The 102140-nt window shown below is 67.4% G+C and carries 99 protein-coding genes, 1 tRNA gene and 4 pseudogenes; 53 read left to right on the top strand and 51 right to left on the bottom strand.

Annotated elements, in window-relative coordinates:
* From J0F76_RS04160 to J0F76_RS04145, 4 genes and pseudogenes are all read left to right on the top strand, one after another.
* Positions 1 to 865, top strand: a pseudogene (locus tag J0F76_RS04160) (chromosome segregation protein SMC); the annotation flags it as partial.
* Positions 866 to 914: 49 nt separating this feature from the next.
* Positions 915 to 1370 carry a RidA family protein gene (locus J0F76_RS04155; protein ID WP_207466032.1) on the top strand — a complete coding sequence of 152 codons (456 nt, stop codon included), beginning with the start codon at positions 915 to 917 and terminating at the stop codon, positions 1368 to 1370.
* Positions 1370 to 2122, top strand: a complete 753-nt coding sequence (locus tag J0F76_RS04150; protein WP_207466030.1) for a glycerophosphodiester phosphodiesterase family protein — start codon at positions 1370 to 1372, stop codon at positions 2120 to 2122. Before J0F76_RS04155 ends, J0F76_RS04150 begins: the two co-directional genes overlap by 1 nt.
* Positions 2123 to 2269: 147 nt before the next feature.
* Positions 2270 to 3400: a GNAT family N-acetyltransferase gene (locus tag J0F76_RS04145; RefSeq protein ID WP_207466028.1), complete on the top strand. Its 1131-nt coding sequence runs from the start codon at positions 2270 to 2272 to the stop codon at positions 3398 to 3400.
* A 30-nt stretch (positions 3401 to 3430) separates the two neighbouring features.
* Here J0F76_RS04145 and J0F76_RS04140 read toward each other — a convergent pair whose 3' ends face one another.
* Positions 3431 to 3916: a peroxiredoxin gene (locus J0F76_RS04140; RefSeq protein ID WP_207466026.1), complete on the bottom strand. Its 486-nt coding sequence runs from the start codon at positions 3914 to 3916 to the stop codon at positions 3431 to 3433.
* A gap of 80 nt (positions 3917 to 3996) precedes the next feature.
* Between J0F76_RS04140 and J0F76_RS04135 the strand changes: the two genes are divergently transcribed.
* The 3 genes from J0F76_RS04135 (at position 3997) to copM (ending at position 6288) form a co-directional block, all read left to right on the top strand.
* Complete coding sequence (locus J0F76_RS04135; RefSeq protein WP_207466025.1) at positions 3997 to 5199, top strand: NAD(P)/FAD-dependent oxidoreductase; 1203 nt, start codon at positions 3997 to 3999, stop codon at positions 5197 to 5199.
* A 70-nt stretch (positions 5200 to 5269) separates the two neighbouring features.
* Positions 5270 to 5836, top strand: a complete 567-nt coding sequence (gene rsmD / locus J0F76_RS04130; RefSeq protein ID WP_207466023.1) for a 16S rRNA (guanine(966)-N(2))-methyltransferase RsmD — start codon at positions 5270 to 5272, stop codon at positions 5834 to 5836.
* A gap of 80 nt (positions 5837 to 5916) precedes the next feature.
* Positions 5917 to 6288 carry a CopM family metallochaperone gene (copM, locus tag J0F76_RS04125; protein ID WP_207466021.1) on the top strand — a complete coding sequence of 124 codons (372 nt, stop codon included), beginning with the start codon at positions 5917 to 5919 and terminating at the stop codon, positions 6286 to 6288.
* Positions 6289 to 6295: 7 nt separating this feature from the next.
* On the opposite strand, the gene J0F76_RS04120 is transcribed toward copM, so the two are convergent.
* The gene (locus J0F76_RS04120) at positions 6296 to 7468 is read right to left on the bottom strand and encodes a pyridoxal-phosphate-dependent aminotransferase family protein (protein WP_207466019.1); all 1173 of its coding nucleotides are present in this window, start codon (positions 7466 to 7468) and stop codon (positions 6296 to 6298) included.
* Positions 7469 to 7618: 150 nt separating this feature from the next.
* On the opposite strand from J0F76_RS04120, the gene J0F76_RS04115 reads away from it, so the two are divergent.
* On the top strand, positions 7619 to 9367 hold the full coding sequence (locus J0F76_RS04115; protein WP_341351555.1) for an ABC transporter ATP-binding protein: 1749 nt from the start codon (positions 7619 to 7621) through the stop codon (positions 9365 to 9367).
* The gene (gene ygfZ, locus J0F76_RS04110) at positions 9364 to 10083 is read left to right on the top strand and encodes a CAF17-like 4Fe-4S cluster assembly/insertion protein YgfZ (RefSeq protein ID WP_207466017.1); all 720 of its coding nucleotides are present in this window, start codon (positions 9364 to 9366) and stop codon (positions 10081 to 10083) included. Before J0F76_RS04115 ends, ygfZ begins: the two co-directional genes overlap by 4 nt.
* Here the strand turns inward: ygfZ and J0F76_RS04105 are convergent.
* Both J0F76_RS04105 and efp read right to left on the bottom strand, forming a co-directional pair.
* Positions 10080 to 10646, bottom strand: a complete 567-nt coding sequence (locus tag J0F76_RS04105; RefSeq protein WP_207466015.1) for an MOSC domain-containing protein — start codon at positions 10644 to 10646, stop codon at positions 10080 to 10082. The two genes, ygfZ and J0F76_RS04105, sit on opposite strands and share 4 nt — an antisense overlap.
* Positions 10647 to 10718: 72 nt before the next feature.
* On the bottom strand, positions 10719 to 11282 hold the full coding sequence (gene efp, locus J0F76_RS04100) for an elongation factor P (RefSeq protein ID WP_207466014.1): 564 nt from the start codon (positions 11280 to 11282) through the stop codon (positions 10719 to 10721).
* A gap of 360 nt (positions 11283 to 11642) precedes the next feature.
* On the opposite strand from efp, the gene J0F76_RS04095 reads away from it, so the two are divergent.
* A complete protein-coding gene (locus tag J0F76_RS04095; RefSeq protein WP_130991880.1) occupies positions 11643 to 11969 on the top strand; it encodes a DUF6280 family protein in 327 nt (108 codons plus the stop codon).
* An 88-nt stretch (positions 11970 to 12057) separates the two neighbouring features.
* Here J0F76_RS04095 and J0F76_RS04090 read toward each other — a convergent pair whose 3' ends face one another.
* Positions 12058 to 13017, bottom strand: coding sequence for a 1-phosphofructokinase family hexose kinase (locus J0F76_RS04090; protein ID WP_207466012.1), 960 nt, complete (start codon positions 13015 to 13017; stop codon positions 12058 to 12060).
* Positions 13014 to 13421 (bottom strand): metallopeptidase family protein, encoded by a 408-nt coding sequence (locus J0F76_RS04085; protein WP_207466011.1) that lies wholly within the window; start codon positions 13419 to 13421, stop codon positions 13014 to 13016. Before J0F76_RS04085 ends, J0F76_RS04090 begins: the two co-directional genes overlap by 4 nt.
* 78 nt (positions 13422 to 13499) lie before the next feature.
* Here J0F76_RS04085 and gltX point away from each other — a divergent pair, with 78 nt between their 5' ends.
* From gltX to J0F76_RS04065, 4 genes are all read left to right on the top strand, one after another.
* Positions 13500 to 14825 carry a glutamate--tRNA ligase gene (gene gltX / locus J0F76_RS04080; RefSeq protein ID WP_207466009.1) on the top strand — a complete coding sequence of 442 codons (1326 nt, stop codon included), beginning with the start codon at positions 13500 to 13502 and terminating at the stop codon, positions 14823 to 14825.
* 135 nt (positions 14826 to 14960) lie between these two features.
* Positions 14961 to 15037, top strand: a tRNA-Met gene (locus J0F76_RS04075).
* 202 nt (positions 15038 to 15239) lie between these two features.
* Positions 15240 to 15512: an acyltransferase gene (locus tag J0F76_RS04070; RefSeq protein WP_207466007.1), complete on the top strand. Its 273-nt coding sequence runs from the start codon at positions 15240 to 15242 to the stop codon at positions 15510 to 15512.
* A gap of 283 nt (positions 15513 to 15795) precedes the next feature.
* Positions 15796 to 16383 carry an outer membrane protein gene (locus J0F76_RS04065; RefSeq protein ID WP_207466005.1) on the top strand — a complete coding sequence of 196 codons (588 nt, stop codon included), beginning with the start codon at positions 15796 to 15798 and terminating at the stop codon, positions 16381 to 16383.
* Between the two features lie 47 nt (positions 16384 to 16430).
* Here the strand turns inward: J0F76_RS04065 and iscR are convergent, their stop codons facing one another.
* Positions 16431 to 16889 carry a Fe-S cluster assembly transcriptional regulator IscR gene (iscR, locus tag J0F76_RS04060; RefSeq protein ID WP_207466003.1) on the bottom strand — a complete coding sequence of 153 codons (459 nt, stop codon included), beginning with the start codon at positions 16887 to 16889 and terminating at the stop codon, positions 16431 to 16433.
* Between the two features lie 162 nt (positions 16890 to 17051).
* On the opposite strand from iscR, the gene J0F76_RS04055 reads away from it, so the two are divergent.
* Both J0F76_RS04055 and J0F76_RS20835 read left to right on the top strand, forming a co-directional pair.
* Positions 17052 to 17714, top strand: coding sequence for an alpha/beta hydrolase (locus J0F76_RS04055; protein ID WP_207466002.1), 663 nt, complete (start codon positions 17052 to 17054; stop codon positions 17712 to 17714).
* A 74-nt stretch (positions 17715 to 17788) separates the two neighbouring features.
* Positions 17789 to 18363 (top strand): annotated as a pseudogene (locus tag J0F76_RS20835) (VIT1/CCC1 transporter family protein).
* Positions 18364 to 18474: 111 nt separating this feature from the next.
* Here J0F76_RS20835 and J0F76_RS04040 read toward each other — a convergent pair.
* Positions 18475 to 19620 carry a Hint domain-containing protein gene (locus J0F76_RS04040; RefSeq protein ID WP_207465995.1) on the bottom strand — a complete coding sequence of 382 codons (1146 nt, stop codon included), beginning with the start codon at positions 19618 to 19620 and terminating at the stop codon, positions 18475 to 18477.
* 160 nt (positions 19621 to 19780) lie between these two features.
* Here J0F76_RS04040 and J0F76_RS04035 point away from each other — a divergent pair, with 160 nt between their 5' ends.
* The 4 genes from J0F76_RS04035 to J0F76_RS04020 all read left to right on the top strand — a co-directional run bounded on the left by J0F76_RS04035 (position 19781) and on the right by J0F76_RS04020 (position 25064).
* On the top strand, positions 19781 to 20992 hold the full coding sequence (locus tag J0F76_RS04035) for an NADP-dependent isocitrate dehydrogenase (RefSeq protein WP_207465992.1): 1212 nt from the start codon (positions 19781 to 19783) through the stop codon (positions 20990 to 20992).
* 204 nt (positions 20993 to 21196) lie between these two features.
* The gene (gene purQ / locus J0F76_RS04030; RefSeq protein ID WP_207466047.1) at positions 21197 to 21865 is read left to right on the top strand and encodes a phosphoribosylformylglycinamidine synthase subunit PurQ; all 669 of its coding nucleotides are present in this window, start codon (positions 21197 to 21199) and stop codon (positions 21863 to 21865) included.
* A gap of 63 nt (positions 21866 to 21928) precedes the next feature.
* The gene (locus J0F76_RS04025; protein ID WP_341351554.1) at positions 21929 to 23722 is read left to right on the top strand and encodes a sensor histidine kinase; all 1794 of its coding nucleotides are present in this window, start codon (positions 21929 to 21931) and stop codon (positions 23720 to 23722) included.
* A gap of 16 nt (positions 23723 to 23738) precedes the next feature.
* Positions 23739 to 25064 carry a sigma-54-dependent transcriptional regulator gene (locus J0F76_RS04020; protein WP_207465991.1) on the top strand — a complete coding sequence of 442 codons (1326 nt, stop codon included), beginning with the start codon at positions 23739 to 23741 and terminating at the stop codon, positions 25062 to 25064.
* 108 nt (positions 25065 to 25172) lie between these two features.
* Here the strand turns inward: J0F76_RS04020 and J0F76_RS04015 are convergent, their stop codons facing one another.
* Positions 25173 to 25388, bottom strand: a complete 216-nt coding sequence (locus tag J0F76_RS04015; RefSeq protein WP_207465989.1) for a hypothetical protein — start codon at positions 25386 to 25388, stop codon at positions 25173 to 25175.
* A 308-nt stretch (positions 25389 to 25696) separates the two neighbouring features.
* On the opposite strand from J0F76_RS04015, the gene metZ reads away from it, so the two are divergent.
* Positions 25697 to 26884: an O-succinylhomoserine sulfhydrylase gene (gene metZ, locus J0F76_RS04010; protein ID WP_207465987.1), complete on the top strand. Its 1188-nt coding sequence runs from the start codon at positions 25697 to 25699 to the stop codon at positions 26882 to 26884.
* On the top strand, positions 26884 to 27948 hold the full coding sequence (gene folE2, locus J0F76_RS04005) for a GTP cyclohydrolase FolE2 (RefSeq protein ID WP_377707059.1): 1065 nt from the start codon (positions 26884 to 26886) through the stop codon (positions 27946 to 27948). Before metZ ends, folE2 begins: the two co-directional genes overlap by 1 nt.
* On the opposite strand, the gene J0F76_RS04000 is transcribed toward folE2, so the two are convergent.
* The 8 genes from J0F76_RS04000 to J0F76_RS03965 form a co-directional block, all read right to left on the bottom strand.
* On the bottom strand, positions 27945 to 30272 hold the full coding sequence (locus tag J0F76_RS04000; protein WP_207465983.1) for an aldehyde dehydrogenase family protein: 2328 nt from the start codon (positions 30270 to 30272) through the stop codon (positions 27945 to 27947). The two genes, folE2 and J0F76_RS04000, sit on opposite strands and share 4 nt — an antisense overlap.
* A gap of 7 nt (positions 30273 to 30279) precedes the next feature.
* On the bottom strand, positions 30280 to 31221 hold the full coding sequence (gene deoC, locus J0F76_RS03995; RefSeq protein ID WP_207465981.1) for a deoxyribose-phosphate aldolase: 942 nt from the start codon (positions 31219 to 31221) through the stop codon (positions 30280 to 30282).
* Positions 31218 to 31781 (bottom strand): DUF1523 family protein, encoded by a 564-nt coding sequence (locus J0F76_RS03990; protein WP_207465979.1) that lies wholly within the window; start codon positions 31779 to 31781, stop codon positions 31218 to 31220. The genes deoC and J0F76_RS03990 overlap by 4 nt, the downstream gene beginning before the upstream one ends.
* Before the next feature lie 12 nt (positions 31782 to 31793).
* A complete protein-coding gene (locus J0F76_RS03985; protein ID WP_207465977.1) occupies positions 31794 to 32075 on the bottom strand; it encodes a hypothetical protein in 282 nt (93 codons plus the stop codon).
* Between the two features lie 73 nt (positions 32076 to 32148).
* Positions 32149 to 34527 carry an ATP-dependent helicase gene (locus tag J0F76_RS03980; RefSeq protein WP_207466042.1) on the bottom strand — a complete coding sequence of 793 codons (2379 nt, stop codon included), beginning with the start codon at positions 34525 to 34527 and terminating at the stop codon, positions 32149 to 32151.
* Positions 34528 to 34597: 70 nt separating this feature from the next.
* Positions 34598 to 35590, bottom strand: a complete 993-nt coding sequence (locus tag J0F76_RS03975; RefSeq protein WP_207465974.1) for an ABC transporter permease — start codon at positions 35588 to 35590, stop codon at positions 34598 to 34600.
* Positions 35583 to 36590 carry an ABC transporter permease gene (locus J0F76_RS03970; protein WP_207465972.1) on the bottom strand — a complete coding sequence of 336 codons (1008 nt, stop codon included), beginning with the start codon at positions 36588 to 36590 and terminating at the stop codon, positions 35583 to 35585. Before J0F76_RS03970 ends, J0F76_RS03975 begins: the two co-directional genes overlap by 8 nt.
* Positions 36591 to 36688: 98 nt before the next feature.
* Positions 36689 to 38392, bottom strand: a complete 1704-nt coding sequence (locus tag J0F76_RS03965; protein WP_207465971.1) for a peptide ABC transporter substrate-binding protein — start codon at positions 38390 to 38392, stop codon at positions 36689 to 36691.
* 254 nt (positions 38393 to 38646) lie between these two features.
* Here J0F76_RS03965 and J0F76_RS03960 point away from each other — a divergent pair, with 254 nt between their 5' ends.
* The 4 genes from J0F76_RS03960 to purU all read left to right on the top strand — a co-directional run bounded on the left by J0F76_RS03960 (position 38647) and on the right by purU (position 43042).
* Entirely contained in the window at positions 38647 to 40479 is a 1833-nt protein-coding gene (locus tag J0F76_RS03960) for an ABC transporter ATP-binding protein (RefSeq protein WP_207465969.1), read from the top strand.
* A 49-nt stretch (positions 40480 to 40528) separates the two neighbouring features.
* Entirely contained in the window at positions 40529 to 40714 is a 186-nt protein-coding gene (locus tag J0F76_RS03955; RefSeq protein ID WP_207465967.1) for a hypothetical protein, read from the top strand.
* Positions 40715 to 40871: 157 nt separating this feature from the next.
* The gene (locus J0F76_RS03950; protein ID WP_207465965.1) at positions 40872 to 42038 is read left to right on the top strand and encodes a M20 aminoacylase family protein; all 1167 of its coding nucleotides are present in this window, start codon (positions 40872 to 40874) and stop codon (positions 42036 to 42038) included.
* A 119-nt stretch (positions 42039 to 42157) separates the two neighbouring features.
* Complete coding sequence (gene purU / locus J0F76_RS03945) at positions 42158 to 43042, top strand: formyltetrahydrofolate deformylase (protein ID WP_207465963.1); 885 nt, start codon at positions 42158 to 42160, stop codon at positions 43040 to 43042.
* Positions 43043 to 43342: 300 nt separating this feature from the next.
* Here the strand turns inward: purU and J0F76_RS03940 are convergent, their stop codons facing one another.
* Genes J0F76_RS03940 through J0F76_RS03925 form a run of 4 tightly spaced genes read right to left on the bottom strand, consistent with a single transcriptional unit; the run spans position 43343 to position 47925 of the window.
* Complete coding sequence (locus tag J0F76_RS03940) at positions 43343 to 44422, bottom strand: BMP family ABC transporter substrate-binding protein (protein WP_207465961.1); 1080 nt, start codon at positions 44420 to 44422, stop codon at positions 43343 to 43345.
* Positions 44423 to 44447: 25 nt separating this feature from the next.
* Positions 44448 to 45335: an ABC transporter permease gene (locus J0F76_RS03935; protein WP_207465959.1), complete on the bottom strand. Its 888-nt coding sequence runs from the start codon at positions 45333 to 45335 to the stop codon at positions 44448 to 44450.
* Positions 45332 to 46408 carry an ABC transporter permease gene (locus J0F76_RS03930; RefSeq protein ID WP_207465958.1) on the bottom strand — a complete coding sequence of 359 codons (1077 nt, stop codon included), beginning with the start codon at positions 46406 to 46408 and terminating at the stop codon, positions 45332 to 45334. The genes J0F76_RS03935 and J0F76_RS03930 overlap by 4 nt, the downstream gene beginning before the upstream one ends.
* Positions 46405 to 47925, bottom strand: coding sequence for an ABC transporter ATP-binding protein (locus tag J0F76_RS03925; protein WP_207465956.1), 1521 nt, complete (start codon positions 47923 to 47925; stop codon positions 46405 to 46407). The genes J0F76_RS03930 and J0F76_RS03925 overlap by 4 nt, the downstream gene beginning before the upstream one ends.
* A 96-nt stretch (positions 47926 to 48021) precedes the next feature.
* On the opposite strand from J0F76_RS03925, the gene dnaE reads away from it, so the two are divergent.
* The 6 genes and pseudogenes from dnaE to J0F76_RS03895 form a co-directional block, all read left to right on the top strand.
* Positions 48022 to 51492, top strand: coding sequence for a DNA polymerase III subunit alpha (dnaE, locus tag J0F76_RS03920; protein WP_207465953.1), 3471 nt, complete (start codon positions 48022 to 48024; stop codon positions 51490 to 51492).
* 66 nt (positions 51493 to 51558) lie between these two features.
* Entirely contained in the window at positions 51559 to 52053 is a 495-nt protein-coding gene (gene ruvC / locus J0F76_RS03915; RefSeq protein ID WP_207465952.1) for a crossover junction endodeoxyribonuclease RuvC, read from the top strand.
* Positions 52050 to 52736: a Holliday junction branch migration protein RuvA gene (gene ruvA / locus J0F76_RS03910; protein WP_207465949.1), complete on the top strand. Its 687-nt coding sequence runs from the start codon at positions 52050 to 52052 to the stop codon at positions 52734 to 52736. Before ruvC ends, ruvA begins: the two co-directional genes overlap by 4 nt.
* An 11-nt stretch (positions 52737 to 52747) precedes the next feature.
* On the top strand, positions 52748 to 53653 hold the full coding sequence (htpX, locus tag J0F76_RS03905; protein WP_207465947.1) for a zinc metalloprotease HtpX: 906 nt from the start codon (positions 52748 to 52750) through the stop codon (positions 53651 to 53653).
* Positions 53650 to 54681 (top strand): Holliday junction branch migration DNA helicase RuvB, encoded by a 1032-nt coding sequence (gene ruvB, locus J0F76_RS03900; RefSeq protein WP_207465945.1) that lies wholly within the window; start codon positions 53650 to 53652, stop codon positions 54679 to 54681. Before htpX ends, ruvB begins: the two co-directional genes overlap by 4 nt.
* 89 nt (positions 54682 to 54770) lie before the next feature.
* Positions 54771 to 55816 (top strand): annotated as a pseudogene (locus tag J0F76_RS03895) (IS630 family transposase); the annotation flags it as partial.
* A gap of 266 nt (positions 55817 to 56082) precedes the next feature.
* Here J0F76_RS03895 and folD read toward each other — a convergent pair.
* The 14 genes from folD to J0F76_RS03825 all read right to left on the bottom strand — a co-directional run bounded on the left by folD (position 56083) and on the right by J0F76_RS03825 (position 69002).
* A complete protein-coding gene (folD, locus tag J0F76_RS03890; RefSeq protein ID WP_207465943.1) occupies positions 56083 to 56958 on the bottom strand; it encodes a bifunctional methylenetetrahydrofolate dehydrogenase/methenyltetrahydrofolate cyclohydrolase FolD in 876 nt (291 codons plus the stop codon).
* A 14-nt stretch (positions 56959 to 56972) separates the two neighbouring features.
* On the bottom strand, positions 56973 to 57272 hold the full coding sequence (locus J0F76_RS03885; protein ID WP_242689973.1) for a chorismate mutase: 300 nt from the start codon (positions 57270 to 57272) through the stop codon (positions 56973 to 56975).
* A gap of 94 nt (positions 57273 to 57366) precedes the next feature.
* Positions 57367 to 59256: an ATP-dependent zinc metalloprotease FtsH gene (ftsH, locus tag J0F76_RS03880; protein WP_207465941.1), complete on the bottom strand. Its 1890-nt coding sequence runs from the start codon at positions 59254 to 59256 to the stop codon at positions 57367 to 57369.
* Between the two features lie 57 nt (positions 59257 to 59313).
* Positions 59314 to 60549 carry a tRNA lysidine(34) synthetase TilS gene (gene tilS, locus J0F76_RS03875; RefSeq protein ID WP_207465933.1) on the bottom strand — a complete coding sequence of 412 codons (1236 nt, stop codon included), beginning with the start codon at positions 60547 to 60549 and terminating at the stop codon, positions 59314 to 59316.
* A gap of 4 nt (positions 60550 to 60553) precedes the next feature.
* Entirely contained in the window at positions 60554 to 61456 is a 903-nt protein-coding gene (locus J0F76_RS03870) for a tol-pal system YbgF family protein (RefSeq protein ID WP_207465924.1), read from the bottom strand.
* Positions 61453 to 61992 (bottom strand): peptidoglycan-associated lipoprotein Pal, encoded by a 540-nt coding sequence (pal, locus tag J0F76_RS03865; RefSeq protein WP_207465922.1) that lies wholly within the window; start codon positions 61990 to 61992, stop codon positions 61453 to 61455. Before pal ends, J0F76_RS03870 begins: the two co-directional genes overlap by 4 nt.
* Before the next feature lie 37 nt (positions 61993 to 62029).
* Entirely contained in the window at positions 62030 to 63349 is a 1320-nt protein-coding gene (tolB, locus tag J0F76_RS03860) for a Tol-Pal system beta propeller repeat protein TolB (protein WP_207465920.1), read from the bottom strand.
* Between the two features lie 45 nt (positions 63350 to 63394).
* Positions 63395 to 65308 carry a hypothetical protein gene (locus J0F76_RS03855; protein ID WP_207465918.1) on the bottom strand — a complete coding sequence of 638 codons (1914 nt, stop codon included), beginning with the start codon at positions 65306 to 65308 and terminating at the stop codon, positions 63395 to 63397.
* 4 nt (positions 65309 to 65312) lie between these two features.
* Complete coding sequence (locus J0F76_RS03850; RefSeq protein WP_207465916.1) at positions 65313 to 65768, bottom strand: ExbD/TolR family protein; 456 nt, start codon at positions 65766 to 65768, stop codon at positions 65313 to 65315.
* Position 65769: 1 nt separating this feature from the next.
* On the bottom strand, positions 65770 to 66462 hold the full coding sequence (tolQ, locus tag J0F76_RS03845; protein WP_207465914.1) for a protein TolQ: 693 nt from the start codon (positions 66460 to 66462) through the stop codon (positions 65770 to 65772).
* A 115-nt stretch (positions 66463 to 66577) separates the two neighbouring features.
* On the bottom strand, positions 66578 to 66988 hold the full coding sequence (gene ybgC / locus J0F76_RS03840) for a tol-pal system-associated acyl-CoA thioesterase (RefSeq protein WP_207465912.1): 411 nt from the start codon (positions 66986 to 66988) through the stop codon (positions 66578 to 66580).
* Entirely contained in the window at positions 66988 to 67563 is a 576-nt protein-coding gene (locus J0F76_RS03835) for a hypothetical protein (RefSeq protein ID WP_207465910.1), read from the bottom strand. The genes ybgC and J0F76_RS03835 overlap by 1 nt, the downstream gene beginning before the upstream one ends.
* Positions 67564 to 67662: 99 nt before the next feature.
* On the bottom strand, positions 67663 to 68289 hold the full coding sequence (locus J0F76_RS03830) for a CoA transferase subunit B (protein ID WP_207465908.1): 627 nt from the start codon (positions 68287 to 68289) through the stop codon (positions 67663 to 67665).
* Positions 68289 to 69002: a CoA transferase subunit A gene (locus tag J0F76_RS03825; RefSeq protein ID WP_207465906.1), complete on the bottom strand. Its 714-nt coding sequence runs from the start codon at positions 69000 to 69002 to the stop codon at positions 68289 to 68291. The genes J0F76_RS03830 and J0F76_RS03825 overlap by 1 nt, the downstream gene beginning before the upstream one ends.
* Positions 69003 to 69136: 134 nt before the next feature.
* Here J0F76_RS03825 and J0F76_RS03820 point away from each other — a divergent pair, with 134 nt between their 5' ends.
* Positions 69137 to 69721 (top strand): LuxR C-terminal-related transcriptional regulator, encoded by a 585-nt coding sequence (locus J0F76_RS03820; protein ID WP_207465904.1) that lies wholly within the window; start codon positions 69137 to 69139, stop codon positions 69719 to 69721.
* Between the two features lie 48 nt (positions 69722 to 69769).
* On the opposite strand, the gene topA is transcribed toward J0F76_RS03820, so the two are convergent.
* The 3 genes from topA to tldD form a co-directional block, all read right to left on the bottom strand.
* Entirely contained in the window at positions 69770 to 72445 is a 2676-nt protein-coding gene (gene topA, locus J0F76_RS03815; protein WP_207465901.1) for a type I DNA topoisomerase, read from the bottom strand.
* A 98-nt stretch (positions 72446 to 72543) separates the two neighbouring features.
* On the bottom strand, positions 72544 to 73671 hold the full coding sequence (gene dprA, locus J0F76_RS03810; protein WP_207465898.1) for a DNA-processing protein DprA: 1128 nt from the start codon (positions 73669 to 73671) through the stop codon (positions 72544 to 72546).
* Positions 73672 to 73734: 63 nt separating this feature from the next.
* On the bottom strand, positions 73735 to 75156 hold the full coding sequence (gene tldD, locus J0F76_RS03805; protein ID WP_207465892.1) for a metalloprotease TldD: 1422 nt from the start codon (positions 75154 to 75156) through the stop codon (positions 73735 to 73737).
* Between the two features lie 182 nt (positions 75157 to 75338).
* Between tldD and coxB the strand changes: the two genes are divergently transcribed.
* The 10 genes from coxB (at position 75339) to J0F76_RS03755 (ending at position 84235) form a co-directional block, all read left to right on the top strand.
* Positions 75339 to 76244, top strand: coding sequence for a cytochrome c oxidase subunit II (gene coxB, locus J0F76_RS03800; protein ID WP_207465890.1), 906 nt, complete (start codon positions 75339 to 75341; stop codon positions 76242 to 76244).
* Between the two features lie 45 nt (positions 76245 to 76289).
* Positions 76290 to 77207 carry a heme o synthase gene (cyoE, locus tag J0F76_RS03795; RefSeq protein WP_207465889.1) on the top strand — a complete coding sequence of 306 codons (918 nt, stop codon included), beginning with the start codon at positions 76290 to 76292 and terminating at the stop codon, positions 77205 to 77207.
* The gene (locus tag J0F76_RS03790) at positions 77207 to 77407 is read left to right on the top strand and encodes a hypothetical protein (RefSeq protein WP_207465887.1); all 201 of its coding nucleotides are present in this window, start codon (positions 77207 to 77209) and stop codon (positions 77405 to 77407) included. The genes cyoE and J0F76_RS03790 overlap by 1 nt, the downstream gene beginning before the upstream one ends.
* The gene (locus J0F76_RS03785) at positions 77404 to 77979 is read left to right on the top strand and encodes a cytochrome c oxidase assembly protein (protein WP_207465886.1); all 576 of its coding nucleotides are present in this window, start codon (positions 77404 to 77406) and stop codon (positions 77977 to 77979) included. The genes J0F76_RS03790 and J0F76_RS03785 overlap by 4 nt, the downstream gene beginning before the upstream one ends.
* Positions 77980 to 78007: 28 nt before the next feature.
* Positions 78008 to 78838 (top strand): cytochrome c oxidase subunit 3, encoded by an 831-nt coding sequence (locus J0F76_RS03780; RefSeq protein WP_207465884.1) that lies wholly within the window; start codon positions 78008 to 78010, stop codon positions 78836 to 78838.
* A gap of 69 nt (positions 78839 to 78907) precedes the next feature.
* Complete coding sequence (locus J0F76_RS03775) at positions 78908 to 79579, top strand: SURF1 family protein (protein WP_207465883.1); 672 nt, start codon at positions 78908 to 78910, stop codon at positions 79577 to 79579.
* Positions 79580 to 79589: 10 nt separating this feature from the next.
* Complete coding sequence (thrC, locus tag J0F76_RS03770) at positions 79590 to 80966, top strand: threonine synthase (protein ID WP_207465881.1); 1377 nt, start codon at positions 79590 to 79592, stop codon at positions 80964 to 80966.
* Entirely contained in the window at positions 80963 to 82237 is a 1275-nt protein-coding gene (locus tag J0F76_RS03765; protein ID WP_377707052.1) for a M16 family metallopeptidase, read from the top strand. The genes thrC and J0F76_RS03765 overlap by 4 nt, the downstream gene beginning before the upstream one ends.
* Positions 82237 to 82818 (top strand): GNAT family N-acetyltransferase, encoded by a 582-nt coding sequence (locus J0F76_RS03760; protein ID WP_207465880.1) that lies wholly within the window; start codon positions 82237 to 82239, stop codon positions 82816 to 82818. Before J0F76_RS03765 ends, J0F76_RS03760 begins: the two co-directional genes overlap by 1 nt.
* 10 nt (positions 82819 to 82828) lie before the next feature.
* Positions 82829 to 84235, top strand: a complete 1407-nt coding sequence (locus tag J0F76_RS03755; protein ID WP_207465878.1) for an FAD-binding oxidoreductase — start codon at positions 82829 to 82831, stop codon at positions 84233 to 84235.
* An 18-nt stretch (positions 84236 to 84253) separates the two neighbouring features.
* On the opposite strand, the gene J0F76_RS03750 is transcribed toward J0F76_RS03755, so the two are convergent.
* Positions 84254 to 84787 carry an adenine phosphoribosyltransferase gene (locus tag J0F76_RS03750; RefSeq protein ID WP_207465876.1) on the bottom strand — a complete coding sequence of 178 codons (534 nt, stop codon included), beginning with the start codon at positions 84785 to 84787 and terminating at the stop codon, positions 84254 to 84256.
* On the bottom strand, positions 84784 to 85386 hold the full coding sequence (locus tag J0F76_RS03745; RefSeq protein ID WP_207465875.1) for a flavin reductase family protein: 603 nt from the start codon (positions 85384 to 85386) through the stop codon (positions 84784 to 84786). Before J0F76_RS03745 ends, J0F76_RS03750 begins: the two co-directional genes overlap by 4 nt.
* Positions 85387 to 85511: 125 nt before the next feature.
* Between J0F76_RS03745 and J0F76_RS03740 the strand changes: the two are divergent.
* Together J0F76_RS03740 and J0F76_RS03735 are read left to right on the top strand one after the other, a co-directional pair.
* Positions 85512 to 85985 (top strand): annotated as a pseudogene (locus J0F76_RS03740) (GNAT family N-acetyltransferase); the annotation flags it as partial.
* 115 nt (positions 85986 to 86100) lie between these two features.
* Entirely contained in the window at positions 86101 to 86889 is a 789-nt protein-coding gene (locus tag J0F76_RS03735; RefSeq protein ID WP_207465872.1) for an EcsC family protein, read from the top strand.
* Between the two features lie 130 nt (positions 86890 to 87019).
* Here J0F76_RS03735 and J0F76_RS03730 read toward each other — a convergent pair whose 3' ends face one another.
* Entirely contained in the window at positions 87020 to 88546 is a 1527-nt protein-coding gene (locus J0F76_RS03730) for an ATP-dependent DNA helicase (protein ID WP_207465870.1), read from the bottom strand.
* Positions 88547 to 88635: 89 nt separating this feature from the next.
* Here J0F76_RS03730 and J0F76_RS03725 point away from each other — a divergent pair, with 89 nt between their 5' ends.
* Both J0F76_RS03725 and J0F76_RS03720 read left to right on the top strand, forming a co-directional pair.
* Positions 88636 to 88842, top strand: coding sequence for a hypothetical protein (locus tag J0F76_RS03725; protein ID WP_207465869.1), 207 nt, complete (start codon positions 88636 to 88638; stop codon positions 88840 to 88842).
* 172 nt (positions 88843 to 89014) lie between these two features.
* Positions 89015 to 89218 carry a hypothetical protein gene (locus J0F76_RS03720; protein WP_207465867.1) on the top strand — a complete coding sequence of 68 codons (204 nt, stop codon included), beginning with the start codon at positions 89015 to 89017 and terminating at the stop codon, positions 89216 to 89218.
* Between the two features lie 59 nt (positions 89219 to 89277).
* Here the strand turns inward: J0F76_RS03720 and ccrA are convergent, their stop codons facing one another.
* A complete protein-coding gene (gene ccrA / locus J0F76_RS03715) occupies positions 89278 to 90567 on the bottom strand; it encodes a crotonyl-CoA carboxylase/reductase (RefSeq protein ID WP_207465865.1) in 1290 nt (429 codons plus the stop codon).
* A gap of 211 nt (positions 90568 to 90778) precedes the next feature.
* On the opposite strand from ccrA, the gene J0F76_RS03710 reads away from it, so the two are divergent.
* Complete coding sequence (locus tag J0F76_RS03710; RefSeq protein ID WP_207465858.1) at positions 90779 to 92737, top strand: protein meaA; 1959 nt, start codon at positions 90779 to 90781, stop codon at positions 92735 to 92737.
* A gap of 138 nt (positions 92738 to 92875) precedes the next feature.
* On the opposite strand, the gene rpmE is transcribed toward J0F76_RS03710, so the two are convergent.
* The 8 genes from rpmE to J0F76_RS03670 form a co-directional block, all read right to left on the bottom strand.
* Entirely contained in the window at positions 92876 to 93097 is a 222-nt protein-coding gene (rpmE, locus tag J0F76_RS03705; RefSeq protein ID WP_207100992.1) for a 50S ribosomal protein L31, read from the bottom strand.
* An 11-nt stretch (positions 93098 to 93108) separates the two neighbouring features.
* Entirely contained in the window at positions 93109 to 93492 is a 384-nt protein-coding gene (gene rplS, locus J0F76_RS03700) for a 50S ribosomal protein L19 (protein WP_207465856.1), read from the bottom strand.
* A complete protein-coding gene (gene trmD / locus J0F76_RS03695) occupies positions 93489 to 94361 on the bottom strand; it encodes a tRNA (guanosine(37)-N1)-methyltransferase TrmD (protein ID WP_207465854.1) in 873 nt (290 codons plus the stop codon). Before trmD ends, rplS begins: the two co-directional genes overlap by 4 nt.
* Positions 94354 to 94854, bottom strand: a complete 501-nt coding sequence (rimM, locus tag J0F76_RS03690; protein ID WP_207465852.1) for a ribosome maturation factor RimM — start codon at positions 94852 to 94854, stop codon at positions 94354 to 94356. The genes trmD and rimM overlap by 8 nt, the downstream gene beginning before the upstream one ends.
* Before the next feature lie 48 nt (positions 94855 to 94902).
* Positions 94903 to 95259: a 30S ribosomal protein S16 gene (rpsP, locus tag J0F76_RS03685; RefSeq protein ID WP_207465849.1), complete on the bottom strand. Its 357-nt coding sequence runs from the start codon at positions 95257 to 95259 to the stop codon at positions 94903 to 94905.
* 38 nt (positions 95260 to 95297) lie between these two features.
* Positions 95298 to 95606 (bottom strand): chorismate mutase, encoded by a 309-nt coding sequence (locus J0F76_RS03680; RefSeq protein WP_242689972.1) that lies wholly within the window; start codon positions 95604 to 95606, stop codon positions 95298 to 95300.
* A complete protein-coding gene (ffh, locus tag J0F76_RS03675) occupies positions 95603 to 97099 on the bottom strand; it encodes a signal recognition particle protein (protein WP_207465847.1) in 1497 nt (498 codons plus the stop codon). Before ffh ends, J0F76_RS03680 begins: the two co-directional genes overlap by 4 nt.
* Before the next feature lie 177 nt (positions 97100 to 97276).
* Positions 97277 to 97864: an FMN-dependent NADH-azoreductase gene (locus J0F76_RS03670; protein WP_207465845.1), complete on the bottom strand. Its 588-nt coding sequence runs from the start codon at positions 97862 to 97864 to the stop codon at positions 97277 to 97279.
* Positions 97865 to 97963: 99 nt separating this feature from the next.
* Between J0F76_RS03670 and J0F76_RS03665 the strand changes: the two genes are divergently transcribed.
* From J0F76_RS03665 to J0F76_RS03655, 3 genes are read left to right on the top strand one after another with little or no spacing between them, the layout of a single operon-like run.
* Entirely contained in the window at positions 97964 to 98809 is an 846-nt protein-coding gene (locus tag J0F76_RS03665) for a LysR family transcriptional regulator (protein ID WP_207465843.1), read from the top strand.
* 54 nt (positions 98810 to 98863) lie between these two features.
* Positions 98864 to 99448, top strand: a complete 585-nt coding sequence (locus J0F76_RS03660) for a peroxidase-related enzyme (protein WP_207465841.1) — start codon at positions 98864 to 98866, stop codon at positions 99446 to 99448.
* A gap of 32 nt (positions 99449 to 99480) precedes the next feature.
* Positions 99481 to 100347 (top strand): DMT family transporter, encoded by an 867-nt coding sequence (locus J0F76_RS03655; RefSeq protein ID WP_207466034.1) that lies wholly within the window; start codon positions 99481 to 99483, stop codon positions 100345 to 100347.
* On the opposite strand, the gene J0F76_RS03650 is transcribed toward J0F76_RS03655, so the two are convergent.
* A complete protein-coding gene (locus tag J0F76_RS03650) occupies positions 100344 to 100619 on the bottom strand; it encodes a hypothetical protein (protein WP_207465839.1) in 276 nt (91 codons plus the stop codon). The two genes, J0F76_RS03655 and J0F76_RS03650, sit on opposite strands and share 4 nt — an antisense overlap.
* Positions 100620 to 100830: 211 nt before the next feature.
* Between J0F76_RS03650 and J0F76_RS03645 the strand changes: the two genes are divergently transcribed.
* Positions 100831 to 101601: a division plane positioning ATPase MipZ gene (locus J0F76_RS03645; RefSeq protein WP_207465837.1), complete on the top strand. Its 771-nt coding sequence runs from the start codon at positions 100831 to 100833 to the stop codon at positions 101599 to 101601.
* A gap of 78 nt (positions 101602 to 101679) precedes the next feature.
* On the top strand, positions 101680 to 102140 hold a 461-nt coding region (locus J0F76_RS03640; RefSeq protein ID WP_242689971.1), incomplete at its 3' end, for an efflux RND transporter periplasmic adaptor subunit.

The following is a 102140-nucleotide window of genomic DNA, read 5'->3' as shown; positions in this document are numbered from 1 at the left end:
CGCCGCAGCCAGTGCCGAGCGCGAGGCCGAGCGCGCCGCATCCGAGGCTCGCGAAGCTCGCGCCATGCGCGAGGCGCGGGCGGAAGCCGCGCGGGACGGGGAAGCCGCCGCCCGGATGCGCATCCTCGAGGAAACCGAGACGACGCCGCAGGCGCTGCTGGCCTCGCTTGGGCCGACGCCGCCCGACGCGCCCGCCGCCGCGCTGGAGGACCGGATCGCCCGGCTGCGTACGCAGCGCGACGGGCTTGGCGCCGTCAACCTGCGCGCGGACGAGGACAAGCGCGAGCTTGAGGCCGAGCGCGACCGTCTTGCGTCCGAAAAGGCCGACCTGGAGGAGGCCATCCGCAAGCTGCGCGCCGGGATCGCCAGCCTGAACCGCGAAGGACGAGAGCGCCTGCTGGCCGCCTTTGACGCCGTGAACGCCAACTTCACCACCCTGTTCACCACGCTGTTCGGCGGCGGCGAGGCGCGGCTGGTCCTGGTGGAATCCGACGATCCGCTGGATGCCGGCTTGGAAATCCTCTGCCAGCCGCCCGGCAAGAAGCTGTCCACCCTGTCGCTGCTGTCGGGGGGCGAGCAGACGCTGACCGCCATGGCGCTGATCTTCGCGGTGTTCCTGGCCAACCCCGCCCCGATCTGCGTCCTGGACGAGGTGGACGCGCCCCTGGACGACGCCAATGTCAGCCGCTTCTGCGACCTTCTGGACGAGATGACGCGCCGCACCGACACGCGCTTCCTGATCATCACCCACCACGCCGTCACCATGTCGCGCATGGACCGGCTGTTCGGGGTGACGATGGTGGAACAGGGGGTCAGCCAGCTTGTCAGCGTGGATCTGAAGCGCGCCGAGGCTCTGGTCGCCTGACGCGGGCCTTGTTACGGTGCCGCGCGAATCCAAAGCCATGAGGGACACCATGAGCATCGAAGCCACCCTGGCCGAAAAGGGCATCACCCTTCCGGCAGCCCCCGCGCCCGCCGCGAACTATGTGCCCTTCGTGCAGACCGGAAACCTGGTCTTCGTGTCGGGCCAGATCAGCCAGGACGACAGCGGGCTGATCAAGGGCCGCCTAGGCGACGGCATGTCGGTCGACGAGGGCGCCGCCGCCGCGCGCCGCTGCGGGCTGTCGCTGATCGCGCAACTCAAGGCCGCCGTGGGCGATCTGGGCAGGGTGCGGCGCGTGGTCAAGCTGACCGGATTCGTGAACTCGACCCCCGACTTCACGGACCAGCCCAAGGTCATCAACGGCTGCTCGGACCTGATGGTCGAGGTCTTCGGCGAGGCTGGCCGCCACGCCCGTGCCGCCGTCTCGGCCGCCGCGCTGCCCCTGGGCGTCGCGGTCGAGGTGGAAGCGGTCTTCGAGGTCGCCTGATGGTCCTGCCGCAGGACTTCCTGGCCCTGCCGGTCGCGCATCGCGGCCTGCATGGCCCCGGCATTCCCGAAAACAGCCTTGCCGCCGCGCAGGCCGCCATCGACGCGGGCTATGCCATCGAGCTGGACATCCAGCCCGCCAAGGGTGGCGAGGCCATGGTGTTTCACGACTATGACCTGCGCCGCCTGACGGGGGCCGAGGGCCTTGTCGCGGCGCTTGATCCATCGGCGCTGTCGGGATTGCGGCTTCTGGGCACGGACCAGCCGGTTCCGACCCTGCGGCAGTTCCTGGATCTGGTCGATGGCCGCGTGCCCCTGCTGATCGAGATCAAGGATCAGGACATGGGGCTTGGCCCAAGGATCGGCCGCCTGCACGAGCGTGTCGCCGACGTGCTGCAGGGCTATGGCGGCCCCGTCGCGGTCATGTCCTTCAACCCCCATGTGGTCCAGGCCTTCCACCGGATCGCGCCGCATGTGCCGGTCGGGCTGACCACCTGCGGCTATGACGAGGACGACTGGCCCGGCATCCCCGAGGACCGTCGGAGCCATCTGGCCGGCATCAACGATTTCAACGAATCCGGTTCGTGCTTCGTCTCGCATGACAAGCGCGACCTGGCCAATCCGCGCCTTGACGCGCTGAAGGCCCAGGGGGTCCCGATCCTGTGCTGGACCATCCGCAGCCCCGAGGAGGAGGCGCTGGCCCGCCGCGTTGCGGACAACGTCACCTTCGAAGGCTACCCCGCGCCGTTCTGAGATGGGGCCAAAGGAGGGGACTTCGCGTCCCCCATCCGCCCTTCGGGCGGCTTCCCCCTGCGGGATATTTGAACCAAGGCAAAAGCCTGCGTGATTGTGAGCAGGCGGCGGCTGACAAACGCGGCTTGACTGCCTAGCTTTGCCGGCATGAACGCGCTGACCCTGTCCACCCATCCAAGCATCGCCGCCATTCCGCCCGACACCTGGGACGGTCTTGGCGACGGCAATCCCTTCACCACGCACCGCTTCCTGCTGGCGCTGGAGGAATCGGGGTCGGTGGGGCGCGGCACGGGCTGGCAGCCGCTGCATGTCACGCTGGAGGAAGGTGGCACCGTGGTGGCCGCCGCGCCGCTTTACGCCAAGTCGCACAGCCAGGGCGAATACATCTTCGACCATGCCTGGGCCGAGGCCTATGCGCGCGCCGGCGGGCAGTACTATCCCAAGCTGCAGGGCGCGGTGCCCTTTACCCCGGCCACGGGCGCGCGCTTGCTGGCCCGTGATCCGGCCATGCGGCAGTCGCTGCTGGCGGGGATGACGCGGGTTGCGGAGAGGGGCGGGGCCTCGGGTGTCCATGTCACCTTCTGTACCGAGGCCGAGGCCGAGGCGGGCGCCGCCATCGGCTTTCTGCCCCGCGTCACGCAGCAGTTCCATTGGCTGAACCGGGGCTACCGGACCTACGACGATTTCCTGGGCGCGCTGTCCTCGCGCAAGCGCAAGGATCTGCGCAAGGAGCGGGCGCGGGCGCAGGATTTCGGCGGCACGATCCGGCACCTGACGGGTGACGACCTGAAGCCGCATCATTGGGACGCCTTCTGGCGGTTCTACCAGGACACCGGCAGCCGCAAATGGGGGCGGCCCTATCTGACACGGGCCTTCTTCGACTGCCTGCAGCAGACCATGCGCGACGACATCCTGCTGGTCTTGGCCGAGCGCGACGGGCGCCCCATCGCCGGGGCACTGAACTTCCTGGGGCCGGACGCGATCTATGGCCGTTACTGGGGCTGCGTCGAGGACCACCCCTTCCTGCATTTCGAACTGTGCTATCATCAGGCGATCGACGTCGCGATCGCGCGCGGCCTGTCCCGCGTCGAGGCAGGCGCGCAGGGCGAACACAAGCTGGCGCGGGGATACGAGCCGGTCGCCACGCATTCGCTGCACTGGGTGGGCGATGAGGGTTTCCTGCGCGCCCTGGCCGATTACCTGGACCGCGAGCGCGCCGCCATGGGCGAGGAAATCGAGGCGCTGGCGGATTTCACGCCGTTCCGCAAGGAAGGGTAGGACCGGCAGCCGCCTGCCGATCCCCTTGGATCAGGCCTTTTCCAGCAGCGCCTCGCCCGCGCTGACGCTGCACTGGCCGGGGCTGTCCTCGACCTCGAAGGCCTCGAAGACCCCGTTGTTCAGAAGCGCCGCGAAACGCTTGCAGCGGCCCTGCAGGCCGGCGGCCGGGGCGTCGAAGTTCAGGCCCAGGGCGCGGGTCAGGCTGCCGTCGGCATCGGCCAGAACCTCGATCCGGGCGGTATCGGCGCCGGTTGCCTTGGCCCAAACATCGGCCACGAAGGGGTCATTCACGGTCAGGCAGACGATCCGGTCCACGCCCTTGCCACGGAAGGCGTCGGCATTGCGCACGAACGAGGGCATGTGGGCGTTGGTGCAGGTGCCGGTGAAGGCGCCGGGCACGCCGAACAGGGCGACGCGGCCCTGCGCCAGATCGGAGGTGTCCACGGCCTCGGGTCCATTTGCGCCCACGCGCAGCAGCTTGCCCTTGGGCAGCGTGTCTCCGACGGTGATGGTCATCCTGGCTCTCCTCGAATTGCAACGGATTCGCGGCGACTATAGGGTGCGGCGGGATGACAGGCCAGCGGGCGGGGACCGGCATGAGGATCGTGATCGTTGGGGCAGGGCAGGCGGCGGCCTCCATGGCGGCGCGGCTGCGGCACAAGGGCCACGCGGGAGAGATCACCATGATCGGCGCAGAGCCGGTGGCCCCCTACCAGCGCCCGCCGCTGTCCAAGGCCTATCTGCTGGGCCAGATGGGACTGGACCGGCTGACGCTTCGCGTGCCCGACTGGTGGCACGATCAGCGCATCACGCTGCGGCTGGGCGAGGCGGCAACGGCCATCGACCCCGCGCGGCGCGAGGTCGTCACCGACAAGGGCAGGATCGGCTATGACGCCCTGGCCCTGGCCACCGGCGCCCAGGCCCGCCGCCTGCCCGCCGCCATGGGTGGCGATCTGCCGGGCGTCCATGTGATCCGCACCCTGGCGGATGTCGATGCGCTGGCCCCTCAGATGCAGGCCGGCCGGCGGCTGATCGTGATCGGCGGCGGCTATATCGGGCTGGAGGCCGCGGCCGTCGCCCGCAAGCTGAACTTGGATGTCACGGTGATCGAAGCCGCGCCGCGCATCCTGGGCCGGGTCGCGGCAGCGGAAACCGCCGACATGATCCGCGCCCTGCATCGCGCGCATGGCGTGCAAATCCTGGAAGGCACCGGCATCTCGCACATCACCGGCACGGATCACGCGACCGGCGTGGCCTTGACCGACGGGCGCGACCTGCCCGCCGACCTGATCGTCACCGGGATCGGCGTCCTGCCGGAAACGACCCTGGCGCAGACGGCCGGGCTGATGCTGGACAACGGCATCGCCACCGACGCGCTCGGCCGGACCTCGGACCCGGCAATCTGGGCCGCGGGCGATTGCGCCAGCTTCCCCTGGGCGGAAGGACGGCTGCGCCTGGAAAGCGTCGGCAATGCCATCGACATGGCCGAGGCGGTGGCCGACAACATCCTGGGCGCGAACCAGCCATACCATCCGAAACCGTGGTTCTGGTCGGACCAGTTCGATGCCAAGCTGCAGATCGCTGGCCTGGGCGTCGGCCATGACCGTATCGTCACGCGTCCGGGCGACGGCCAGCATGGCGGCTCGGTCTGGTACTTCCGCGACAGTCGTCTGATCGCCGTCGATGCGCTGAACGACGCCCGTGCCTACATGATCGGCAAGCGCCTGATCGAGGCCGGGCGCAGCCCCGATCCCGACGCGGTCGCTTCCGCCCCCGACCTCAAGGCCTTGCTCGCATGACGCTTCTTCGTTGTCCAAATACCCTGGGGGGTGCGGGGGGCGACGCCCCCCGTCATCGCGGGACGCACCCATGAGGATCGTCGGCGGCTCACTGCGCGGGTTGAAGTTGGCCGATGTCGGCACCGGCGACACCGCGGCCCACCTGCGCCCCACGACCGACCGGGTGCGCGAGGCGATCTTCAACCTGCTGGTCAACGGCACGCATGGCAACCCGATCCCAGGGGCGCGGGTGCTGGACCTGTTCGCGGGCACCGGCGCCCTGGGGCTCGAGGCGCTGTCGCGCGGCGCGGCGCAGATCACCCTGGTCGACGACGGCAGCAAGGCGCAGGCGCTGATCCGCAGCAACATCGCCAAGGCCCGCGCCGAGGAGGCGGCGGAACTGCTGCGCCGCGATGCCACCCGGCTGGGCGACAGCCGCGGGGCGCCCCACGGGCTGGTCTTCCTCGATCCGCCCTATGCGCGCGGTCTGGGGGAAAAGGCCGTCGCCTCGGCCCTGCACGGTGGCTGGATCGCCCCCGGCGCCTTGGTGGTGTGGGAGGAAAGCCGCCCGCCCCTTGTTCCCGCGCGCCTCGTCCCCATCGACCAGCGGCGCTATGGCGACACGCTGGTCACGCTGGCGCGCCTGCCGGGGGCGTAGCGCGGATGTGATGGCGCATCCGCTTTCCCCCGCCGGCGGAATGCGCCAGCCTGCCGGGGCAAAGCGCAAAGGAGCGACCGATGACCACATCCACCCGCCGGGGCCTTGCCCTCAGCCCGATCCTGTTTGCCCTGGCCTTCGGCGCCTATGCCCAGGATGCCGCGCATGACCATGCCGGGCACGGCACCCAGGACGACGCCGCCCAAGCCTATGGGGCCGTGATGGAGAAGATGCATTCCGACATGGCCATGGAGTCCAGCGGCGATGCCGACGTGGACTTCGTGCGCGGCATGATCCCGCACCACCAGGGCGCCATCGACATGGCCAAGGTCTTGCTGGAACACGGCGACGATCCCGAGATCCGCAAGCTGGCCGAGGACGTCATCGCCGCGCAGGAGGCCGAGATCAAGACCATGCAGGACTGGCTGAAGGACCACGGCCAAGCCGAATAGGCGCGCCTCAGGCCGGTTCCGCCAGCACCCGTGCCGCCGCATCCAGGCCGCCCGGCCCGTGGGGGATGCCAAGCGCCGCCATGCCTGCCTGCATCGCCCCCAGCGCGGCCAGCATCATGGCCGCGTTGGCATGGCCCATATGCGCCACGCGCAGGGCGTTCTCGGGCTGCTCGGCCCCAAGGCCCACGCCCAGCGTCACGCCGCAATGCGCCGCGACCCAGGCGCGCAGCACGTCCGCGCCCGGCACGCTCATCGCCGTGACCGACGAAGCGCGCGCCGCCGGGTCGTCCACCGACAGCCGGATGCCCGTGCCGCCCTCGCCCCAGGCGTCGGCCGCCGCCCAGACGGCACGGGCCAGTGCCGCGTGGCGCGCCCAGACGGCGAACAGGCCTTCCTCGTCCAGGATCATCCGCAGCGCCTCGTCCAGGGCATAGATCTGCTGGACCGGCGGCGTGCCGCCCCAGAACCGCCACAGCGCCTCGGCGCCCGCGCGCAGGTGCCAGTCCCAGTAGGGCGTCGTCAGCGAGGTGCGCCCGCGCGCCGCGGCCTTGTCCGAAAACCAGACGAAGCTGGTGCCGGGAGGGCACATCATGCCCTTCTGGCTGGCCGAGATCAGCACGTCGACGCCCCAGTCGTCCATCATCATCGGCGCGCAGCCCAGCGAGGCGATGGCATCCACCGCCAGCAGCGCGCCGTGACTGCCCATGGCGTCGCGCAGCGCGGGAATGTCGGCCATGACCCCCGTGGCGGTGTCGATCTGGCAGACCATCACCGCCTTGATGGCGCCCGCCTTGTCCTCGGCCAGGCGGCGGGCCAGCATGTCGGGATCGGCGGGCCCGTTGCCGAAGTCCAGCAGCTCGACCGCGACGCCCATCTGCTCCATCTGCTGCGCCCAGGAGCGTCCGAAATGCCCCGAGGTCAGCGCCAGCGCCCGGTCGCCCCCGTTGAAGATGTTGGCGCCCGCGGCCTCCCAGGCGGCGTGGCCGTTGCCGATATAGGGCGCAAGATGGGCCTGCGTTCCCGCCAGCCGCTTCAACTGGCCCATCACCAGCAGGTTCAGGTCCGCCAGTTCCTCGCCATAGATGTCGGGCGAGGCGCGGTGGGCGGCGGCAAGCACCCGGTCCGGCACGGGCGAGGGGCCGGGAATGGCGATGACGGGGCGACCTGCGGCAAGACTCATGGCGTGTTTCTGTCCTTCACATCCTGCAGGATCGCTAGTGCCGGCACGGGCGAAGGTCAACGGCCCGGCGCGCCAAGCCCGCCTTGCCGCCACGGCCCGCATCGGGCTAAGGCTGTGCCAAGCCAGACCAGACGAAAGACGCAGCCGCCCGTGCCCGATACCTCCCATCCTGCCGCCTCGACCCTGCTGCGCCGGTTCTGGACCGATTACCTGCGCATCCATCGCGGCAGCATGGCCGGCGCCTTCGTGCTGATGACGCTGGAAGGATCGACGCTTGCGCTGATCTCGTGGATGCTGAAGCCCTTGTTCGACCGGGTCTTCGTCGGCAAGGAGGAGGGCGCGATCTGGTGGGTCGGCGGCGCGATCATGGCGATCTTCCTGCTGCGGGCCACCACGCTGATCGCCAGCCGGTCGCTTCTGTCCCGCATCTCGCTGGGCATTTCCACCACCATGCAGCGCGACCTGCTGTCCCATATCATGACGCTGGACGGGCGCTTCTTCCAGCAGAACCCGCCCGGCGCGATGATCGAGCGCATCCAGGGCGACACCATCGCGGTCCAGGGGGTCTGGGCGAACCTCATCACCAGCGCCACGCGGGACGCGATCTCGCTGGTGATGCTGTTCGCGGTGGCGGTGTCGATCGACCCGACCTGGACGCTGGCCGCGCTGATCGGCGCGCCAATCCTGATCGCGCCCGCCGCCCTCGTGCAGCGCTACATCCGCCGCAAGGTGCGCCAGAACCGCGCCGATGCCAGCGCCCGCGCGACGCGCCTGGACGAGGTGATGCACGGCATCGCCTCGATCAAGCTGAACCGCGCCGAGGCCCACCAGACCGAGCGTTTCGCCCGCATCACCGCCCGCATCCAGAAAACCCAGGTCAAGGTGACGGCGATGAGCAGCCTGATCCCCGCGCTGACCGACATCGTGACCGGCATCGGCTTCGTGGCCGTCCTGGCGCTTGGCGGGCGCGAGGTGATGGAGGGCCAGCGCAGCATCGGCGACTTCATGTCCTTCTTCACCGCCCTGGCGCTGGCCTTCCAGCCCATGCGCCGGCTGGGCGGACTGGCCGGCACCTGGCAGACCGCCGCCGCCAGCCTTGAACGGATCTACCAGGTGATCGACACGCGGGCGGGCATCACCTCGGGGCCGCGAACCCAGCCGCCCGAAAGCACGGAAATCCGGCTGGAGGACGTGTGGCTGTCCTATGACGGCAAACCCGTGCTGCAGGGGCTGACCTTCTCGGCCCCGGCGGGCAGGACCACCGCGCTTGTCGGGCCCTCGGGCGCGGGCAAGTCCACGGTCTTCAACCTGCTGACGCGGATGGTCGATCCCGACCGGGGCCGGATCACCCTGGGCGGCGTTCCCGTCCGGGACTTCGACCTGGGCGTGCTGCGCGACCAGTTCTCGACCGTGACGCAGGATTCGGCACTGTTCGATGAAACCCTGCGCGACAACATCCTGATGGGGCGTCCCGACGCGGGCGAGACGGCGCTGGCGCAGGCCATGGACGCCGCCCATGTCAGCGACTTCGTGTCGGCGATGCCCGGCGGCCTCGACAGTCCGGCGGGTCCGCGCGGATCGGCCCTGTCGGGCGGTCAGCGCCAGCGCATCGGCATCGCCCGCGCTATCCTGCGCGACGCGCCCGTGCTGCTGCTGGACGAGGCGACGAGCGCGCTGGACACCGCCAGCGAACGGCTGGTGCAGGGGGCGCTGGAAACCCTGTCGCAGGGGCGCACCACCCTTGTCATCGCGCACCGGCTGTCCACCATCCGCGATGCCGACAAGATCGTCGTCATCGAGCAGGGCAGGGTTGTCGAGGAAGGCAGCCATGCACAGTTGATGGCGCAAGAGGGCGCCTATGCCCGCCTTGTCTCCCTGCAATTCGGAGAAAGCCAATGACCCGCCAGATCATCCGCGTCACCGGAGAGGATCGCGTGGCCTTTCTGCAAGGCCTGGTCAGCAACGACGTGCGCCGCGCTCCCTGCTGGGCCGCCCTGCTGACGCCGCAGGGCAAGTACCTGGCCGATTTCCTGATCGTGCCGGACGGCGATGCGCGGCTGGTCGATGTGGACGCGCGGCTGGCCGATGACCTGATGCGGCGGCTGGGGATGTACAAGCTGCGCTCGAAGGTGGCGGTCGAGGCCACCGGCATGACCGTGGCGCGCGGCACCGGACCCGCGCCGGATGGCGCCATCGCCGACCCGCGCCATCCGGCGCTCGGCTGGCGGCTTTATGGCGGCACCGGCGACGACGGCACCGATTTCGACGCCATCCGGGTCGAGCACGTGATTCCCGAAACCCTGGTCGAGCTGATCCCGAACGAGACCTTCATCCTGGAGGCGGGGTTCGAGCGCCTGCACGGCGTCGATTTCCGCAAGGGCTGCTATGTCGGCCAGGAAGTGACGGCCCGGATGAAGCACAAGACCGAGCTGCGCAAGGGCCTGACCCGGCTGCGGATCGAGGGCGAGGCGCCGGTCGGCACGCCGATCACCGCCGACGGAAAGGACGTCGGCACCCTGTTCACCCAGTCAGGCGGGCGTGCCCTGGCGCATGTGCGCCTTGATCGCGTCGGCCCGGACATGCGGGCCGGGACGGCGCGGCTGTTCGCGGACTAGGCCAGCTTGCGGATGCGGTCGCCCAGGCGCACCTCGCCGTCCTGCTCGATGGAACACAGGATGCCGCGCAGCCGCAGGGGCGGGTGGCCGGGCGCCACGATCCAGTCCTTGGCGGGCTTGCCATAGCGGACCTTCCACTTGACGCAGCCGTCGTTGAATTCGTCCGACACGCGGACAACCGCCGTTCCGACCTGAAGCAGGCTGCCCACGGGCAGGTTCGCCTCGCTGGTATCCAGGTCGCAGACGATCGTGTCGCCGGGATGGGGCGTGTTCTCGCGGTCCAGCCAGACGGCATCCATGACCCGGCGCGGCAGGATCGAGACCTGGATGCGCGGGTCGGGCGATCCGTCCGGCAGCTTCAGCCAGGGCGCCTTGAGCCAGCGTTCGCCGGGAATGCCCTGCTCGCGCGTCAGGGTCAGGCGGTCGGGAAAGGTCCGCTGGTTGAAGCCGGGGCGGAAGCACAGGATCTCGACCGGCGCGTCGTTCCCGGGCGCGGCCAGGACATGGGGCAGGATGCGGGCCAGATCCTCGGCCGTGGCCTGGCGCAGCGTCGTCGTGGTCATGGGCGGAGATCCCGGCTTGTCATGAAAAACGCCCCGGAAGGCCGGGGCGCCAGGTTTCCTGCAGGAAAGGGCTCAGGCCCGTTCGCTGTATTCGAACAGTTCGGTGTTCACGATGATCTTCTCGCCCTCGCCGACGAAGGGCGGGATCATGATGCGGACGCCGTTGTCCAGGATCGCGGGCTTGTAGCTGTTGGCGGCCGTCTGGCCCTTCACCACCGGCTCGGTCTCGTTGACGGTGCAGGTCACCTTCTGCGGGATCGAGACGGACAGGGCTTCCTCGCCGTAGTATTCGATGGTGGCGGTCATGCCGTCCTGCAGGAAGGGGCGGCGGTCGCCCAGCAGGTCGGCGTCCAGTTCGGTCTGCTCGAAGGTCTCGCTGTCCATGAAGACCAGCTTGCCGTCGCTTTCATACAGGAACTGCTGGTCCTTCTGTTCCAGGCGGACCTGTTCCACCTTGTCCTCGCTGCGGAAGCGTTCGTTCAGCTTGCGGCCGTCGCGCAGGTTCTTCAGTTCCACTTGGGCAAAGGCGCCGCCCTTGCCGGGCTTGACGTGGTTGACCTTCACGGCGGCCCACAGGCCTCCGTCATGCTCCAGCACGTTGCCGGGGCGGATTTCGTTGCCGTTGATCTTGGGCATGGGAAACCTTTTGGGGTTCTTCGGGTTCTGGAAATAACTGCTGTTCGTCGTTGAACGGCGCTGTGGCGCCCCTATATCGGGGCCTTGTGGCCGAGGCAACCAAAAGGGTTTTGCGGTGTTGTCAAGGCGCAGACCGGCGCTGGGTTACATGAAAAGCAAGGTGTAATTAAAGATTTCACCTGTTTTTTACACGACATGCAGTAAGTGCATGGGTGATATGCAGGCAAGGGAATAACGAATCGGCGGGCATCTGGGCTAAGCAGCAGCACCGTCAGAGAAACGGAAACAATAATGATGGGCTGGCATGCTGCCGCCCACGCGGCCGCTTTTGCTTCGTGGCCTAGAAGATGGACGAATGGTATGCGCGATTTTGTCGACGGATCGGCTTTCAATTTCGAACAGGGCCAGCGGGCCCGCAAGCTTTTTGCAGCCGTGGTCCTGGCCGCGCTGGATGATGCGATTGCCGATGACAAGAAATATGGCAACGGAGCCGAGCAGATCGCCCGCTGGGCGCGGTCGCGCGACGGCCGCGAAGTTCTGTCCTGCGCCGGCATCGACCCGAACGAGCGGGTGGTGAAGGGCCTCATGGAATTTGTCTCGAAGGGCGTGCGCACGTCGGTCGCGCTGTCGCGCGAGGAAAGCGAACGCCGCATGGCCGCCGAGGCCGAAGAGGCCGAAGCCGCGTAGGCAGGCCGCGACGCATCCCGCGAAAGCCGCCCCCTTTGGGCGGCTTTTCTGTTTCGGGGTCCGCCGGTCGCAGCGCCGGGAAGGGCCGCTAAAGGCGGGTGATGACCCGTTCGGCGTAGAACCGCTCGACATCCTCGGCACGGCACAGGTCGGTCGCGGGGGTCATCACGGCGGCCGAGGCCGCGGCGGCGCCAAGCGCCAAGGCTTCCTGGACCGGCCACTCGCGCGCCATCGCCAGCACGAAGCCCGCCACGAAGCTGTCGCCCGCGCCCACCGCGCTGACCACCTTGACCGGGGCCGAGGCCGCGTGCCAGGCGCCGTCGGCGCTTGCGATCACCGATCCGTCGGCGCCGCGCGCCACGATCACCGAACGGGCCGCGCCATCCTTCACAAGGCCCGCCGCGAAGGCCGCGCTGTCCTCGCGCCCGGGCAGGGGCCGGGCCGCCAGTTCCTCGGCCTCGTGGCTGTCCATGCGCAGCACATCGACGGGGGTGGACGATCCCGCCAGCACCCGCAGCGCCTCGCCCGAGGTGTCGACCAGAAGCTTCGCGCCGCTGTTCTTCAGCCGCACCGTCAGCATCTGTTCGAAGCCCGCCGGAACGCCGGGCGGGTTCGATCCCGACACGACCACCCAGCCCCCGGCGCGGGCGGCCTCGGCGATGGCCTGGGTCATGTCGGCCACATGGGCCTTGTGCCATTCGGGGCCCGGCAGGACGAAACGGTACTGCCCGCCGGTGGACCGGTCGGTCACGGCCAGCGACTGCCGCGTCTCGCCGGGGGCGGTCAGGCGCACGACCGACAGTCCGTCGGCCTTCAGCAGTTCGGCGATGCGCGTCCCCGTGGCCCCGCCAAGCGCCACCATGGCGGTCGACCGCCCGCCCATGTGCTTGATCGCGCGGCTGACATTGATGCCGCCGCCGCCGGGATCGACCTCGGGCTTGTCGCAGCGCAGCTTCAGTTCGGGCCGCACCTCGTCCGTGGCGGTGGACAGATCCAGCGCGGGGTTCAGCGTGACCGTCAGGATCGGCGCCTGCACCCGCGCGGTCATTCCCACCACCTGTCGATGCTGGCGATGTCGTCGTCCGACCAGCCGAAGTGATGGGCCATCTCGTGCGTGACGACATGGCCGACTAGTTCGGCCAGCGTGACGTTGCCGCGCGCGGCCCATTCGTCCAGCAGCGGGCGGCGATACAGCCAGATGATGTCGGGCTGGCCCGGCTGGTCGGACACCGACTTCTCGGTCAGCGGAATGCCGTCATAGATGCCCGTCAGCTCGAACGGGTCGTCGATCTGCAACTCGTCCAGGACATCCTCGGGGGCGAACTCGGCCACGCGGATCGCGATGGCCCCCGCATGGGTCGCGAATTCGGGGGGCAGGGCGGCCATTGCGTCGCGCGCCATCGCTTCGATCCGGGCCGCGTCGGGGGCGGTCAGGTCCTTCCAGTCGGTCATCCGCGTCTCCTGCATGTCGTCCCCGATATGGACAAGAATCGCGGCGTGTGAAAGAGCAAGGCGAACAGGAGACGTGCCATGACCACCACCCGCTTCGCCCCGTCGCCCACGGGCCACATCCATGTCGGCAACCTGCGGACCGCGCTGTTCAACTATCTGATCGCGCGAAAGGCCGGCGGAACCTTCATCCTGCGGCTGGACGACACCGACCAGGAACGGTCCAAGGAAGAATATGCCGACGGCATCAAGCGCGATCTGGACTGGCTGGGCCTGCACTGGGACCGGGTCGAACGCCAGTCTTGGCGCCTCGACCGCTATGCCGAGGCGGCGGACCAGTTGCGCGGCGCGGGCCGCCTGTACGAGGTGTTCGAGACCCCGACCGAGCTGGACCTGAAGCGCAAGAAGCAGCTGAACATGGGCAAGCCCCCGGTCTATGACCGCGCCGGACTGGCCCTGTCCGAGGCCGATCGCGACCGCCTGCGGGCCGAAGGGCGCGAAGGCTACTGGCGCTTCAAGCTGGACCAGGAGCGGATCGAGTGGACCGACGGCATCCTGGGCGACATTTCCATCGACGCCGCCAGCGTGTCCGACCCGGTGCTGATCCGTCACGACGGGCAGGTGCTTTACACCTTCGCGTCCTCGGTCGATGACACGGACATGGCGGTCACGCATATCGTGCGCGGCGCGGACCATGTGACCAACACCGCGACCCAGATCCAGATCATCCGCGCCCTTGGCGGCACGCCGCCGGCCTTCGCCCATCACAGCCTGCTGACGGGCGCCAAGGGCGAGGAACTGTCCAAGCGCATCGGCGCCCTGTCCATCCGCGACCTGCGCGAGGCGGGCGTCGCCCCCGAGGCGCTGCTGTCGATGATGGCGCGGCTCGGCTCCAGCCAGCCGGTCGAGCTGAAGATGACGCTGGACGACCTGGCCGAGGGGTTCGACCTGTCGCAGTTCGGCGCCTCGCCCACGAAGTTCGACGCCGAGGATCTGTGGCCGCTGACGCGCGAGCGGAACCAGGCCTTGCCCTTCGACACCGTGCGCGACCGGATCGCGGCGCTTGGCGTTCCGGGTGACCTGGCAGAACGCTTCTGGGCCGTGGCCTCGCAGAACATCACCAGGCTGGACGATCTGGCCGACTGGTGGACGATCTTTTCCCAGGGCGCCGAGCCGCAGATCGACCCCGAGGATGCCGACTTCATCGCCCAGGCCATGCCGCTGCTGCCGCCGCCGCCCTATACGGACGCGACCTGGGGCGAATGGACGGCAGCCGTGAAGGAGGCCACCGGCCGCAAGGGCAAGGGCCTGTTCATGCCGCTGCGCAAGGCCGTCACTGGCCAGGCCCACGGTCCCGACATGGCGCAGGTGATGCCGCTGCTGCAGGTGGTCAAGGCGCGCGGCTGACCCGCGTGCATGCCGGGAACCCGAACGCCGTCCTGACCTAGGGCGGCGTTTTTCATTTGTCCGTCCAGCGTCGTGAAATCTGTCGAAAAACCGCTTGACGCCCCCCACGCCCTCCCTTACATCGCCCCCACCCGTGGCGGAGTAGCTCAGCTGGTTAGAGCAGAGGAATCATAATCCTTGTGTCGGGGGTTCAAATCCCTCCTCCGCTACCACGGTTTCCCACTTTCCGTAAAAACCGGCCGAATGGTGCAGAAGCCCGATGAAGTCGAGCGTTTTGCTATTCTGGCAACACCATGCGACCTTTCCCGGAAGGCAGCAGGGTAGCGCGGCGTCGTCGAAGGTCGTTGCAACAGCATTCGGATCGGCGCCCACCATCGCTTGGCAGGTCGGATCGTAAGCGAGTGCAACGATGGCATGATCGATATCGGCAGCAGCGACAACCATTCGATCATCGACGTGGCGTCGGGAAAACGCATCAATCGTTGCAAGCCTATCTCCATCGGGGATCACGTCTGGATCGGGCGGCAGGCAACGATCCTGAAGGGCACCGTCATCGGCAGCCACTCCATCATCGGGGCAGGGTCCATTGTCAGGGGGACCATCCCCGACCACAGCCTTGCCGCGGGATCGCCTGCCAAGGTCATCCGGAGTGGCGTCACTTGGGATCGCCGCAGGCTGCCCGTCTAGCGTCTGTCGCTGGTTGTTCCCTGCAGCCTCTGGGTCTGGATCGACAGCCCGATCTGAAAGGTTCGTCGCACAGGGTGCCAAGGCTTGAACGGCGCCTCGACAGCCGCTCCGTGATCGACACGAGGCAACGCCTGCGGGCATTTTCTCGTTTATGCTCAAGGCCGATCACTTTTACAGTAGCGTTACAAACATGCAACAGATCTTGCATTCCGTGCAAGTTGTCTCTGGCAACGGCGGGTGGCGGGCCTATCTAGACCGCACTGACTAGAAGGAGACTACCCTCATGAAATTCGTTGCGCTTACGGTTGCTGCCACGCTGGCGGCCTCGGCCTCGTTCGCCGGCGGCTATGTCGCCCCCGTGGTCGAGACCGCTCCGGTGGTGGCGCCTGTCGTCCCGGTCGAGGCCGGCACGGACTGGACCGGCTTCTATGCCGGTCTGCAGTATGGCCAGGGCAGCGCCGAGGTTTCGGACAATGGCGGCGAAAGCGATTTCGACGGCTACGGTGCGCATGTCGGCTATCTGCGCGACTTCGGCAAGGTGATCGCCGGCGCCGAACTGGACTACAACAAGGCCGACCTGGACGAAGCCGACGAGGACGCCGACCTGTGGCGCCTGCGCGCGCGGGCGGGCTATGACATGGGCCGCTTCCAGCCCTATGTGACCCTGGGCGCCGCCCATGTCTCGCTCGACACGATCGCGGGCGACATCTCGGAAACCGGCATCACCTATGGCGTGGGTGCGGAATACCTTGTGACCGAGAAGTTCTCGGTCGGCGCCGAATACAGCCGCAGCGACTTCTCGGACGTGATCGCCGACGGCGTCGACCTGGATACCGACCTGGTGCAGGTCCGGGCTTCGTACCGCTTCTGATCGCGGCAAAGTTCGCAACAAGGCGCGGCCCCTCGGGGCCGCGTTTTTCAATCGTCCACCACGCTGAGGATTTGCGGCAGCGCCGGGCAGGGCAGCAACTGGTTCTTGGCGACGTCCGCCAGCGAATGGTTGTGCAGAAAGACGTAGACATGCGCCGACAGGCTTTCCCACAGCCGGTTGGACAGCGTCTGCGCCCGCGAACCCGATACCCCGCCCGAGGCCCCCGCGCCCACATGCATGGCGCTGACGGTCTCGTCCACGGCCTCCAGGATCTCGGCGATGCGGATCGTCTCGGGGGCGCGGGCCAGGCGGTAGCCGCCACCGGGACCGCGGACCGAGGCGACAAGGCCCGCGCGCCGCAGCCTGACGAACAACTGTTCCAGATAGGGCAGCGAGATGTCCTGGCGCGCCGAAATCTCGGCCAGAGAGGTCAGGTCGTCGCCCTTGGCGGTGGCCAGATCGACAAGGGCGATGATCGCATAGCGCCCCTTGGTGGACAGTTTCATCGGCTGGCTCCTTCCAGTCAGGCGGCGTCGGTTGACGACGCGCGCACTGCCGCGCTATGCCGCCAAGGTCCGTTTCTTGCGCAATCCGCGCCGGCATCCCAGATAGCGGTCTAAAAGCGCCATGACGATGCGTCAAGAAACCCGTAACTTCGAAGGAAGACGATGCCAGAGCTGATTTTCCCCGGCCCCGAAGGGCGGCTCGAGGGCCGCTATCACCCGCAACCGGGCAAGCCCGACGCCCCCCTTGCCATCGTCCTGCACCCGCACCCGCAATACGGGGGCACGATGAACAACCGCGTCGTCTATAACCTGCACTATGCGTTCCACAAGCTGGGCTTCACCGTCATGCGGTTCAACTTCCGGGGCGTGGGGCGCAGCCAGGGCGAGTTCGACCAGGGCATCGGCGAATTGTCGGATGCGGCCTCGGCGCTGGATTACCTGCAGGCGATGAACCCCAACAGCAAGCATTGCTGGGTGGCGGGCTTCAGCTTCGGAGCCTGGATCGGGATGCAGCTTCTGATGCGCCGCCCCGAGATCACCGGCTTCATCAGCGTGGCCCCGCCCGCCAACATGTACGACTTCAGCTTCCTGGCACCATGCCCGTCCTCGGGCCTGATCGTGAACGGCACCGCCGACCGCGTGGCGCCGCCCAAGGATACGCACGCCCTGGTCGGCAAGTTGCGCGAGCAGAAGGGCATCACCATCACCCACGAGGAGATCGAGGGCGCGGACCACTTCTTCCGCGACGACGAACTGCACATGAAGCCGATGATCGACCTTGTGCAAAGCTATGTCCGCCGGCGTTTGACGGAAAGCACGCGTTGAGCGAAAGCCCGGACAGGCCCAGTCCGTCTCGGACCTAACTGGGCCGGATCGTCCTTGGGGGAGACGACGGCATCGTGACGACCTTCGCGATCGTCTTCAGCTTTGCCGGGGCGAGGGCAGAGGGCGCGGCGCAGGTCGGGACGATCGCCGTGCTGCTGTTCGGGCTTGCCAACCTGTTCGCCGATGCTGTCGCCATGGGGCTGGGGACCTATCTGTCCAACCGGTCCCAGCGTGAGGTGTTCTGCCGCCAGCGTCACGTCGCGATGGACCGCATCAACCGCGATCCGTGCGCGACCTGTGCTCGCTTCTTGTGCGGCATGGCGTCGGCGACAGCAACGCCCGGGACAGGGCGGGCATTCCGGGGCGCAATCCGGCGATGATGGCGGATCTGAGCCTGCGCTATGACCTGGGCGCCACCGATCCCGGCGCGGGCAGTCCGGCGGCACGGGCCCTCGTGACGTTTCTGTCGTTCCTGGCGCTGGGCTCAATCCCGATCATTCCCTTCATGCTGAACGCACCCTCGGCAAGCGTCTTCGGCGTTTCGGTCGCCGGGACTCTCGGCGCCCTTGTTCTGCTGGGGGTCACGCGCTGGCGGGCCACCCAGGAACCCTTTGCGCAGGCGATGGGCGAAACGCTGGCCGTGGGCTAACCTGTGCGGGGGTCGCCTATCTTGTCGGCATGGTCGTCGGGGGATAGCCCGGGCGGGCCATGATTACCGGAGCCCCGGCCTCCGGCCCCCCGGTCCGGGCCTTTCCCCTGGTCAGCCGGCCAGCGGCTTGCCGTTCGCGACGTGGCGCGCCGCCAGGTGCCGCGCCTTCCTTCCCGGCACGAAGGGACGGGCGCCCGGAAACTCGTCGGGACTGTCGCGAAGCTGCGGAAACAGGGTGAAGATTTCCTCGGCAGCCTCGCCCAGGGCCAGCAAGGCCTGGGGGCCGGGATAAAGCGATTCCGTCTGAGCGCCGTTCGACGTGACGATTTCATGCGCGGCAAACATCAGGTGGACATAGGTGACGCCGTCGATGTCGGCGGCGATCCCGATGCCGTCGATTTCGCTCAGGTGCTTGGCGGCGACCAGCAATTCGGCCGTGCCGAACATCCGCTGGGCAATCGCGGAGCGGACCAGAATGCGATGCTGCTGCGACACGAGGAGATCCTGCGCGGGCAGACCGGACCCCAGCGCCCCCGCGGCGATCCGCACGGGCGCCAGGGCGGGGACTGCCGCGATCTCGGCCGCCGTGACATGGCGGCAGCCGACCCAGCCGACCGGCTGCGGGCCGTTGTCCCGGGTCGTGACCAGATCGCCGACCCGGATATCCTCGACCGGACGTTGCCCGTCAGGCGTCGCGATCAGCGTGCCGCTGGTGAAGCAGTTGATCGGCAGGTCATGGATCGTCGGCTTGAACGAGATGACGGCCACGTACATGTTCCTGTCGTAGGGATCGGCCGACAGGATCGTGACCGAACGCAGGGCCGTGATGCCGTCCCACATCGGCAAGGCGTCCTTTGACGGGCGAAAGAACATGTCGCCGTTCCGCATCTGGATCAGCACGCCGTCCTGTTCCGTCATTCGGCCATCGGGGAAGGTCAGTTGGTAACGCACCGACAGAAATCCGGTGATGGTTGCCTTGACCAGCTCGCCCGACTGCGGCGAGACATAGCTCATGCACGAGTCCCCGACGTCTCTGCCCCGGCCATCGGTGTTGTAGCTGGTGGCGAAGGCCTGGACCTGCTTGCCGTCGACGGTGATCGTTCGGGTGTCCCCCTGCAGCGTCACCGCCTTGATGTTGTGGGTGCCGGCCGCGCCGTAGCCCGCCATGCGATCAGCCTCGGCACGGGTCGAGGTTGTGGCGCTTGTGGCGTTCACCTGTGCCTGATTGCCAAACCACATCCAATCGACGCTCGCCATGAAGATCACCCGGTATACTTGTTACGTGACAGGCACCCTCATACCGGCCATTCGTTAAGAAACCGTTCGCATGGATTGCATACCGCGGCATACATTCTTTTCATCGCGGCCCATCCCGGCTATAGCCGCACACGACCCACAACGCCGAAAGGGACTGCCCATGTCAAAGATCAAGGTCGCCAACCCCGTCGTCGAGCTTGACGGCGACGAAATGACCCGGATCATCTGGGACTTCATCAAGCAGAAGCTGATCCTGCCGTACCTAGACGTGGACCTGAAATACTACGACCTGGGCATCGAGGAACGCGACCGGACCGAGGACCAGATCACCATCGACGCGGCCAACGCCATCAAGCAGTACGGCGTGGGCGTCAAATGCGCGACCATCACCCCCGATGAGCAGCGCGTCGAGGAGTTCGGCCTGAAGAAGATGTGGAAGTCGCCCAACGGCACCATCCGCAACATCCTGGGCGGCGTGATCTTCCGCGAGCCGATCATCTGCCAGAACGTCCCGCGCCTGGTGCCGCACTGGACCAAGCCCGTGATCGTCGGCCGGCACGCCTTCGGCGACCAGTACAAGGCCACCGATTTCCGCTTCCCCGGCAAGGGCAAGCTGACCATCAAGTTCGTCGGCGAGGATGGCGAGACGATCGAGCACGAGGTCTTCCAGGCCCCGTCTTCCGGCGTGGCGATGGCCATGTACAACCTGGACGACTCGATCCGCGACTTTGCCCGCGCGTCCTTCAACTATGGCCTGCAGCGCGGCTATCCGGTCTATCTGTCGACCAAGAACACCATCCTGAAGGCCTATGACGGCCGCTTCAAGGATCTGTTCCAGGAGGTGTTCGACGCCGAGTTCGCCGACCAGTTCAAGAAGGCCGGGATCATCTATGAACACCGGCTGATCGACGACATGGTGGCCTCGAACCTGAAATGGTCGGGCGGCTATGTCTGGGCTTGCAAGAACTACGACGGCGACGTGCAGTCCGACACCGTCGCGCAGGGTTTCGGCTCGCTTGGCCTGATGACCAGCGTGCTGATGACGCCGGACGGAAAGACGGTCGAGGCCGAGGCGGCACACGGCACCGTGACGCGCCACTATCGCGAACACCAGAAGGGCAACCAGACCTCGACCAATTCGATCGCGTCGATCTTTGCCTGGACGGGCGGGCTGAAGCACCGCGCGAAACTGGACGACAACGCGGCGCTGCTGAACTTTGCGCAGACGTTGGAAAAGGTGACGGTCCAGGCGGTCGAGGACGGCTTCATGACCAAGGACCTGGCGCTGCTGGTCGGGCCGGACCAGAAGTGGCTGACCACCATGGGCTACCTGGAAAAGGTGGACGAGTACCTGAACAAGGCCCTTGGCTGACAGGAAGAAGGCCGGGCATTCGCCCGGCCTTTTGCCTCCGGCGGGGATATTTGACACCAAGATGAAGCGACGACCCTTCATCTTGGCTGCAAGTATCCTGCGGGGGAGTCCCCGCCAAGGGGACGGGGGCGCAAAGCCCCCCTCTTTCAACATTCGCGGCTTTGCGCTATGGCCTTCCTGTCCCGCGACATGGAGCCTGCGCCGATGAAAGCCGCCGTCATTACCTTTCCCGGATCGAATTGCGACCGCGACCTGGCCGTGGCGCTGGAACGGGCAGGCGCCCAGGTGACGCGAGTCTGGCACAAGGACGACGCCTTGCCCGAGGGCACCGACCTAGTCGGCGTGCCCGGGGGCTTTTCCTTCGGCGACTACCTGCGCTGCGGCGCGATCGCGGCGCACTCGCCCATCGCGGGCGCCCTGCGGACCCATGCGCAGCGGGGCGGTTATGTGCTGGGAATCTGCAACGGCTTCCAGGTGCTGACCGAGTTGGGCCTTCTGCCCGGTGCCCTGATGCGCAATACCGGGCTGACCTTCCTGTGCAAGCCCGCGGTGCTGAACGTCGTGACAGCCGACAGCGACTTCACCGCCGGCTATGACCGCGGCCAGCAGATCACCATCCCGGTCGCCCATCACGACGGCAACTATCAGATCACGGCCGAGGGGCTGGCCCGGTTGCAGGACGGGGACCGCATCGCCTTCAGCTATGCCCCGGCGATCAACGGGTCGGTCGGCGACATCGCGGGCGTTCTGTCCGAAAACCGCCGGGTGCTGGGCATGATGCCCCATCCCGAACGCGCGGCCGATCCGGCCACGGGCGGCACCGACGGGGCGGCGCTGTTCCGCGCGCTTGTGAACGGTGTTGTCAACGCCTGACTTGAGCGTCGGGACGTCTGCGCCTAATGTGCGGCAGTTGTGCAACATGGCCGGGCTTCTTAGGTGATCGAGGACAAGGATAGCGCCAGCGAGCCAGACCGTGTTCGACCGCGGCTGGCGCAGCCCGGCAATCCGTGGTGGCTGCGCCTTGCCGTCGCGCTGATCTTTGGCGTCGCGATCGTCTCGATCTGGATGACCAATGCCTGGCTGACGGCGCGGTTTTCCGAAAACACCCGCGTCAGGTCGGAACTGCGGCTGGCGCTTTATACCGGCAACCTCTTGTCGGAACTGCAGCGCACGGCCGTGGTGCCCCTGCTGCTGGCCCGCGATCCGGCGCTGATCGGGTCGCTGAACAGCAACGACTTCTCGACCACATCGGCCCGTCTGATCGCCGCGCAAAAGGAAATCGGCGCCGCGTCCATCCGGCTGCTGGACGCCTCGGGGCGCACGGTGGGATCGACCGACCGTTACCAGATCGGCACCAACAACGTGCTGTCGCCCTATTACGTCGAGGCGCTCCGGTCGCGCGAGACGGTGTTTACCGTCACCAACCGCGGCGGAGGCGCCTATGAGTTCACCTATTCCCGCGCGGTGGTGGCCGATGGCCGCACCCTGGGGGTCATCGTGGTCGGCACCGACCTGTCGCGGCTGGAACGGTCCTGGGCAGGCATTTCCGATGCGGTCGCCGTCACCGACAGCGAGGGGTTCATCATCCTGGCGACGGAACCGCGCTGGCGCGGCCTGACCATGCCCGAGGCCCTGGCGGTGCGCGACGCCCCCTCGGCCATCCAGCGGGCCTTCCAGGTGACCGCCGACTGGACCGCGCTGCCCATCGACGGCTATGTCCAGGGCCGCGCCGTCCTGCAGGCCGAGGCCCGCATCCCGTTCCGCGGCTGGCGGATGACCAGCTTCACCACCTATGCCTCGGTCCGCGAGCAGGTGAACGCGGTCCTTGCGCTGGAGATCATGGGCTTCGCGATCCTTCTGGCCGGCACCTTCTATGTCCTGTCGCGCCGGGCGCGCAGCCAGTCGGTCGCCTATATGCGCGAATCGGCCGACCTGCGCGCGCTGAACATGCGCCTGACGCGCGAGATCGCCGAACGCGAGCGGATGCAGAAGGAGTTGCGCGTCGCCGAGCAGACCGTGCAGCAAAGCTCCAAGCTGGCCGCCCTGGGCGAGATGTCGGCGGGTGTCAGCCATGAACTCAATCAACCGCTGGCCGCGATGAAGACCTATCTGGCCGGGGCGCGGCTGCTGCTGCAGCGCGGCCGGGCCGAGGAGGCGCTGTCCAGTTTCCAGCGCATCGACGACCTGATCGAGCGCATGGGCGCGATCACCCGGCAACTGAAGTCATACGCCCGCAAGGGCGGCGAGGCGGTGGAGCCCGTCGATCTGCGCGCCGCCGTCAGCAGCGCCCTGACCATGATGGAGCCGCAGCTGCGCAACCGCACCATCCGCGTCACCCGCAACCTGCCGCGCGGCATGGTCATGGTCATGGCCGACCGCATCCGGCTGGAGCAGGTGATCATCAACCTGCTGCGCAATGCCGTCGATGCGGTGCGCGAGCGCCGCGATGCGCGGATCGAGATCACGGTCGAGGCCGCGACCAATGCCTATGTCATCGTGCGCGACAACGGGCCCGGCATCTCGGACTTGGAAAAACTGTTCGAACCCTTCTGGACGACAAAGAAACCGGGCGAGGGGACGGGCCTTGGCCTTGCCATATCCTCGTCCATCGTGGCCGATTTCGGCGGTCGCCTGACTGCCCATAACGAAGATGAAGGCGGCGCTGTCTTTGCCGTGGAACTGCCCCTGCACAGGCCGGGGCAGGCCCAGCAGACGCTTGCCGCCGAATAAGGAAAGGAAGACGCTCATGTCCCGGAAGTTAAAGATTGCGATTGTGGACGACGAACCCGACATGCGGGAATCGATCAGCCAATGGCTGGTCCTGTCCGGCTTCGAGACCGAGACCTATCCCAGCGCCGAGGACGCGCTGAAGGTCATCGGCGCGGACTGGCCAGGCATCGTGGTCAGCGACATCCGGATGCCCGGCATGGACGGCATCGCCTTCCTCAAGCGGCTGATGGGGCTGGATTCGGGGCTGCCCGTGATCCTGATCACCGGGCATGGCGACGTGCCCATGGCGGTCGAGGCGATGCGCATCGGGGCCATGGACTTCATGGAAAAGCCCTTCAATCCCGACAAGATGACGGCGCTGGCCAAGAAGGCCACGCAGATGCGGCGCATGACGCTGGACAACCGGGCACTGCGGCGCGACCTGTCCGAAGGCCAGCAGGTCATGTCCAAGCTGATCGGCTCCAGCCCGGTGATGGACCGCCTGCGCGAGGACATCCTGGACCTGGGCCAGGCCGACGGCCATGTCCTGATCGACGGCGAGACCGGCACCGGCAAGACGCTGGTGGCCCATGCATTGCACGCGGTCGGTCCCCGCGCGTCCAAGAAGTTCGTGCCCGTGTCCTGCGCGGCCTACAACGACGAGGCCCTGTCGGCCCGCCTGTTCGGCCCGCTCGAGGACGGCATCCCCGCCGTCGAGGAGGCGCGCGGCGGCACCCTGTGCCTGGAGGATATCGAGGCGCTGTCCGAACCCCTGCAGGCGCGCCTGCTGGCCTTCATCAGCGACCAGGGCACGCCGGCCGAAACGCGCATCATCGCCATCTCGAATGCCCGGGGCGAGGGTCGCCGGGCCGAGGATTCGCTGCGCCCCGACCTGTTCTATCGCCTGTCCGCGTTGAAGATCACCCTTCCGCCGCTGCGCGCGCGGGGCGAGGACATCCTGTCGCTGTTCACCCGCATGACCGAGCAGTTCTCCGAGGAATACGGTTGCGAGCCGCCGCAGGTCAGCGCCCAGGAAGCGGCCCAGTTGCTGCAGGCGCCCTGGCCTGGCAATATCCGGCAACTGATCAACGTGGCCGAGCGCGCCGTGCTTCAGAACCGGCGCGGGTCGGGGTCCATCGCGTCCCTTCTGATGGCGGACGGAGAGGACAACCAGCAGGCCACCACGACCGAGGGAAAGCCGCTCAAGGAATATGTCGAAAGCTTCGAGAAGATGCTGATCGACAACACCATGCGCCGCCACAAGGGCAGCATCGCCAGCGTGATGGAGGAGTTGTGCCTGCCGCGCCGGACGCTGAACGAGAAGATGGCCAAATACGGCCTGCAGCGCGGCGATTACCTGTGAACGGAACAGGGGGCGGATTTCTCCGCCCCCGATGCTGATGTTCGGGCCGTTACATGAAACGAAACTGGTGACTTGGCCCTTGTAGGAACCGATCGGAACAATGATCGGTCAGACTGGCAGATCCTCACACAAACACGCGGCCGTTTCATCCATCCGCCGGTTCCTCACCGGATCGGCCGTGGATGCGCGGCCCAACACAAAATTGGACATGCCGTCCCGTTCGATCAAAACCGCCCCCGAACGCCGAGCGCGGCCGGAAAGCCCGTCCCCTTCGGATTGCCGTGACAGGACGTCAGGATATTCGTTCGCATAGTCCAGCGTCATGTCCGCATTCCAGCTTGGGGCCGCTCTTTCCTGCGCGGCCTGATCTTCTTGACCGCCCAGTCAACTTACTGGCGTGCCATGGGCGGCTCAACCTGTCCATTTGGACAATAACCTTGAGTTAAACATCAATTGCTTGTTTGGTAATGATAAATCCGAGCACCACGAAGTTGCCGGTGCGCGGGCGTGGCGGATCTCTCAACCCGAACGCGAACTCCGCCGCGCCGCCCTGCGGGACCGGGCCGGGCCTTGTCCCTTGCGCCAGAAGGCCCGGGGCGCTAACCCCCTTTGCGTCAGCAAGGGGCATTCGAATGAGCGACAGTTCGGCCAAGGGCCTTCACCCGCGCACGCAAGCCGTCCACCACGGCATCCGCCGCAGCCAATACGGCGAGATGGCCGAGGCGATCTTCCTGACGCAGGGCTTCGTCTATGACAGCGCCGAACAGGCCGAGGCCCGCTTCAAGGGCACCGGTCCGGACGAGTTCATCTATGCCCGCTACGGCAACCCCACCTCGCGCATGTTCGAGGACCGCATCGCCGCGCTGGAAGGGACCGAGGACGCCTTCGCCACCGCCAGCGGCATGGCAGCGGTGAACGGCGCGCTGTTTTCCATGCTGAAGCCCGGCGACCATGTCGTCGCGGCCCGTGCGCTGTTCGGGTCCTGCCTTTACGTTCTGGACCTGCTGGCGAAATTCGGGGTCGAGGTCAGCTATGTGGACGGCACCGACCTGGACCAGTGGCAGGCCGCGCTGCGTCCCGGCACCAAGGCCGTGTTCTTCGAAAGCCTGTCGAACCCCACGCTCGAGGTGATCGACATCCAGGGCGTCGCGCGTCTGGCGCACGCCGTCGGTGCGCTGGTGGTCGTGGACAACGTCTTCGCCACGCCGGTCTTTTCGCGCGCGGTGGATCTGGGCGCCGATGTGGTGGTCTATTCCGCGACCAAGCATATCGACGGCGGCGGTCGCGCCCTTGCGGGCGTGATCTGCGGCACCCGCCAGTTCGTGCGCGAGGTGGCCGAGCCCTACCTGAAGCATACCGGCGGCGCGATCAGCCCGTTCCATAGCTGGATCATGCTGAACGGGTTGACGACGATGGACCTGCGAGTCCGCGCCCAGGCCGACGCCGCGCTGAAGGTGGCGCAGGCCTTGCAGGGCCATCCGGCGCTGTCCCGCGTGATCTATCCGGGCCTGGCCGATCATCCGCAGCACGACCTGGCGATGCGGTCCATGGGCTCGGGCGGCACGATGATCGCGTTCGAGGTCGCGGGCGGCAAGGAAGCCGCCTTTGCCGCCCTGAACCGGCTTGGGATCATCAAGATCTCGAACAACCTGGGTGACGCGAAATCCATCGTCACGCATCCCGCCACGACCACGCACCAGCGCCTGTCCGACGAGGACCGCGCCTATCTGGGCATCACGCCGGGCCTTTTGCGCCTGTCGATTGGGCTCGAGGATGCGCAGGATCTGATCGACGACCTGATGCGGGCGCTGGCTGCCTGATGCCCTTCGGGTCGCGAAAGCGGCCCGTCCCGCCGGATTTGTTCTTTGGATTTCCGCCTCCGGCCCCCATATTGTGCCGCGATCCGACAAGGGATGTCCCGATGACCGAAGCCCGCCCGATGATCCCTGCCTATCCGGCCCTCGTGCGCCAGTACGATGCCGGTTTCCGGGTGGACGACGCCTACAAGGCCGGGCTGCCCGACCTGCAGAACGGCCCCGCCAGCCTGATCGTCGGCGCCCGCGCGCCCATCCAGCATGTCGGCATTTCCAATTTCCGCCTGCCGATCCGCTATCAGCGGCGCGATGGCGGAGAAATCACCCTGGAAACCAGCGTCACCGGCACCGTCAGCCTGGAGGCCGACCGCAAGGGCATCAACATGTCCCGGATCATGCGGTCCTTCTACGCCCATTCCGAACATGCCTTCAGCCTCAAGGTGCTGGAAGCCGCGTTGGACGACTACCAGGCGGATCTGGACGCCTATGACGCCCGCATCCAGATGAAGTTCTCCTATCCGATCCGCGTCGACTCGCTGCGGTCCGGCCTGTCGGGCTGGCAGTATTACGACATCGCGATGGAGATCCTGGATTTTCACGGCCAGCGGCTGCGGATCATGCATTTCGACTATGTCTATTCCTCGACCTGCCCGTGTTCGCTGGAACTGTCCGAACATGCCCGCGAGACGCGGTCGCGGCTGGCGACGCCCCATTCGCAGCGGTCGATCGCGCGGATCTCGGCGGTGATGCACGGCCCGGACAAGATCTGGTTCGAGGACATGGTCGAGCTTTGCCGCCGCGCCGTGCCCACGGAAACGCAGGTGATGGTCAAGCGAGAGGACGAGCAGGCCTTTGCCGAACTGAACGCCGCGAACCCGATCTTCGTCGAGGATGCGGTGCGCGCCTTCGCAGGGCAGTTGATGGCCGACCCGCGCTTCGGCGATTTCCGGGTGGTCGCCAGCCACCAGGAATCGCTGCATTCGCATGACGCGGTCAGCCTGATGACCAGCGGGCCGACCTTTGCCCAGGCCTCGCTGGACCCGATGACCTTCGCGGGCCTGCGCGCCTAGTAGGCGGCAGACCCCGTGCCTTCGGGCAGGGCGCCATAGGGCAGCCAGATCGTCTTGGTCTGCGTGGCATGGCGCAGGAAGACCTCTCCCTGCGCCTGCGGGCCGGTCCAGTCGCGATGCGCGGGCGCCCAGACGGGCTTGAGGTTGCCGCCTGCCACCTTTTCCACTGCCGCCAGGTCGCCGCCGACGGTCCACATCGCCGCGACCTCGTCATGCGCGGCGAGGGTTTTCGCCAGTTCATCGCGTGGGCCGGTGATGATGTTGATCACGCCCCCCGGCAGATCCGAGGTGTCGAAGACCTGATATAGGTCCAGCACCGGCAGAGGATCGTCGGGCGCGGGGATGGCTATCACGCGGTTGCCCATGGCGATGGCGGGCATGACCAGCGACATGAAGCCCGCCAGCGGCTGCGCGTTGGGGCAACCGATCCCCATGACGCCGAAGGGTTCGTTGACCACGTTCAGCAGATGGCCGGGCTTGGCCTGCACGTTCGCGCCGTCGAACTTGTCGGCCCAGGCGGCGTAATGGAAGGCGCGGGCGATGGCCGCATCGACCTCGGCCCGGCTTGTGCGAGCGGCGAACTCGTCCGCGCGGGCCGACAGGTTCTCGGCGATGTAATACAGCACCTGCGCGCGGGCGTGGCTGCCCATGGCCGTCCACTTGCCCGCCTTTGCCGCCGCCTCGACGGCGTTGCGGATGTCCTTGCGACTGCCCAAGGGCGCCAGCCCGCCCGGCACGGCGTATGATGCGCCCCCATCGGGTCGCTTCTGCGTCCCGCCGATGTAGAGTTTGGCGGTCCGGTCCAGACCCGCGGCCTGACCTTCGCCAGTGGTCGTAGCAACGGGCGCAGCGGGGGCCGGTTCTTGGATAGTATCGACCGGCGGTTCCGCCAGATAATCCAGCATCCCCACGCGCCCGCCTTCGCGTCCGAAGCCGCTTTCGCGATACCCGCCAAAGGGCGCCGCGCCATCAAACAGGTTGGCGCAGTTGAGCCAGACCACGCCCGCCTTGATCCGGGCCGCGAGATCCGTCGCCACCGCCGCGCTTTCCGACCAGACCGAGGCGGCGAGGCCATAGCGCGTGTTGTTCGCCAACTCCACCGCCTCGTCCGCGGTGCGGAAGGTGGACAGCGTGGCGATGGGGCCGAAGATTTCCTGCTCGAAGCCCGGATTGGCGGGGCTGATGTTGCGCAGATAGCCCGGCGCGATGAAGCAGCCGTCCTCTGCCCCACCGCCGACCAGTTCCGCCCCTGCATCGGTCGCGGCCTTGCAAATCGTCAGGATGCGGTCCTTCTGGATCGGATCGACAATGGCGCCGACATCGGTGGACTTGTCCAGCGGCGGGCCGACCCGCAGCCGGGCCATGCGCACGTTCAGCAGCGACTCGAACCGATCCGCCACCGCCTCGGCCACAAGGATGCGCGAGCCGGCGCAGCAGACCTGGCCCCCGTTGAACCAGATCGAGTCCACCACGCCTTCCACCGCCGCGTCCAGGTCGGCATCGGGCATGACCACAAAGGGCGACTTGCCGCCCAGTTCCAGCGTCAGGCGCTTGGCCGTCCCGGCAAGCTTGCCGGCAATCGCGCGCCCCACCTCGGTCGAGCCGGTGAAGGCGATCTTGTCCACATCCGCCGCGACCAGCGCCGCGCCGGTGTCGCCGTCGCCGGTGACGATGTTCACGACGCCCGCAGGCAGGCCGGTCTCCTGGCAGATCTCGGCGAAGGCGAGCGCGGTCAGGGGCGTGTATTCGGCAGGCTTCAGCACCACCGTGTTCCCCGCCGCAAGCGCGGGCGCGATCTTCCAGGCCAGCATCAGCAGCGGAAAGTTCCACGGGATGATCTGGCCGCAGACACCAAGCGGTTGATGCCCCGGCAGCACAGTGTCGCGCAGTTCCGCCCATCCGGCATGGTGATAAAAGTGCCGCGCGACCAGCGGCACGTCGATGTCGCGCGCTTCCCGGATGGGCTTGCCGTTGTCCAGCGTCTCCAGCACCGACAGGAAGCGTTCGCGTTTCTGCACATGCCGCGCCATGGCATAGAGATGCCGCGCCCGCTGCGTCCCCGACAGGGCCGCCCATGCGGGCTGCGCCTTGCGTGCCGCCTCGACCGCCGCTGCCACGTCATCGGCGCTGCCCTGCGTCACCTGCGCCAGCACCTCGCCCGTCGCGGGATCGCGCGTATCGAACAGCGTGCCCGGTTCGGTGAAGCTGCCGCCGATGAAATGCCCGAACGCCCCCCGCCGCGTCAGCCAGTCGCGCACTGCCGCGCTGTCCTCGACCGAGGGGCCGTATTCCAGTGTTTCCATCAATTCGCTCACGCTGGTCATGCGGTCCTCAGGCAAGAGCTTGGCGATGGGCGGCCCCGTAGCGGCCCGTCACATGGTGGCTGATCTGGCGCTCGATGTCGCCCAGAAGGGAGGAGGCACCGATGCGGAACAGGTCCGGGCGCAGCCAGTCGCGGCCCAGTTCCTCGGCCATCAGCACCTGCCAGTTCAGCGCGTCCTTGGCGGTGCGCAACCCGCCCGCAGGCTTGAAGCCCACGACATGGCCCGTCTGGTCGCGATAATCGCGGATCGCCCGGCACATCACCAGCGACACGGGCAGGGTGGCGTTCACGCCTTCCTTCCCGGTCGAGGTCTTGATCCAGTCGGCCCCTGTTTGCATGGCGACATGGCTGGCGCGGGCGACATTCTCCAGCGACTTCAGGTCGCCCGTCGCCAGGATCGCCTTCATCTTCGCGTCCCCGCAGGCCTCGCGCATGGCGCAGAGTTCGTCGTAAAGCGCCGCCCACTCCCCGCGCAGGACATGGGCGCGCGTGATGACGATGTCGATCTCGTCCGCGCCGTGTTCGACGGCATACAGGATCTCGGCAAGTCGCAGGTTCAGGGGCATCAGCCCGGCCGGAAAGCCGGTGGCGACGCTGGCGACGGGAATGCCGGAATTGCCCAGCGCGCGCTTGGCGGGCGCCACCATGGTCGGATAGACGCAGACCGCGCCGGTGGTGAGGTGGGATACCCCCATCGCCTCCAGCAGGTCGGGCGCGATGGGCTGGCGGGCCTTGGCGCAGAGCCGCGCCACCCGGTCGGGCGTGTCGTCGCCCGCCAGCGTGGTCAGATCGATACAGCGCACGGCGTTCAGAAGCCAGGCCGCCTGATGGTCCTTCTTCAGGCTGCGCCGGGCGGGCAGGGTGGCGGCACGGCGTTCGACGGCGGGCGTGTTGATGCGGATGTCCGCGAAGCCGTCGGTGCGCAGCGCGGTGCCGGGGTTGCGGGTCATGCCTTCCTCCGCCAGCCGAAGCCGCGTTCCTGGAACTGCGCCCACATCCGCCAGATCAGCGCCAGCAAGGCCAGCAACCCGATGCAGACGATGGAAGCGGCCCAGTTGCGCGGGCGTTCGTCCGGGCCCGACAGGGTGTCGATGCTGACGGCATTGGGATAGGTGGACAGGAACGCCAGCCGCCAGCCATAGGCCGTGATGCTGACCCATTGCGGATTGTCGCGGCCCGATTGCAGGTTCGTCGCCTCGGCCTGGAGGTTGGCGCTGTCGTACTTGAAGTAGGGCGGCCAGATCCAGCCGGTATCCTCGTTGCGGTAGACGAAGACTTTGCCGTTCGGGCGCACAGTCTCGATGAAGCGGACGTCGCGCTGGCCTGCCGCGTTTTCCACCGTGCCGGTGTTGTCGGACGCAAAGAAGATCGCGTTCGAGGGCGTGACCGAGGTCAGCCGGTTATAGGTGTTGGTGATCCGCACCGTGTTCTTGGACGGCAGCGCATAGTCCAGGAACAGGAACACCACGACGCCGAACAGCACGCCGACCGCGACCTTGAGGTAATGCATGGAAAGCGGTCCTTACTGCCAGTTGATCCAATAGATGATGCCCATGACCGCTAGATTGGGCAGAACGAAGACCAGAAGCAACAGCCGTGATTTCAGCGTCCTGTCAAAGCCGATCATGGACCTGCGGACGAACGCGCGCCGGGCGGGGGTGTTCCCCGGCATGGCGGGGTGGCGGGTGTCCCAGATCTCCTCCAGCCGTTCGGTCCGCAAGGAACGCAGATAGGTCCGCAGCAGCAGATAGAACGCCCATTCGGCGATCAGTAGGAACAGGATCAGGCGGAAGAAGGCGGCCAAGGGCGGTCCCGACGGTTTCCCGGCAGGTTAGCACCGCACCCGGCAGGGAACCAGCCGTCAGAACGGCCGGATCTTAGAACGGAACGTCGTCATCCCCGCCAATCGGCTGGACATAGGCCGCCTTGATGTTCTTGAAGCCCGCCGCGAATTGCACGGTCAGCGTGTCCTCGGCAATGCCCATGACCGTGCCCTCGCCAAACTTGGCATGGGTCACGCGGTCGCCCACAGTGAATTTCGCGGCGGGTTCGGCGTCGATGATGATGGGCGCGCGGTGGACCGGTGCCTTGCGTTCCGACGCCCGCGCCTGCATCCGCTTCCAGCCGGGCGAGTTGTAGACGTCCGCCTTGGCCGCGCGTTCGTGCAGCGCGCTGACCGGCCCGCCCGCGGCAAAGGCCATCGCCGCGCCATAGCCGCCGCCGTAGAGGCCGGGCGGGGTTAGAACCTCCACATGCTCGGGCGGCAGCTCGTCGACGAAGCGCGAGGGCATGGAACTTTGCCATTGCCCGTAAAGCCGCCGGTTGCCCGCGAAGCTGATCGTGGCCAGCCGTTCGGCGCGGGTGATGCCCACGTAGGCCAGGCGGCGTTCCTCCTCCAGCCCCTTGGTGCCGTTCTCGTCCATGGCGCGCTGGCTGGGAAACAGCCCGTCCTCCCATCCCGGCAGGAAGACCACCGGAAACTCCAACCCCTTGGCGGCGTGCAGGGTCATGATGCTGACCTGTTCGGCGGCGTCCCCGTCGTCGCGGTCCATGACAAGGGCGACGTGTTCCAGGAACCCTTGCAGGTTCTCGAACTCCTCCAGCGCCTTGACCAGTTCCTTGAGGTTGTCCAGCCGCCCCGGCGCGTCGGGCGACTTGTCGGCCTGCCACATGGCGGTATAGCCGGATTCGTCCAGGATCCGCTCGGCCAGTTCGACGTGGTTGACGCGGTCGTCCAGGGTGTCGGCGTGCCAGCGGCCCATGCTTTCCGCGAACTGGCGCATGTTGGCCGCGGCCTTGCCCGACAGGTCGCCCGCCGTCAGCGCGGCAACGGTGCCTTCCAGCAGCGAGATCTTTCGCGCCCGGGCCATGGATTGAATGGCCTGCAAGCCCTTCTCGCCCAAGCCCCGCTTGGGGGTGTTGGCGATGCGTTCGAAGGCCAGGTCGTCGGCGGGGCTGACCGCCAGCCGGAAATAGGCCATCGCGTCGCGGATTTCCTGCCGTTCATAAAAGCGCGGCCCGCCGATCACGCGATAGGGTAGGCCGATGGACATGAAGCGATCCTCGAAGGCCCGCATCTGGTGGGACGCGCGGACCAGGATGGCGATGTCGTTCAGGCTGGTGCGGCCGACGCTGGCGCGATGGCCGCCGTGGAAGGCCTCGATCTCCTCGCCGATCCAGCGGGCCTCGGCCTCGCTGTCCCAATGGCCGATCAGGCGGACCGGCTCGCCCGCCTCGGCATCGGTCCACAGGGTCTTGCCCAGGCGGCCCTGGTTGGCGGCGATCAGGCCCGAGGCGGCGGCCAGGATCTGCGGGGTGGACCGATAGTTCTGTTCCAGCCGAACCACCTGCGCGCCGGGGAAATCCTGCTCGAAGCGCAGGATGTTGCCGACCTCGGCGCCGCGCCAGCCATAGATCGACTGGTCGTCGTCGCCCACGCAGCAGATGTTGCGATGCGCCTGGGCCAGCAGCCGCAGCCACATGTATTGCGCCACGTTGGTGTCCTGGTATTCGTCCACCAGGATATAGCGGAAGCGGTCCTGCCAGCCGCCCAGCACATCCGGGTGCGCCTGGAACAGCGTCACGCAATGCATCAAGAGGTCGCCGAAATCGACGGCGTTCAGCGTCAGCAGCCGGTCCTGATAGGCCTTGTAGAGCTTTCCGCCCCAGCCGTCGAAGCTGGCCATCTCACCCTTGGGCAGATTTGCGGGCGTCAGGCAGCGGTTCTTCCAGCCGTCGATCAGGCCCGCAAGCTGCCGGGCGGGCCAGCGTTTCTCATCCAGGTTCTCGGCCTGGATCAATTGCTTCAGCAGGCGGATCTGGTCGTCGGTGTCCAGGATCGTGAAGCTGGGCTTCAGGTGCAGTTCGCCATTGCCGATCAACTCGGCATGGCGGCGCAGGATTTTCACGCTGATCGAATGGAAGGTGCCCAGCCAGGGCATCCCCTCGACCGTTTCGCCCAGCAGGCGGGCGATGCGGTTCTTCATCTCGCGCGCGGCCTTGTTGGTAAAGGTCACGGCCAGGATCTGCCCCGGCCGTGCTTTGCCCAGCATCAGCAGATGCGCGATCCGCGTGGTCAGCGCCCGTGTCTTGCCGGTGCCCGCGCCCGCCAGCATCAGGACCGGCCCGTCCAGCGTTTCCACCGCCGCGCGCTGCGCGGGGTTCAGCCCGTCCAGATAAGGGGCAGGGCGCGCGGCCATCGCGCGTTGTGACAGCGGCACGCCGCCCATGTCGTCGGAATCGTCCAAAAGCTCCATCCCGCCAACATAGGCGCAAGGGCGGATCATGGAAAGCCCGTGTTCCGCCTTCGTTCACATTCCTCGCGAATTACCGTCCCCGGATGCGCGGGTCCATCGCGTCACGCAGCCCGTCGCCGATGTAGTTCACGCACAGCACCGTCAAGGATATGAACAGCCCCGGCAGGATCACCCGCCACGGATACATGATCATCTGGTCCACCGCGTCGTACAGCAACCGCCCCCAGGTCGGGAAATCCGGCGGGAAACCAAGTCCCAGGAAGGACAGCGCGCTTTCGGTGATGATCGCCGTGGCGATGCCCAGGGTCGCGGCGACCATGATGGGCGAGAGCACGTTCGGCAGCACATGGCGCAGGATCATGCGGTGGGCGGGCGTGCCGATGGATTTAGCGGCCAGGATGAACTCTCGTTCCTTCAGGCCCAGCACGTCGCCGCGCACGATCCGCGCCGCCTGCATCCAGCTTGTCGCCCCGATGGCCGAGACGATCAGGATGAAGGTGCCCATGGCCGGGCCGAAGGATTGCGACAAGGGCTCGCGGAACAGCGTCACCATCAGCAGCAGCAGGGGCAGCAGGGGCAGGGCCAGGAACAGCTCCGTCATCCGCATCAGGGGCGCGTCCAGCCTGCGGAAATAGCCCGAGACGACGCCGATCAGGCTGCCCAGCGTGATCGCGATGATCATGGCCGTCAGGCCCACGGCGATGGAGACGCGTCCCCCGGCCATCAGCCGCGCCAGCATGTCGCGGCCCAGTTGGTCGGTGCCCAGGGGATGCGCGGCGGAAAAGCCCGAATTGCGGGCGCGGATGTCCACATAGGTCGGGTCGATGGTCCAGATGTAGGGACCGGCGACCACGAACAGGATCGTCAGGACGAACAGCACCAGCGCCACCATGGCGCCGCGATGGCTGCGGAACTGCCGCCAGACCTCGCGCCACTGGCTGCGCGTCTCGCCGGCGTGGTGGGGATCGTCGGGGGGCAGGCCCGCCACCACTCCGGCGGATGCCGCCGTGGCGTCCACCGCCTCGGCGATGTCCAGGTCGTGCTGGCGCTGCTTGTCAGTCATAGCGAATCCTCGGGTCGAGAATGCCGTAGAGGATGTCGGCAATCAGGGTGAACAGCACGATCAGGATCGCGAAGATGAAGGTCAGCGTCAGCACCATGGGGATGTCGTTGCCGTGGATCGCGGTGATCAGCAACTGGCCCAGGCCGTTCACCTTGAACACCTGTTCCGTGATGATCGCGCCGCCGAAGACGGCGGGCAGGCCAAGCGCGATCACGGTGATGACCGGGATCAGGCTGTTGCGCAGCACGTGCTTCAGCACCACGGTCCTTTCCGACAGCCCCTTGGCCCGCGCCGTGCGGACATAGTCCTGGCCCAGGTTGTCCAGCATGGATGCGCGCATGAAGCGGCTGATCTGCGCCGCGTTGTACAAGGCCAGGACCGTCACCGGCATGACCATCTGCCGCACCTGCGCCCAAAAGCTGCCCCAGTCCCGCACCTGCAAGGTCGTGTCATAGACCGAGGGGAACCATTGCAGCTTCACCCCGAAGATGATGATCAGCACCACGCCGGTGAAGAAGGTGGGCATCGAAAAGCCGATCATCGACACGAAGGTGCCGAGCTGGTCGAACCAGCTATACTGCTTGTAGGCCGAGATGATGCCGATCGGCAGCGCGATCAGCACGCCCACCAGATAGCTGAAGCCTACCACCGTCAGCGTCTGCGGCACGCGCTGCGCGATCACATCGAAGACCGGGCTGCGCGACTGGAAGCTGATGATGCGCTGCATCCCGGCGCTGAACTGCGTGCCGAAGACCTGGTCGAACCAGAACAGCGGCTCGACCCAGAAGAACTGCTTCAGCCACAGGACATAGCGGACATACCAGGGCGAGCCCAGGCCCAGCGCCTCGCGCATCCGTTCCTTCACCTCGGGGGGGACGGTCAGGGGCACGTCGCCCAGGGGATCGCCGGGCGATGCCTCCAGCAGCAGGAAGATCACCAGCGAGATGAACAGCAATGTCGGGATGGCCAGCAGCAGACGCCGGATGGTGAATGTCAGCATCGTATGCCTCGGTCAGGGCGCTTCGTTCGGCGCGGCTTCGATCGTCGATGGACCGGCACGGGACCGGCCCCGCGACGGATCGCGGGGCCGGAACGGGATCACTGCTGCACGCGGGTCCAGTCGGCCACGTTCCACAGTTCCGAGTCCCAGGCGTTCAACTGCACGCCGCCCAGGGTGTTCGAATGGGCCGAGGCCGTGCCGCGATAGATCAGCGGGATGATCGCGTTGCTTTCCTTGGTCAGCATCTCGTTCAGCTTCTGGCCGATCTTGCCGCGTTCCGCCGGATCGACGGTCTTGGACAGTTCCACCATCATCGCGTCATAGGCGGGATCGCAATAGCGGCTGATGTTCTCGCCCTGCCACTGGTTCTTGGGGCTGGGCGCCTTGTCGCAGGTCCATTTCGCCAGATAGGGCGCGGGGTTCCCGCCCTCGAAGTTGTCGGCATACATTTCGACATCCGCATAGAACTTCTGCAGCGTGTCGGGCGAGCCGGGGTCGGTCCCGAAGAAGACCGAGGCATCGACGGTCTTCAACTCGGTCTCGATGCCGATTTCCGACCACCACTGCTTGATCAGCGCCTGGAAGTCCTGCCGCACCGCGTTGACCGAGGTCTGGAAGACCATCTTCAACTGGACGCCGTCCTTTTCGCGCACGCCGCTGCCGCCGACCGTCCAGCCGGCCTGGTCCAGCAGCGCCTTGGCGCCCTCGATGTCCTGGGTCAGGCATTCCTGGTTGGGCGAGGCCCAGGCCTCGGGGGCGGGGACATAGTTGCAGGTGGGCTGGCCCGCCGAGCCATAGCCGATTTCCGTCAGAAGCTGGCGGTCGATGGCCATGGACAGCGCCTTGCGCACCGCCGGGTCGGACAGGAACGGATGGGGATGGGCCTCGGTCGACCGCTCGCCTTCCCGCAGCGACGGCGAGGGGTCGGTCAGGTTCACGTGGATGCGTTCCACCAGGCTGCCGAAGGCGGCGCTGACCTTGCCCTTGCCCATCTGCTCCATCCCGGCGATCACGTCGGGGGCAAGCTGGGTGTTCCAGGCGTAATCGTATTCGCCGGTTTCCAGCACCGCGCGCGCCGCCGCCGCCGCATCCCCGCCGCCCTTCATGGTCGCGGTCGCGAAGGCGGGCTTCGCCGGGTCGCGGTATTCGGGATTGGCCTCGAAGGTGATGACGTCGTTGGTCAGGAACTGGGTCACCCGGAAGGGGCCGGTGCCGATCGGGTTGAAGTTCTGGTCCGTGCAGGTCGGCGCGTTGGCGCCCAGGCACTGTTCGAACTGGGCCTTCTGGATGATGGGCGAGTTCGAGCCGACAAAGGCCGAATAGGGATCGGGCATCGGGTTCGCGAAGGTGATCTTGACGGTCAGGTCATCGACCGCCTCGATCTTCTCGATCCCCTCGAACTTGGCAAGCTGGGAACAGCCGCCCTCGGGATGCATGCAGTATTCGCCCGAGAACACCACGTCGGCCGACGTCACGGGCGTGCCGTCCGACCATTTCAGGCCGTCCTGCAGCTTCCAGGTGACGGACTTCAGATCCTCGGAGATGCCGCCGTTTTCCAGCGTCGGGATTTCGGCCGCAAGGCGGGTGTAATGCTCGCCCTCGGGCGTCATGCCGGCCAAGGGCTCCAGCGTCATCGACGACGAGATCAGCTCCTTCGTGCCCCCCGAAAGGTAGGGGTTCATCGTGGACGGCGCCTGCCACATGATGATGTTCAGCGCGCCGTCGCTGCCCCGTTCGGCCATCGCGGCAGGCGCCAGCGCCAGGGTGGCGGCCGCGCCCATCAGCAGTGTCTTCAGCTTCATCAATCTCTCCTGTCGGAAGTTGCGACCCGCGGGTCGGGCCAGAACGGCTTGGCCCTTGGCGGGCTTATGTTCTTGTTTCCCTTGGTTCATTCGGGCGTCGTACTGTCCTGCAGTCCCCGCGGAATGGGATCAGTTTCAATCGAAGCCCATTTGGAAAGCAAGCCTTATCACGCAACGTCCCGCCGGTTCTTTCAGCTTTGACATTTCGGTCCTGCCCGCTAGCCTTCGGGAAAGGCAAAGCCGGGGGCCGCAGGATGCTGGACGACAATCCGCTTGTTTCCATTGAAAAACTCCGGGTCGAGTTCGAGACCGGCGATGGCGTCGTCGTTGGCGTCAAGGATGTCAGCTTTTCCATCAATCCGGGCGAATGCGTCTGCGTGGTGGGTGAATCCGGGTCGGGCAAGTCGGTCAGCTCGCTGTCGCTGATGCGGCTGGTGGAGTTCGGCGGCGGCACCATCGCGGGCGGGCGGCTGATGTTCGATGGAGGCGACGGGCGGGCCATCGACCTGGCGCAGCAGCCTCGCGCCGCGATGCGCGACATCCGCGGCAACCAGATCGGCATGATCTTCCAGGAACCGATGACCGCGCTGAACCCGGTCTTCACCGTGGGCGACCAGCTGACCGAAGGGCTGATGGTCCATCGCGGCATGACCAAGGCCCAAGCCCGCGCCCGCGCGCTGGAGATCCTGCGCCAGGTCCGCATCCCCGAGCCCGAGCGCCGCATGGACCAGTATCCGCACGAACTGTCGGGCGGGATGCGCCAGCGCGTCGTGATCGCCATCGCCATGGCCTGCGAGCCGCGCCTGCTGATCTGCGACGAACCCACGACCGCGCTGGACGTGACCATCCAGGCCGAGATCCTGGCGCTGATCGACCGGCTGAAGCGCGAAAAGCGGATCGCGGTCCTGTTCATCACGCATGACATGGCCGTGGTGGCCCAGATGGCCGACCGCGTGGTCGTCATGTATCGCGGCAACAAGGTCGAGGAAGGCCCGGTCGAGCAGGTTTTCGAAAACCCGCGCGAGGATTACACCAAGATGCTGCTGGCCGCCGTGCCGCGCCTGGGCGAGATGACCGGCAAGCCCGCCCCCGAACGGATGCGCCTGATGCGCGACGGCACCGTCGGCGCGCCGGAACCGATCATCGTCGCCGATCCCAAGCCCTTGCTGACGGTGGAGGGCCTGACCACCCGCTTCGCGGTCAAGGGGGGCCTGCTGCGCCGCACGGTCGCGCGCGTCCACGCCGTCGAGGATGTCAGCTTCACCATCAACGCGGGCGAGACCCTGTCGCTGGTGGGCGAATCCGGCTGCGGGAAATCCACCTGCGGGCGGTCGATCCTGCGGCTAGTGGAGCCGGAATCCGGCAAGGTCAACCTGGGCGGGACCGACATCCTGGCCCTGTCGCCCGGCGAGTTGCGCCGCGCGCGCCGCGACATGCAGATGATCTTCCAGGACCCCTTCGCCAGCCTCGACCCGCACATGAAGCTGTATGACCAGGTGGCCGAGCCGATGGAGAACTTTGGCATCGGCAGCCGGTCGGAACGCCGCGACCGCATCGCCGCGCTGTTCGACCGGGTGGAACTGCCCCGCAGCTTCATGCGCCGCTATCCGCACGAGATGTCGGGCGGCCAGCGACAGCGCATCGCCATCGCCCGCGCGCTGGCCCTGAACCCCAAGCTGATCATCGCGGACGAGGCGGTGTCGGCGCTGGACGTGTCGGTCCAGGCGCAGGTCTTGAACCTGCTGATGGAACTGCAGGGGGACCTTGGCATTTCCATGCTGTTCATCAGCCACGACATGGCCGTGGTCGAACGCGTCAGCCACCATGTCGGCGTCATGTATCTGGGCCGCATCGTGGAAATCGGCACCCGCCGGCAGGTGTTCGAGAATCCGCAGCATGGCTATACCCGGCAGTTGATGGCCGCCGTGCCCGTGGCCGATCCCCGGCAGAAGAAGATCAGCGAGGATCTGAACTTCAAGCCGATCCCCTCGCCGATCCATCCGGTGGACTATCGGGCCCTGCCCTCGGTCTATCGCGAGGTCGCGCCGGGCCACAAGGTTCTGGTCGAACCGGCGACGCATCACTGATGCAGGGCCGCCGATTGCCGCCGATGCGGCACCGCAGTTCCGCGCGCCCTTGCCGGACGCCGCCGACGTGGTGGTGATCGGCGGCGGCATCGCCTTGGCCGGCATGATCGACACCACGCCCGACCAGGTGCCGGTGCTGGACGAAAGGCGATTCCCGGGTTCTTCATCGCGCCGGGCCTGTCGGACCACGGCTCCGGCATCGGGCCGGGCGCGGGCCATGTCATGTCGCGGCTGATCCAGGGTCGTGAACCCGGACATGACCAGATGCGGTTCGGCCAGGACCGGTTCTCGGACGGTTCGCCCGTCGTGCTGGGGCCTGGCCTTTAGCCTCATCGGACGACTTGCGCAGTCTGCACAAAGGGTCCACCCTGCGTCCGCGAAGGAGATGAACCATGCCCGTCAAGAACCGCTTTGCCGAACTGCTGCCCGAGATCACCGCCTGGCGCCGCGATTTCCACGAACATCCCGAACTGCTTTATGACGTTCACCGCACCGCGGGCCGCGTGGCCGAGCTGCTGCGCGGCTTCGGCTGCGACGAGGTGGTCGAGGGGGTGGGGCAAACCGGGGTCGTGGGCGTCATCAGGGGCAAGACCGACAGCAAGGGCCGCGTGGTGGGCTTGCGCGCCGACATGGACGCCCTGCCGATCATCGAGCAGACGGGCCTGGACTATGCGTCCAGAACGCCGGGCAAGATGCACGCCTGCGGGCATGACGGCCATACCGCCATGCTGCTGGGCGCCGCCAAATACCTGGCCGAGACGCGCAATTTCGACGGCACCGCCGTGGTGATCTTCCAGCCGGCCGAGGAAGGCGGCGGGGGCGGCGACGCGATGGTCCGCGACGGTCTCGTGACCCGCTGGAACATCCAGGAATTCTACGGGATGCACAACATGCCCGGAATGCCGGTCGGCAGCTTCTCGATCAAGCCGGGGGCGATGATGGCCGCCGCCGACCAGTTCGACATCATCGTGACCGGCAAGGGCGGGCACGCCGCCAAGCCCCACGAATGCATCGACACCACGCTGACGGCGGCGCAGATCATCGTGGCCCTGCAGTCCATCGTGTCGCGCAACATCGACCCGCTGAAGAACGCCGTGGTCTCGGTCTGCGTCGTGTCCACGGATTCGACCGCGCATAACGTGATCCCGCAGGTCGTCAAGCTGAAGGGCACGGCCCGCAGCCTTGACCCCGCCGTGCGCGACCAGCTTCAGGAAGGCATCACCCGCGTCGCCACCAACATCGCCGCCGCCATGGGCGCCACCGCGCAGGTCGATTACCAGCGCGGCTATCCGGTCACCATGAACGACGAGGAAGCGACCGTCTGGGCCGCCGACGTGGCGCGCGACATTGCGGGAGACGTGAACCTGTCCATGCAGCCGATGATGGGTGGCGAGGATTTCAGCTATATGCTGAACGAAAAGCCCGGCGCCTACATCTTCGTGGGCAACGGCGACACGGCGATGGTCCATCACCCGGCCTACAACTTCAACGACGACGCGATCCCGGCGGGGTCAAGCTGGTATGCCGGCATGGTCGAGGCTCGGATGCCCGCCGCCTGAGTGCCTTGCCGCCGGGGGATGTCGCTGCGTCCCCCGGCGGTGTCGGAAACAGGATTGTCATTGTCCGCCAATCGTCCGAAATGCTGTCGAACCCGGACAGCCAAGGAAGCGGAACCCACATGAAAAGCTACACGCTGCGCGTCACCTGCGCCTCGACCCGCGGGATCGTGGCCGCCATTTCCGGCTATCTGGCGGGGCACGACTGCAACATCACCGACAGCGCGCAGTTCGACGACAGCGAGACCGGCCGCTTCTTCATGCGCGTCAGCTTCCGGTCCGAAGGCGGGGCGACGCTGGAGACGTTGCAGCAGGGCATCACCCCCATCGCCGAACGCTTCGGGATGGAGGCCGATTTCAGCGACGACGCGGTCAAGAAAAAGGTCATCATCATGGTCAGCCGCTTCGGGCATTGCCTGAACGACCTGCTGTACCGCTGGCGGATCGGCGCGCTGCCCATCGACATCGTGGCGGTGATTTCCAACCACATGGATTATCAGAAGGTCGTCGTGAACCACGACCTGCCCTATTACTGCATCCGCGTCACCAAGGAGAACAAGGCCCAGGCCGAGGCCGAGCAGATGCGCATCGTCCGCGACACCGGCGCGGAACTGATCGTTCTGGCGCGCTACATGCAGGTGCTGTCGGACGAGATGTGCCAGGCCATGTCGGGCCGGATCATCAACATCCACCATTCGTTCCTGCCGTCCTTCAAGGGCGCCAACCCCTACAAGCAGGCCTACGAGCGCGGGGTGAAGCTGATCGGCGCGACCAGCCACTACGTCACCGCCGACCTGGACGAAGGCCCGATCATCGAACAGGACACGGTGCGCGTGACGCATTCGCAATCCCCTGGCGACTATGTGTCCCTTGGCCGGGATGTCGAGGCGCAGGTTCTGGCCCGCGCGATCCATGCCCATATCCACGGCCGCGTGTTCCTGAACGGTGAGAAGACCGTGGTGTTCCCGCCGTCGCCCGGGAGCTATGTCAGCGAACGCATGGGATAACCCGCAGCCGGGCAGGGGGGCTTTGCGCCCCCGCCGCGCGTGCCGCGCGTTCGTCGCTGAAAAAGGTCCACTGGACCTTTTTCCGGGCGCTCCGCACCCCGCAGGATATTTTCCGCCAAGGCAAAGGGCGAAACGTTCTCTTAGCCTTTACCCGCCATGTTGAACGAGCGGTATAGGCGGGGACGCCGATGACCGTCCAAGGCAAAGCGCCCCGTTTCCGGTTGGAAGCGGGGCGTCGTCGTCTTTGCCTTGGAGAAAATATCCCGGGGGTACGGGGGCAGCGCCCCCGTCTTCTTCCTGCTATTGCGGAAGTTCGGCCGAAATCCCTTCGACGAAGAAGTTCATGCCCGACAGATCCTGATCGGTCGCGGTCTGGCCTTCCGCCAGCCAGACGCTGCCGTCGGCCTTGTTCAGCGGGCCCGTGAAGGGATGGTATTCGCCCGCGCCGATCCTGTCGCGCAGGGCCTCGGCCTCGGCCTTGACCTCGGCGGGGACGGCGTCGGTGATGTCGCCGATCACGACCTCTCCGTCGCCGATGCCGGCCCAAGTGGCCTCCGAGGTCCAGGTGCCGTCAAGAACCTGGCCCACGCGCTTGATGTAGTAGGGTGCCCAGTTGTCGACAATGGACGACACGCGCGGCGTGGGGGCGAAGGCCGCCATGTCGCTGGCCTGACCGAAGCCGATGGCGCCTGCTTCCTGGGCCTTGGCCAGCGGGGCGGTCGAATCGGTGTGCTGCAGGATCACGTCAACGCCTTCGGCCAGCAGGGCGGCGGCGGCGTCGGCCTCTTTCGCCGGGTCGAACCAGCTATAGGCCCAGACGACCTTCATTTCCACGTCCGGGTTCACCTTGCGGGCGTGGATGAAGCTGCTGTTGATGCCCTGGATCACCTCGGGGATCGGGAACGACCCGATATAGCCGATCTTGTTCGACTTGGTCATTCGGCCCGCGATGGTGCCGATCACCGCGCGGCCTTCGTAGAAGCGCGCGTCGTAGGTCGCGACGTTCTCGGCCCGCTTGTAGCCGGTGGCGTGTTCGAACTTGATGTCCGGGAACTTGGCCGCGACGTTGATGGTCGGGTCCATGAAGCCGAAGCTGGTCGTGAAGATCAGCTTGTTTCCGGCCAATGCCAGTTGGGTGATGGCGCGTTCGGCGTCCGCCCCTTCGGGCACGCTTTCGATGAAGGTGGTTTCCACGCGGTCGCCGTATTCCGCCTCGACCGCAAGGCGGCCCTGGTCGTGCTGATAGGTCCAGCCGCCGTCGCCCACGGGGCCGACATAGATGAAGCCGACCTTCAGCGGCTCGTCCTGTGCCCAGGTGGGCGCGGCAAGGCTGATCGTCGTCAGGGCGGCGACGCTGGCGATAAGCTGTCTGCGGTTCATTCGGTCCTCTCTGATAAGCCCGGCTTCAGCGCAGGGCGTGGAAATCCTGTCCCAGCGATCCGGGCGCGGTGCCGCCCGCGCGGCGGCTGAACTTCTGCCGGGCGGAGATCGCCACCAGCACGATGATCGTCGCGAGGTATGGCGCCATCGACAGCAGTTGCACCGGCACCCGGACGCCCGCCGCCTGCAGGCGCAGTTGCAGCACGGTGACGCCGCCGAACAGCCATGCCCCCGCCAGCACGCCCGGCGCGGTCCAGTTGGAAAAGACCACGATGGCCAGCGCGATCCAGCCCGCGCCCGCCGTCATCCCCTCGGTCCATTGCAGTACCGTGGAAATGGAGATGAACGCCCCGCCAATGCCCGCCATCGCCCCGCCGAAGGCGATGGCCGCGATGCGCACGCGCCGCACGTCATAGCCAAGCGCATGGGCCGCGTCGTGGTTCTCGCCCACGCCGCGCAGGATCAGCCCCGCGCGGGACCGGTTCAGGAACCACCAGATCGCGGGCACCATCAGCAGGCCCAGCCAGACGATCCAGTTCAGGCCCAGCGGACCGGGCGACATGGCGGGCGCCTTGACCCCCTCCATGGGCTTGCCGAACAGCGCGGCAAGGCCCAGGCCGAACAGGGTCAGGGCAAGGCCGGAGGCGACCTGGTTGGACAGCAGGAACTGCGTCAGCACGGCGAAGGGCAGGGCGATCAGCGCGCCCGCGAGGGCGGCGCCGGCAAAGCCCAGGAAAGGGTTGCCCGTGTGATAGGCGGCGGCGAACCCGGCCAGGGCGCCGGTGATCATCATCCCCTCGACCCCCAGGTTCAGGACGCCAGCGCGTTCGACGACCAACTCGCCCAGGGCGGCGAACAGGATGGGTGTGGAGGCTGACAGAAGCAGCAGAAACAGGGCAACGGGGTCGATCATGCCGTGACCCTCCGGGTGATGCGGAAGCGGGTCAGCAGGTCAAAACCCAACAGGAAGAACAGAAGCATCCCCTGGAACACCTGCACGGTCGCGGCGGGCAGGTTCAGCGTCAGTTGCGCCAGTTCGCCGCCGATATAGGTCAGGGCCAGCAGCAGCCCCGCCAGCAGGATGCCGACCGGATGCAGACGGCCCAGGAAGGCCACGATGATGGCGGTGAAGCCGTAACCCACGCCCACCTGGTCGGTGATCTGGCCTGCGGGGCCTGCGACCTCGAACAGGCCCGCCATGCCGGCAAGCGCGCCCGACAGGCCCAGGCAGAAGGCCACCAGGGTTTCCGGCTTCACGCCGGCGAAACGGGCCGCGCGGGGGGCGATGCCTGCCGCACGGATGTGGAAGCCGCGGATGTGGCGCGACATCAGGAACCAGGTCGCCAGGATCGCGACAAGGGCAGCGACCACGCCCCAATGCGCGCCGGTCCCGGCGATCAGTTCGGGGTTCGAGGCCGCCGGATACTGTTGCAGGTTGCGCGAGCCGGGCATTCCGAAACCCTCGGGGTTCTTCATGGGGCCGAAGGCCATCCAGGCGGCGATGCGCTGCGCGACATAGACCAGCATCAGCGACACGAGGATTTCCGACGCGCCGAACCAGTTGCGCAAAAGCGCCGGGATCATGCCCCAGGCCCAGCCGCCCGCCGCGCCCGCAATGACCATGGCGGGGAAGATCCACATTTCGGGCGCGGGATAGGCGGCAAGGGCCACTGCCGCGCCGGCAATGGCGCCGATGATGTACTGCCCCTCGGCCCCGATGTTCCAGATGCCGGCGCGAAATCCCACGGCCAGGCCCGAGGCGATCAGGATCAGCGGCGCCGCCTTGACCAGAAGCTGCGGGCGCGAATAGCCGGAGGCGGGGCCGAACAGCGGGTCCCAGAAGATCGTGCGGATTGCCGCCACGGGGTCATAGCCCATGATCGCGAACAGGATGCCGCCCGCCAGCATCGTCGCCAGCACCGCCATGACGGGCGTGGCGACCTGCAACAGGGCAGCGGTGTCGGTGCGGGGGACAAGGCGGATCATAGATGCGCGACCTCCATCCCGTGCGCGCCGCCCAGCATCAGGCCGATCTGGTCCAGGGTCAGGCCCTCGGTCGGGCGGGGATCGGACAGGCGGCCTTCGTTCAGCGCGCAGAAGCGGTCGGAGAGTTCCAAGAGTTCGTCCAGATCCTGTGAAATGACAATGACGCCCGCCCCCGACCGCGCCAGATCCAGCAGCGACTGGCGCACGGCGGCGGCGGCGCCGGCGTCCACCCCCCAGGTCGGCTGGTTCACCACCAGCACGCGGGGGGCCTGCATGACCTCTCGGCCGATGACGAACTTCTGCAGGTTGCCGCCCGACAGCGCCTTGGCGGCGGTCCCCGGGCCGGGGGTGCGCACGTCGAAGGCGCGGATCACCGCCTCGGCATAGGCGCGGGCGGCGGGGCGGTCGATCAGGCCCCGGCGGACCAGTCCCTTGCGCGCGCCCGCCGTCAGCAGCGTGTTGTCGGTCAGGCTGAAGTCGGGCACGGCGGCATGGCCCAGCCGATCCTCGGGCGCGGCCAGCAGGCCGGCGCTGCGGCGCGCCTCGGGGCCCTGGCGGGACAGGTCGGCGCCCTCAAGCAGGATCGTGCCGGCGGCGCTGCGGATTTCGCCCGACAGCGCCGCCAGAAGTTCGTCCTGGCCATTGCCGGCGACGCCGCCGATGCCCAGGATCTCGCCCGCCCGCAGGGTCAGGGCGATGCCTTTCAGCGCCGTGCCCTCGGCCGCGGGGGCGGCTTGGGACAGGGCGCGGACCTGCAACAGAACCTCGCCCGACTGCCGTCCGCTGCGGTCGATGGGGCGCATCTCTCCGCCGACCATCATCGCCGCCAGGGTGCGGGCGGAATGGTCGCGCGGGTCGCAACTGTCCACCACGACACCGCCGCGCAGGATCGTCGCGCGGTCGCAATGGGTGCGGATCTCCTCCAACTTGTGGCTGATATACAGGATCGCGGTTCCCCCGTCGGCCAGCTTGCGCAGGGTGGCGAACAGCAGGTCCGCTTCCTGTGGAGTCAGGACGCTGGTGGGTTCGTCCATGATCAGCAGGCGCGGGTTCTGCAAAAGGCAGCGGATGATCTCGACCCGCTGGCGTTCGCCCGCCGACAGGGTGGCGACCCGGCGGGCGGGGTTCAGCGGCAGGCCGAAATCCTGGCTGACCTGCGCGATCCGCACCGACAGCGCCCGGCGGGGGGGCGGGTTTTCCATGCCAAGCGCGATGTTTTCGGCAACCGTCAGCGCGTCGAACAGGCTGAAATGCTGGAACACCATCGCCACGCCCGCCGCCCGCGCGGCACGGGGATCGGCGGGCTGGTGCGGCTGGCCGTTCAGCAGCATCTGCCCTTGGTCCGGGCGGACAAGGCCATAGATCATCTTGACCAGCGTGGACTTGCCCGCGCCGTTCTCGCCCAGCAGGGCATGGATTTCGCCCGGTTCGACGGCAAAGGACACATCGTCGTTGGCGCGGACGCCGGGATAGGATTTGCCGATCCCCCTGGCCCTGAAAACTGCCGCGTCGGTCAAACTTTGTCCCCTTGGTCAAACCTTCGGCCTGCTTAGCGCGCAATTGACGCCGGGGGCAATTGCGCTGTTTCGACAGGCTGCGTTACAAGCCTGACTATGGCCGTAAAATCCCCCCGATTCATCCATCTTCGCACACATTCCGAGCATTCTTTGCTGGAAGGTGCCATTCCCGTGGGCAAGCTGCCCGGACTTGCGGCAGATGCCGGGATGCCCGCCGTGGCGCTGACCGACACCAACGCCATGTTCGCGGCGCTGGAATTCAGCGTGAAGGCGATGGACAAGGGCGTCCAGCCGATCGTCGGCTGCCAGATCACCCTGCAGGACGGCGCCACCGGGCCGGTGGTCCTGCTGGCGCAGAACGCGGCGGGCTGGCTGAACCTGATGGCGCTGTCCTCGTGCCTTTACCTGCGCGACGGGGGGGCGCCGCTGCATGTGACGGTCGATGAGCTGCTGGCCCATGCCGAGGGGTTGATCTGCCTGACCGGCGGCGCCACGGGCCCGCTGGGCTGCCTGATCGCCCAGGGGCAGCGCGACAAGGCCGATGCCCTGGCCGACCGGCTGGCCGCCGCCTTTCCGACCCGGCTTTACGTCGAACTGCAGCGCCATCCGGGCGAGAACGGCCAGTTGATGCCTGCCGAGGTGGCGTCCGAGGCCGGGCTGATCGACCTCGCCTATGCCAAGGGCCTGCCGCTGGTCGCCACGAATGATGTCTATTTCCCCAAGGCCGCGATGTTCGAGGCCCATGACGCCCTGATCTGCATCGCGGAAAAGGCCTATGTGGACCAGTCGCAGCCCCGCCGCCGCCTGACGCCGCAGCATTACTTCAAGTCGGCCGAGGAAATGGCGGTGCTGTTCGCCGACCTGCCCGAGGCGCTGGAGAACACCGTCGAGATCGCCCGCCGCTGCGCCTTTGCGGTCAGCAAGCACAAGCCGATCCTGCCGCGCTTCGCCGAAAACGAGGTCGAGGAACTGCGCCGCCAAGCCCGCGCGGGGCTGGAGGCACGGCTGCGCGTCATCCCCCACGCCGTCCCGGTCGCCGAATACCAGGCCCGGCTGGAGTTCGAATTGGGCATCATCGAGCAGATGGGCTTTCCCGGCTATTTCCTGATTGTGGCCGATTTCATCAAGTGGGCCAAGGACCATGACATTCCGGTGGGGCCGGGCCGGGGGTCGGGCGCGGGGTCGCTGGTGGCCTATGCGCTGACGATCACCGACCTGGATCCGCTGCGCTACAACCTTCTGTTCGAACGCTTCCTGAACCCGGAACGCGTGTCCATGCCGGACTTCGACATCGACTTCTGCATGGACCGGCGCGAGGAGGTGATCCGCTATGTCCAGGACCGCTATGGCAAGGACAAGGTGGGCCAGATCATCACCTTCGGCGCGCTTTTGTCCAAGGCCGCCGTGCGCGACGTGGGCCGCGTGTTGCAGATGCCCTTCGGCCAGGTGGACCGCCTGTCCAAGATGATCCCGCTGGAAGGCGTGAAGCCCGTCAGCATCGCCAAGGCCCGCGCCGACGAGCCGCGCCTGCGCGAAGCCGCCAAGGAGGAGGTCGTCAAGCGCCTGCTGGACTATGCCGAGCAGTTGGAAGGGCTTTACCGCAACGCATCCACCCATGCGGCGGGCGTGGTGATCGGCGACCGGCCGCTGGATCGGCTGGTGCCGCTGTACCGCGATCCGGCGTCCGACATGCCGGCCACGCAGTTCAACATGAAATGGGTCGAACAGGCCGGGCTGGTGAAGTTCGACTTCCTGGGCCTCAAGACGCTGACGGTGATCCAGAACGCCGTGGACCTGATCAACGACGGCGGGCGCCCGCTGCATGTCGCCGCCGACGGGCGCAAGCTCTATGATCCCACGCCCGGCACGGAAAACCAGATCAACCTGATCCCGCTGGACGACAAGGCGACCTATGACCTGTTCGCCAGCGCCAAGACGGTGGCGGTGTTCCAGGTGGAATCCAGCGGCATGATGGACGCGCTGCGCCGGATGCGGACCACCTGCATCGAGGACATCGTGGCGCTTGTGGCCCTTTACCGTCCCGGCCCGATGGAGAACATCCCGACCTACTGCGAGGTCAAGAACGGGCTGCGGGAACTGGAGTCGCTGCACCCCAGCATCGACCCGATCCTGGCGGAAACGCAGGGCATCATCGTCTATCAGGAACAGGTGATGCAGATTGCGCAGGTCATGGCGGGCTACAGCCTTGGCGGCGCCGACCTGCTGCGCCGCGCGATGGGCAAGAAGATCGCCTCCGAGATGGCCAAGGAGCGTCCGAAATTCGTCGATGGCGCGGTGGCGAACGGCGTCGATGCCAAGAAGGCGGGCGAGGTCTTCGACCTGCTGGAAAAATTCGCCAATTACGGCTTCAACAAGTCGCACGCGGCGGCCTATGCCGTGGTCAGCTATCAGACCGCCTGGCTGAAGGCGAACCATCCGGTCGAGTTCATGGCCGCAGTGATGAACTGCGACATCCACCTGACCGACAAGCTGGCGATCTACAAGCGCGAATGCGACCGCATGGGCATTGCCATCGTGCCGCCCTGCGTGAACCGGTCCGCCCCTACCTTCAGCGTGCGCGAAGGCCGCATCCATTACGCCTTGGGCGCGCTGAAGGGCGTCGGCGTGGACGCCATGACGCTGATCCACGAGGCGCGCAGGGACCAGCCCTTCCGCGACATCCATGACTTCGCCCGTCGCATGGACATGAAGCGCGTGGGCAAGCGCCCGCTGGAGATGCTGGCCCGCGCCGGGGCCTTCGACAGCTTGGACGACAACCGTGCCCGCGTGGTCAAGGGGCTGGACGCGCTGTGCGCCTGGTCGGCGGCGGTGCAGGAACAGGCGGCGTCCAGCCAGACGTCGCTGTTCGGCGGGGGCGAGGATCTGCCGCCGCCGCGCGCGCCCATCGCCGGGGTCTGGCTGCCCACCGAAAAGCTGGGCGAGGAGCACAAGGCCGTCGGCTTCTACCTGTCCGGCCATCCGCTGGACGATTACCTGCCCGCCCTGAAGCGCAAGAAGGTCCAGACCCTGGCCGAGATCTGCACCGAGGCCCTGGATGGCCCTCTGGTCGCCAGCATCGCCGGAACCGTGGCCGCGCGGATGGAGCGCAAGTCGGCCAAGGGCACGCCCTATGCCTTTGTCAGCCTGTCCGACCCGACCGGGCTTTACGAGGTCACGGTGTTTTCCGACCTGCTGACCGCCAGCCGCGACCGGCTGGAGCCGGGGCAGAACGTGGTCCTGCAGGTCAAGGTCGAACCCTCGGGCGATCAGGTGAAGATGCTGGCGAACTCGGTCGCGACGCTGGACGAGGTGGTGGCGGATGCCGGGGCAGGCTGCCTTGCCGTGGAGATGCAGGGCACCGACACCATCCCGCGCCTGGCCGAGACGCTGAGCCGCATCAGGACCGAAATCACCGTGCCCGCCCGTTCGCGCGGTCCCGTCCTGCTGCGCATCCGCGAGGGCGACGAGGTGATCGAGATCGAGGTCGCGAACGACGCCCCCCTGACCACGCCCGCCCGGCAGGCGCTGCGCGCGGTGCCCGGCGTTCTGGACGTGCTGGAGGAATAGGGGATTGTCCCCTAGGCAAATGTTCGCCTTTCGTGCTAGGCCTTTGAAAACGGAAAAGAGGCGGGCATGAGGGTTCTGGGCATCGACCCGGGTTTGCGGAACATGGGCTGGGGCGTGATCCTGGTCGAGGGATCGCGCCTGCGCCACGTGGCCAATGGGGTGATCCAGACAGAGGCGGGCGATCTGGGCGTGCGTCTCTTGCAGCTTTATCGCGGGCTGACGGCGGTGATCGCGGCCCATGCGCCGGACGCGGCAGCCGTGGAACAGACCTTCGTGAACAAGGACGCGGTCGGCACGCTGAAGCTGGGCCAGGCGCGCGGCATCGCCCTGCTGGCCCCGGCCGAGGCGGGGCTGGCGATCGGCGAATACGCCCCGAACGCGGTCAAGAAGACCGTGGTGGGCGTGGGCCACGCGGGTAAGGAGCAGGTGCAGCACATGGTCAAGGTCCAACTGCCCGGCGTCAGCTTCGACAGCGCCGACGCGGCGGACGCGCTGGCCATCGCCATCTGTCATGCCCGTCATTTGCAGGGCCGGACCCTGCGGATCGCGAGGACCGCATGATCGGCCGCATCGCCGGGATCATCCTGCACCGCGCCCGCGATCACGTCCTGATCGACGTGCGGGGCGTGGGCTATATCGTCCATGTCAGCGAACGCACCGCCGCCAGCCTGCCCCCGGTGGGGCAGGCGACAGCCCTTTATACCGACCTGATGGTGCGCGAGGATCTGCTGCAGTTGTTCGGCTTTCCCTCCATGCTGGAAAAGGAATGGCACCGGCTGCTGACCAGCGTGCAGGGCGTGGGGGCCAAGGTCTCGCTGGCGATCCTGGGCACCTTGGGGGCCGAAGGACTGGGGCGCGCCATTGCGCTTGGCGACTGGGCCTCGGTCCGCAAGGCCAACGGCGTCGGCCCGAAGCTGGCGCAGCGGGTGGTGCTGGAGCTGAAGGACAAGGCGCCCTCGGTCATGGCGCTTGGGGCGACGTTCACCGTGGACATGGGCGTGTCGGCGGTCGAGCCGGACACCGCCGTCATCGAAACCGCCGTAACCCCCGCCAAGCCCGCCGCTCCGTCCGACGCCATGCTGGCTGCACGCGCCACGTCCGACGCGCTGTCCGCTCTGACCAATCTGGGCTATGCTGCCAGCGAGGCCGCGCAAGCCGTGGCCGAGGCACAGGCGCGGGAACCCACCGCCCAAACCCCCGCGTTGATCCGCGCGGCGCTGCGCCTGCTGGCGCCGAAGGAATAGGGGGAACACCGATGCACGGGAACGTCAAGGTCTTCATCCTCATGGCCGCCATGACCGCCTTGGTCATGGCGCTTGGCTGGATGCTGGGCGGGCGAGGCGGCGCGATGATCGCGTTGCTTCTGGCGGGCGGCATGAACGTCTTTTCCTGGTGGAACAGCGACAAGATGGTCCTGCGTCAGCAGGGCGCGGTCGAACTGTCGCCGCAGCAGGGCGCCGACCTTTACGCGCTGACCACGGAACTGGCACGGCGGGCGGATCTGCCGATGCCCAAACTGTATCTGCTTCCGACCGAACAGCCAAATGCCTTTGCCACCGGGCGCAATCCCCAGAACTCGGCCGTGGCTGTGACGCAGGGTCTGGTCCGCGCCCTGTCGCGCGACGAGATCGCGGGCGTGATCGCCCACGAACTGGCCCATATCAAGCACCGCGACACGCTGACCATGACCGTCACCGCGACCATGGCCGGGGCGATTGCCATGATGGGCAACATGATGATGTTCACCGGCGGGCGCGACGATCGGGGTGGCGGCCTTGGCGCGACCCTGGCGATGATCTTCGCGCCGCTGGCCGCGATGATGGTGCAGATGGCCATCTCGCGCGCGCGCGAATACGAGGCCGATGCGACCGGCGCCCGGATCAGCGGGCAGCCCCGGGCGCTGGCCTCGGCGCTGGCGAGGATCTCGCAGATGGCGGGTCGCACGCTGAACATCCCGGCGGAACGCAATCCGGCCGCGGCCTCCATGTTCATCGTCAATCCGCTGAACGGGTTGCGCATGGACCGCCTGTTCGCGACCCATCCCGCGACCGAGGAGCGGATCGCCCGGCTGATGGCGATGGACGCCGGGCGCCCGATGGTCGAACGCGCCTCGCCCATCCCGCGCAGCGGGCGCGGTGACGGTCCGTGGGGGCCTGCATGATCCAGCCCGATCCGACCCTGCGTCCCGAACCGATGGACGGCGAATCCGAAGACCGCGCCCTGCGCCCGCAGGCCCTGTCGGAATTCGTCGGTCAGGCCGAGGCGCGGGCGAACCTGCGCGTCTTCATCGAAAGCGCCCGGATGCGCGGCAAGGCGATGGACCACACGCTGTTCTTCGGCCCGCCGGGCTTGGGCAAGACCACGCTGGCGCAGATCATGGCGCGCGAACTGGGCGTGAACTTTCGAATGACCTCGGGCCCGGTGCTGGCGCGTGCGGGCGATCTGGCGGCGATCCTGACCAACCTGGAAGCCCGCGACGTCCTGTTCATCGACGAGATCCACCGCATGAACCCGGCGGTCGAGGAGATCCTGTATCCCGCGATGGAGGATTTCGAGCTGGATCTGGTCATCGGCGAAGGCCCCGCCGCGCGGACCGTGCGGATCGAATTGCAGCCCTTTACCCTTGTCGGTGCCACGACCCGGCTTGGCCTGCTGACGACGCCCCTGCGTGACCGCTTCGGTATCCCGACCCGTCTGGAGTTCTATACCATCGCCGAACTGGACCTGATCGTTCAGCGCGGCGCGCGCCTGATGGGGATCGACGCTGACCAGGACGGAACGCGCGAAATCGCCCGCCGCGCCCGTGGCACCCCCCGGATCGCCGGACGGCTGCTGCGCCGCGTCGTGGATTTCGCCCTGGTCGAGGGCGACGGCCGGTTGACCCGGCAGATCGCGGATACGGCGCTGACGCGCCTTGGCGTGGATGACATGGGTCTGGACGGGGCCGACCGGCGCTATCTGTTGCAGATGGCGGAACATTACGGCGGCGGCCCGGTGGGGGTGGAAACGCTGTCGGCCGCCCTGTCCGAAAGCCGCGACGCGATCGAGGAAGTGATCGAACCCTATCTGCTGCAGCAGGGCCTGGTTGCCCGCACCCCGCGCGGGCGGCAGTTGACGGCAGGTGCCTGGCGCCATCTCGGGCTTGCCGCGCCGACGGTGCCTTCCCAGGGCAGCCTTTTCGACGGCTAGTACCAGCGGCATGAACCATCGCCTCTGAAGGTTGTCTGCTTTGCGGCCGACTTTTGATTCACTCCACTGCAAGGCGGAAGAGGATCAGGATGGCGGTGGACATCAAACGCACGGACCTTTCGGCATCGGATCTGCGGCGGGAGGCGGCTCAAGTGAAGAACGCGCGGGCGTCGCGCCGGATGCTTGCGCTGGCGCCTGTGCTTGACGGGAAAACCCGGACAGAAGCGGCACAAAGCTGCGGATGGATCGGCAGACGCTGCGTGTCCGGGTTCACCGTTACCGTGCCGAAGGGTTGGCCGGCCTTGTCGACCGGCCGCTTTCAGGGCGGCTCGGTGCCGAGCAGATGCGCCAACTTGCCGTGATCGTCGAGACGGGGCCGGTCCCGTCAATGGATGGGGTTGTACATCGGCGTCGGATTGACCTCTGCGACGTGGTTGAGCAGCGGTTCGGCATTTGCGTGGCGGAGCGGACCATGGGCGCGATCCTTCACCGGCTCGGCCTTGCGCGTCTTTCGGCCCGGCCGCGCCTTCCGCAGTGCGACGCCGACACGCAAGCGGTCTATAAAAACACTGCCGAGTTGGCGCGCGCGGCCGTGCCCCACGAAGCGCGGGCCAACCCTTTGGAGATCCGGTTCCAGGATGAGGTCAGGGCGGGCCAGCAGGGAACCTTGACACGCATGTGGGCGAGAAAGGGAACACGCCCGCGGGCGCCAAAACACTGCCGCTGGGCCTGGGCCTACATCTTCGGTGCGGTCTGCCCGGCCTGCAGGATCGGTGCAGCGCTCGTCATACCCTATGCGAACACGGAGGCGATGAACGCCCACCTGCCCGAAATCACCGGGCAGGTGTCGCCCCGTGCGCACGCACTCCCCGTTCTCGATGGTGCCAGCTGGCACAGCTCTACAGGCCTCGTCATTCCGCCCAACATTAGCCTGCTGCCGCTGCCGCCTTGCAGTCCGGACCTGGATCCGGTCGAGAACCTCTGCCAGTTCCTCCGTCAGAACGTCCTCGCGAACCGGGTCTTCGACAGCTACGAGGCCATCGTCGACGTCTGCTGCCATGCCCGGAACACGCTCCTCGCCATGCCGGAACGTGTCGCTTCCATCACCTCGCGCGATTGGGCGAAGGCAGGCGTCAATGCCTTTGATGTGACATGGGAGGGGGCGCTGCCCCCGTCGCGCTTCGCGCGCCTCCCCCGGGATGTTTGTGGTCCAATGCAGGAGCGAAGAACGCCCCATCCCGCGAAGGATGAGGCGCCTGCTTCGGACACGGTCATCGGCGTCCCCGCCTGTACCGTAGTGCCGACAATGCCAGTGGAATGTTGATGAAACATTAACGACCCTGCCTTGGACTTCAAATATCCCACGGGGGTTCCGGGGGTGTGAAACCCCCGGCGGTTGCCTCAGGGGGTCAGGCCTTCGGGGTCCGGCAGGCCATTGACGCGGACCGTCGCAGTGAGAGTATTGGCCAGGAGGCAGGCGATCGTCATCGGACCGACCCCGCCAGGCACCGGCGTGATCGCACCCGCGGTCTGCTTGGCGGCGTCGAAGTCGACATCACCCACCAGACCGTCATCGGTGCGATTGATGCCGACGTCGATCACCGTGGCGCCCGGCTTGATCCAATCGCCTTTCACGAAGCGGGCAAGGCCAACGGCGGCAACCACGATGTCGGCCTGCCGGCACAGGTCTGGCAGGTTGGTGGTGCGCGAATGGGCGATCGTCACCGTCGCGCTGTCGCGCAGCAGAAGCTGGGCCATCGGTTTGCCGACGATGTTGCTGCGGCCGATCACCAGGGCGTTCTTGCCGGACAGGCTTCCCAGGTGGTTGCGCAGCAGCATCAGGCAACCCAGCGGGGTGCAGGGCACCATCGCCTTCTGACCGGTCGCCAGGCGCCCGACATTCAGGATGTGGAAGCCGTCCACGTCCTTGGCCGGGTCGATGGCGTTGATAACCGCCGCCTCGTCCATGTGCCGGGGCAGGGGAAGCTGCACAAGAATGCCGTTGATCGCCGGGTCGGCGTTCAGCCTGTCGATCAGCGCCAGCAGATCGGCCTGCGGAGTTTCGGCAGGCAGGCGGTGTTCATGGGAGTTCATGCCGACTTCGCGCGTCATCCGGCCCTTCGACCGCACATAAACTTGGCTGGCGGGGTCCTCGCCCACCAGCACGACGGCCAGACCGGGTGTGATGCCTTGCGCTTTCATCGCCTCGACCTCGGTCGCGATGCGGGCGCGGAGGTCGGCGGCAAAGGCCTTGCCGTCGATCAGGGTGGCGGTCATGGGCAGTGTCGCTGTCACGGGCGGTCTCCGTTCAGGTGGCGGTCTTCCTGCGCGATGGCAGCTTCGACCAGTTGCCGCCAAATATTCTCGATCAGCGCCCGGTCCAGCCCGTGCGATGCGGCGTGACGCCCCGCATTTGCGACAACTTCCTCGACGCGTTCGTCGATCCGGGCGGGCAGGCCGATCTGCTGCTTGATCTGCGCGGCGCGGGCGATCAGCGCGTGGCGCTGCGCCAGAAGGGCGACCAACTGTTCATCGACCGCATCGATATGGGCGCGCAGCGTCGCCATGTCCGGGATGTCGTCGATCTGCATCGGACCCTCCATTCGCTGGCAGGGGGATGCACCGGACCGTCCGCAGGTGCAAGCCGTAAAGAAAACCCCGGCGCGAGGGCCGGGGTCCTTTCCGTCATGCCGGGGCGGGATCGCCGCCGGGGGCGGGCTTGCCCGCCTTCGGGATCGCCGTGACCGCCGGGATCAGGCTGCCCGGCGTGTCGTCGTCGCCGCCCAGCGGCTCGCCGCGCAGGACCTTGCCGATCTCCTCGCCGGTCAGGGTCTCGTATTCCAGCAACCCTTGGGCCAGCCGCTCGAACTCGGCTTCCTTTTCGATCAGGATGCGGCGGGCTTCCTGGTAGCCCTGTTCGATCAGGTCGTGGACTTCCTGCTCGATCAGTTCCTTGGTCGCGGCCGAGATCGAGAAGCCGCCGGTCGACCCGCTATAGCCCTCGTGCGCCTCGGCATAGTCGATGTTGCCGACCTTGTCGGACATGCCCCAGCGCATCACCATGGCGCGGGCCAGCTGGCTGGCCTGCTGGATGTCACCGGCGGGACCGTTCGACACGCCTTCCTCGCCATACTTGATGATCTCGGCGGCCTTGCCGGCCATGGTCATGGCCAGCTTCTGCTTGGCCTCGTCCTTGTGGAAGTTCAGACGGTCCATTTCCGGCAGGGACACCACCATGCCAAGCGCGCCGCCGCGCGGAATGATCGTGGCCTTGTAGACCGGGTCGCATTTGGGCAGCGACAGGCCGACGACGGCATGGCCCGCCTCGTGGTAGGCGGTCTTTTCCTTCTGCTCGGGCGTCAGGACCATGCTGCGGCGTTCCACGCCCAGCATGACCTTGTCCTTGGCGTTCTCGAAGTCTTCCATGCTGACGAAGCGGCGGCCGATGCGGGCGGCCATCAGCGCGGCCTCGTTCACCAGGTTCATCAGGTCCGCGCCAGAGAAGCCGGGCGTGCCGCGCGCGATGATTCGCAGGTCCACGTCGGGACCGACCGGCACCTTGCGGGCATGGACCGACAGGATCTTCTCGCGCCCCTTGATGTCGGGGTTCGGCACATGGATCTGGCGGTCGAAGCGGCCGGGGCGCAGCAGGGCGGGGTCCAGCACGTCGCGGCGGTTGGTGGCGGCGACGATGATGATGCCCTCGTTGGCCTCGAAGCCGTCCATTTCGACCAGAAGCTGGTTCAGCGTCTGCTCGCGTTCGTCGTTGCCGCCGCCGATGCCCACGCCGCGCGCGCGGCCCACGGCGTCGATCTCGTCGATGAAGACGATGCAAGGGGCGGATTTCTTGGCCTGCTCGAACATGTCGCGGACGCGGGATGCGCCGACGCCCACGAACATTTCCACGAAGTCCGAACCCGAGATGGTGAAGAAGGGCACGCCCGCCTCACCGGCGATGGCGCGGGCCAGCAGGGTCTTGCCGGTGCCCGGAGGGCCGACCAGCAGCGCGCCTTTCGGGATCTTGCCGCCCAGGCGGCTGAATTTCTGCGGATTGCGCAGGAATTCGACGATCTCCTCCAGTTCTTCCTTGGCCTCGTCGATGCCCGCCACGTCGTCGAATGTCACGCGGCCGTGCTTTTCGGTCAGCAGCTTGGCGCGCGACTTGCCAAAGCCCATCGCGCCGCCTTTGCCGCCGCCCTGCATCCGGTTCATGAAGAAGATCCAGACGCCGATCAGCAGGATGAAGGGCAGCCAGACGCCCAGCAGGGACATGAAGCCCGACTGCTGCTGGCGCACCACCTTCACGTCGACGTTCTTGGCGATCAGCCTGTCCGAGATGTCCTCGCCCTGGGGGCGGACGGTGGCATACTGGTTGCCGTCGGTGCCGGTGATCGCCAGATCCTCTCCGTCGATGGTGACGGCGGAAACCTGGTCATTGTCCACGCGTTGGATGAAATCGGAATAGCTGATCTGCCGGCTGTTCATGGTCGTGGCGCCGTCGCTGAACAAATTGAACAGCGCCAGGATCATCAGGAACAGGACGACCCAAAAGGCGAGGTTTCGTGCGTTGCCCAAAGCGGGACCTCCGGCGGAAAATCGGTTGCCCTGAAAATAGGGATTATCGGCGCAGGTTCAATGCGCCATCACCAGCCTGTGGAAATCCGCCGCCCCGCGCAGCGGACGAACGTCGTAAGGCGCGGCCGCCCGGATCAGCGGGGCGGCGATCAGCCGGTCCCCTTCCCAGATGGCGGGGGTGGCGGCGGCTTCGTCCCGCCCCAGCCCCGACAGGCGCCATTTGACCCGCGCGACCTGGCCCATGCCAAGCGCGGCGACATGTTGATCTGACTTCAAGCCAATGATCTTCCAGCGGTTATCCCATGTCTCGCCTTGCGAATCAGGCGCCCGCAGGGCGGCGGCGGCTTCGCGCATCAGGCGGATGCGATCGCCCGCAGGTTCGATCAGGGCGCCGTCCAGGGTGACACGGTGGCCGGTCGCGATCGCGTTCAAGGCGTGCAGCACCGTGTTGCGGCGCGGAGGATAGTCGGCGCCGGTGATCCAGCGACAGGCTGCGACGATCAGCCGCCGGCGAATCTCGGGCGGGGCATCGCCATAGGCGCGCCGGGGCAGGGTCACGCTGCCATTGTGGATGATCGCATCCCGCGCGGCATGGGCGGCGTAATGGGACAGCGCGTCCCGCGCCTCTCCGATGTGGTTGGCGGCGCGGGCAAGGGCCGCGACGTCCAGGCCCATGGCGCCGATGGCCTTGCGGATGCGGATGCGGTCGAAATCCTCGTTCTCGTTGCTGGGATCGTCTGCCCAGGCGATCCCGCGCATCCGTAGCCAGTCGCGCAACTCCTGGCGCCCGGCACCCAGCATGGGGCGCAGCCACCGGGTGCCAAAGGCTTCCCGCCATTCGGCCATCGAGGCAAGGCCGTCGATCCCCGAGCCGCGCGCCAGCCGCATCAGCAGCGTTTCCGCCTGGTCGTCGGCGGTATGGCCCAGCAGGACGGCGGACAGGCCGTTTCGCTGCGCCCATCCCGCCAGCAGCCGCAGCCGCGCATCGCGCGCATTGGCCATGAGGTTGCCCGCCTCGGTTTCCCGCTGCCACAGCAGGGTCGCATGGGACAGGCCAAGGGCGCGGGCCGCGCGCCCGACCTGCCGCGCCTCGGCGGCGCTTTCGGGGCGCAGGCCGTGATCGACGGTGGCGACCATGATCCTGCGGCCGCGCCCCCATTCCGCCGCCATGTGCATCAGCGCGACCGAATCGCCGCCGCCTGACACGGCCACGCCAATCGCGGGCATATCGGCGGCCAGCCGATCCAGCGCGGCATGGATGCGAAGGGCCGGTCCGGGGGCGGGCAGGGTCATCGCGCTACTGGTGTTCGGACAGGTCGGCTTCGGCTTCCGAGTCGGCAAAGGCGCTGTCGACAGCCATGCCCAGGTCGTTGCTGCTGCAGGCAAGGCGGCTGAGCCGCGTTTCCGCCTCGGCCGCCGGGGGCGTCCCGGGAAAGCGGGCCGGGATCTCGGCCAGATAAAGGCAGGCGGCGGTCGCGTCGCCATCCTGCTCGACCACGCGGGCGATGCCAAGCAGGCTTTCGGCGGCTCGCGGACCGTCAGGGTCGGCCGCGAAGCCTTCAAGCCATGCGGCGGCCGCGCCTTTCGCGTCGCCAGCGCTGTCCAGCGCCGCGCCGCGCAGAAACAGCGCCTCGGCCGTCAGGGCGCCGCCGGCATGGGCCTCGGCCATGGCGCCGAACATCTCGGACGCGCGGCGGAAATCGCCGCTGGCCATGACCTGCCGCGCGGCTTCGAAATCGGCCTTCTCGCCCGCGCCTACGGGTTTGCCGCCCGTGCCGGCCTGAGGCGCCGCGGGCCCAAGGTTCGGCACCGGGCTGCCGGTCCGGCCCAGATCCTGCATGGTCAGGGCCGCCAAGTCGCAGGTTTCATCCATCTCGCACAGCCGGAACTCGATATCGGCGATGCGGCGGCTGCCATCGGCCACGATCCGGTCGATGCGGTTTCCCAACTGCTCGGTCCGGTCGGTCAGGCGGGCAAGGCGCTGCTCCATGGCGTTCATGCGGTCGATGGCGGCGTCTCCGCCCGCCGCCTGGAACCCCTCCGCGCCCGAGGCCACAAGCTCGGATCGCAGCGCCTGCAACTGGCCGCGCAAGTCCGTCAGGTCAGCGCGAAGATCGGCCAGCGTCGGTTCCTGCTGCGCCGTGGCGGGCAGGGCCACCGTCACCGCCAGAACGGCTGCGGCGATGGCGCGGCGGATCATGACCCGGCCCCGGCCGGGCTGACCACCGTCACCGCGCGGCGGTTCTTGGCATAGCAGGCCTCGTCCGAGCAGACCTCGCGCGGGCGTTCCTTGCCGAAGCTGAGCGTGCGCACCCGGTCCGAGCCCACGCCCTGTGCGATCAGGTATTCCTGGACCGCGCTGGCCCGGCGCGCACCCAGGGCAAGGTTGTATTCGCGGGTGCCGGTTTCCTCGGCATGGCCTTGGACCACGGCGTTGAAGTTCGCATGGGTGTTCAGCCATTGCGCCTGCCGCGCAAGGATTCCCCGCGCCTCGGCCGTCAGGGTCGTCTGGTTCGCCGCAAACAGAACGGTGTTGCCCACGGTGTCATTGAAATACTGCGCCGTCGCCTCGGTCCCCAGGGTGCCGCCCGCAAGGTCGCCCTGGTAAAGCGCACCGCCGCCCGCGCTGGCATAGGGATCGATCACCGCAGGCTGGGTAACCGGCGGCGCGGGCTGCGCACAGGCGGCAAGGGCCAGCAACAGGGCGGCGGCAGCGGGCTTCTTCCAGGCGATCATCGGGCTATCCTTCCGGTCGTTGTCCCGGCGCGGGGCTTCAGGGCATCAGGGGACCCCAAGAGGGGTCCGAGGCGGCAAAGTCAAGGCTCAGGGGTCGCATATTGCGCCCGGTGATGTCCACCGAATGCAACCGCGGCTGGCCATTCCCGCCCGGGGTCACCCGCGTGAACATCACCACGCGGCCATTGGGGGCCCAGGTCGGGGACTCGTCAAGGAAAGATTCGGTCAACGTCTTTTCGGCAGAACCGTCCGTGCGCATCGTCGCGATATGGAAGCGGTCGCCCACCTGCTTGGTGAAGGCGATCAGATCGCCCTTGGGCGACCATGCGGGCGATCCGTAGCGACCGTCGCCAAAGCTGATCCGGGTCGGCTCACCGCCGTTCACGCCAACGATGTACAGCTGCGGATTGCCCGAGCGGTCGGATTCGAACACGATCCGCTGCCCGTCCGGGCTGAACGAGGGTGCCGTGTCGATGGCGGGCGACTGCACCAGCGGGCGCTGCGCGCCGGATGCCGCGTCCATCAGCCAGATGTCGGTGTTGCCGCCCTGTTCGCGCGAAAACACGATGGAGCGTCCATCCGGGCTGAAGCGGGGCGAGAACGCCATGCTGTTCGTGTCCTGCGTCAAGGCGCGGGACGCCACTGTCGCGACCTCCATCACCCGGATCTGGGGAAAGCCGCTGTCGAAGCTGGTGTAAACCAGCCGCCGCCCGTCGCGGGAAAACTGCGGGGCCAGCACCAGGGACGAACTGTCGGTCATCCACAGGATGTTCTGGCCGTCATAGTCCATCACGCCGATGCGCTTGATCCGGGCGTCCTTCGGGCCGGTTTCCTGCACAAAGGCCACCCGGCTGTCGAAATAGGGCTGCTCGCCGGTCAGCCGGGCGTAGATCTGGTCTGCGATCTTGTGGGCCGCGCGGCGCCAGTCGGATGCGCGGGCGTCGAACTGCATCCTGTCGCCCTGCGCCTGGCCCGCGTAGACGTCGAACAGGCGGAACTTGACGCTGATCGCGTCGCCCGACTGCGTGACCTCGGCCGAGACAAGCGCCTGGGCATCGACCGCGCGCCAGTCCTCATAGGCGATCGCCTCGCCAAAGCTGCCGGGGCGGGCGACCTGGGCGTCTCGGGGGATCTCGCGGAACAGGCCCGTGCCCGTCAGGTCGGCGGCCACCACGTCGCGGATGCGGCCCGCGACCTCGGCATCGCCATGGAAGGCGGGCAGGGTGATGGCCATCGGCTCGGACACGCCGTCCGTCAGCTCGATCTTCAGGGGGCCGTCCTGCGCCAGCGCGGGCAGGGCGGTCGCCGTGGCGGCGGCCAGGGTCATCGACAGGGTCAAGGTCAGCGTGCGAAGCATCAAATCCTCATTGTCCTTGCAACAGGGCCGGGCCGGGGGCCGGCCTCAGTCAAATCCGATCCCGTCCGGGCGAAACTCGACCACGACGTCGCGCCAACGGCTGTATTTGTCAAAGGGCAGCGGAAAGCCCGCGCCGCCGCACATCATGATCGCGCGGCGCGCGACCTCGAAGGCGTGCTGCGCGCCGCCTTCCGAACCCCCCCGGTAATCGGCGATCCGCAGGCTGGCCTCGATGGGCCTGCCGTCGGCGGTCATGCTGAACCCGACCGAGACGGACATCCGCGATGCCTCGACCGACAGGGCGCCTTCGTTCCAGCACCGGCGCAGGGCCGCGCGGAAGGCGTCCTTCTCGGCCAGAGACAACGGCTCGGCCCCGGACAGGCTGGACATGTCGATGCCGTCCAGCGGCGTGGGGCGAATGGCCGAAGGCGCAAGCTGCATCGGTTCCAGGCCGCCTTGGGCCGCGTCCGCATCGTCCGCCGCACCCGCACCAGACATGGCCCCTGCCAGGGCTGCCGCAAGCGGGTCCTGCGCCGCCGAGGCGCCCGATCCGCCCTCGATCATCTGGCTGTCGCCGCCCGCCGCATCCCCGGTCGAGGCCGTGTCCGTGCTCTCCGCCCCGGCGCTGCCGTCCTGCGCCTCGCGCAGCGCATCTTCCAGCGCCTGCTGGCGCGCGGCTTCGGCGCGTTCAGCTGCGGCACGTTCCTCGGCCTCGCGCTCGGCAGCGATGCGGCGCTCCTCGGCTTCACGCTCGGCGGCCTCGGCCGCACGACGCTCCTCCTCGGCCTGCCGCTCGGCGGCTCGGCGCTCTTCCTCGGCACGACGCTCGGCCTCGGCACGGCGTTCCTCCTCGGCTTCCCGCTCGGCTTCGGCCTGACGTTCTTCTTCGGCCCGGCGCTCTGCTTCACGGGCTTCCGCCTCGCGGCGCTCGGCCTCGGCACGCTCGCGCTCTGCGGCTTCGGCGGCGCGGCGCTCTTCCTCGGCCTCGCGTTCAGCCTCGGCCGCCCGGTGTTCTTCCTCGGCGCGAGCTTCGGCCTCCCGGCGCTCGGCGGCCTCGCGCTCCGCCCGTTCAGCGGCTTCGCGCCGTGCCTGTGCCTCGCGGCGTTCCTCGGCAGCCTGCCTGTCGGCTTCGGCTTGCCGCTCGGCTTCGGCTTGCCTGTCGGCCTCCGCCTGCCGTTTTGCCTCGGCCTGCCGCTCCGCCTCGGCGGCAGCGGCCCGTTCGGCCCGGCGGGCTTCCTCGGCCGCTTCGCGTTCAGCGGTCAGGCGACGCTCGGCGACTTCAGCCGCTGCGGCTTCGGCTGCCGCACGCGCGGCTTCGGCGGCGGCCTGGCGTTCGGCCTCTTGCCGGGCCAGACGCGCGTTGCGGCGCTCCACCAATCCGTCGGGACGCAGCCGGGGCAGGGCCGAGCGATCCAGCGCCAGTTCCGACCTCGGCGCCACGGGCTCTGCCGCCTGATCAGCCAAGGGCGCGTCGGGCCGGCTTGGCCACGCGTCCGCCGGGGGCGAGCCGGCGTCAGCGGGGGCCACCGGACTGGCGTCCTCGTTCGTCTGGTTCCCGGCGGGGGCGCCAAGATCCGTCGCCACGGCAACGGGATCGGGGCGCGAGAAATCGGTCAGATCGGGCCCTGCGTCGGACGTGACCGGCTGGCCCAGATCCTGCGCCGCGTCCTGGGCGTCGGGCAGGCTAGCCGCGGCAGGCGCCTGAGCCGTATCCTCCTGCGCCGAGGGTTCCGGCATCGTCGCCACGGCGGATGCCTCGGGGCCGACCGGACCGGCCCCGCGCGATGCGGCGGCAAGCGCCTCGAACTCGGCCCCGCTGATGGTCGCGACCTCGGTGGTGCGCAGGGGCGTGGACGGCTGCGGGCGGAAGAACACGCCGCCCAGGATCGCCCACAGGATCAGCGCCCCATGCGCCGATCCCGAAACCCACCACCCGATGCGGCCCTCGCGGTCCTCCATGGCGTCAGCCGTCCATCCTCGGGCCGCCGGTATCCGTCACCAGCACGATGTCGGACAGGCCGGCCGCGTTCAGCGCACCCATTACCTGCACCACGCGGGCATAGGGGATCGCACCGTCGGCGCGCAGGAACACCCGCTGGCTTTCCCGCTGGGCCAGGATCTCGCGCAGGCGGGTCACGATCTGGTCGGGCGCCACCGGCGCGTCCATCAGCGTCACGTCGCCATCGGCGGGGATCGAGATGACCAGCGGCTCCTCGGGTTCGGTGGGCACGGCGGTGGCGGCGGTCTGAGGCAGGTTCAGGGGCACGCCCGCCGTCATCAGGGGCGCGGCCACCATGAAGATCACCAGCAGGACCAGCATCACGTCCACGAAGGGCGTCACGTTGATTTCCGACATCGGCGCGTTGCGGCGCCTGCCCCGGCCCTTGCGGCTGACCCGCTTGACGACAGCGGCGGACATCTCAGGCCTCGTCCATCTGGCGCGACAGCAGGGTCGAGAACTCGTCGGCAAACGATTCCCAGTTGCCGGTCACACGCTCGGCGTCGCCCGACAGCTTGTTGTAGAAGACCACCGCCGGGATGGCGGCCAGCAGGCCCAGGGCCGTGGCCAGCAGCGCCTCGGCAATGCCCGGCGCCACGACGGCCAGGCTGGTGTCCTGCGACATGGCGATCCCCTCGAAGGCGGTCTTGATGCCCCAGACGGTGCCGAACAGGCCGATGAAGGGCGCGGTAGACCCGACCGTCGCCAGGAACGACAGGCCCCGGAACAGGCGCGATTCCTCGCGCTGGATGGCGACGTTCATGGCCCGGTCGATGCGCGCGGGACCGCCGGGGATCAGCCCGCCGTCGTCGCGGTGGCTGCGGCGCCATTCGGTCATCCCTGCCGCGAAGATGCGTTCTGACGCGCCCGAGGGACGTTCCCCCAGCCTGTCATACAGGTCGTCCAGCGGCTCGCCCGACCAGAACGAGCGGTCGAAGCGGGCGGCTTCCTTGCGGGCCTGCGCGAAGACCAGGAATTTCTGGATGATGATCGCCCAGGCCCAGGCCGAGGCGACGATCAGCAGCACCATCACCACCTGCACCGTCAGCGAGGCGCGCGCAAACAGCGCCATCAGCGAGAAATCAAGGGCCTGCGCGGCCTGGATCGGTTCCATCGTCACTGCCTTTTCGTCGTGATCCATCACGGACCTGACCGGTTCGCGGTCGGTTTGCGGGCCTTCTAGCGCCTTCCTAGCAAAGGTTGCAGCCCCTTGCCGCAACACAATGCCGTCACTTTTCAGCAATATCCGAATGCGTCTCCAGAACATCGGTCAAGGCACGAGGCAGCCGCACCGGACGCCCCGCGCCGTCCAGGCAGGCCAGCGTCACGGCTGCGGTGAACAAGGAAACGCCGTCGCGACGGACGGTCTGGTCCACGACGATCCGCGCGGCGGTCAGGTGCGCCAGGCTTGTCTCGACCGACAGCAGGTCGTCGAATCGCGCGGGGCGCAGGTAGTCGGCCTCGATCCGGCGGACGGCAAAGACATGGCCGCTGTCGGCCTTGAGCCGCGCCTGGTCGATGCCCAGCGCGCGCAGCCATTCGGACCTGCCGCGCTCGATGAATTTCAGGTAGTTCGCGTAATACACGATCCCGGCCAGATCGGTGTCTTCGTAATAAACGCGGATGGGCAGCGAATGCATCAGGCGGCCCTCATCCGTGCCGCCAGCCGCAGGGCATGGGCGGGGTCCGTCGCCGCGACCGGCAGGACGGGGTCATAGGCCGCGCGGATCAGCGCCGCCATCGCGGCCGAGGGCGCAATGTCCTGCGCGAAGGTCAGGGCGCAGCGCATGAACAGCGCCTCGGCCAGTTGCGCGGGGTGGCTGTCGGCCAATGCACCTCCCATCCGCAGGAAACCCAAGCAGGCGCGGATGCCGCCATCGGCGTCAAAGCGGAACATGCGGTATTGATCGGCGCCGGACCGTTCCAGCCGCTCGCCCAGGCCCGGCGCATCCGTCAGCCGGTCGAGGTCGGGGATATCCGCCAGATCCGACCAGTCGCGGACGAAGAACAGCATCAGGTTCGCGCCCATCTCCGGGTCGGTCTCGGCCAGGGGATGGCCCGCATGGGCAAAGCCCGCCCGGATCGCGCCGCGAAAGATGTCCAGGCTTTCATCGGCCAGGCCGAAGATGACCGGCGCCACCGGGCGTCCCCAGCGGGCGCACAGGAACGTCCCGTCGGCGCGGGTGAACAATGCGGTGATCCGATCCGGCGTCATGCAGGGGCCTTTCACGTTGGCTCAAATATCCTGGGGGGAGTCGCCGAAACGGCGACGGGGGGCAAGGCCCCCCGCCGACATCTCACCATGCGGAACGCGTCACCCGACGATCGTTGCCTCTGTCGCGGCGCGCAGCTCCTCCTCGGTCACGCCCTCGGCGCACTCGACGATCCTCAGCCCGCCCGGCACCACGTCCAGAACGCCCAGGTTGGTGATGATGCGGTCCACCACGCCCTTGCCGGTCAGCGGCAGGGTGCATTTGCGCAGCACCTTCGACTCGCCCGCCTTGTTGGTGTGGTCCATGACCACGATCACGCGGCCCACGCCCGCGACCAGATCCATCGCGCCGCCCATGCCCTTGACCAGCTTGCCGGGGATCATCCAGTTGGCCAGGTCGCCGTTCTCGGCCACCTCCATGGCGCCCAGGATGGCGGCGGCGATCTTGCCGCCCCGGATCATCCCGAAGCTGGTCGCGCTGTCGAAATAGGCGGTGCGGTTCAGTTCCGTGATGGTCTGCTTGCCCGCGTTGATCAGGTCGGGGTCTTCCTCGCCCTCGAACGGGAAGGGTCCCATCCCCAGCATTCCGTTCTCGGATTGCAAGGTGATGTCCTTGTCGCCCACGTAGTTCGCCACCAGCGTCGGGATGCCGATGCCGAGGTTCACATACATCCCGTCTTCCAGTTCCTGCGCCGCCCGCGCGGCCATCTGGTTCCTGTCCCAAGCCATCAGGCGGTCTCCCTCTTGCGAACCGTGCGCTGTTCGATGCGCTTCTCGTGCTGTCCCTGCACGATCCGGTGGACATAGATGCCGGGCAGGTGGATCATGTCGGGGTCCAGAGACCCGCGCGGCACAATCTCCTCGACCTCGGCCACGCAGACCTTGCCGCACATCGCGGCGGGCGGGTTGAAGTTGCGGGCGGTCTTGCGGAACACCAGGTTGCCGGTGTCGTCGGCCTTCCAGGCCTTGACGATCGAGAGGTCCGCCACGATGCCGCGTTCCAGGATATAGTCCTGACCGTCGAAGGTCTTGACCTCCTTGCCCTCGGCGATGACGGTGCCCACGCCGGTCTTGGTGTAGAAGCCCGGAATGCCGCAGCCGCCCGCCCGCATCCGCTCGGCCAGCGTGCCCTGGGGGTTGAACTCCAGCTCCAGCTCGCCCGAGAGATACTGGCGCATGAACTCGGCGTTTTCGCCCACGTAGGAGGAGATCATCTTCCGGATCTGGCGCGTGTCCAGCAGCTTGCCCAGACCGAAGCCATCGACCCCGCAGTTGTTGGACGCGATGGTCAAGTCCTTGACCCCGCTTTTCACCAACGCATCGATTAGCAGTTCGGGGATGCCGCACAGGCCGAACCCCCCCGCCGCGATCAGCATCCCGTCATGCAGAAGTCCCTCAAGCGCTGCATCCGCGTCGGCGTAAACCTTTTTCGATCCTGTCATTCATCCGCCCCGATGGAATTGATGGCCCGGACGGTCCCGAATGTTTGCGCCGCCGTGTCATGGGAAATCCTGTCGCATGGGACAGGAATGCTCTATCCGTAAAAATACGTATGAGACTAAGTAGCGGTGCGACCATGCCCCAGCCTCGAACCCACGCCCTGACGCGGGACTACGACTCCCTCGGCTTTCGGAACGCCCCCGATGCCACCCTGATCCTGGCCGACCGGGTGATCGTCCGGGCCAGCCTGATGGTGGAAACGGTGTTCGGCTGGTCGCCAGCGGAGCTGGAGGGCCAATCCATGCGCGTCCTTTATCCCGGCCAGACCGACTTCCGGCTGGTGGGCGAACGCGCGCGCAGGGCCATGCAGGAAAACCCGTTCTACCAGGACGAGCGCTTCATGCGGCGCAAGAACGAACAGATCGTCTGGATGGAGGGCAGGGGCCGGACCCTGGGCCAGGACGACCCGCACCGCCTCGCGGTCTGGACCTATCGGCCCCTGGATGCCCCCGTCGCGGGCGGCGGCCCGCTGACGCCCACGGAAAAGCGCATCGCGCGCTATCTGGTCAACGGGTTCACCAGCAAGGAGATCGCCAAGTCGCTGGCCTGTTCGCACCGCACGGTCGAGGTGCATCGTGCCAACATGATCCGCAAGATGGGCGTGCGCAACAGTTCGGAACTGGTGGGACGGCTGCTGGATGCAGGCGCGGGCGGCGCATGAACCTGGGATCGCGGACTGCCGGGGCGGCGGATCGCGCCGCCCCGAGGATCACGCCTTGCCCGCCGCCTTTGGCGCGGCTTTCTTCGGTGCAGGCTTCTTGGCTGCGGGCTTTTTCGCAGCCTTGGCCTTGGGCGCGGCCTTCTTCCTGGCTGGCGACTTTCCCGCCTTGGCAGCGATCAGCTCCAACGCCTGCTCGACGGTCAGATCCTCGGGCGCGACATCGCGGGGCAGGGTGGCGTTGACCTTTTCCCATTTGACATAAGGACCATAGCGGCCGTTCATCACCTGGATCGCACCGCCGTCCGGGTGGTCCCCCATCTCGCGCAGGGGGGCCGCAGCCGCAGCCCGGCCACGCGTCTGCTTGGCGGCAAGGACCTCGACCGCGCGGTTCATGCCGATGGTGAAGACCTCGTCCACGTCGGGCAGGTTCGCGTATTTCGACCCATGCTTCACATAAGGACCGAAGCGGCCGAGCCCCGCCTCGATCAGTTCGCCGTCCTCAGGGTGGTTGCCCACCGGGCGGGGCAGCGACAGAAGCTGCACCGCCTTTTCCAGATCCAGCGTGGCCGGGTTCCAGCCCTTCGGGATGGACGACCGGGGCGGCTTGGGGTTGTCCTCGGTCGCCTCGCCCCGCTGGACATAGGGGCCGAAGCGCCCGGTCTTGAGGCTGATCGGATCGCCGTTGTCCTCGCCCAGGATGCGGTCGCCCACGGCTTCCTCGCCATCCGGCGCGGAGATCGGGCGCGTATAGCGGCATTCGGGATAGTTCGTGCAGCCGATGAAGGCCCCGCCCGACCGCGCGGTCTTGAGGTTCAGCCGCCCCTTGCCGCATAGCGGGCATTCGCGCGGGTCGCCTCCATCGGCGCGCGGCGGATACAGATGCGGGGCAAGCGCGTCGTCGATGGCGTCCAGAACCTCGGTGATGCGCAGTTCGGACGTGCCTTCAAGCGCCCGTGAAAAATCCTTCCAGAACCGCGCCAGAACCTCGCGCCAGACCAGGTCGCCCGCGCTGATCTCGTCCAGCTCGTTTTCCAGATCCGCCGTGAAGTCATAGCTGACATAGCGCGGGAAATACTTGGTCAGGAAGATCGTGACCAGGCGGCCCTTGTCTTCGGGGATCAGGCGGTTCTTGTCCTTGCGGACGTATTCGCGGTCCTGGATCGTGGTGACGATGCTGGCATAGGTGGACGGACGCCCGATGCCCAGTTCCTCCATCCGCTTGACCAATGTGGCCTCGGTATAGCGCGGGGGCGGCTGCGTGAAATGCTGGCGCGCGGCCACGGCGGCGCTGTCGTTCAGCAAGAGGCCCGGCGCGGCGCGCTGGCCCGAGGGGGCTGACGGGACCGGGTCGTCCTTTTCGCGCGCTTTGGCGAACTCGGCCTCGAAGGCGCGGCCGACCAGTTTCGCGGCTTCGCCCTGCTGGATGGCGGGCAGGCGGGCGCCGTCCTCTCCGTCGTCGTCGTCGCGGCCCTGGTCATAGACGCGCAGGAAGCCGTCGAACAGGATCACCTGGCCGGTCGCGCGCAGGCCCACCTGGTTGTCGGGGCTGGCGATCTCGACCGTGGTGCGCTCCATTCGGGCGGCTTCCATCTGGCTGGCAATGGTGCGCTTCCAGATCAGGTCATAGAGCTTGCGCTGATCGTCCGCCGTGACCTTCAGCCGGTCGGGCGACAGCATCATGTCGGTGGGGCGGATACATTCGTGGGCTTCCTGCGCGTTCTTGGCCTTGTTCTTGTACATCCGCGGGCTGGAGGGGACGTACTTGTCGCCGAACTTGGCCTTGATCGCATCGCGCGCGGCATGGACCGCCTCGGGCGCCATGTCGATGCCGTCGGTCCGCATGTAGGTGATCAGCCCGGCCTCATACAGGCGCTGCGCCGCCGACATGCAGGCCTTGGCGCCCATGCCCAGCTTGCGCGACGCCTCTTGTTGCAGGGTCGAGGTCATGAAGGGGGGCCAGGGATTGCGGGTCGCGGGCTTGGCGGCGACCGAGGTCACGCGCAGGTCGCGGCTGGCCACCGCGCTGACTGCCATGGCAGCCTTTTCCGCCGTCGGCAGGTCGAAGCGGTCCAGCTTGGACCCGGCCAGCGAGACCAGGGTCGCGTCGTATTCTGCGCCGCCCGGCGTTGCCAGGCGGGCATGGACCGACCAGTATTCGCGGGCCTTGAAGGCCTCGATCTCCATTTCCCGGTCCACGATCAGGCGCAGGCAGACGGACTGCACCCGGCCCGCCGACTTGGCGCCCGGCAGCTTGCGCCACAGGACCGGCGAAAGGTTGAAGCCGACAAGATAATCCAGCGCGCGCCGGGCCAGATAGGCATCGACCAGCGGCTGGTCGATCTGGCGGGGGTTCGCCATGGCCTCGGTCACGGCGGTCTTGGTGATGGCGTTGAAGGTGACGCGGTTGACGGCCGCACCCTTCTTCAGGGCCGGGGACAGGGCTTCCAGCAGATGCCAGGAGATCGCCTCGCCCTCGCGGTCGGGGTCGGTGGCCAGGATCAGGTTCTGGTCGTCCTTCAGCGCATCCTTGATGGCCTTGAGGTGCTTGCGGCTGTCGGCCGCGACCTCCCATTTCATGGCGAAGTCGGCGTCGGGATCGACGCTGCCGTCCTTGGGGGGCAGGTCGCGGACATGGCCAAAGGATGCCAGCACGCGATAGTCGCCGCCGAGGTACTTCTCGATGGTCTTGGCCTTGGCCGGGGATTCGACGACGACGACTGGCATTTCAAACCTCGAGGCGCACCTTTGCGATGGGCCGGGAACATGGGTCGGGGGCCTGCCAGTGTCAACCGGGGGAAATCATCCGGTGCCCGCGCCTGCCGTCAGCCAAGCGCCAGCCGGCCGCCCGGCACGCGCAGCAGCCGGCCCTGCAGTTCCAGCGACAGGATCGCCGCGCTGGCTGCGGCGGCAGGCAGGCCCAGGTCGCGGATCACGTCGTTTTCGTCCGAAGGCGAGGGGCCGAGGCGCGACAGGATCTTCGCCTCGATCTGCCCCGGCTCGGCGGGCTCGGGGTGCGGGGCGGGCGCGGGCGCCGTCTCCATGCCGGCAGGCTCCGCCTCGCGGCCCAGCGCCGCGCAGACATCGGCCGAATTGCGCACCAGCAGCGCGCCGTCGCGGATCAACTGGTTGCAGCCCGAGGCCCGGGCATCCATGGGGTGGCCCGGCACGGCCATCACCTCGCGGCCCTGGTCCAGCGCGTTCTTGGCGGTGATCAGCGTGCCGGACCGATGCGCGGCCTCGATCACGACGACGGCCAGCGACAGGCCCGACACGATGCGGTTGCGGGTCGGGAAATGACGGGCCTGTGGCTCGGTCCCGGGCGGCTGCTCGGACACCAGCACGCCCTTTTCGGCGATCTGCGCGGCCAGGATGACGTTTTCGGCGGGGTAGATCACGTCGACGCCCCCCGCCATCACGGCGACGGTGCCCGTGGGCAGGGCCGCGGTGTGGGCGGCCGTGTCGATGCCGCGCGCAAGGCCCGCGACGACCGTATGCCCGGCCTCGCCCAGACCCGCCGCCATGCCGCGCGCCATGCGCAGGCCCAATGAGGATGCGTTGCGCGCCCCGATCACCGCGACCGGGTTCCTTGACAGCCAGGCGGGATCGCCGCGCACCCACAGGACCGGCGGCGCCCCGTCGATGTCGCGCAGCGCGGCGGGATAAAGCGGCGAATCGCAGCGGACCAGCCGGGCGCCGACCTTGCGGCCCGCCGCCAGTTCCGCCGCCGCCACGCCTTCGGGGCAGGCCTCGTAATCGCTGATGCCCGCCGCCGCCGCGATGGCGGGCAGGGCATCCAGTGCCGCCCGCGCGCTGCCGTGTTCGGCCACAAGCCGGTGATAGGTCGCCGGCCCGACACGGCGAGAGCGGATGAGACGGAGAACGGACAGGTCATCGTCCCCAGCAGTCGTGGGGTTGCTGGGTCGTGTAAAGGGAAGATGCCCGGTATCCATGCTGCCTCCGCCTCATCCGGGAATCATCCTTACCGGCGAGGCATTAACAACTGGTTAGCGCCCTCAGGCGGCCGAGCCGCCCACCGTCAGGCCTCCGATCAGCAGTGTCGGCTGGCCGACTCCGACCGGCACCCATTGACCCTGCTTGCCGCAGTTGCCGATGCCCGGGTCCAGCGTCATGTCGTTGCCGATGGCGCGCACGTGCTGCAACGCGGTCGCGCCGTCGCCGATCAGCGTGGCGCCGCGAATCGGATCGCCGACGACGCCGTTCCTGACGCGATAGGCCTCGGTGCAGGAAAAGACGAACTTGCCGTTGGTGATGTCCACCTGGCCCCCGCCGAAACCCACGGCATAGATGCCGTCCCTCAGGTCCGCCAGGATCGCCGCCGGATCGGCGTCGCCGCCGGGCATGTAGGTGTTGGTCATCCGCGGCATCGGCGCATGGGAGAAGCTTTGGCGGCGCCCGTTGCCGGTCGGCTCGACACCCATCAGCCGCGCGTTCTGGCGGTCCTGCATGTAGCCCACCAGGATGCCGTCCTCGATCAGGACGTTGCGGGCGGGGGGCATCCCCTCGTCGTCGACGCCGATGCTGCCGCGGCGGTCGGGAATGGTTCCGTCATCGACCACGGTGACGCCCGGTGCCGCGACCCGCTGGCCCATCAAACCGGCGAAGGCCGAGGCCTTCTTGCGGTTGAAGTCGCCTTCCAGGCCGTGACCCACCGCCTCGTGCAGCAGGATGCCGGGCCAGCCGGGGCCAAGCACCACGTCCATCACCCCTGCCGGCGCGGGAACGGACCGCAGGTTGACCAGCGCGATGCGCAGGGCCTCGTCCACGGCGGGCTGCCAGTGGGCCGGGTCCATCAGGCCGGCCAGGGACACGCGCCCGCCGCCGCCATGGCCGCCGGATTCACGGCGGTCGTTGTTTTCCACGATGACGCTGACATTCAGCCGCGCCATCGGGCGGATGTCGGTGACAAGCCCGCCCTCGGGCCGCAGGATCGCGACCTCTTGCAGCGAGGAGGCCAGCGACACCGTCACCTGCACCACGCGGGGATCGCGCGAGCGGGCGTAGTCGTCGATCCGGCGCAGAAGCTCGATCCGGGTGGCGAAGGGGATGCCCTCGGCGGGGTCGGCGGCCATGTACATGGGCTGGACCTGCATGGGCGGGGCGGGGGCCAGGATGCCGCCGCCTTGGCCCACGGCCAGCCGCGCCGTCTCGGCCGCTCGGCGCAGGGCGGGTTCGGAGATCTCGGTCCCGTGGGCATAGCCCGTGACCTTGCCCCGAACGGCGCGCAGGCCGAATCCCTGCTCGGCGGTATAGCCGGAATTGCGCAGCCGCCCGTCGTCGAAGACCAGCGATTCCCCCACCGACCGTTCCAGGAACAGCTCTCCGTCGTCGGCGCCCGCGACGGCATCGCGCAGGATGGCAAGGGCGCGGTCGCGGTCCAGGTGGGTGGCAAAGGGATCGAAGGGGGAACGGCTCATGGCGGGATCGTCTTTCGCAGCAGCGGGGGACCAGGCGGCGCAATGCCGGTATTTTGCACGGACAGGCTTATGTATCGCTTGCCCGTAGGGTCGAGATATGGTCATAGAACAGGGATTGTTAAAGGAAAAGGGTGCCTTCGGGCGCCTGCGGTCGCGCGGCCGCGTCAGGATAACGGGATGGAATGATGGCAATAGCGATGATTCGCCGTGGGGTCGCGGCAGCGTCCGGGCTTGCGACAGCGGGAATGATGGCCAGCTCTGCCTTGGCGCAGGACGTTCTGGGAGAGCTGCCGGTGATCGGCAAGCCCGAGCCGAGGGGCGTGAACTTCCAGCCCGCCGCCACGGAACTGGCGCGCGACCAGCAATGGCTGGACCACTTCGTGCTGATCATCATCACCGTCATCACGATCTTCGTCTGCCTGCTGCTGCTGGCCGTCATCCTGCGCTACAACAGCCGCTCGAACCCGGTTCCGGCGAAGTTCACGCACAACACCCCGCTGGAGATCGGCTGGACGCTGGTGCCGGTGCTGATCCTCGTGACGATCGGCGCGTTCTCGCTGCCCGCGCTGTTCCGCAGCCAGGAAATGCCCGCCGATCCCGACGTCGTCATCAAGGCCATCGGCAACCAGTGGTACTGGTCCTACGAATACCCTGAAAACGGCATCAGCTTCGACGCGATCATGCTGACGAAGGAAGAACTGGCCGCGAACGGCTATGCCGAGGACGAATATCTGCTGGCGACCGACAATGCCGTCGTCGTGCCCGTCGGCCAGACCGTGCTGCTGCAGGTGACCGCCAACGACGTGATCCACAGCTGGACCATCCCGGCCTTTGCCGTGAAGCAGGACGCCGTTCCCGGCCGGATCGCGCAGGCCTGGTTCAACGTCGAGCAGGAAGGCGTCTACTTCGGCCAGTGCAGCGAGCTTTGCGGCATCAACCACGCCTACATGCCGATCGTCGTGAAGGCGGTCAGCCCCGAGGTCTATGCCCAGTGGGTCGCCGAACAGGGCGGCACCCCGGCGGGCGAGGCCGCAACCGCTGCCGCTGAAAGCCCGGCGGCCAATCTCCAGGTGGCCAAGGCCGACTGATTGTCGGCCAGACCAGCCTTATTAGCAAGACGATCCGAAGACGACATGATCGACATCAACGCATATGAAGGCACCCCCGAGGCCGAGTTCCGCGATTTCGTCGCGCTGCTGAAGCCGCGGGTGATGTCGCTGGTCGTCTTCACGGCCTTCGTGGGCCTGTGGGTCGCGCCGGTGGACGTGCATCCCTTCATCGCCTTCTGCTCGGTCCTGTTCATCGCGCTGGGGGGCGGGGCCTCGGGCGCGCTGAACATGTGGTATGACGCCGACATCGACGCGGTGATGCGGCGCACGCAAGGCCGGCCGATCCCGTCGGGCCGGATCGACGGCAGTTCGGCCCTGGCGCTGGGGCTGATCCTGGCGGGCTTTTCCGTGATGATGCTGGGGCTGGCGGCGAACTGGTTCGCGGCGGGCTTCCTGGCCTTCACGATCTTCTTCTATGCCGTGGTCTACACGATCTGGCTGAAGCGCTGGACGCCGCAGAACATCGTCATCGGCGGCGCGGCGGGGGCCTTTCCGCCGATGATCGGCTGGGCCTGCGCCACTGGCGGGATCAGCCTCGAATCCTTGCTGATGTTCGCGCTGGTCTTCTTCTGGACGCCGCCGCATTTCTGGGCGCTCGCGCTGTTCATGAAGTCGGACTATCACGCGGCCAAGGTGCCGATGCTGACGGTCACGCATGGCCGCCCGGCGACCCGCCGCCACATCTTCGCCTATACGCTGGTGCTGGCGCCCTTCGCGATCTGGCTGGGGCTGACGTCGGTCGGCGGACCGGTCTACCTGGCGGCCTCGGTGGTGCTGAACGCGCTGTTCATCCATGGCGGCTGGCAGATCCTGCGCCGGTCCGAGGATGCGGCCATCGCCGACGGCTATGCGGTGGAGAAGCGCGTCTTCAAGCTGTCGCTGAACTATCTGTTCCTGCATTTCGTTGCGCTTCTGGTGCAAAATTGGCTGGGGGCTTGGTGATGCCGCTGAACGCCGAGCACGAAATCCACCGCCGCCGCCGGTCGCGCAATGTCGGACTGGGCATCGTCCTTGTCGCCTTTGTCGCGCTGGTCTTCGGCCTCACGGTCGTCAAGGTCCAGCAGGGCGACATGATGGAGGCTTTCGATCACCAGCCCCGCGTCTCGGTCCTGCCGTCCGAACAGCCGGAGCCCGCCCGATGAGCCGCCGGATGTCGCCCGAGGCGAAGACCGTCACCGCCCTGGTGGGCGTCGTCGTGACCATGGGAGCCCTGGCCTGGGCCGCCGTGCCCTTCTACGACTGGTTCTGCCGCGTCACCGGCTATGGCGGCACCACGCAGGTGTCGCAGGCCGGATCGGACACGGTTTTGGACGAGGTGATCCGCGTGCGCTTCGACGCCAACGTGGACCCGAACCTCGACTGGACGTTCCGGCCCATGCAAAGCAGCATGGAACTGAAGATCGGCGAGAACGGGCTGGCTTTCTACGAGGCGATCAACAATTCGGATGTGCCGATCACCGGCACCGCCAGCTACAACGTCGCGCCGGAAGTGGCGGGCTATTACTTCAGCAAGATCGAATGCTTCTGCTTCACGGAACAGGTCCTGCAGCCGGGCGAGCGGATCGAGATGCCGGTCAGCTTCTTCGTCGATCCCGAGCTTGTGGGCGACCGCGACGCGTCTTGGGTCAGGGACATCACCCTGTCCTACACCTTCCACCGGACCGAGCCGAAGCAGGCGGCGCTTGACGCCGCCCCGGCCGATAACGTCAACTGAACACTCAAGGAGCCGACGGGGACAGCTCATGGCGCACGCAAAGAACCACGATTACCATATCCTTCCGCCGTCGATCTGGCCCTTTATCTCAGCGATCTCGGCCTTCCTGATGCTGTATGGCGCGGTCGGCTGGATGCACGCGGACGAGGTGCACCTGCTGGGCATTCCGGTCAGCGGTCCCTGGCTGTTCCTGATCGGCTTCGTCGGCGTGCTTTACGTGATGTACAGCTGGTGGGCCGACGTGATCCGCGAAAGCCAGGCGGGCGACCATACCCCCGTGGTGCGCATCGGCCTGCAATACGGCTTCATCCTGTTCATCATCTCCGAGGTGATGTTCTTCGTCGCGTGGTTCTGGAACTTCATCAAGCAGGCCATGTATCCGATGGGGCCGGAAAGCCCGATCAAGGACGGCGTCTGGCCGCCCGAGGGGATCACGACCTTCGACCCATGGCACCTGCCCTTCATCAACACGCTGATCCTGCTGCTGTCGGGCGTGGCCGTGACCTGGGCGCACCATGCGCTGGTCCACGACAACGACCGCAAGACCACCATCAACGGCCTGATCATCGCGGTGGTCCTGGGCGTCGTGTTCTCGATCCTGCAGGCCTACGAATACAGCCACGCCGCCTTCGGCCTGGCCGACACCGCCTATGCGGGCGCCTTCTACCTGGCGACCGGCTTCCACGGCTTCCATGTCATCATCGGCACGATCTTCCTGGCCGTGTGCCTGCTGCGCCTGATGAACGGCCAGATGGATCAGGAAAAGCACATCGGCTTCGAAGCGGCCGCCTGGTACTGGCACTTCGTCGATGTCGTCTGGCTGTTCCTGTTCGCCGTGGTGTATGTCTGGGGCAGCTGACAGGCCCCACACTGAAATGCGACGCGCGGGGCCGATCCTCGCGCGTTTTTCTTTAGCCGGACCCTTTTCATGCGCCGCATCCTGTTTCCCCTGATCCTCGGCATCGTCGGCTGCGCGATCCTGATCCAGCTTGGCTTGTGGCAGTTGCGCCGGATGGAGTGGAAGGAAGGGATGCTGGCCCAGATCCAGGCCAGCATCGAGGCGGCGCCCGTGCCCTTGCCGGCATCGGTCGATCCGTCGATGAAATACCTGCCCGTGACCGTCAGCGGCACCACCACCGGGGCCGAGATCGACGTGCTGTCCCACACCCGCGAACAGGGCGGCGGCTATCAGGTCGTGTCGCGCTTCGTCACCGATGATGGCCGGGCGATCCTGCTGGACCGGGGCTTCGTTCCCCAGGAACTGCGCCATGTCGAACGCGGCCCCACGCGCCTGACCGTCCGGGGCAACCTGCACTGGCCCGACGAGAAGGGCAGCGCCACGCCCGAGCCGAACCTGGACGAGAACATCTGGTTCGCCCGCGACGTGCCCGCCATGGCGAAGGCCCTGGACACCCAGCCGATCCTGGTCGTCGCCAGCTTCGTCGAGGGCGAGACGCAAGGGGTCGAGCCGATCCCCGTCGCGGTCGAGGGAATTCCCAACAACCACCTGTCCTATGCCGTCCAGTGGTTCCTGATCGCGGCGACCTGGGCGGGGATGACAGTTGCCCTGATCTGGCGTATCAGGCAGCGGAAATACTGAGGGAATACGGATGCGCTACGTCTCGACGCGGGGAAAGGCCCCGGTTCTGAACTTCGAAGGGGCGATGCTGTCGGGCCTGGCCCGCGACGGCGGCTTGTACCTGCCCGAGACGATCCCGGCGTTTTCCGGTTTGAACGACCTCGACGGCCTGCCCTACGAGGAAGTGGCCTTCCGCGTCATCCGTCCCTTCACCGGCGACAGCTTCTCGGATGCCGAGTTGCGCGGCGCCATCGACCGGGCCTATGCCCGGATCGAACACACCGCCAAGGCGCCGCTGCGCCAGCTTGCCCCCGGCCATCACCTGCTGGAACTGTTCCACGGGCCCACGCTGGCCTTCAAGGACTTCGCGATGCAGTTGATCGCGCAGCTGTTCGAGATCGCGCTGAAGCGGTCCGGCCAGCGGATCACCATCGTCGGCGCGACCTCGGGCGATACCGGGTCGGCGGCCATCGAGGCCTTCAAGGGCATCGACAACGTGGACGTGTTCATCATGTTTCCCCATGGCCGCGTGTCCGAGGTGCAGCGCCGCCAGATGACCACGCCCGAGGCGGCGAATGTCCATGCGCTGGCCGTGACGGGCCATTTCGACGACTGCCAGGCGCGGCTGAAGGATCTGTTCAACGACCACGCCTTCCGCGACGGGGTGGGGCTGGCGGGCGTCAACAGCATCAACTGGGCGCGCGTGGTGGCGCAGATCGTCTATTACTTCACCGCCTGCGCGTCCCTGGGGATGCGGGACACCGACTTCACCGTTCCCACCGGCAATTTCGGCGACATCTTCGCGGGGTCCATCGCGCGCGCCATGGGCCTGCCGATCCGCCGCCTGATCGTGGCGACGAACCAGAACGACATCCTGCACCGCGCGCTGACCACCGGCGAATACCGGGTCGGCACGGTCGAGCCGTCCATCAGCCCGTCCATGGACATCCAGGTCAGTTCGAACTTCGAACGTGCGCTCTATCTGGCCTATGGCGGCGACACGGCGGCGATTGCGCAACTGATGGACGAACTGAAACAGGGCGGCTTCACCATCAGTCAGGGCGCGCTTCATGCCTTGCGCGAGCAATACCTGTCGGGCCGCGTCAGCGAGGATGAGACACTGGCGATGATCCGCACCATCCGCGCGGAAACCGGGGAAATCCTCTGCCCGCACAGCGCCGTGGGCGTCGCCGTCGCGCGCCGGCATGTCGAGCCGGGCGTGCCGATGGTGACGCTGGCCACCGCCCATCCGGCCAAGTTTCCCGATGCGGTTGAAGCCGCCATCGGCATCCGGCCCCCGTTGCCGCCGCATATGCAAACGCTGTTCGACCTGCCGGAACGGGTGACGCGGGTTGAAAACGACGTGCAGGCGCTTAAATCGCTGATCCTTGACCGGAGAACCCAGTGAACAAAGACCCCAACCTGCACGTCACGACCCTGCCCAACGGTTTGCGCATCGCCACGCGCCTGATGCCGGGCCTGCATTCCACCGCCCTGGGGATCTGGGTCAATGCGGGGGGGCGCAACGAACGCCCGGAACAGAACGGCATCGCGCATTTCCTGGAGCACATGGCCTTCAAGGGCACCGCGACCCGCACGGCCCTGCAGATCGCCGAGGCGATCGAGGATGTGGGCGGCTATATCAACGCCTATACCTCGCGCGATGCGACGGCCTATTACGTCCGCGTGCTGGAGGATGACGTCGATCTGGCCTTCGACGTGATGTCCGACATCGTGCTGAACCCGGTCTTCGACGAACACGAGATCGAGGTCGAGCGCGGCGTGATCCTGCAGGAAATCGGGCAGTCGATGGACACGCCCGACGACATCATCTTCGACTGGCTGCAAGAGGCCGCCTATCCGAACCAGCCGATGGGCCGCACCATCCTTGGCCCCGCCGAACGGGTCAGCAGCTTTGGCCGCGCCGACCTGGCAGGCTTTGTCGCGGAAAACTACGGCCCCGGACAGATGATCGTGGCGGCGGCGGGTGCCGTCGACCACGACCGTATCGTGCGGCTGGCCGAACGCGCCTTCGGGCATCTCGCGCCCGTCACGCAGGCCCCCCGAGAGGCCGCGCGCTGGCATGGGCTGGAAACCCGCAAGGTCAAGCGGCTGGAACAGGCCCATTTCGCGCTGGCGCTGGAAGGGCCGGGCTATCTGGCATCGGATTTCTATGCCGCGCAGATCTTTTCCTCGGCGCTTGGCGGGGGCATGTCCTCGCGCCTGTTCCAGAAGATCCGCGAGGAACGGGGCCTGTGCTACACGATCTTCGCGCAGTCGGGCTTCCACGACGACACCGGGATGCTGACCATCTATGCGGGCACGGGGGCCGAGGATCTGGCGGACCTCTCCACCCTGACCATCGACGAGATGAAGCGCGCCGCCGAAGACATGTCCGAGGCCGAGGTCGCCCGCGCCAAGGCGCAGTTGCGTGCAAGCCTGCTGATGTCGCTGGAAAGCCCGTCTGCGCAGGCGGAACGCATGGCGCGGACGCTGGCGATCTGGGGCCGGGTGCCCGACGCGGCCGAGGTCGCCGACCGCATCGCGGCGGTGTCGGTGGCCGAGGTGCGCGCCCATGCCGAGGGCCTGATCTCGCAGGCGCGGCCCGCGCTGGCGCTTTATGGTCCCGTGAAGGCCGCGCCTGACCTTGGCACCTTGACCGACCGGCTTGCCGCCTGATGTTCCTGCGCCGCCGACCCGTAAGGCTGGAAACCGAACGGATCGTGCTGCGCCTGCCGGTTCATGCCGATTTCCACGCATGGTCCGCGCTGCGCCAGGCCAGCCGCGATTTCCTGAGCCCGTGGGAACCCGTGTGGTCGCCCGACCATCTGACCCGCAAGAGCTTCGTCAACCGCGTCTACTGGGCGGCCCGCGCCAGCCGGGGCGGCACCGCGCTGCCCTTGTTCCTGGTGCGCCGGGACGGCGTGCTGCTGGGCGCGATCACCCTTGACAACATCCGCCGCGGCCCGGCCCAGTCGGGCACCATCGGCTATTGGATCGGCCAGCCATATGCGCGGCAGGGCTACATGCGCGAGGCGATCGGCCTGCTGGTCCACCATGCCTTCGCCACCCTGGACCTGAGCCGGGTCGAGGCCGCCTGCCTGCCGGAAAACGCGGCCTCGCGCGGCGTGCTTGAACAGTCGGGCTTCAAGTACGAGGGCGTCGCGCAAAGCTATCTGCAGATCGACGGGCGGTGGCGGAACCATGTGCTTTACGCCAACCTGCGCAGCGACCGGCGCGGTCGCAGCGATGCCCGCTGAAGGGGGAACGATGCTGAACGACGCCACCGACGCGCTGGGGCGCCTGCTGCCCTCCGGCGTGCTGCGCGACGCCGCGCCTGCCTATTTCGATGAACCGCGTGGCCGCTACAAGGGGCGTGCCGGTCTGATCGCCGCCCCTCGCACGGTCGAGGAGGTCGCGGCCGTCGTCCGTGCCTGTGTCGAGGCGGGCGTGCCCATCGTCCCGCGCGGCGGCGGCACCGGGCTTGTGGGCGGCCAGGTCATGGCCGAAGGCGCCGTGCCGCTTCTGCTGTCGCTGGAACGGATGAACGCCATCCGCGCCATCTACCCCGAAGAGGGCGTGATCGTGGCCGAGGCGGGCGCGACCCTGCAGCAGGTCCGCGATGCCGCCGCCGGCGTGGGCCGGCAGTTTCCCCTGGCGCTTGCGTCCGGCGGAACGGCGCAGATCGGCGGCGTGCTGGGCACCAATGCGGGCGGGGTGAACGTGCTGCGCTATGGCAATGCCCGCGCCCTGTGCCTGGGGGTCGAGGCCGTGCTGCCGCAGGGCCAGATCATGCATGACCTGAAGCGGCTGCGGAAGGACAACACCGGCTATGACATCCGCGACCTGCTGATCGGGGCCGAGGGCACGCTGGGCATCATCACCGCCGCATCCCTGGTGCTGGCGCCCGTGCCCGCCGAAATCGGCGTCGCCATGCTGGTGGTCGAATCGCCCGAGGCCGCGCTGACCCTGCTGTCGCTGGCGCAGGGCCGGATGGCGGGCGGCGTGACCGCGTTCGAGCTGATCGCGGGGCAGGGGCTGCGCTTCCTGGACGCGGCCTTCCCCGACCTGCGCCAGCCCTTCGCCGACCGCCCCGACTGGCTGGTCCTGATCGAGGTCGGGTTGCCCTCAGGCCTCTCGGCCGACGGGGCGCTGGAGGGCCTGTTCACCGAGGCCGCCGAGGCCGGCCTGGTCAGCGACGGCGTGATCGCCCAGTCGGGCCAGCAGGCCGCTGGCCTGTGGGCCATCCGCGAGACGATCCCCGAGGCCAACCGCCACATTGGCGCCATCGCCAGCCACGACATCAGCCTGCCCTTGTCGGAAATCGCCCGCTTCATCCGCGATGCCAAGGCCATGCTGACGGACATGGCCGACCTGCGGATCAACTGCTTCGGCCATCTGGGCGACGGCAACCTGCACTTCAACCTGTTCCCGGCCGAGGGGAAGACCCGCGACGCCTATGACGACATTCGCCGCGCCCTGTCCCGCACGGTGCACGAGATGGTCGTGGCGCGCGGCGGGTCGTTCTCGGCGGAACACGGGGTGGGGCGGCTGAAGGCGGCGGATCTGGCCGAATGGGGCGACCCGGCCCGGCTGGCCGCCATGCGCGCGATCAAGGACGCGCTGGACCCGGCGGGGATCATGAATCCGGGGGTGATCCTGGCAAAGGGCGCGTGATTTCACGCGCCCCGCGCCTCAGTCTCCGTCAAAGGCAGTCAGCGCGTGAACCTCGTGCCCCAGGCCTTCCAGCAGCCGCCGCCCGCCCAGATCCGGCAGGTCGATCACGAAGGCGCAGCCGACGACCTTCGCACCCAGCCTTTCGCACAGCGTGATCCCTGCGGCCGCCGTGCCGCCGGTGGCCAGCAGATCGTCCACGATCAGAACCCGTTCGCCCGGCTTCAAGGCGTCGTCATGGACTTCGACCACGGCCTCGCCATATTCCAGCTGGTAGGCCTGGGAGATCACCGCGCCCGGCAGCTTGCCCTTCTTGCGGATCGGCACGAAGCCGGTGGACAGCTGATGCGCCACCGCGCCGCCCAGGATGAAGCCGCGCGCCTCCAGCCCCACGACCTTGTCGATCCGCGCGCCCGCATAGGGGGCCAGCAACTGGTCGATGGCGATGCGAAAGCCCCGCGCATCCGCGAACAGCGTGGTCACGTCGCGGAACAGGATCCCCTCATGGGGAAAGTCGGCGATGGTGCGGATGTAATCCTTGACGTTCAGGCTCATGCGGGGCGTTCCATTTCGAACAGGTCCTGCACCGCGGCATAATCGCGATAGCCCAGCCGCGCAATCCAGCCGCCCGCCGCGCGGGGGTCGAAGCGGCCCTCGACCACGCAATCGTCGCGGATATGGACGCCCGTGACCACGCCGAAGACGACGAAGTTCGCCTCGCCTGCCAAGGGGACGATGCGGGTCATCCGGCATTCCAGCGCCGCGGCGGCGCCTGCCACGCGCGGGCAGGCGATGGTGTCGCATTCCGCGGCGGCGATCCCGGCGGCCTCGAACTCGCTGGTGCCGGCGGGCATGGGGGCAGACGAGGCGTTCACCTGGTCGCGCAGGTCGCCGGTCGCGATGTTCACGCAGAACACGCCGGATTCGATGATCTGCGCCACGCTGTCCTTGGTGCCCTTGCGGTCCGGCTTGGCGCTGGTGGACGCGAACATCACCTGCGGCGGAACATAGGCCACCGCGTTGAAGAACGAATAGGGCGCCAGGTTGTCGCCAGCAGACCCGCGGGTCGAGATCCAGCCGATGGGCCGGGGCGCGACGATGGCGTTGAAGGGGTTGTGTGGCAGCCCGTGGCCGTTTTCGGGGCGGTAGAACATCGCGGGCCTCCTTGTCATGTGCCGGGCCAACCTGCCACCGACCGCGTGGACCCGCAATGCCGCCCCGCGTGTTTCATCACCGGCAGGCCCGTGCTAAGGGGCCGCCAGGACCGACAGGAGGCGCGATGTACGAAATCTGCCCCGAGACAGCCGCCGACGAACCCGAGGTCGAGGCTCTCTATGACCTGTGCTTCGCGCCGGGCCGGACAGCGCTGTCCTCGTACCGCCTGCGCGACGGTGTGCCCCGGGTCGCCGACCTGTGCCTGGTGCTGCGCGCCGACGACGTCCTGCTGGCCGCCATCCGCTTCTGGCCGGTGCGGGTGGCGCGCAGGCCGGTGCTGCTGCTGGGACCGATCGCCGTGCATCCGACCGCGCAGGGCGAAGGCCTGGGCGGCATGTTGATGCGCGACAGCCTGAACCGGGCACGCAAGCTGGGCTGGAGCCGGGTCCTGCTGGTGGGGGACGCCCCCTATTACAGCCGCTTCGGCTTTCAGCGGCTTGACGACGTGGTCATGCCGCCGCCCACGAACCCGGACCGGGTGCTGGGACTGGAACTCTGGCCCGACGCCTGGGTTGGGGTGTCGGGGCCGGTCATGCGTGAGACCTCGCCGGGCGTGACGGAGATGCTGGCGCAATATACGCGCAGCCCGAAGATCGGCTCGGCCTGTGTCACCGTTGTTCCGCCCGACGCGCAGGTTTCGCAAGAGGATACAGATGGCGACCAATCAGCAGCTGGTGCTTCCGCCGATCAATGACCCGTCCGTCCACGCCCAGATCGACCGTCTGGCGCGGCGTTACCTGGATGCGGGCGGGTTGGGGATGGAGGTCATGTCGGTCGTCGGCAACAGCGCCGAAGGGCTGATCGAGAAGTTGCCGGGCTTCGTGCGCAACCGGATGGACCACATCACGCGCGCGGCGCTGAACCGGGCCTTCGCCGCCGCCAGCAACTCCCGGCGGATGGTGCGCGACCGGGGGGACTGGTTCAACCGCATGGCCTCGACCGTCAGCGGCGCGGCGGGGGGCATGGGCGGCTTCGCGGGCGCGATGATCGAACTGCCGGTGACGATCACCCTGCTGCTGCGCGCGATGCTGGACATCGCCGCCGAACACGGCCTCGACCCCGCCAGCGAGGAGGTGCGCATGGAATGCCTGCGCATCTTCGCCGCCGCAGGCCCCATGGCCGAGGATGACACGACCGACATGGGCCTGCTGGCGGCGCGGCTGTCGGTGACGGGGCAGACGGTGCAGGGGCTGATCAGCCGCGTGGCGCCGCGCCTGTCGGTGTCGATGGGCCAGAAGCTGGCCGCGCAGGCCGCCCCGATTTTCGGTGCCGTGGTGGGGGCCTCGATCAACTATACCTTTGCGCGCTATTACCAGGAACTGGCCCGCGTCCATTTCGGCATCATGCGCCTGTCCCGCGAAACCGGCATCCCCAAGGAAGCCTTGATCGAGGCGCTGCGCCTGTCCATCGAACGCCTGGACCACCGCAAGGCCGCGCGCTGAGGGGCCTTTCATCTTGGCCCCGGTATCCCGGGGCTTCGAAGCGCCCGGAGAAAGGTCCGCTGGACCTTTTTTCAGCGGAGAAGGGGCCGGCAGGCCCGAGCGGGGGCTGGCCCCCGGCTGTCGCGGGACGCTATTCCTCCTCGGCCGCCAGGGCCAGGTCCGCGACCGGGGTGTCCAGATCGTCTGTCCCCAGCGGCGCCGAGGGCCTGGCCAGGCGCGCCTTCGTCACCCAGAACAGCCGTTCCTGCGCCCGGGTGATGGCGACATAGGTCAGGCGCTTCCACAAGGGAATGCCGGCCTCGTTTCGGCTCGACCAGGCGGCGGCGCTGATGTCAGGGGCGAAGACCTGCACGGCGGGCCATTGGCTGCCCTGCGACTTGTGGATCGTCACCGCCGCGCCGTGCAGGAAGGTCGCGCCCATGCGGGCGGCATAGGGGATGAAGGGCTCTTCCTCGTCCGGCAGTTCGATCTTGACGATGCTGGCGGCCGACAGGCGCGGCTCCTCGGCGCCGATGACGTGCAGCCGCGAAAAGCCGGGCTTGCGGCCCGGACCCAGATAGACGACCTGCGCGCCCTTGATCAGGCCTCGCGCCTCAAGGTCGATGCGCTTCTTGCGGTGCTTCAGGGGCAATTCCAGCCCGTCGCAGATCAGCGGCTCACCCGGCAGCAGCGCGTCGCCCGGCGCGCCATAGGCCGCGCGGAACGCATGGATCAGGCGAATGCGCGTGGCATTGCGCCAGACCAGGACCGGGCTGCGGGCCATCAGGTCGCTTTCCACCCGTTCCGCCCAGACCACGCGATCGTCGCGCCGCGCCGCCGCGCGGACCATGCTTTCGAAGCCATCGAAGGTCAGCGCGTCATCGGCAAGGGCATGGGCCAGGTCCAGGATGGGGCTGTCGTCGGCCTGCCGGTGGATGCGGTTCAGGACCAGCCGCTGGCTGGCTGCCAGCTTGTCGAAGACCATCTCGCCCGACTGGCCCACGGGGGCAAGCTGCGCCGGGTCGCCGAACAGCACCAGGACCGGGAAGATCTCGCGCAAGTCCTCGAGCTGCTTCTCGTCCAGCATCGAGGCCTCGTCGACAAGGCCGACATCCAGCGCGTCCTCGCGCCGTTTCCAGCCGCGGATGAAGTCCGACCCGCGCAGGCCCGCCGCGGCCAGGGCGCCGGGGATCGAGGCGTGCTGGTCGAAGAAGACCTTGGCCCGGTCCAGCGCGGCATCCGTCATGCCCTCGACCGCGGGTCGGTCGCCGGTGCCGGTCAGCCATTCCGCCAGCTTTTCGTATTCCGGGTCGTAGACAGGCGTATAAAGAATGCGGTGGATCGTCGTCGCCGGCACGCCGCGCATCCGCAGCACGAAGGCCGCCTTGTTGGTCGGTGCCAGGATCGCCACGCTGCGCCGGTCCTTGCGGCGCCGCCCCTCGTAGTCGCCGCTGACGACCTCGACCCCCGCGCCGCGCAGGGCCTTGGTGATCTGCGACAAAAGCAGCGTCTTGCCCGAGCCCGCCTTGCCGATCACCGCCATGACCCGGCCCTTGCCGGGCTGCGGGGGCTGCACTTCCTCGGCGATCAGGTCGATGCCGGCCGCGCCGAAGGCTTCGGCCAGGGCATCCCAGGCATCGGCCTGGTCGGGGGACAGAGTAGGGGCGGGGGTGTTCATGCGACCCGTCTAGCGCGGGCCGTGACGAAAGCCCATGCAACTTTTTCGCCGCTGGCGCGTGTATGAGGGATCGTCGAAAGGAACGCGCGATGATCGAACTGTTCTTCGTCACCTGCCTGATCAGCGACCCCCAGCATTGCACCGAACACAGCCTGCTGTTCGAGCAGCGAAACGGCCTGTTCACGTGCATGTTGGAGGGTCAGAACGAACTGGCCCGGTGGGTCGCGGCCCATCCCGACGATCAGGTCCGGGAATGGAAGTGCCGCCGCCCCGAGGCCGCGGAGACCGACATCTGAACCGGGCCTCGTCCTGTCGCTGCCCAGCCGCGCACCATCGATCCCGATCCCGTGCCGCCCTCTGGGCAGCCACGGCATTCGGTTCGTCGTTTCACGCCATGATCACGCTTCTCTGCGAATCATACCTTAGTCTTAGATCCCGAGTGAGACCGGCAGAACGGAGCGTGAGCCCATGATCGAATTGCTGTTTGTCAGTTGCCTTTTGACCGAACCCGAACATTGCCAGCAGCGAAGCCTGATCTTTGTCGAGGAAAGCCTGATGGCCTGCATGATCCATGGCCAGCAGCAACTGGCAATGTGGCTGGACAGTCATCCACGGGAAGCCGTGCGCGAATGGAAATGCCGCAGCGCCGCCTTGCGAGAGGTCGAAGCCTGAGGGCCATCCGCCGCCCGGCAGGGCACCAGGGGGCAACCTGCCGAATGACTTGCTGCGGCTTACGACCGGCGCGCTTCCAGCGCGTCCTCGAAGGTGCGCAGGCCCGTCGTGGGCGCCTGGACCAGCACCGCCATGTTGCCGGGCTTGTGCTGGTTCCTCATCATCTTCACATGCGCCGCCGGGATTTCGGCCCAGGGAAAGACCTCGGACATGCAGGGGTCGAGGCGGCGTTCCAGCATCAGCTTGTTGGCCGCCGAGGCCTGCTTCAGATGCGCGAAGTGGCTGCCCTGGATGCGCTTCTGGTGCATCCACAGGTAGCGCACGTCGAAGGTGCAGTTGAAGCCGGTCGTGCCCGCGCAGATCACCACCATGCCGCCCTTCTTGCAGACGAAGGTGCTAACGGGGAAGGTTGCCTCACCCGGATGCTCGAAGACGATATCGACGTTGTTGCCCTTGCCGGTGATGTCCCAGATGGCCTTGCCGAACTTGCGGACCTCGTTGAACCAGTCCTTGTATTCAGGCGTGTTCACGGTGGGCAGTTGCCCCCAGCAGTTGAATTCCTTGCGGTTGATGACGCCCTTGGCGCCCAGGCCCAGGACGAAGTCGCGCTTGTCTTCCTCGCTGATGACGCCGATGGCGTTGCCACCCGCCGCGTTGATCAACTGGATCGCATAGGAACCCAGCCCGCCCGAGGCGCCCCAGACCAGCACGTTCATGCCGGGCTTCAATTCATGCGGCTCGTGCCCGAACAGCATCCGATACGCGGTGGCAAGCGTCAGCGTGTAGCAGGCCGATTCCTCCCATGTCAGGTGGCGCGGCCGGGGCATCAGCTGCTGGGACTGGACGCGCGTGAACTGGGCGAAACTGCCGTCCGGCGTCTCGTAGCCCCAGATGCGCTGGGTCGGCGAAAACATCGGGTCGCCACCGTTGCATTCCTCGTCGTCGCCGTCGTCCTGGTTGCAGTGGATGACGACCTCGTCCCCCACCTTCCAGCGGCGGACCTTGTCGCCCACGGCCCAGACGATCCCCGAGGCGTCGGACCCGGCGATGTGATAGGGCTGCTTGTGCACGTCGAACATGCTGATCGGCACGCCAAGGCCCGCCCAGATGCCGTTGTAGTTGACGCCCGCCGCCATCACCAGGACCAGCACCTCGTTGCTGTCGATGGCCGGGGTGTCCACGACCTCGAGCTGCATGGCCTTGTCGGGCTCGCCCTGGCGCTCGCGGCGGATCGACCAGGCGTGCATCCTGGGTGGAACGTGACCCAGGGGCGGCATCTCGCCCACGTCATACAGATCCTTCACGGGCGCATCGTAAGGAGCGATCGGAGTGGGGGAGTCGAGGGCCATCAGCTTCTCCTGCACATCTGCTGCGGCGCAGAATCGCCGCTTGCCTCGACATCATTGGTATGAAGAGATGCGCAACAATGCAACTGTTGTGGATGCTTTACAGCAATAAAATGTCCGAAAGTCGAAGCCGTGCGCCGCGACGCGGCGAATTGACGTGGTTTGTTTGTTTCGATAACGATTCCCGTGTTGGAACATTGTTGCGAGGTGCCGCATGGCCGAGAAGGACAAACCCTGGCTGTTCCGCACCTACGCGGGTCATTCCACCGCCGCCAAATCCAATGCGCTGTATCGCGGCAACTTGGCCAAGGGGCAGACCGGCCTGTCGGTGGCCTTCGACCTGCCCACGCAGACCGGATACGACAGTGATCACGTGCTGGCGCGGGGCGAGGTCGGCAAGGTCGGCGTGCCGATCTGCCACCTGGGCGACATGCGGGCGTTGTTCGACCAGATTCCGCTGGAACAGATGAACACCTCGATGACGATCAACGCGACGGCGCCCTGGCTGCTGTCGCTGTATATCGCCGTGGCCGAGGAGCAGGGCGCGGACATCAAGGCACTGCAAGGGACGGTCCAGAACGACCTGATCAAGGAGTACCTGTCGCGCGGCACCTATATCTGCCCGCCGAAGCCGTCGCTCGCGATGATCACGGACGTGGCGGCCTATACGCGGGAACACCTGCCCAAGTGGAACCCGATGAACGTCTGTTCCTATCACCTGCAAGAGGCGGGCGCGACGCCGCAGCAGGAACTGGCCTATGCGCTGGCCACCGCCATTGCCGTGTTGGACGACCTGAAGGGCAAGGTTCCGCCCGAGGGTTTCCCCGAGATGGTGGGCCGCATCAGCTTCTTCGTGAACGCGGGCATCCGCTTCGTGACCGAGATGTGCAAGATGCGCGCCTTCACCGAGTTGTGGGACGAGATCACGCGGGATCGCTATGGGATCACGGACGAACGCTATCGCCGGTTCCGCTATGGCGTGCAGGTCAACAGCCTGGGGCTGACGGAACAGCAGCCTGAAAACAACGTGTATCGCATCCTGCTGGAGATGCTGGCCGTCACGCTGTCGAAGAACGCGCGGGCGCGGGCGGTGCAGCTTCCGGCCTGGAACGAGGCGCTTGGCCTGCCGCGTCCCTGGGACCAGCAATGGTCGCTGCGGATGCAGCAGATCCTGGCCTACGAAACCGACCTGCTGGAATATGGCGACCTGTTCGACGGCAACCCGGTGATTGCAGCGAAGGTCGAGGAATTGAAGCAGGGCGCCCGCGACGAGTTGCGCCTGCTGGACCAGATGGGCGGGGCGATCGCCGCGATCGACACCATGAAGGCGCGGCTGGTCGAGTCCAACGCGGAACGGCTGGGACGGATCGAGACGCACGAAACCGTCGTGGTCGGCGTGAACCGCTGGCAGGGGGGCGAACCGTCGCCGCTGACGGCGGGCGACGGCGGGATCATGGTGGTCGATCCGGCGGTGGAGCAGGATCAGATCGCCCGGCTGCAAGCCTGGCGCGCGGCGCGGGACGAGGGCGCGGTGCAGCTTGCGCTTGGCGCGCTGCGGGATGCGGCAGGGCGGGGTGAGAACGTGATGCCCTGGTCCATCGCGGCGGCCAAGGCGGGGGCAACGACCGGCGAATGGGCGGGCATCATGCGGCAGGTCCATGGCGAATATCGCGGGCCGACCGGGGTATCCGCCAGCCCGTCGAACCGGACCGAGGGGCTGGAGGAGATCCGCGAGGCCGTCGATGCCGTCAGTGCGCGCCTCGGGCGCCGGTTGAAGTTCGTGGTCGGCAAGCCGGGCCTCGACGGCCATTCCAACGGGGCAGAGCAGATCGCCTTCCGCGCGCGGGACTGCGGGATGGACATCACCTATGAAGGCATCCGCCTGACGCCCGAGCAGATCGTGGCCCGCGCGCAGGAGGAGGACGCCCATGTCGTCGGGCTGTCGATCCTCTCGGGCAGCCATCTGCCGCTGATCGCCGATCTGATGGATCGTATCCGCGCGGCGGGGCTGGACCATGTGCCGGTGATCGTCGGCGGCATCATCCCTGACGACGACGCGGCCCGGCTGCAGGCGATGGGCGTGGCGCGCGTCTATACGCCCAAGGATTTCCAGCTGAACGCGATCATGATGGACATCGTGGCGCTGGTGGAGCCAAGCGTCGAGGCAGCATGAGTGCGTCCCGCGGCGACCGGGGGACTGCGCGTCCCCCGGACCCCCGGCGGGGTATTTCCGCAACGAAGAAGCGGCGGGAGGCATGAATGGAAAACGCCGCCCGGGTGGGGCGGCGTTCCGTAATTCCGGGAGGAGCGATCAGAAGCCCAGGCCGGCGTATTTCGACTTGAACTTCGACACGCGGCCGCCGGTGTCCATCAGCTTGGCCGAACCGCCGGTCCAGGCAGGATGCACCGTGGGGTCGATGTCCAGCGTCATGGTCTGACCTTCCGAACCCCAGGTCGAGCGGGTCTGGTAGGTGGTGCCATCGGTCATCTTGATCTCGATGGTGTGGTAATCGGGGTGGATGTCTTTTTTCATCGGATGAACCCTCAGGCTTTCGCGTCGGACAGCGGACGGTAGTTGGTTTTCTCGACGATCCGGGCCGACTTGCCGCGACGGTCGCGCAGGTAATACAGCTTGGCGCGGCGGACCTTGCCGCGGCGCACGACCTCGATCGAGTCGATGTTGGTCGAATAGAGCGGGAACACGCGTTCCACGCCTTCGCCGAAGCTGATCTTGCGCACGGTGAAGCTGGCGGCCAGGGTCGCGCCGCCCCGGCGGGAAATGCAGACGCCTTCATACATCTGCACGCGGGTGCGGGTGCCCTCGGTCACCTTGTAGCCGACGCGCACGGTGTCGCCCGACTTGAAGTCCGGGATGGTCTTGCCGAGGGCAGCGATCTGCTCGGCTTCGAGTTCTGCGATCAGGTTCATCGCCTGGGTTCCTTGTCATGCTCGGGGCGGTTCCCCGATTGGTCTGATGCGCCCGAGAGCTGTCGGTCCTTTGCCGGGTCCATACCGTCCTGGTATGCCCGCCACAGGTCGGGGCGGCGTTGCTTTGTCAGCCTTTCGGCCTCACCGGCCCTCCAACGATGAATGGCCGCGTGATTGCCCGACAGCAGAACCTCGGGTATCTCGCGGCCTTCCCATTGGGCGGGCTTTGTGAACTGGGGGGCCTCCAGCAGCCCCCTGTTGCCGATGGAAAAGGATTCCTCGGCCAGAGAGTCGTGATTCCCCAGCACGCGCGGTATAAGGCGAACCGTCGCGTCGATCAAGACCTGAGCGGCGATCTCTCCGCCCGTCAGGACATAGTCGCCGATGCTGATCTCCTCAACGGCGTGGGCATCCAGGACGCGCTGGTCCACGCCTTCGAATCGGCCGCAGATCAGGGTGACGCCGTTGCCCTGCGCCAGATCGCGGGCGCGGGACTGCGTCAGCGGCGCCCCGCGCGGGGACATGTAGATCACCGGGCGGGGCGGGCCCTGGCGGGCCTCGCGCAATGCTGCGTCCATCACGTCGGCGCGGATCACCATGCCCGCGCCGCCGCCCGCAGGCGTGTCATCGACATTGCGGTGTCTGCCGATGCCGAAGTCGCGCAGGGGAATGGTGCGCAGGTTCCACAGACCCTGAGCAAGCGCCTTGCCGGTCAGGGACAGGCCCAGGATGCCGGGAAAGGCTTCGGGGAACAGGGTAACGATGCTGGCGGTCCAGGCGCCCTGCACCTGCGGTTCGGCCATCAACTCGCGCGGCCGCAGGCTGGCGGTGATGGACAGGCGGCCATGGGACTTGGGCTGGTCACTCATCGGTGGCGGGGGGATCGGCAACGATGCGCTTCGCCGTCAGATCGACAGTCGGGACCGCTTCGCGGGTGAAGGGCAGAAGCAGGACGTCCTTGCCGCCCACGACCTCGAGGATGTCGCCCGCGCCATGGTCGAAAATCGCGCGGACCCGGCCGAGGACGGCGCCGCCGGTATCGACGACCTCCAGCCCGATCAGGTCGGCGTGGTAGAATTCATCATCGGGAAGCGAGGGCAGGGCGGATCGCGGCGCCCAGAGGGTGACGCCCTTGAGGGCTTCCGCGTCCTCGCGGGTGGCGACGCCCGACAGGCGCGCGCCAAGGCCGCCGGTGACGGGGCGGGTCAGCTTGACGGAAAAGCTGCGCTTGCCGTCCTCGGTGGTCAGGGGAGTGTATCTGGCGATGTCCGCAGGCTCGGTGCAGAAGCTTTTCAGCCGCACCTCGCCCCCAACCCCGAAGGCCCCGGCGATCGCGCCCACGCAGATGCGGTCTTGTGACATGCGGCCCCCTTGGGACGAAAAGGGCGGGGTTGCCCCCGCCCGTCTTGATTATTCCGCGTCGGCCGGGGCAGCGGCTTTTGCGGCCTTTTCGGCGGCGCGGGCCGTGGCTTTCTTGCCCGGCTCGGCCTTCTTCATGTTGGCGCGGGTGGCCTTTTCGCGGACCCCTGCGGCTTCCAGGAAGCGGGCCACGCGGTCGGTCGGCTGCGCGCCCTGGTCCAGCCAATGCTTGGCGCGGTCCAGATCCAGCTTGATGCGGTCTTCGCTGTCCTTGGCCAGCAGCGGGTTGTAGGTGCCCAGCTTTTCCAGGAAGCGGCCGTCGCGCGGCATCCGCGAATCGGACACGACGATGGCGTAATGCGGGCGCTTCTTGCTGCCGCCACGGGCCAGACGGATTTTCGTTGCCATTGGTATTCTCCTTGTAATGGCGTGGAGGGGCTGCGCCCCTAGGATTGAAAGGTTTCGTGATGCCGGATCACTTCGGCGATCACGAAGTTCAGGAATTTGCGCGCGAATTCCGGGTCCAGGTCGGCCTCGCGCGCGAGGCGTTCCAGCCGTTCGATCTGCTGCGCTTCGCGGGCGGGATCGGACGGCGGAAGATCGTGTTCGGCCTTGAGGCGGCCGACGGCTTGGGTGTGCTTGAAGCGTTCGGCCAGCGTATAGACCAGGATCGCGTCCAGCCGGTCGATGCTGGCGCGGTGGTCGCGCAGCAGGGCCGCGGCGCGGGCGGTGGGATCGGGTGCGGTGTCCATCATTTCTTCCCGAACAGCCCCGACAAGCCGCCCGGCAGCCCGGCCTTGCCCAACTGGCCGCCGAGGCCCTTGGGATCGGACAGCATCTTCTGCGCCTCGGCCATCTTGGCGGGATCGAAATTCTCTAGGTCGGGCAGCCCGCCGCCCTTGCCGGTCATGGCGCGCATGGCCTGCTTCAGCATCCCGCCCTTGCCCATCTTGCCCAGCTTCTTCATCGTGTCGGCCATCTGCTTCTGCATCTTCAGAAGCTTGTTCAGTTCCGACACGTCCATGCCCGCGCCCGCCGCGATCCGCTTCTTGCGGCTGGCCTGCAGCATGTCGGGGTTGGCGCGTTCCTTTTTCGTCATGGAATTGATCAGCGCGATCTGGCGGCTGATCGCCTTGTCGTCCATGCCTGCGGCTTCGGCCTGCTTGGCCATTTTCTGCATGCCGGGCATCATGCCCATGATGGACTGCATCCCGCCCATCTTCTGCATCTGCTCAAGCTGGCCCTTGAGGTCGTTCATGTTGAACAGACCCTTCTGGAAGCGCTTCATCATGCGCTCGGCCTGCTCGACCTCCAGCACCTGCTGGGCCTTCTCGACCAGGGCCACGATGTCGCCCATGCCCAGGATGCGGCCCGCGACACGCTGCGCGTCAAAGGTTTCCAGCGCGTCCATCTTTTCGCCAAGACCCACGAAGCGGATCGGCTTCCCGGTGATCGCGCGCATCGACAGCGCGGCACCGCCGCGCCCGTCGCCATCCATCCGCGTCAGCACCACGCCCGAGACGCCGACCTTGGCGTCGAACTCGGTCGCGACGTTCACCGCGTCCTGGCCGGTCAGGCCGTCGACCACCAGCAGCGTCTCGCGCGGCTGGGCGATGTCGCGGACGGCCTGGACCTCGTCCATCAACTGCTGGTCGATGTGCAGCCGGCCGGCGGTATCCAGCATCACCACGTCATAGCCGCCAAGCGATGCCTGCTGCTTGGCGCGGCTGGCGATCTGCGTGGCGGACTGGCCCGGAACGATGGGCAGGGTATCGACGCCGATCTGGCTGCCCAAGATCGCCAACTGCTCCATCGCCGCCGGGCGGTTGGTGTCGAGCGAGGCCATTAGCACGCGCTTCTTCTCGCGGTCCTTCAGGCGCAGGGCCAGCTTGGCCGTGGTGGTGGTTTTCCCCGAGCCCTGGAGGCCGACCATCAGGATCGGCGCGGGCGGATTGTCGATGCGCAGGGCGTCGGGCGCATCCTCGCCCTGCAGGACCTTGATCAGCTCGTCATGGACGATCTTGACGACCTGCTGGCCGGGGGTGATCGACTTGGTGACGGCCGATCCGGTGGCCTTGGACGTGACCGCCTTGACGAAGTTGCGCGCCACCGGCAGCGAGACGTCGGCTTCCAGCAGCGCCACGCGGACCTCGCGCATGGCGGCGGTGACGTCGTCCTCGGTCAGGGCGCCCTGCTTGGTCAGCCGGTCGAAGACGCCGCCCAAACGGTCGGAAAGGTTCTCGAACATCGCCGGGCCTCCTTGGGTCCAAAACAGTGCGGCCCCCGTGGGCGCGACGCGCTGACGGGGGGCGATCCCCGCAATGGACGGGGACCGGAAGGCCAATCCTTCCGGGAATCCGGGGGCTGATACGAAAAAACGGCCCGCGAGTCAACGCGGGCCGTCACACTCATTACAATAACGGGATCAGGCGGCCAGCTTTTCCAGCGCCTCCTGGGCGCGGGCAAGGCCCGCCTCGCGGTCCATGGCCAGGCGGTCGGCGGCCACGAACTCGACATCGGTGATGCCGATGAAGCCCAGCATGTGGCGCAGATAGCTTGACGCGAAATCGATATCCGATCCGAAGGGCGTGCCCGCGGCGGCATAGCCGATGATGGCGCGCTTGCCCTTCAGCAGGCCCTCGGGGCCTTCGGCGGTATAGCGGAAGCTTTTGCCCGCGCGGGCGATCTGGTCCAGCCAGTTCTTCAACTGCGCGGTCAGCGTGAAGTTGTAGATGGGCAGGCCGATCACCAGCACATCCGCTGCCTGAACCTCGGCCAGGTAGGCGTCCGAGGTGGCGACGATGGCCTGCTGTTCCGGCGTCGGGTTCGCGGGTGCCATGCGGACGGCGGCGAACCAGTCGGTGTCGATGGCGGGCACCCCCTCGTTCAGGTCGCGATAGGTGACGGTGGCGTCGGGGTTGGTGGCGGTCAGCTTGGCCACGATGTCGGCGGTCAGCTTGCGCGACACCGAGGCGTCGCCGGTGATCGCGCTGTCGATATGCAGGATGTTCATGGTCGAAGTCCGTTCGGAATGGGGCGTTGCGCATGATTTAGGCCTATGCCTCGCCGAACATAATGGCGATAAGCGCGCATCATCTGTGCGGAGATGCACATGAGCATCGAGAGTTGGGACGACCTTCGCATCGCGCTTGCCGTGGCGCGATCCGGCACCGTCAGCGCGGCGGCCGAGACGCTGGGCGTCCACCACGCCACCGTCATCCGCCGCATCGACGGGCTGGAAGGGCAGCTTGGCGTCAAGCTGTTCCAGCGCCATCCCCGCGGCTATGCCCTGACCGAGGCCGGGCAGGCCATGCTGAAGGTCGCGGGTGATGCCGACGAACGCTTCGCCCAACTGGCCGCGCAGATCGTGGGCGGCAGCGACCGGATCGAGGGGGAGCTGGTCGTGACCTCGCTGCCGGAACTCTCGGACGTGGTCATGCCCCGGCTGGTCCGGCTGATGCGCCAGCATCCGGGATTGCGGCTGAACTATGTCACCGACGTGCGCCTGTTCCGCCTGGACGCGGGCGAGGCGCATGTGGCGATCCGCGCGGGCAGCCAGCCGACCGAGCCCGACTATGTCGTCCGGCCCATGGGCACGGTGCGCCATCCGATCTATGCCTCGCCCGCCTATATCGCCGCCCATGGGCCGGTATCGGGCATTGACGGGCACAGGCTGGCGCTGCTGGGGCCGCAGGCCCGCAACGCGCCGCTGATGGTCTGGATGCGCGAACGGGTCGATCCGACGCAGATCGTCCTGACCGCCAATGACGAAGCCGCGCGCGAGGCCGTCATCCGCGCGGGCCTCGCCATCGGCCCCCTGTCGCCATCCCGCGCCGAAGGCTTGGTCGAGGTGATGGCCCTGCCCGAATGGGAATCGCGGCTGTGGCTGGTCACGCATGTCGATCTGCACCGCACGCCCAAGGTGCAGGCCGTCGTGGCCGCGCTGCGGGGCGAATGACCCCCTTCACTCCGTGCACACGGTCGGCCAATCTGCGCCGCAGGAGGACCCGTCATGACCCATCCCATCAGCCGCTTCGCGGTGCCCGATCTTGAAACCCTGCCGCAGGACATGCAGGACGCCATCGCCAAGGTGGCCGAGAAATCCGGCTTCGTGCCGAACGTGTTCCTGGCCCTGGCCCACCGCCCCGACGAATTCCGTGCCTTCTTCGCCTATCATCAGGCGCTGATGGACAAGGACGAGGGCCTGTCCAAGGCCGAGCGCGAGATGATCGTGGTCGCGGTCAGCGGGCTCAACAACTGCCAGTATTGCGTGGTGGCCCATGGCGCCATCCTGCGCATCCGGGCCAAGAACGCGCTGATCGCGGACCAGGTGGCGGTCAACTGGCGCAAGGCCGACCTGACGGACAGGCAGCGCGCCATGCTGGCCTATGCGGAAAAGGTCACGCTGGAGGCCCATCGGATCGGCGATGCCGACCACCAGGCCCTGCGCGACGCGGGCTTCAACATCAACGAGATCTGGGACATCGGCGCGATCGCAGCCTTTTTCGGCATGTCGAACCGCATGGCGAATGCCGGGGACTTCCGGGCCAACGACGAATTCTACATGCTGGGCCGCCAGGTGCCGGGCTTGCAGTGAACCGAACCGAGGCGCTGCGCGGCCATGCGGCGATGGGGCTGTTCTCGGCCCTGGTCGCGGGATCGTTTTCGCTGGGCGTGCGGGCCGCGAACCTGATCGACCCGGCCGCGATCACGGTTGCCCGCTTTGTCATCGCGGCGGGCGTGCTGGCGGGGATCGCGCTTCTGGCGCCGTCGCGCGGCAGGCCGCGGGCGCTGTTGCAGGCGCCTTGGCGATACCTTCTGCTGGGCGCGGCCTTTGCCGGATATTTCGTGCTGATGTTCGAAGGGCTGAAGACCGCCCCGGCCGTTGCCGCCAGCGCGGTCTTCACCTTGACGCCAATCATGGCGGCGGGGTTCGGCTGGCTGCTTCTGCGCCAGCGCATGACGGGCCATCTGGCGGCGGCGCTGGCGCTTGGCGGGGCCGGGGCGCTGTGGGTGATCTTTCGCGGCGATCTCGGCGCCCTGGCGGGGATGGAGATCGGGCGGGGCGAGGCGATCTATTTCGTCGGCTGCGCGCTGCACGCGCTTTACACGCCGCTGGTCCGCAGGCTGAACCGGGGCGAGGGGCCGCTGATCTCCAGCCTGGGGACGCTGGTTGCGGGCGGGATGCTGACAGCGGCCTGGGGCTGGGGCGCGCTGACGGCAACCGCATGGGGGACGCTGCCCGCCATCGTCTGGATCACGATCTTCTATGTCGCGATCTTCGCCAGCGCCTTCACCACCATGCTGGTGCAATATGCCGCACTGCGCCTGCCCTCGGCCAAGGTCATGGCCTATACCTACCTGACCCCGCTCTGGGTGATCGCGCTGGAAGCCGCGCTGGGCCGGGGAATGCCCGGCCCGGTCCTGCTGCCGGGCATCCTTGCCACGCTTGGCGCCCTGGCGCTGCTGCTGAAGTCGGACGAGCCCGCGCGCTAGGCCGGCCGCCCGCTGATCCGTGCCCAAAGGCTGCGGGCGGCGGGCCTTGGCGTCACCCGGTGGCCGGTCAGGATGCGACCGCCCGCCTCGATGCTGACGCGGCCGTCGCGCAGGTGCTGGACAACCGGCCCCTGTGCCTGCTGGCGCGCGCCGATGGTGATGGTGGCATAGGCGGGCTGGTGGACGGGCAGGTCGTCCATCCAAAGGGCGGCCGGGCCGATGCTGGCGGCGGGCGTGGACAGCACAAGGCCGGTGATGAAGTTCGGTGTCATGTCTGCGTCCTCCCTGGTCGGCTGAAGGGCATTAGCGCAGAGCCGGGCTTTCCGCGCAAGAAAAATCTAGCTGCACAGTCGTGATTAAATCCCTTGTCCAAGGGGCGCGGCTTTGGCGCATCAACGGCGCCCCGTCCTTGTGCAGGCGCTTTCCTTCGCGCCGCGACCTCAGTAGCGTTCGCGCGGACAAGGACCGGCAAGGGGCGGCTTCGTGGCGCATATCATCGTTGTGGGCAACGAAAAGGGTGGCAGCGGCAAGTCCACCACCTCGATGCATGTGGCGACCGCCCTGGTCCGCATGGGCCACCGCGTCGGCGGGCTGGATCTGGACGTGCGGCAGCGCAGCTTCGGCCGCTACCTGGAAAACCGCGAGGCCTTTGCCCGGCGCGAGGGGCTGGACCTGCCCATGCCCGTGATCGGCGCCATGGGCGACGGCGGCGACCCGCTGACCCCGGCCCTGACCCAGCTGGAAAGAACCTGCGACTTCATCCTGCTGGACTGCCCCGGATCGCATACGAAGCTCAGCCAGATGGCGCACACGCTGGCCGACACGCTGGTCACGCCGATGAACGACAGCTTCGTGGATTTCGACCTGCTGGCCCGCCTGTCGCCCGAGGGCAAGATCCTGGGACCGTCCATCTATGCCGAGATGGTCTGGTCCGCGCGGCAGATGCGGGCGCAGGCGGGGGCGGGGCCGATCGACTGGCTGGTGCTGCGCAACCGCCTGGGCACCCAGGCGATGCACAACAAGCGCAAGGTCGGCGGCGCGCTGGAGACGCTGTCGAAACGCATCGGCTTTCGCGTCGCGCCGGGCTTTTCCGAACGCGTCATCTTCCGCGAACTGTTCCCGCGCGGCCTGACCCTGCTGGACCTGAAGGACATCGGCACCGAACAGTTGTCCATGTCCAACATCGCCGCGCGGCAGGAACTGCGCGACCTGGTTGCAGAACTGAACCTGCCGGGCGTCGCGGTCAACTTCTAGGCACGACGTCACGCGCGCGTTGTTGCCCATGGCTTCAGCACCTATGTTGCCGGACAGGTCATCATGGCAGGCTGTCCCATGCGCTTCCTTTCCGTTCTTCTTCTCGTCCTTGCCCTGCCGCTGGCCGTGTCGGCCGACGAATCCGCCACCGCATCCGAGGCGCCGGTCCGCAGCCTGCCCTCTGTCACCGTCGAATCCGCCACCCGGTCCGAGGTCCAGGCCCGCATCCCCGTGTCCGGCACCATCGTCGCCCGGCAGGAGGTGCAGGTCTTTCCGCAGGTCTCGGGCTACGAGATCACCGAGATCCTGGCCGAGGCGGGCGACACTGTCGCCAAGGGGCAGGTGCTGGCCCGGCTGTCCACCGACACGCTGTCGGCGCAGCTTGAACAGGCGCGGGCGGAATACCTGCGGGCCGAGGCGGGCATCGGCCAGGCGCAAAGCACCATCGACAGCGCCGAAGCCGCGCTGACGCAGGCGCAGACCACCCTGCAGCGCGTGCGGCAGTTGCGCGAAGGCGGCACGGCGGCGCAGTCCGCCCT

This window comes from Paracoccus fontiphilus, assembly GCF_017356265.1.
Lineage (GTDB): Bacteria > Pseudomonadota > Alphaproteobacteria > Rhodobacterales > Rhodobacteraceae > Paracoccus > Paracoccus fontiphilus.
The sequence above is the reverse complement of the archived record's forward strand: the minus strand, read 5'-3'. Positions and strand labels throughout refer to the sequence as shown.

Coding starts and splice junctions, on each gene's coding strand:
- J0F76_RS04155 (WP_207466032.1), top strand. CDS start 915: ATGAGCATCGAAGCCACCCTGGCCGAAAAGGGCATCACCCTTCCGGCA.
- J0F76_RS04150 (WP_207466030.1), top strand. CDS start 1,370: ATGGTCCTGCCGCAGGACTTCCTGGCCCTGCCGGTCGCGCATCGCGGC.
- J0F76_RS04145 (WP_207466028.1), top strand. CDS start 2,270: ATGAACGCGCTGACCCTGTCCACCCATCCAAGCATCGCCGCCATTCCG.
- J0F76_RS04140 (WP_207466026.1), bottom strand. CDS start 3,916: ATGACCATCACCGTCGGAGACACGCTGCCCAAGGGCAAGCTGCTGCGC.
- J0F76_RS04135 (WP_207466025.1), top strand. CDS start 3,997: ATGAGGATCGTGATCGTTGGGGCAGGGCAGGCGGCGGCCTCCATGGCG.
- rsmD (WP_207466023.1), top strand. CDS start 5,270: ATGAGGATCGTCGGCGGCTCACTGCGCGGGTTGAAGTTGGCCGATGTC.
- copM (WP_207466021.1), top strand. CDS start 5,917: ATGACCACATCCACCCGCCGGGGCCTTGCCCTCAGCCCGATCCTGTTT.
- J0F76_RS04120 (WP_207466019.1), bottom strand. CDS start 7,468: ATGAGTCTTGCCGCAGGTCGCCCCGTCATCGCCATTCCCGGCCCCTCG.
- ygfZ (WP_207466017.1), top strand. CDS start 9,364: ATGACCCGCCAGATCATCCGCGTCACCGGAGAGGATCGCGTGGCCTTT.
- J0F76_RS04105 (WP_207466015.1), bottom strand. CDS start 10,646: ATGACCACGACGACGCTGCGCCAGGCCACGGCCGAGGATCTGGCCCGC.
- efp (WP_207466014.1), bottom strand. CDS start 11,282: ATGCCCAAGATCAACGGCAACGAAATCCGCCCCGGCAACGTGCTGGAG.
- J0F76_RS04095 (WP_130991880.1), top strand. CDS start 11,643: ATGCGCGATTTTGTCGACGGATCGGCTTTCAATTTCGAACAGGGCCAG.
- J0F76_RS04090 (WP_207466012.1), bottom strand. CDS start 13,017: ATGACCGCGCGGGTGCAGGCGCCGATCCTGACGGTCACGCTGAACCCC.
- J0F76_RS04085 (WP_207466011.1), bottom strand. CDS start 13,421: ATGACCGACTGGAAGGACCTGACCGCCCCCGACGCGGCCCGGATCGAA.
- gltX (WP_207466009.1), top strand. CDS start 13,500: ATGACCACCACCCGCTTCGCCCCGTCGCCCACGGGCCACATCCATGTC.
- J0F76_RS04070 (WP_207466007.1), top strand. CDS start 15,240: ATGATCGATATCGGCAGCAGCGACAACCATTCGATCATCGACGTGGCG.
- J0F76_RS04065 (WP_207466005.1), top strand. CDS start 15,796: ATGAAATTCGTTGCGCTTACGGTTGCTGCCACGCTGGCGGCCTCGGCC.
- iscR (WP_207466003.1), bottom strand. CDS start 16,889: ATGAAACTGTCCACCAAGGGGCGCTATGCGATCATCGCCCTTGTCGAT.
- J0F76_RS04055 (WP_207466002.1), top strand. CDS start 17,052: ATGCCAGAGCTGATTTTCCCCGGCCCCGAAGGGCGGCTCGAGGGCCGC.
- J0F76_RS04040 (WP_207465995.1), bottom strand. CDS start 19,620: ATGGCGAGCGTCGATTGGATGTGGTTTGGCAATCAGGCACAGGTGAAC.
- J0F76_RS04035 (WP_207465992.1), top strand. CDS start 19,781: ATGTCAAAGATCAAGGTCGCCAACCCCGTCGTCGAGCTTGACGGCGAC.
- purQ (WP_207466047.1), top strand. CDS start 21,197: ATGAAAGCCGCCGTCATTACCTTTCCCGGATCGAATTGCGACCGCGAC.
- J0F76_RS04020 (WP_207465991.1), top strand. CDS start 23,739: ATGTCCCGGAAGTTAAAGATTGCGATTGTGGACGACGAACCCGACATG.
- J0F76_RS04015 (WP_207465989.1), bottom strand. CDS start 25,388: ATGACGCTGGACTATGCGAACGAATATCCTGACGTCCTGTCACGGCAA.
- metZ (WP_207465987.1), top strand. CDS start 25,697: ATGAGCGACAGTTCGGCCAAGGGCCTTCACCCGCGCACGCAAGCCGTC.
- folE2 (WP_377707059.1), top strand. CDS start 26,884: ATGCCCTTCGGGTCGCGAAAGCGGCCCGTCCCGCCGGATTTGTTCTTT.
- J0F76_RS04000 (WP_207465983.1), bottom strand. CDS start 30,272: ATGACCAGCGTGAGCGAATTGATGGAAACACTGGAATACGGCCCCTCG.
- deoC (WP_207465981.1), bottom strand. CDS start 31,221: ATGACCCGCAACCCCGGCACCGCGCTGCGCACCGACGGCTTCGCGGAC.
- J0F76_RS03990 (WP_207465979.1), bottom strand. CDS start 31,781: ATGCATTACCTCAAGGTCGCGGTCGGCGTGCTGTTCGGCGTCGTGGTG.
- J0F76_RS03980 (WP_207466042.1), bottom strand. CDS start 34,527: ATGGAGCTTTTGGACGATTCCGACGACATGGGCGGCGTGCCGCTGTCA.
- J0F76_RS03975 (WP_207465974.1), bottom strand. CDS start 35,590: ATGACTGACAAGCAGCGCCAGCACGACCTGGACATCGCCGAGGCGGTG.
- J0F76_RS03970 (WP_207465972.1), bottom strand. CDS start 36,590: ATGCTGACATTCACCATCCGGCGTCTGCTGCTGGCCATCCCGACATTG.
- J0F76_RS03965 (WP_207465971.1), bottom strand. CDS start 38,392: ATGAAGCTGAAGACACTGCTGATGGGCGCGGCCGCCACCCTGGCGCTG.
- J0F76_RS03960 (WP_207465969.1), top strand. CDS start 38,647: ATGCTGGACGACAATCCGCTTGTTTCCATTGAAAAACTCCGGGTCGAG.
- J0F76_RS03950 (WP_207465965.1), top strand. CDS start 40,872: ATGCCCGTCAAGAACCGCTTTGCCGAACTGCTGCCCGAGATCACCGCC.
- purU (WP_207465963.1), top strand. CDS start 42,158: ATGAAAAGCTACACGCTGCGCGTCACCTGCGCCTCGACCCGCGGGATC.
- J0F76_RS03940 (WP_207465961.1), bottom strand. CDS start 44,422: ATGAACCGCAGACAGCTTATCGCCAGCGTCGCCGCCCTGACGACGATC.
- J0F76_RS03935 (WP_207465959.1), bottom strand. CDS start 45,335: ATGATCGACCCCGTTGCCCTGTTTCTGCTGCTTCTGTCAGCCTCCACA.
- J0F76_RS03930 (WP_207465958.1), bottom strand. CDS start 46,408: ATGATCCGCCTTGTCCCCCGCACCGACACCGCTGCCCTGTTGCAGGTC.
- dnaE (WP_207465953.1), top strand. CDS start 48,022: ATGGCCGTAAAATCCCCCCGATTCATCCATCTTCGCACACATTCCGAG.
- ruvC (WP_207465952.1), top strand. CDS start 51,559: ATGAGGGTTCTGGGCATCGACCCGGGTTTGCGGAACATGGGCTGGGGC.
- ruvA (WP_207465949.1), top strand. CDS start 52,050: ATGATCGGCCGCATCGCCGGGATCATCCTGCACCGCGCCCGCGATCAC.
- htpX (WP_207465947.1), top strand. CDS start 52,748: ATGCACGGGAACGTCAAGGTCTTCATCCTCATGGCCGCCATGACCGCC.
- ruvB (WP_207465945.1), top strand. CDS start 53,650: ATGATCCAGCCCGATCCGACCCTGCGTCCCGAACCGATGGACGGCGAA.
- folD (WP_207465943.1), bottom strand. CDS start 56,958: ATGACCGCCACCCTGATCGACGGCAAGGCCTTTGCCGCCGACCTCCGC.
- J0F76_RS03885 (WP_242689973.1), bottom strand. CDS start 57,272: ATGCAGATCGACGACATCCCGGACATGGCGACGCTGCGCGCCCATATC.
- tilS (WP_207465933.1), bottom strand. CDS start 60,549: ATGACCCTGCCCGCCCCCGGACCGGCCCTTCGCATCCATGCCGCGCTG.
- J0F76_RS03870 (WP_207465924.1), bottom strand. CDS start 61,456: ATGATCCGCCGCGCCATCGCCGCAGCCGTTCTGGCGGTGACGGTGGCC.
- pal (WP_207465922.1), bottom strand. CDS start 61,992: ATGATCGCCTGGAAGAAGCCCGCTGCCGCCGCCCTGTTGCTGGCCCTT.
- tolB (WP_207465920.1), bottom strand. CDS start 63,349: ATGCTTCGCACGCTGACCTTGACCCTGTCGATGACCCTGGCCGCCGCC.
- J0F76_RS03855 (WP_207465918.1), bottom strand. CDS start 65,308: ATGGAGGACCGCGAGGGCCGCATCGGGTGGTGGGTTTCGGGATCGGCG.
- J0F76_RS03850 (WP_207465916.1), bottom strand. CDS start 65,768: ATGTCCGCCGCTGTCGTCAAGCGGGTCAGCCGCAAGGGCCGGGGCAGG.
- tolQ (WP_207465914.1), bottom strand. CDS start 66,462: ATGGAACCGATCCAGGCCGCGCAGGCCCTTGATTTCTCGCTGATGGCG.
- ybgC (WP_207465912.1), bottom strand. CDS start 66,988: ATGCATTCGCTGCCCATCCGCGTTTATTACGAAGACACCGATCTGGCC.
- J0F76_RS03835 (WP_207465910.1), bottom strand. CDS start 67,563: ATGACGCCGGATCGGATCACCGCATTGTTCACCCGCGCCGACGGGACG.
- J0F76_RS03830 (WP_207465908.1), bottom strand. CDS start 68,289: ATGGCTTGGGACAGGAACCAGATGGCCGCGCGGGCGGCGCAGGAACTG.
- J0F76_RS03825 (WP_207465906.1), bottom strand. CDS start 69,002: ATGACAGGATCGAAAAAGGTTTACGCCGACGCGGATGCAGCGCTTGAG.
- J0F76_RS03820 (WP_207465904.1), top strand. CDS start 69,137: ATGCCCCAGCCTCGAACCCACGCCCTGACGCGGGACTACGACTCCCTC.
- topA (WP_207465901.1), bottom strand. CDS start 72,445: ATGCCAGTCGTCGTCGTCGAATCCCCGGCCAAGGCCAAGACCATCGAG.
- dprA (WP_207465898.1), bottom strand. CDS start 73,671: ATGGATACCGGGCATCTTCCCTTTACACGACCCAGCAACCCCACGACT.
- tldD (WP_207465892.1), bottom strand. CDS start 75,156: ATGAGCCGTTCCCCCTTCGATCCCTTTGCCACCCACCTGGACCGCGAC.
- coxB (WP_207465890.1), top strand. CDS start 75,339: ATGATGGCAATAGCGATGATTCGCCGTGGGGTCGCGGCAGCGTCCGGG.
- cyoE (WP_207465889.1), top strand. CDS start 76,290: ATGATCGACATCAACGCATATGAAGGCACCCCCGAGGCCGAGTTCCGC.
- J0F76_RS03790 (WP_207465887.1), top strand. CDS start 77,207: ATGCCGCTGAACGCCGAGCACGAAATCCACCGCCGCCGCCGGTCGCGC.
- J0F76_RS03785 (WP_207465886.1), top strand. CDS start 77,404: ATGAGCCGCCGGATGTCGCCCGAGGCGAAGACCGTCACCGCCCTGGTG.
- J0F76_RS03780 (WP_207465884.1), top strand. CDS start 78,008: ATGGCGCACGCAAAGAACCACGATTACCATATCCTTCCGCCGTCGATC.
- J0F76_RS03775 (WP_207465883.1), top strand. CDS start 78,908: ATGCGCCGCATCCTGTTTCCCCTGATCCTCGGCATCGTCGGCTGCGCG.
- thrC (WP_207465881.1), top strand. CDS start 79,590: ATGCGCTACGTCTCGACGCGGGGAAAGGCCCCGGTTCTGAACTTCGAA.
- J0F76_RS03760 (WP_207465880.1), top strand. CDS start 82,237: ATGTTCCTGCGCCGCCGACCCGTAAGGCTGGAAACCGAACGGATCGTG.
- J0F76_RS03755 (WP_207465878.1), top strand. CDS start 82,829: ATGCTGAACGACGCCACCGACGCGCTGGGGCGCCTGCTGCCCTCCGGC.
- J0F76_RS03750 (WP_207465876.1), bottom strand. CDS start 84,787: ATGAGCCTGAACGTCAAGGATTACATCCGCACCATCGCCGACTTTCCC.
- J0F76_RS03745 (WP_207465875.1), bottom strand. CDS start 85,386: ATGTTCTACCGCCCCGAAAACGGCCACGGGCTGCCACACAACCCCTTC.
- J0F76_RS03735 (WP_207465872.1), top strand. CDS start 86,101: ATGGCGACCAATCAGCAGCTGGTGCTTCCGCCGATCAATGACCCGTCC.
- J0F76_RS03730 (WP_207465870.1), bottom strand. CDS start 88,546: ATGAACACCCCCGCCCCTACTCTGTCCCCCGACCAGGCCGATGCCTGG.
- J0F76_RS03725 (WP_207465869.1), top strand. CDS start 88,636: ATGATCGAACTGTTCTTCGTCACCTGCCTGATCAGCGACCCCCAGCAT.
- J0F76_RS03720 (WP_207465867.1), top strand. CDS start 89,015: ATGATCGAATTGCTGTTTGTCAGTTGCCTTTTGACCGAACCCGAACAT.
- ccrA (WP_207465865.1), bottom strand. CDS start 90,567: ATGGCCCTCGACTCCCCCACTCCGATCGCTCCTTACGATGCGCCCGTG.
- J0F76_RS03710 (WP_207465858.1), top strand. CDS start 90,779: ATGGCCGAGAAGGACAAACCCTGGCTGTTCCGCACCTACGCGGGTCAT.
- rpmE (WP_207100992.1), bottom strand. CDS start 93,097: ATGAAAAAAGACATCCACCCCGATTACCACACCATCGAGATCAAGATG.
- rplS (WP_207465856.1), bottom strand. CDS start 93,492: ATGAACCTGATCGCAGAACTCGAAGCCGAGCAGATCGCTGCCCTCGGC.
- trmD (WP_207465854.1), bottom strand. CDS start 94,361: ATGAGTGACCAGCCCAAGTCCCATGGCCGCCTGTCCATCACCGCCAGC.
- rimM (WP_207465852.1), bottom strand. CDS start 94,854: ATGTCACAAGACCGCATCTGCGTGGGCGCGATCGCCGGGGCCTTCGGG.
- rpsP (WP_207465849.1), bottom strand. CDS start 95,259: ATGGCAACGAAAATCCGTCTGGCCCGTGGCGGCAGCAAGAAGCGCCCG.
- J0F76_RS03680 (WP_242689972.1), bottom strand. CDS start 95,606: ATGATGGACACCGCACCCGATCCCACCGCCCGCGCCGCGGCCCTGCTG.
- ffh (WP_207465847.1), bottom strand. CDS start 97,099: ATGTTCGAGAACCTTTCCGACCGTTTGGGCGGCGTCTTCGACCGGCTG.
- J0F76_RS03670 (WP_207465845.1), bottom strand. CDS start 97,864: ATGAACATCCTGCATATCGACAGCGCGATCACCGGCGACGCCTCGGTG.
- J0F76_RS03665 (WP_207465843.1), top strand. CDS start 97,964: ATGAGCATCGAGAGTTGGGACGACCTTCGCATCGCGCTTGCCGTGGCG.
- J0F76_RS03660 (WP_207465841.1), top strand. CDS start 98,864: ATGACCCATCCCATCAGCCGCTTCGCGGTGCCCGATCTTGAAACCCTG.
- J0F76_RS03655 (WP_207466034.1), top strand. CDS start 99,481: ATGGGGCTGTTCTCGGCCCTGGTCGCGGGATCGTTTTCGCTGGGCGTG.
- J0F76_RS03650 (WP_207465839.1), bottom strand. CDS start 100,619: ATGACACCGAACTTCATCACCGGCCTTGTGCTGTCCACGCCCGCCGCC.